Source organism: Ectopseudomonas composti (assembly GCF_900115475.1).
GTDB lineage: Bacteria > Pseudomonadota > Gammaproteobacteria > Pseudomonadales > Pseudomonadaceae > Aquipseudomonas > Aquipseudomonas composti.
On the sequence record NZ_FOWP01000008.1, the window covers coordinates 1 to 115,343 of the forward strand.

Annotated in this window: 104 protein-coding genes and 1 tRNA gene (1 of these 105 running past the window's edge); 62 read left to right on the forward strand and 43 right to left on the reverse strand. The window is 60.9% G+C overall.

The genetic code is table 11. The features are described 5' to 3' along the window. Positions 1-283, forward strand: a 283-nt coding sequence (locus BM059_RS25515) for a hypothetical protein (RefSeq protein WP_208606109.1), incomplete at its 5' end; no start/stop codon positions are given. 103 nt (positions 284-386) lie between these two features. Here BM059_RS25515 and tyrS read toward each other — a convergent pair. Next, entirely contained in the window at positions 387-1,586 is a 1,200-nt protein-coding gene (tyrS, locus tag BM059_RS15370; RefSeq protein WP_037000096.1) for a tyrosine--tRNA ligase, read from the reverse strand. A gap of 211 nt (positions 1,587-1,797) precedes the next feature. On the opposite strand from tyrS, the gene BM059_RS15375 reads away from it, so the two are divergent. Further along, positions 1,798-3,225: a peptidoglycan DD-metalloendopeptidase family protein gene (locus BM059_RS15375; RefSeq protein ID WP_074939706.1), complete on the forward strand. Its 1,428-nt coding sequence runs from the start codon at positions 1,798-1,800 to the stop codon at positions 3,223-3,225. Between the two features lie 3 nt (positions 3,226-3,228). Further along, complete coding sequence (locus BM059_RS15380; protein WP_074939708.1) at positions 3,229-4,320, forward strand: anhydro-N-acetylmuramic acid kinase; 1,092 nt, start codon at positions 3,229-3,231, stop codon at positions 4,318-4,320. Between the two features lie 62 nt (positions 4,321-4,382). Here the strand turns inward: BM059_RS15380 and erpA are convergent, their stop codons facing one another. The 4 genes from erpA to argC all read right to left on the reverse strand — a co-directional run bounded on the left by erpA (position 4,383) and on the right by argC (position 7,042). Beyond that, positions 4,383-4,733, reverse strand: coding sequence for an iron-sulfur cluster insertion protein ErpA (gene erpA, locus BM059_RS15385; RefSeq protein ID WP_037000101.1), 351 nt, complete (start codon positions 4,731-4,733; stop codon positions 4,383-4,385). Between the two features lie 128 nt (positions 4,734-4,861). Next, positions 4,862-5,272 (reverse strand): bactofilin family protein, encoded by a 411-nt coding sequence (locus BM059_RS15390; protein ID WP_074939712.1) that lies wholly within the window; start codon positions 5,270-5,272, stop codon positions 4,862-4,864. Further along, the gene (locus BM059_RS15395; protein ID WP_074939715.1) at positions 5,262-5,948 is read right to left on the reverse strand and encodes a DUF6776 family protein; all 687 of its coding nucleotides are present in this window, start codon (positions 5,946-5,948) and stop codon (positions 5,262-5,264) included. The genes BM059_RS15390 and BM059_RS15395 overlap by 11 nt, the downstream gene beginning before the upstream one ends. Positions 5,949-6,007: 59 nt before the next feature. Further along, entirely contained in the window at positions 6,008-7,042 is a 1,035-nt protein-coding gene (argC, locus tag BM059_RS15400; protein WP_074939718.1) for an N-acetyl-gamma-glutamyl-phosphate reductase, read from the reverse strand. A gap of 134 nt (positions 7,043-7,176) precedes the next feature. Between argC and hemJ the strand changes: the two genes are divergently transcribed. The 5 genes from hemJ (at position 7,177) to BM059_RS15425 (ending at position 11,724) form a co-directional block, all read left to right on the forward strand. Next, positions 7,177-7,605 (forward strand): protoporphyrinogen oxidase HemJ, encoded by a 429-nt coding sequence (gene hemJ / locus BM059_RS15405; RefSeq protein ID WP_074939721.1) that lies wholly within the window; start codon positions 7,177-7,179, stop codon positions 7,603-7,605. A gap of 10 nt (positions 7,606-7,615) precedes the next feature. Continuing rightward, positions 7,616-8,578, forward strand: a complete 963-nt coding sequence (locus BM059_RS15410) for an NAD(P)H-dependent flavin oxidoreductase (protein ID WP_074939724.1) — start codon at positions 7,616-7,618, stop codon at positions 8,576-8,578. Beyond that, a complete protein-coding gene (locus BM059_RS15415; RefSeq protein ID WP_074939732.1) occupies positions 8,575-9,837 on the forward strand; it encodes an alanine racemase in 1,263 nt (420 codons plus the stop codon). The genes BM059_RS15410 and BM059_RS15415 overlap by 4 nt, the downstream gene beginning before the upstream one ends. 125 nt (positions 9,838-9,962) lie before the next feature. After that, complete coding sequence (locus BM059_RS15420; protein ID WP_074939735.1) at positions 9,963-10,925, forward strand: DUF805 domain-containing protein; 963 nt, start codon at positions 9,963-9,965, stop codon at positions 10,923-10,925. A gap of 10 nt (positions 10,926-10,935) precedes the next feature. Then, positions 10,936-11,724, forward strand: coding sequence for an SDR family NAD(P)-dependent oxidoreductase (locus tag BM059_RS15425; protein WP_074939737.1), 789 nt, complete (start codon positions 10,936-10,938; stop codon positions 11,722-11,724). Positions 11,725-11,731: 7 nt separating this feature from the next. Here the strand turns inward: BM059_RS15425 and BM059_RS15430 are convergent, their stop codons facing one another. After that, complete coding sequence (locus tag BM059_RS15430; RefSeq protein ID WP_139220748.1) at positions 11,732-13,213, reverse strand: AAA family ATPase; 1,482 nt, start codon at positions 13,211-13,213, stop codon at positions 11,732-11,734. A gap of 122 nt (positions 13,214-13,335) precedes the next feature. Between BM059_RS15430 and BM059_RS15435 the strand changes: the two genes are divergently transcribed. Next, positions 13,336-14,172 carry a formylglycine-generating enzyme family protein gene (locus BM059_RS15435; RefSeq protein ID WP_074939742.1) on the forward strand — a complete coding sequence of 279 codons (837 nt, stop codon included), beginning with the start codon at positions 13,336-13,338 and terminating at the stop codon, positions 14,170-14,172. Positions 14,173-14,233: 61 nt separating this feature from the next. Further along, positions 14,234-14,881 carry a 2-polyprenyl-3-methyl-6-methoxy-1,4-benzoquinone monooxygenase gene (gene coq7 / locus BM059_RS15440; RefSeq protein ID WP_074939745.1) on the forward strand — a complete coding sequence of 216 codons (648 nt, stop codon included), beginning with the start codon at positions 14,234-14,236 and terminating at the stop codon, positions 14,879-14,881. Positions 14,882-14,929: 48 nt separating this feature from the next. On the opposite strand, the gene BM059_RS15445 is transcribed toward coq7, so the two are convergent. Next, positions 14,930-15,352 carry an OsmC family protein gene (locus tag BM059_RS15445; RefSeq protein ID WP_037000117.1) on the reverse strand — a complete coding sequence of 141 codons (423 nt, stop codon included), beginning with the start codon at positions 15,350-15,352 and terminating at the stop codon, positions 14,930-14,932. A gap of 234 nt (positions 15,353-15,586) precedes the next feature. On the opposite strand from BM059_RS15445, the gene crp reads away from it, so the two are divergent. After that, a complete protein-coding gene (crp, locus tag BM059_RS15450; protein ID WP_037000119.1) occupies positions 15,587-16,231 on the forward strand; it encodes a cAMP-activated global transcriptional regulator CRP in 645 nt (214 codons plus the stop codon). Between the two features lie 48 nt (positions 16,232-16,279). On the opposite strand, the gene trpC is transcribed toward crp, so the two are convergent. From trpC to BM059_RS15530, 16 genes are all read right to left on the reverse strand, one after another. Then, positions 16,280-17,119, reverse strand: coding sequence for an indole-3-glycerol phosphate synthase TrpC (trpC, locus tag BM059_RS15455; RefSeq protein ID WP_074939748.1), 840 nt, complete (start codon positions 17,117-17,119; stop codon positions 16,280-16,282). Beyond that, positions 17,116-18,162: an anthranilate phosphoribosyltransferase gene (trpD, locus tag BM059_RS15460; RefSeq protein ID WP_074939749.1), complete on the reverse strand. Its 1,047-nt coding sequence runs from the start codon at positions 18,160-18,162 to the stop codon at positions 17,116-17,118. Before trpD ends, trpC begins: the two co-directional genes overlap by 4 nt. Beyond that, entirely contained in the window at positions 18,159-18,755 is a 597-nt protein-coding gene (locus tag BM059_RS15465; protein WP_074939752.1) for an aminodeoxychorismate/anthranilate synthase component II, read from the reverse strand. Before BM059_RS15465 ends, trpD begins: the two co-directional genes overlap by 4 nt. 13 nt (positions 18,756-18,768) lie before the next feature. Further along, a complete protein-coding gene (gene trpE / locus BM059_RS15470) occupies positions 18,769-20,259 on the reverse strand; it encodes an anthranilate synthase component I (RefSeq protein WP_074939754.1) in 1,491 nt (496 codons plus the stop codon). A 370-nt stretch (positions 20,260-20,629) separates the two neighbouring features. After that, positions 20,630-21,310 (reverse strand): phosphoglycolate phosphatase, encoded by a 681-nt coding sequence (locus BM059_RS15475; RefSeq protein ID WP_074939756.1) that lies wholly within the window; start codon positions 21,308-21,310, stop codon positions 20,630-20,632. Next, entirely contained in the window at positions 21,307-21,981 is a 675-nt protein-coding gene (gene rpe, locus BM059_RS15480; protein ID WP_037000127.1) for a ribulose-phosphate 3-epimerase, read from the reverse strand. Before rpe ends, BM059_RS15475 begins: the two co-directional genes overlap by 4 nt. A gap of 197 nt (positions 21,982-22,178) precedes the next feature. After that, positions 22,179-23,639: an NADP-dependent succinate-semialdehyde dehydrogenase gene (gene gabD, locus BM059_RS15485; protein ID WP_074939758.1), complete on the reverse strand. Its 1,461-nt coding sequence runs from the start codon at positions 23,637-23,639 to the stop codon at positions 22,179-22,181. Positions 23,640-23,701: 62 nt separating this feature from the next. Further along, positions 23,702-25,081, reverse strand: coding sequence for a membrane protein (locus tag BM059_RS15490; protein ID WP_037000130.1), 1,380 nt, complete (start codon positions 25,079-25,081; stop codon positions 23,702-23,704). An 80-nt stretch (positions 25,082-25,161) separates the two neighbouring features. Beyond that, positions 25,162-26,310 carry an iron-containing alcohol dehydrogenase gene (locus BM059_RS15495; protein WP_037000132.1) on the reverse strand — a complete coding sequence of 383 codons (1,149 nt, stop codon included), beginning with the start codon at positions 26,308-26,310 and terminating at the stop codon, positions 25,162-25,164. Positions 26,311-26,486: 176 nt separating this feature from the next. Next, positions 26,487-27,857, reverse strand: a complete 1,371-nt coding sequence (locus tag BM059_RS15500) for a sigma-54 interaction domain-containing protein (RefSeq protein ID WP_074939760.1) — start codon at positions 27,855-27,857, stop codon at positions 26,487-26,489. 103 nt (positions 27,858-27,960) lie between these two features. Further along, positions 27,961-28,788 (reverse strand): ABC transporter permease, encoded by an 828-nt coding sequence (locus BM059_RS15505; RefSeq protein ID WP_037000137.1) that lies wholly within the window; start codon positions 28,786-28,788, stop codon positions 27,961-27,963. Between the two features lie 168 nt (positions 28,789-28,956). After that, positions 28,957-30,204 (reverse strand): ABC transporter permease, encoded by a 1,248-nt coding sequence (locus tag BM059_RS15510; protein ID WP_074939763.1) that lies wholly within the window; start codon positions 30,202-30,204, stop codon positions 28,957-28,959. Between the two features lie 66 nt (positions 30,205-30,270). After that, entirely contained in the window at positions 30,271-31,302 is a 1,032-nt protein-coding gene (locus tag BM059_RS15515) for an ABC transporter substrate-binding protein (protein ID WP_074939766.1), read from the reverse strand. 53 nt (positions 31,303-31,355) lie between these two features. Next, positions 31,356-32,453: an ABC transporter ATP-binding protein gene (locus tag BM059_RS15520; RefSeq protein WP_074939768.1), complete on the reverse strand. Its 1,098-nt coding sequence runs from the start codon at positions 32,451-32,453 to the stop codon at positions 31,356-31,358. A gap of 262 nt (positions 32,454-32,715) precedes the next feature. Continuing rightward, positions 32,716-33,345 (reverse strand): response regulator, encoded by a 630-nt coding sequence (locus BM059_RS15525; protein WP_037000144.1) that lies wholly within the window; start codon positions 33,343-33,345, stop codon positions 32,716-32,718. Further along, positions 33,342-35,747 carry a PAS domain-containing sensor histidine kinase gene (locus tag BM059_RS15530; protein ID WP_074939771.1) on the reverse strand — a complete coding sequence of 802 codons (2,406 nt, stop codon included), beginning with the start codon at positions 35,745-35,747 and terminating at the stop codon, positions 33,342-33,344. The genes BM059_RS15525 and BM059_RS15530 overlap by 4 nt, the downstream gene beginning before the upstream one ends. Before the next feature lie 113 nt (positions 35,748-35,860). Here BM059_RS15530 and BM059_RS15535 point away from each other — a divergent pair, with 113 nt between their 5' ends. Beyond that, positions 35,861-36,859, forward strand: coding sequence for an alpha/beta hydrolase family protein (locus BM059_RS15535; RefSeq protein ID WP_074939774.1), 999 nt, complete (start codon positions 35,861-35,863; stop codon positions 36,857-36,859). Between the two features lie 214 nt (positions 36,860-37,073). Here the strand turns inward: BM059_RS15535 and BM059_RS15540 are convergent, their stop codons facing one another. From BM059_RS15540 to BM059_RS15550, 3 genes are read right to left on the reverse strand one after another with little or no spacing between them, the layout of a single operon-like run. Then, the gene (locus tag BM059_RS15540) at positions 37,074-37,835 is read right to left on the reverse strand and encodes a TerB family tellurite resistance protein (protein WP_074939777.1); all 762 of its coding nucleotides are present in this window, start codon (positions 37,833-37,835) and stop codon (positions 37,074-37,076) included. Then, positions 37,836-38,507: an N-acetylmuramate alpha-1-phosphate uridylyltransferase MurU gene (murU, locus tag BM059_RS15545; RefSeq protein WP_074939780.1), complete on the reverse strand. Its 672-nt coding sequence runs from the start codon at positions 38,505-38,507 to the stop codon at positions 37,836-37,838. Beyond that, positions 38,504-39,529, reverse strand: a complete 1,026-nt coding sequence (locus tag BM059_RS15550) for an aminoglycoside phosphotransferase family protein (protein ID WP_074939782.1) — start codon at positions 39,527-39,529, stop codon at positions 38,504-38,506. Before BM059_RS15550 ends, murU begins: the two co-directional genes overlap by 4 nt. 124 nt (positions 39,530-39,653) lie before the next feature. Between BM059_RS15550 and BM059_RS15555 the strand changes: the two genes are divergently transcribed. The 12 genes from BM059_RS15555 (at position 39,654) to BM059_RS15610 (ending at position 54,392) form a co-directional block, all read left to right on the forward strand. Beyond that, positions 39,654-42,440 (forward strand): LPS-assembly protein LptD, encoded by a 2,787-nt coding sequence (locus tag BM059_RS15555; RefSeq protein WP_074939786.1) that lies wholly within the window; start codon positions 39,654-39,656, stop codon positions 42,438-42,440. Then, on the forward strand, positions 42,421-43,713 hold the full coding sequence (locus BM059_RS15560) for a peptidylprolyl isomerase (RefSeq protein ID WP_139220741.1): 1,293 nt from the start codon (positions 42,421-42,423) through the stop codon (positions 43,711-43,713). Before BM059_RS15555 ends, BM059_RS15560 begins: the two co-directional genes overlap by 20 nt. A 100-nt stretch (positions 43,714-43,813) precedes the next feature. Then, positions 43,814-44,809, forward strand: a complete 996-nt coding sequence (gene pdxA, locus BM059_RS15565) for a 4-hydroxythreonine-4-phosphate dehydrogenase PdxA (RefSeq protein ID WP_074939792.1) — start codon at positions 43,814-43,816, stop codon at positions 44,807-44,809. Positions 44,810-44,922: 113 nt separating this feature from the next. Continuing rightward, a complete protein-coding gene (rsmA, locus tag BM059_RS15570; protein ID WP_037000153.1) occupies positions 44,923-45,732 on the forward strand; it encodes a 16S rRNA (adenine(1518)-N(6)/adenine(1519)-N(6))-dimethyltransferase RsmA in 810 nt (269 codons plus the stop codon). 29 nt (positions 45,733-45,761) lie between these two features. After that, entirely contained in the window at positions 45,762-46,142 is a 381-nt protein-coding gene (gene apaG, locus BM059_RS15575; protein WP_037000154.1) for a Co2+/Mg2+ efflux protein ApaG, read from the forward strand. After that, complete coding sequence (locus BM059_RS15580; RefSeq protein WP_074939793.1) at positions 46,142-46,960, forward strand: symmetrical bis(5'-nucleosyl)-tetraphosphatase; 819 nt, start codon at positions 46,142-46,144, stop codon at positions 46,958-46,960. Before apaG ends, BM059_RS15580 begins: the two co-directional genes overlap by 1 nt. Positions 46,961-46,989: 29 nt before the next feature. Then, a complete protein-coding gene (gene glpE, locus BM059_RS15585; RefSeq protein WP_037000157.1) occupies positions 46,990-47,319 on the forward strand; it encodes a thiosulfate sulfurtransferase GlpE in 330 nt (109 codons plus the stop codon). Between the two features lie 281 nt (positions 47,320-47,600). Next, the gene (locus tag BM059_RS15590; RefSeq protein ID WP_037000159.1) at positions 47,601-49,523 is read left to right on the forward strand and encodes a PrkA family serine protein kinase; all 1,923 of its coding nucleotides are present in this window, start codon (positions 47,601-47,603) and stop codon (positions 49,521-49,523) included. A gap of 111 nt (positions 49,524-49,634) precedes the next feature. Beyond that, positions 49,635-50,906 (forward strand): YeaH/YhbH family protein, encoded by a 1,272-nt coding sequence (locus BM059_RS15595; protein ID WP_074939795.1) that lies wholly within the window; start codon positions 49,635-49,637, stop codon positions 50,904-50,906. A gap of 9 nt (positions 50,907-50,915) precedes the next feature. Further along, positions 50,916-52,481, forward strand: a complete 1,566-nt coding sequence (locus tag BM059_RS15600; protein ID WP_074939797.1) for a SpoVR family protein — start codon at positions 50,916-50,918, stop codon at positions 52,479-52,481. A 61-nt stretch (positions 52,482-52,542) separates the two neighbouring features. Further along, complete coding sequence (locus tag BM059_RS15605; protein ID WP_074939798.1) at positions 52,543-53,055, forward strand: DUF4136 domain-containing protein; 513 nt, start codon at positions 52,543-52,545, stop codon at positions 53,053-53,055. Between the two features lie 107 nt (positions 53,056-53,162). Continuing rightward, the gene (locus BM059_RS15610) at positions 53,163-54,392 is read left to right on the forward strand and encodes a multifunctional CCA addition/repair protein (protein WP_074939800.1); all 1,230 of its coding nucleotides are present in this window, start codon (positions 53,163-53,165) and stop codon (positions 54,390-54,392) included. 148 nt (positions 54,393-54,540) lie between these two features. On the opposite strand, the gene folK is transcribed toward BM059_RS15610, so the two are convergent. Then, positions 54,541-55,074: a 2-amino-4-hydroxy-6-hydroxymethyldihydropteridine diphosphokinase gene (gene folK / locus BM059_RS15615; protein ID WP_074939802.1), complete on the reverse strand. Its 534-nt coding sequence runs from the start codon at positions 55,072-55,074 to the stop codon at positions 54,541-54,543. After that, positions 55,065-55,421: a dihydroneopterin aldolase gene (folB, locus tag BM059_RS15620; protein WP_074939803.1), complete on the reverse strand. Its 357-nt coding sequence runs from the start codon at positions 55,419-55,421 to the stop codon at positions 55,065-55,067. The genes folK and folB overlap by 10 nt, the downstream gene beginning before the upstream one ends. A gap of 75 nt (positions 55,422-55,496) precedes the next feature. Here folB and plsY point away from each other — a divergent pair, with 75 nt between their 5' ends. Next, a complete protein-coding gene (gene plsY / locus BM059_RS15625; RefSeq protein WP_074939805.1) occupies positions 55,497-56,066 on the forward strand; it encodes a glycerol-3-phosphate 1-O-acyltransferase PlsY in 570 nt (189 codons plus the stop codon). Positions 56,067-56,157: 91 nt separating this feature from the next. On the opposite strand, the gene tsaD is transcribed toward plsY, so the two are convergent. Further along, positions 56,158-57,183, reverse strand: a complete 1,026-nt coding sequence (tsaD, locus tag BM059_RS15630; RefSeq protein ID WP_074939806.1) for a tRNA (adenosine(37)-N6)-threonylcarbamoyltransferase complex transferase subunit TsaD — start codon at positions 57,181-57,183, stop codon at positions 56,158-56,160. A gap of 203 nt (positions 57,184-57,386) precedes the next feature. On the opposite strand from tsaD, the gene rpsU reads away from it, so the two are divergent. The 19 genes from rpsU to BM059_RS15725 all read left to right on the forward strand — a co-directional run bounded on the left by rpsU (position 57,387) and on the right by BM059_RS15725 (position 79,046). Continuing rightward, positions 57,387-57,602, forward strand: coding sequence for a 30S ribosomal protein S21 (gene rpsU / locus BM059_RS15635; protein WP_003296736.1), 216 nt, complete (start codon positions 57,387-57,389; stop codon positions 57,600-57,602). A 144-nt stretch (positions 57,603-57,746) separates the two neighbouring features. Then, positions 57,747-59,750, forward strand: a complete 2,004-nt coding sequence (dnaG, locus tag BM059_RS15640) for a DNA primase (protein WP_074939808.1) — start codon at positions 57,747-57,749, stop codon at positions 59,748-59,750. Positions 59,751-59,817: 67 nt separating this feature from the next. Continuing rightward, entirely contained in the window at positions 59,818-61,662 is a 1,845-nt protein-coding gene (gene rpoD, locus BM059_RS15645; RefSeq protein WP_074939810.1) for an RNA polymerase sigma factor RpoD, read from the forward strand. A gap of 159 nt (positions 61,663-61,821) precedes the next feature. Beyond that, complete coding sequence (locus BM059_RS15650) at positions 61,822-65,556, forward strand: bifunctional diguanylate cyclase/phosphodiesterase (RefSeq protein WP_074939813.1); 3,735 nt, start codon at positions 61,822-61,824, stop codon at positions 65,554-65,556. Positions 65,557-65,572: 16 nt separating this feature from the next. Continuing rightward, positions 65,573-65,649, forward strand: a tRNA-Ile gene (locus BM059_RS15655). A 129-nt stretch (positions 65,650-65,778) separates the two neighbouring features. Further along, a complete protein-coding gene (locus tag BM059_RS15660) occupies positions 65,779-66,840 on the forward strand; it encodes a tyrosine-type recombinase/integrase (protein WP_074939815.1) in 1,062 nt (353 codons plus the stop codon). A 153-nt stretch (positions 66,841-66,993) separates the two neighbouring features. Then, entirely contained in the window at positions 66,994-67,224 is a 231-nt protein-coding gene (locus tag BM059_RS15665) for a hypothetical protein (RefSeq protein ID WP_074939818.1), read from the forward strand. 10 nt (positions 67,225-67,234) lie between these two features. Further along, positions 67,235-68,518 carry a replication protein gene (locus BM059_RS15670; RefSeq protein ID WP_208606110.1) on the forward strand — a complete coding sequence of 428 codons (1,284 nt, stop codon included), beginning with the start codon at positions 67,235-67,237 and terminating at the stop codon, positions 68,516-68,518. Between the two features lie 130 nt (positions 68,519-68,648). Further along, complete coding sequence (locus tag BM059_RS15675; RefSeq protein ID WP_074939820.1) at positions 68,649-70,910, forward strand: KAP family P-loop NTPase fold protein; 2,262 nt, start codon at positions 68,649-68,651, stop codon at positions 70,908-70,910. A gap of 944 nt (positions 70,911-71,854) precedes the next feature. Continuing rightward, a complete protein-coding gene (locus BM059_RS15680) occupies positions 71,855-72,787 on the forward strand; it encodes a phage integrase N-terminal domain-containing protein (RefSeq protein WP_074940049.1) in 933 nt (310 codons plus the stop codon). Positions 72,788-72,804: 17 nt separating this feature from the next. Continuing rightward, positions 72,805-72,939 carry a hypothetical protein gene (locus BM059_RS25750; RefSeq protein WP_279626476.1) on the forward strand — a complete coding sequence of 45 codons (135 nt, stop codon included), beginning with the start codon at positions 72,805-72,807 and terminating at the stop codon, positions 72,937-72,939. Continuing rightward, positions 72,936-73,151 (forward strand): hypothetical protein, encoded by a 216-nt coding sequence (locus tag BM059_RS15685; RefSeq protein ID WP_074939823.1) that lies wholly within the window; start codon positions 72,936-72,938, stop codon positions 73,149-73,151. Before BM059_RS25750 ends, BM059_RS15685 begins: the two co-directional genes overlap by 4 nt. Beyond that, on the forward strand, positions 73,151-75,139 hold the full coding sequence (locus BM059_RS25520; RefSeq protein ID WP_074939826.1) for a hypothetical protein: 1,989 nt from the start codon (positions 73,151-73,153) through the stop codon (positions 75,137-75,139). Before BM059_RS15685 ends, BM059_RS25520 begins: the two co-directional genes overlap by 1 nt. Before the next feature lie 104 nt (positions 75,140-75,243). Continuing rightward, the gene (locus BM059_RS15695; protein WP_074940052.1) at positions 75,244-75,615 is read left to right on the forward strand and encodes a hypothetical protein; all 372 of its coding nucleotides are present in this window, start codon (positions 75,244-75,246) and stop codon (positions 75,613-75,615) included. Next, on the forward strand, positions 75,615-75,869 hold the full coding sequence (locus BM059_RS15700; protein WP_074939829.1) for a hypothetical protein: 255 nt from the start codon (positions 75,615-75,617) through the stop codon (positions 75,867-75,869). Before BM059_RS15695 ends, BM059_RS15700 begins: the two co-directional genes overlap by 1 nt. Continuing rightward, positions 75,869-76,291, forward strand: a complete 423-nt coding sequence (locus BM059_RS15705) for a hypothetical protein (RefSeq protein ID WP_074939831.1) — start codon at positions 75,869-75,871, stop codon at positions 76,289-76,291. The genes BM059_RS15700 and BM059_RS15705 overlap by 1 nt, the downstream gene beginning before the upstream one ends. Positions 76,292-76,891: 600 nt before the next feature. Next, complete coding sequence (locus tag BM059_RS15715) at positions 76,892-77,686, forward strand: hypothetical protein (protein WP_139220742.1); 795 nt, start codon at positions 76,892-76,894, stop codon at positions 77,684-77,686. A gap of 69 nt (positions 77,687-77,755) precedes the next feature. Next, positions 77,756-78,466 carry a hypothetical protein gene (locus BM059_RS15720; protein WP_074939838.1) on the forward strand — a complete coding sequence of 237 codons (711 nt, stop codon included), beginning with the start codon at positions 77,756-77,758 and terminating at the stop codon, positions 78,464-78,466. Position 78,467: 1 nt separating this feature from the next. Then, on the forward strand, positions 78,468-79,046 hold the full coding sequence (locus BM059_RS15725) for a hypothetical protein (RefSeq protein ID WP_074939839.1): 579 nt from the start codon (positions 78,468-78,470) through the stop codon (positions 79,044-79,046). 120 nt (positions 79,047-79,166) lie between these two features. Here the strand turns inward: BM059_RS15725 and BM059_RS15730 are convergent, their stop codons facing one another. Together BM059_RS15730 and BM059_RS15735 are read right to left on the reverse strand one after the other, a co-directional pair. Beyond that, positions 79,167-79,544 carry a hypothetical protein gene (locus tag BM059_RS15730; RefSeq protein ID WP_139220743.1) on the reverse strand — a complete coding sequence of 126 codons (378 nt, stop codon included), beginning with the start codon at positions 79,542-79,544 and terminating at the stop codon, positions 79,167-79,169. A gap of 389 nt (positions 79,545-79,933) precedes the next feature. After that, positions 79,934-80,614, reverse strand: coding sequence for a hypothetical protein (locus BM059_RS15735; protein ID WP_074939843.1), 681 nt, complete (start codon positions 80,612-80,614; stop codon positions 79,934-79,936). Positions 80,615-80,950: 336 nt separating this feature from the next. On the opposite strand from BM059_RS15735, the gene BM059_RS15740 reads away from it, so the two are divergent. The 8 genes from BM059_RS15740 (at position 80,951) to egtD (ending at position 90,517) form a co-directional block, all read left to right on the forward strand. Further along, a complete protein-coding gene (locus tag BM059_RS15740; protein ID WP_074939844.1) occupies positions 80,951-82,096 on the forward strand; it encodes a Fic family protein in 1,146 nt (381 codons plus the stop codon). Positions 82,097-82,342: 246 nt separating this feature from the next. Beyond that, positions 82,343-82,603, forward strand: coding sequence for a helix-turn-helix domain-containing protein (locus BM059_RS15745; protein WP_167364577.1), 261 nt, complete (start codon positions 82,343-82,345; stop codon positions 82,601-82,603). Positions 82,604-82,642: 39 nt separating this feature from the next. Beyond that, positions 82,643-83,827, forward strand: a complete 1,185-nt coding sequence (locus tag BM059_RS15750) for a DNA cytosine methyltransferase (protein ID WP_074939847.1) — start codon at positions 82,643-82,645, stop codon at positions 83,825-83,827. 7 nt (positions 83,828-83,834) lie between these two features. Further along, positions 83,835-84,827 carry a phosphoribosyltransferase-like protein gene (locus BM059_RS25230; protein ID WP_139220744.1) on the forward strand — a complete coding sequence of 331 codons (993 nt, stop codon included), beginning with the start codon at positions 83,835-83,837 and terminating at the stop codon, positions 84,825-84,827. Continuing rightward, a complete protein-coding gene (locus BM059_RS25235) occupies positions 84,824-86,869 on the forward strand; it encodes an ORC-CDC6 family AAA ATPase (protein WP_139220745.1) in 2,046 nt (681 codons plus the stop codon). The genes BM059_RS25230 and BM059_RS25235 overlap by 4 nt, the downstream gene beginning before the upstream one ends. Then, a complete protein-coding gene (locus BM059_RS25240; protein ID WP_139220746.1) occupies positions 86,866-87,897 on the forward strand; it encodes a hypothetical protein in 1,032 nt (343 codons plus the stop codon). The genes BM059_RS25235 and BM059_RS25240 overlap by 4 nt, the downstream gene beginning before the upstream one ends. 374 nt (positions 87,898-88,271) lie before the next feature. Then, positions 88,272-89,552, forward strand: coding sequence for an ergothioneine biosynthesis protein EgtB (egtB, locus tag BM059_RS15755; RefSeq protein ID WP_074939850.1), 1,281 nt, complete (start codon positions 88,272-88,274; stop codon positions 89,550-89,552). A 2-nt stretch (positions 89,553-89,554) separates the two neighbouring features. Next, positions 89,555-90,517 (forward strand): L-histidine N(alpha)-methyltransferase, encoded by a 963-nt coding sequence (egtD, locus tag BM059_RS15760; protein WP_074939852.1) that lies wholly within the window; start codon positions 89,555-89,557, stop codon positions 90,515-90,517. Between the two features lie 232 nt (positions 90,518-90,749). Here egtD and BM059_RS15765 read toward each other — a convergent pair whose 3' ends face one another. Further along, the gene (locus tag BM059_RS15765; RefSeq protein WP_074939855.1) at positions 90,750-90,908 is read right to left on the reverse strand and encodes a YqaE/Pmp3 family membrane protein; all 159 of its coding nucleotides are present in this window, start codon (positions 90,906-90,908) and stop codon (positions 90,750-90,752) included. 160 nt (positions 90,909-91,068) lie between these two features. Between BM059_RS15765 and BM059_RS15770 the strand changes: the two genes are divergently transcribed. Further along, entirely contained in the window at positions 91,069-91,704 is a 636-nt protein-coding gene (locus BM059_RS15770) for a LuxR C-terminal-related transcriptional regulator (RefSeq protein WP_074940055.1), read from the forward strand. 3 nt (positions 91,705-91,707) lie between these two features. Here the strand turns inward: BM059_RS15770 and BM059_RS15775 are convergent, their stop codons facing one another. Beyond that, positions 91,708-93,339 carry a hybrid sensor histidine kinase/response regulator gene (locus tag BM059_RS15775; protein WP_074939859.1) on the reverse strand — a complete coding sequence of 544 codons (1,632 nt, stop codon included), beginning with the start codon at positions 93,337-93,339 and terminating at the stop codon, positions 91,708-91,710. 196 nt (positions 93,340-93,535) lie between these two features. Between BM059_RS15775 and BM059_RS15780 the strand changes: the two genes are divergently transcribed. Next, a complete protein-coding gene (locus BM059_RS15780) occupies positions 93,536-93,904 on the forward strand; it encodes a hypothetical protein (RefSeq protein ID WP_074939861.1) in 369 nt (122 codons plus the stop codon). 14 nt (positions 93,905-93,918) lie between these two features. On the opposite strand, the gene BM059_RS15785 is transcribed toward BM059_RS15780, so the two are convergent. The 4 genes from BM059_RS15785 to BM059_RS15800 all read right to left on the reverse strand — a co-directional run bounded on the left by BM059_RS15785 (position 93,919) and on the right by BM059_RS15800 (position 97,990). Further along, on the reverse strand, positions 93,919-95,016 hold the full coding sequence (locus BM059_RS15785; protein WP_074939863.1) for a GGDEF domain-containing protein: 1,098 nt from the start codon (positions 95,014-95,016) through the stop codon (positions 93,919-93,921). An 81-nt stretch (positions 95,017-95,097) separates the two neighbouring features. Beyond that, a complete protein-coding gene (locus tag BM059_RS15790; RefSeq protein WP_074939866.1) occupies positions 95,098-96,393 on the reverse strand; it encodes a TRAP transporter large permease in 1,296 nt (431 codons plus the stop codon). Continuing rightward, the gene (locus BM059_RS15795; RefSeq protein ID WP_074939869.1) at positions 96,383-96,859 is read right to left on the reverse strand and encodes a TRAP transporter small permease; all 477 of its coding nucleotides are present in this window, start codon (positions 96,857-96,859) and stop codon (positions 96,383-96,385) included. The genes BM059_RS15790 and BM059_RS15795 overlap by 11 nt, the downstream gene beginning before the upstream one ends. Before the next feature lie 129 nt (positions 96,860-96,988). Next, positions 96,989-97,990 carry a DctP family TRAP transporter solute-binding subunit gene (locus tag BM059_RS15800; protein ID WP_013717423.1) on the reverse strand — a complete coding sequence of 334 codons (1,002 nt, stop codon included), beginning with the start codon at positions 97,988-97,990 and terminating at the stop codon, positions 96,989-96,991. A gap of 299 nt (positions 97,991-98,289) precedes the next feature. On the opposite strand from BM059_RS15800, the gene BM059_RS15805 reads away from it, so the two are divergent. The 3 genes from BM059_RS15805 to BM059_RS15815 all read left to right on the forward strand — a co-directional run bounded on the left by BM059_RS15805 (position 98,290) and on the right by BM059_RS15815 (position 103,508). After that, positions 98,290-99,750 (forward strand): sigma-54 interaction domain-containing protein, encoded by a 1,461-nt coding sequence (locus BM059_RS15805; protein ID WP_074939871.1) that lies wholly within the window; start codon positions 98,290-98,292, stop codon positions 99,748-99,750. Positions 99,751-100,499: 749 nt separating this feature from the next. Then, positions 100,500-101,885 (forward strand): GntP family permease, encoded by a 1,386-nt coding sequence (locus BM059_RS15810; RefSeq protein WP_074939874.1) that lies wholly within the window; start codon positions 100,500-100,502, stop codon positions 101,883-101,885. 69 nt (positions 101,886-101,954) lie between these two features. Beyond that, positions 101,955-103,508, forward strand: coding sequence for an acyl CoA:acetate/3-ketoacid CoA transferase (locus BM059_RS15815; RefSeq protein WP_074939876.1), 1,554 nt, complete (start codon positions 101,955-101,957; stop codon positions 103,506-103,508). Between the two features lie 144 nt (positions 103,509-103,652). On the opposite strand, the gene speB is transcribed toward BM059_RS15815, so the two are convergent. Together speB and BM059_RS15825 are read right to left on the reverse strand one after the other, a co-directional pair. Next, positions 103,653-104,612 (reverse strand): agmatinase, encoded by a 960-nt coding sequence (gene speB / locus BM059_RS15820; protein WP_074939877.1) that lies wholly within the window; start codon positions 104,610-104,612, stop codon positions 103,653-103,655. Between the two features lie 52 nt (positions 104,613-104,664). Then, positions 104,665-105,738 carry an extracellular solute-binding protein gene (locus BM059_RS15825; RefSeq protein WP_074939879.1) on the reverse strand — a complete coding sequence of 358 codons (1,074 nt, stop codon included), beginning with the start codon at positions 105,736-105,738 and terminating at the stop codon, positions 104,665-104,667. A 140-nt stretch (positions 105,739-105,878) separates the two neighbouring features. Between BM059_RS15825 and BM059_RS15830 the strand changes: the two genes are divergently transcribed. The 5 genes from BM059_RS15830 to BM059_RS15850 all read left to right on the forward strand — a co-directional run bounded on the left by BM059_RS15830 (position 105,879) and on the right by BM059_RS15850 (position 109,991). Beyond that, complete coding sequence (locus BM059_RS15830; RefSeq protein ID WP_074939880.1) at positions 105,879-106,775, forward strand: LysR family transcriptional regulator; 897 nt, start codon at positions 105,879-105,881, stop codon at positions 106,773-106,775. Positions 106,776-106,830: 55 nt separating this feature from the next. Continuing rightward, positions 106,831-107,385 (forward strand): NADPH-dependent FMN reductase, encoded by a 555-nt coding sequence (locus BM059_RS15835; protein ID WP_074939884.1) that lies wholly within the window; start codon positions 106,831-106,833, stop codon positions 107,383-107,385. A 107-nt stretch (positions 107,386-107,492) separates the two neighbouring features. Beyond that, entirely contained in the window at positions 107,493-108,068 is a 576-nt protein-coding gene (locus tag BM059_RS15840) for a TetR/AcrR family transcriptional regulator (protein ID WP_074939886.1), read from the forward strand. A gap of 1 nt (position 108,069) precedes the next feature. Next, complete coding sequence (locus BM059_RS15845; RefSeq protein WP_074939889.1) at positions 108,070-108,948, forward strand: alpha/beta hydrolase family protein; 879 nt, start codon at positions 108,070-108,072, stop codon at positions 108,946-108,948. 383 nt (positions 108,949-109,331) lie between these two features. Then, the gene (locus BM059_RS15850) at positions 109,332-109,991 is read left to right on the forward strand and encodes an endonuclease (RefSeq protein ID WP_074939892.1); all 660 of its coding nucleotides are present in this window, start codon (positions 109,332-109,334) and stop codon (positions 109,989-109,991) included. Between the two features lie 84 nt (positions 109,992-110,075). Here the strand turns inward: BM059_RS15850 and hutC are convergent, their stop codons facing one another. The 4 genes from hutC to BM059_RS15870 form a co-directional block, all read right to left on the reverse strand. Beyond that, positions 110,076-110,789, reverse strand: coding sequence for a histidine utilization repressor (hutC, locus tag BM059_RS15855; protein WP_037003527.1), 714 nt, complete (start codon positions 110,787-110,789; stop codon positions 110,076-110,078). A gap of 127 nt (positions 110,790-110,916) precedes the next feature. Beyond that, positions 110,917-112,452, reverse strand: coding sequence for a histidine ammonia-lyase (hutH, locus tag BM059_RS15860; RefSeq protein WP_074939895.1), 1,536 nt, complete (start codon positions 112,450-112,452; stop codon positions 110,917-110,919). A gap of 116 nt (positions 112,453-112,568) precedes the next feature. Continuing rightward, positions 112,569-114,230, reverse strand: coding sequence for a urocanate hydratase (gene hutU / locus BM059_RS15865; protein ID WP_074939898.1), 1,662 nt, complete (start codon positions 114,228-114,230; stop codon positions 112,569-112,571). A gap of 38 nt (positions 114,231-114,268) precedes the next feature. Continuing rightward, positions 114,269-115,343: the 3' portion of a YjiH family protein gene (locus BM059_RS15870; RefSeq protein WP_037003534.1), read on the reverse strand. 251 nt of this gene lie beyond the right edge of the window; 1,075 of the gene's 1,326 nt are visible here — the last part of the coding sequence; its start codon lies beyond the right edge, outside the window; it ends in the stop codon at positions 114,269-114,271.

The window sequence follows — 115,343 nt, forward strand, 5'->3', positions numbered from 1 at the left end:
CTCAACCAAGGCCGCGCATTCTACAGCAGCCTTTCTATCTGTCAAGCTGTTTTTCGAATTTGTTTCCGGAGAAACTTCTTTCTACTCAACCACTTGCGCCTTCGATCAGAACTTCTTCTCTCCAGCGGGAGGCGCATTCTACAGCGTTCAAAACCGCTGTCAACCACCTCTTTTCTACCGCTTTCGATCCATTCGACCGAACCACCAACAGGATCAAACCACCACCCTATCGACCGACGCGCATTCTACACGCCAGATCCAGTTTTGCAAGCTCTTCATTTAACTTAACTTATTGATTAACAAGCAGTTTTTGAAGCGCTTCATCGCTGAATTGGCGCGCATTCTACCGCCAGCAGAATGCGCGTCAAGCTTATTTTGCAGTTTTGTTACTCGGCTTTGAGGGTAACGCGCGCAAAAGCCTTCTTGCCTGCCTGGCAGATATGGGTCGCACCCACCTTGAACATGAAAGCACGATCAACCGCTTCGCCATCAACGCGCACGCCGCCCGAGCCCAGCAGGTCGCGAGCAACGGCAGCATTCTTCACCAAGCCTGCCTTATTAAGAACAGAAGAGATCGGCATATCTTCAGCCGAAACCAGTTCGACCTCCGGCAGGTCTTCCGGCAGCTCGCCATCCTTCATGCGATTACCTGCCGAGCGGTGTGCATTGGCAGCGGCCTCTTCACCGTGGAAACGCGCAACGAGCTCTTCAGCCAGCTTGATCTTGATGTCACGCGGATTCGCACCCTGCTCGACGTCGCGCTTGAACTGTTCGATCTCTTCCATGGAGCGGAAGCTGAGCAGCTCGAAGTAGCGCCACATCAAGGCATCAGGCATGGAGACGAGCTTGTTGTACATCACGCCCGGCGCCTCCTGGATACCCACGTAGTTGCCCAGCGACTTGGACATCTTCTTCACACCGTCCAAGCCTTCAAGCAACGGCATGGTGACGATGCACTGCGATTCCTGGCCATAGGCACGTTGTAACTCGCGGCCCATCAGCAGGTTGAACTTCTGATCAGTACCGCCTAGTTCGACGTCCGCCTTGAGCGCCACGGAGTCATAGCCCTGGACCAGCGGGTAGAGGAACTCATGAATGGCGATCGGCTGATTGCCGGTGTAACGCTTGTCGAAGTCATCGCGCTCAAGCATCCGCGCCACGGTGTACTGCGAAGCCAGGCGAATGAAGTCAGCCGGCTTGAGCTGATCCATCCAGGTGGAGTTGAAGGCGACTTCGGTCTTGGCCGGATCAAGAATCTTGAAGACCTGCTGTTTATAGGTCTCGGCGTTATCCAGTACCTGCTCACGGGTCAGCGGCGGACGTGTGGCGCTCTTGCCGCTGGGGTCGCCAATCATTCCGGTGAAGTCGCCAATGAGGAAGACCACCTGATGGCCGAGCTCCTGGAACTGGCGCAGCTTATTAATAAGGACGGTGTGACCGAGATGCAGATCCGGCGCAGTAGGATCGAAACCCGCCTTGATCCGCAGCGGCTGACCACGCTTGAGCTTTTCGATCAGCTCAGCCTCAACCAGAACCTCTTCCGCACCGCGCTTGATCAGCGCCAGCTGCTCTTCAACCGACTTCATAAAATGACTCACAATGACCGCATTCAAAAAGGGAACCAACCATACAAGAACGCTGACAAATCACAAGTTTTGCTCAGCGCAAGGCAGACCCAGCTCCGATCATCGACTGCAGGGTTGCCTCCGGGCGGTTTTGGTTATATTTTATACAGTTAGTGCATATTCATCATGCTCTTCTTTTAATCTTCATCTTTTCACTTCAAAAAGCAGCCCTATGACCTCTACATCTAAAGCGCCGCCACTCTATCCGAAGACCCATATTCTTGCAGCGAGCGGCGTGGCCGCGCTGCTCAGCCTTGCCCTTCTGGTGTTTCCGACACGCGAAGTCGAAGCGCAGAAAACCTTTCTCGACCTGGATCTCGGCAACGATACCGAGCAGGTGCTGCAAGAGAAAGACGACCTCCGAGCGGGATTGCCAGTGCCTGGCGCCGCCTCGCCTTTCGCCACGGTCGAGCAAAGCACGGACACCGCCGAGAACAGCGCAGAAGACGCTGATGAAAATATCCTAGAAACAGCCGATACGACTCCTCCCTCCGATCCCAACCACCACAACGTCACGGTCAGTAACGGCGACACGCTTTCTACCGTCTTCGCCAAAGTCGGCCTGAACGCCAACGACCTGCATGAGGCACTCAATAGCAGCAAAGACGCCAAGCAGTTCAGTCGCCTCAAAGTGGGCCAGGTGCTGGATTTCGAACTGAACGAAGACGGTAAGCTGAAGAGCCTGCAGAGCAAACTCAGTGATCTGGAAACCATCCGCCTCAGCCGCACCGACAAGGGCTTCGATTTCCAGCGCGATCAGGTCAAGCCGGAAGTGGTAACCGCTTACAGCCGTGGCGTGATCAACAGCTCGCTATTTCTCTCTGCCAAGCGTGCAGGCCTGTCGCATAACCTGACCATGGACCTGGCCAACGTATTCGGCTACGACATCGACTTCGCCATGGATATTCGCGAAGGCGACGAGTTCGAAGTGATCTATGAAGAGAAGGTGGTAAACGGCAAACGTATCGGTACTGGCAATATTCTCTCGGCACGCTTCACCAACCGCGGCAAGACCTATACCGCCGTGCGTTACACCAGCAAGCAAGGCACCACCAGCTACTACAACGCCAATGGTGAAAGCATGCGCAAGGCGTTCATCCGTACTCCGGTGGACTTCGCTCGTATCAGCTCGCGCTTCTCCAATGGCCGCAAACATCCCATCCTGAACAAGATCCGCGCACACAAGGGCGTCGACTATGCAGCGCCACGAGGCACGCCGATCAAGGCTGCCGGTGACGGTCGCGTAACGCTTGCAGGCCGCAACGGTGGTTACGGCAATACCGTGATAATCCAGCACGGCCAGCGCTATCGCACCCTTTACGCGCACATGCAGGGTTTTGCCAAAGGCGTTCGCAACGGCACCAACGTCAAGCAGGGCCAAATCATCGGTTATATCGGCACCACTGGCCTGTCTACCGGACCTCACCTGCACTATGAGTTCCAGGTCAATGGCGTCCACGTCGATCCGCTCAGCCAGAAACTGCCGATGGCCGATCCGATTGCAGCGAACGAGAAACAGCGCTTCATGCAACTGAGCAAACCGCTGATGGCACGCATGGACCAGGAAAAGGCCACCATGCTGGCCGCCAACCAGCAGTAAGTCGTGCCTCTCTATATTGGGGTGATGTCCGGTACCAGCCTGGACGGACTGGACATCGCGCTGATCGATCAGGATCAGCGCCCCAGACTCATCGCCACACTTTACCGACCCATGCCAGAACAGCTGCGTAGCGAGCTGCTGGCATTGTGCGCCTCTGGTGATGACGAGCTGGCTCGAGCTGCGGTTGCAGAACAGCACTGGGTCGAACTGGCCGCAGCTGCTATCAACGAGCTATTGCAGCAACAGAATCTGACCGCACAACAAATTCGCGCCATTGGCAGCCACGGCCAGACCGTGCGCCATGAACCCGCACGTGGCTTCACCATTCAGATCGGCAACCCGGCGCTACTGGCCGAGCTCACCGGCATTTGCGTGGTCGGCGATTTTCGTCGTCGTGATGTGGCTGCCGGCGGTCAAGGAGCCCCTCTGGTGCCTGCTTTCCACCAGGATCTGTTCGGCAGCAGCCAGCGCCAGGTCGCCGTGCTGAATGTCGGTGGTTTCAGCAATCTCAGCCTGCTGTCACCTGGACAGGACGTTCTGGGATTCGACAGCGGCCCGGGCAACGTTTTGCTCGATGCCTGGATTCAGCATTGCCAGGGTCTGACCTATGACCGTGATGGTGCCTGGGCGGCCAGCGGCAAGGTACAACCCGAGCTGCTGACGCGACTGCTGAGCGACCCTTTCTTCGCGACTCAGGGCCCGAAAAGCACGGGGCGCGAACTGTTCAACCTCGAATGGTTGCTCGGCCACCTGCAAGCCCTTCCCGCTCTGGCCAGCGAGGATGTCCAGGCCACTCTGGTAGAACTCACCGCCCGCAGCATCGTCGGCGCCTTGCACAACGCGCAAGCTCACACAGACGCTCTGCTGGTATGCGGCGGCGGTGCCCATAACGCTTGCCTGATGAAGCGCCTGGGCGAAATGCTGAGCGGCACCAGGGTGAGCAGCACCGCGGTCGAAGGTGTAGATCCGGACTGGGTCGAAGCCATGGCATTCGCCTGGCTGGCCCATTGCGCGCTGGAAGGTATACCTGGCAACCGCCCGAGCGTGACGGGCGCCAGAGGTCTGCGCGTTCTCGGCGCCATCTATCCAGCCTGAAGCGCAGCGCACAAACGAAAACGCCGCGCATCGTGCGCGGCGTCTGTCATCAGGCGAAGGCTTCAGATCGAGAAGGACGACCCACAACCACAGGTAGTGGTGGCGTTGGGATTCTTGATCACGAAGCGCGAACCTTCCAGCCCTTCCTGATAGTCGACCTCGGAGCCCGCCAGATACTGGAAGCTCATGGCATCGACCACCAGGCTCACACCCTCACGCTCGACGATGGTGTCGTCTTCGGCCACATCCTCATCGAAAGTGAAGCCGTACTGAAAGCCCGAGCAACCGCCACCCGTGACGAACACGCGCAGTTTCAGGCGCGGATTGCCTTCTTCATCGACCAGATTCTTCACCTTGCTGGCCGCGCCCTGGGTGAAGTGCAAGGAGGCAGGGGTGAAGGTTTCGACGCTCATGCTATAACTCCTGGCGCCATGCGCCACACTGCGTTAGCAGGCTCTTGAAAACTGCCTGCGTTGCCTGGCCGTCGTTAAAAACAGCCTGCTGGGCGCGCATTATCCGCTTGCCCTACAAAATTGGTCAACTATTGCTCGACTTCCAGCGCTGCCGGTAGCTCGAGTGGCCGTTCGCCTTCCTTGATGTGACAGAGACGCCCTTCGATCTGCGCCCCCATGGCCATTTCCATCAGGCCGTAATGCAGGTTGCCACGCACTCTTGAGCGTGAACCCAACTCAAGATGACCGCTGGCGAACACATCGCCGTTCACCTCTCCGTCGATCACGATATGGGGTGCCCTTATCTCACCTTCAACCAGGCCACCGACGCTGACGCGCACCAATCCCTCGCTGGCCAGCAGATTGCCGGTGACCCGACCATCCACCTGCACGGCGCCCTGAAAGCGCATGTCGCCGACCAGTTCGGCACCAGCGGCGATCAGGCTGGTCTTGCCGCTGAAGCGCTGCAGGTCGGGTTTGGTCTTGTCTTTACTCCACATGGGTGGCTATCGCTCCTGATTTTATCCATTCGAATGTACGGCTAAGCGGCTTGTCGCCTTCGACCTCCGCCTGAACCTTGACCTGAAGCGGCTCGAAGCCCTCAGGCAGCTGCAGCTCGCCGAAGCGACCGGCTTCGGGGAACGACTGAAAATGCTTGAAGGAGAACACGATGCTGCTCTCGCTCACTTCGTCTGACAGCGCCGCCAGCTCCAAGGTGGCCGGTTTGCCGTTCTGCTGCCCCTCTACAGTAATACGTAAACGCCCCTGCAATGCCTCGTCACTGGCACCGACCCGGCTCATCAGCAGCTTGTAGCGAAAGCGCTGCGGTGTGTCCGTGGCTTGTAACTCAAAGGCTCGGATACGCAGACCCTCACGACGGCTGGCAGGCGCCAGCACGCCTTTGTAGAAGGCCAGGTCCTGCTGCTGCTTGAAGATCTGCTCCTCCAGCAGCTTGATCGTCCGCCGATTCTGCTCCATGGCCTGCTGAGTGACCTTGTCGCTACTGCCGACAACAGCCAGGCGCTGACGCAGCAGCTCCAGCTCCTGCTCCTGTTCGGCGAGGCGGGTCAGTAGCGCGTGTGTCTCCTCGGGCGCCTGCTGTGGCTGTACCTGTTCCAGCGGCCAGTACCAACCCAGAGCAAAGGCCGCCGGGATGCACAGAACCAGCAGCAGCAACCAGCAGCGACGCCTGCGTTCACGACGCGGATCGCTGAGGCGGACCTCCCAGCCCGCTGTCACGGCAGCAGGGCCGCGTGCGACAGACCGAGGTGTTCGTCGAGGCCGAAGAGAATGTTCATGTTCTGTACTGCCTGGCCGGAAGCCCCTTTGACCAGGTTGTCGATCACCGACAGCACCACCACCAGGTCGCCGCCTTGCGGACGGTGCACGGCGATGCGGCACACGTTGCCTCCGCGCACACTACGGGTTTCCGGGTGGCTGCCGGCCGGCATCACGTCGACGAAGGGCTCGCCAGCGTAGCGCTTCTCGAACAGCGCCTGCAGATCGACCGAGGTATCGGCCACGCGCGCATAGAGGGTCGCGTGAATGCCACGAATCATCGGCGTCAGGTGGGGAACGAAGGTCAAGCCGACGTCGCTGCCTGCCGCCTGACGCAGCCCCTGGCGAATTTCCGGGAGGTGGCGATGCCCCTTGACCGAGTATGCCTTCATGCTCTCGCCGGCCTCACAGAACAGCGAGCCAACACTGGCACCACGGCCGGCGCCGCTGACACCGCTCTTGCAGTCGGCGATCAGACTACCAGCATCCGCCAGACCAGCCTCGAGCAGCGGGATCAGCCCCAGTTGAGTGGCGGTCGGATAGCAGCCAGGCACGGCAATCAGGCGCGCCGTCTTGATGGCCTCGCGGTTGACCTCGGGCAGGCCGTACACCGCCTCGCTCAGCAGCTCGGGCGCGCCGTGCGGCTGGCCGTACCACTTGGCCCACTCTTCGGCGTCCTGCAAGCGGAAGTCGGCGGACAGGTCGATCACCCGAGTACCCGCAGCCAGCAGCTCGCCGGCCAGGGCATGGGCCACGCCGTGCGGAGTGGCGAAAAACACCACGTCGCAGGCCCCCAGGGTGGCGACATCCGGGACGCTGAACGCGAGATCCGGATAGTGGCCGCGCAGATTGGGGTACATCTCATCGACGCGCAGGCCGGCCTCGGAACGGGAAGTGATCACGGTCACCTCTGCCTGCGGGTGTTGCGCCAGCAGACGCAGCAGTTCGACACCGGTGTAGCCCGTGCCGCCGACGATACCGACCTTGATCATCACATGCCCCTTTGCAAAAGCCATTGGAAAGCTGCCGATGATAAAGCCGCATCGGCCAAGCTCCAACCACGGAGGTGACGCAGGCCGTCAGCAGCCTCTACTATCGAGGCCATTTTTCAGCGTGAGAAGCGAAAATGCTCTATCTCTGGCTCAAGGCTCTGCACATCATCGCCATGGTCTGCTGGTTCGCCGGCCTGTTCTACCTGCCGCGCCTGTTCGTCTATCACGCCATGAGCAATGACGCCGCCAGTCATGAACGTTTCTGCATCATGGAGCGCAAGCTGTATCGCGGCATCATGATCCCATCGATGATCGCCACGCTGGGCCTAGGTATCTGGTTGCTCAGCCTCAATTCGGCATACTACTTCAGCCAAGGCTGGATGCACGCCAAGCTCACGCTGGTGGTGGCGCTGGTGATCTATCACCACCTGTGCGGCGCTCAGCTCAAGCGCTTTGCCCGCGGCGAGAACAGCCGCAGTCACGTGTTCTATCGTTGGTTCAATGAAGCGCCGGTGCTGGCACTGCTGGGCATCGTCATCCTGGTTGTCGTCCGCCCCTTCTGAGGAGTTCGCCATGTCTCTGCCCGCCCTGCTCGAACAACGCCTGCGCCTGCCTCTGGTGGCCGCACCGATGTTTCTGGTGTCCAACCCGGCGCTGGTCAGCGCCTGCTGCAACAGCGGTATCGTCGGCAGTTTTCCGGCCTTGAACCAGCGAGAAAGTGCCGGCTTCGCTGCCTGGCTCGACGAGATCGAGGCCAGCCTCGCGAGCGACGCGGCGCCCTACGCCGTCAATCTGATCGTTCACCACAGCAACCCACGCCTACAGGCAGACCTGGCCATCTGCGTCGAACGCCGCGTGCCCATCGTCATCACCAGCCTGGGCGCGGTGAAGGAAGTGGTCGATGCGGTGCACAGCTACGGCGGCCTGGTATTCCATGACGTGACCACTCGCCGTCATGCTGAAAAAGCCGCCGAAGCAGGCGTGGACGGTCTGATTGCCGTGGCGGCCGGTGCTGGTGGCCATGCCGGCACCTGGAGCCCCTTCGCGTTGCTGGCGGAGATTCGTCAATTCTTCGACAAGACCGTACTGTTGTCCGGCTGCCTCAACCACGGCCACGAAATGCTTGCCGCGCAGCTGCTCGGCGCCGACCTGGCCTACATGGGCACACGCTTCATCGCCACCGCCGAGAACAACGCATCGGCCGACTACAAGGCGATGATTCTCGCTGCCCAGGCCGCCGACATCATCCACACGCCTGCCGTGTCCGGTGTTCCCGCGAGCTTCATGCGCCAGAGCCTGGAACAGGCCGGCTACGACCTGAAACAGCTGCAGAACAAGGGCGATATCAACTACGGCGAGAAACTCAAGCCGGTGGACGACGAAGCCAAAGCCTGGAAGACCGTGTGGTCGGCCGGCCAGGGGGTTGGCGGCATCGACGACCTGCCTTCGGTGCAGGAGCTGGTAGCACGACTCGACCGCGAATACCGCGCTGCCTTGGCACGCAGCCAACAACTGGGGCAGCGCTGGCCACGATGAAGCGTCGCCACCTGCTAGGGTTGGGCGCGCTTGGACTGCTTGGCGGCTGGGCGTTGCGCCCGGCCGAGCGTGGTCAGACGCATGACGCCTACTTCGCCGAGCTCAACCAGCAGCTGCAACGCGACAGCGAGGGCGTGCCGACCCTGCTGCTCGACCTCGACCGACTCGACGCCAATGCCGATCTGCTAGCAGCTCGGCTCGCCGGCCGCCTGCAACTGCGCCTGGTCGCCAAATCGCTGGCCAGCACCGGCCTGCTGGAGTACCTGGCCAAGCGTCTGCACACCCAGCGTTTCATGGTTTTTCACCAACCGCAATTGGATCGCCTGGCGCGAAACTTTCCCCAGGCCGATCTGTTGCTCGGCAAACCCATGCCGGTCGCCGCAGCGCTGAATTTCTATCGACATCTTCCGCAGCACCTGGACTTCGACCCCGACCGCCAGGTGACCTGGCTTATCGACAGCCAGCAGCGCCTGATGCAGTACACGGAACTGGCCAAGGCTCTGGGTCGCCCGCTACGCATTGCACTGGAAATCAACATCGGTCTCGAGCGCGGTGGCTTCGCCACGCCACAGGCGCTGGCTCAGGCACTGCAGCAGCTTGGCCAGTTGCCGGCCCTGCAGTTGCAGGGACTGATGGGATATGACGCGCATGTCGCTCGTAATCCACCCTGGCAAGGCCAGTTCCAGGCATTCAACGACGCCGATGCACGCTATCAACAGTTCATCGCCGGCGCGCAGGCATTCAGCGAACTATGGCCGAAGCAAGCACTGCTCAACGGCGGCGGCAGCCTGACCTATGCACTGCACAGCCAGCAGCAGAGTGCGCTCAATGAAGTCGCCGTTGGCTCAGCCCTGCTCAAGCCGGCGGAATTCGACACAGCGCTGCTGCAGGCGCATCAACCCGCGCTGTGGATCGCCAGTCCAGTACTCAAGGCCGTCAAGGGCACCCTGCCCTACCTGCAATCGCTGCAGCCGCTGATCGAAGCCTGGAACCCCAATCGGCAGAACGCCTATTACCTCTATGGCGGTCGCTGGCCAGCGCAGCCCGTTTCACCGGCCGGGCTCGACTACGACCAGCTGTATGGCCGCAGCGCCAACCAGGAGCGCCTGATGGGCAGCAGCGGCACGCAACTGACCAACCAGGACTGGGTATTTCTACGCCCTGCGATCAGCGAAGGGTTGCTGGGTGATTTCAGCGAAATACGTCTACTACGCCGCGGCCAACTGGTCGGCCGCTGGAGCACAATAAGCGACGCCTGAAAAATGCCTGCCTGCACGCTTCAGGCCGCTTGTATATTGGCCTCACGGCACTCTAGGCTTACGCCTCGCCTGCTGCTGAACGGGCACTACGCTCACTCCCCCTTCCCGCCGACAAGGAAGCTCGCATGAACCCACCGCGCTACAAGATAGTGTTCGACGGCCAACTGATGCCCGAGGCCTCGCTGGAAACGGTCAAGTCAAACCTCGCCCGCCTGTTCAAGAGCGACCTTGCTCGCATCGATAGTCTATTCAGCGGAGCGCCGGTAGCACTCAAGCGTGACCTGGACGAAAGCGAGGCGGATCAATACCTCAATGCCCTGCAGAAGGCCGGCGCCAACGTGCGCAAGGAGTTGGATCAAGCCGCCAATCTCAGTCTGGTGCCGACCGAGGCCGAAACCGTGGAGGCCGAGCAGGCTGCTACGCAAGACATGACCTGCCCGAAATGCGGCCATGAACAAGCCAAGGCAGCCGAATGTTCTGCCTGCGGCGTCATCATCGAGAAATACCTCGCACGTCAGGCACAGCTGGCCGAGGCTGCTCCTGTGCCGACCGCAACCGCGCCGGCGGCGTCACCCTATGCGCCACCACAAGCGAGTGTCGCCGAGCAGTTGCCGCAATACTCCGAACTCAAGGTGTTCAGCGTAAACGGCCGGATCGGCCGCGTGCGCTACCTGGGCTGGACCATGGCCATGCTGCTGTGCATGCTGCCGCTGATGTTACTGTTCGCCGGCGCCTCGGCCATGTCCAGCGTCCTGGGCACCCTGATAATGGGCGTCGGCGTGATCGCCATGATCGTCATCGGTGTGTTCATCGGCGTTCAGCGCCTGCACGATATGGGCTGGTCCGGCTGGCTATGGCTGCTCAACTTCATTCCCGTCATTGGCACCGTCTTTGCGCTGCTGATGCTGATCATTCCCGGTACCCAGGGAGTCAACCGTTACGGCCCACCGCCGCCGCCGAACAGCACCGGCGTCAAGGTGCTGGCCTGGTTGTTCCTGCTGGTGCCTGTGACCGGCATCGTCGCCGCCATCGCCATTCCCCAATATCAGGGCTATCTCGATCGCGCCAGCGAGTATCAGGAGCAGTAATCCCCCGACCATGCGCAGCTATGCACTGATCACCGGCGCCTCCAGCGGCATCGGCCTGGCCTTGGCCGAAGCCCTGGCACGCCGGGGACGCAACCTGATCCTGGTGGCACGTCGACGTGATGCCCTGGAAAGCATCGCCTGCGAACTGGCGCAGCGCTTCGGCGTCGAGGTGCTGTTTCGCCTCTGCGACCTGAGCGAGCCACTGCAACTGTCTGGTCTGCTGCTGGAACTGGAAGAAGACCAGTGGCACGTCGACCTGCTGGTGAACAACGCAGGCCTGGGCTGTGCCGGCGCTTTCCTCGAACAGGACTGGAGCCGCGAGCAGGAGCAGCTCGAGGTCAATGTGCTGGCGCTGACCCGCCTATGCCACGCGCTCGGCCAACGCATGGTCGAGCACGGCGGCGGACAGATCCTCAACGTCGCCTCGGTGGCTGCGTTCCAGCCCGGCCCCTGGATGAGCAGCTACTACGCCAGCAAGGCCTATGTGCTGCACTTTTCCGAAGGGTTGCGCGAGGAGCTGAAAAGCCGCGGCGTGCGTGTGTCAGTACTCTGCCCAGGACCGACGCACAGCGCCTTCTTCCGTGCGGCGCAAATGGACGTCACCCGCCTGACTGGCAGCAAGCTGATGATGAGCGCCGAGGAAGTCGCGCTGATCACCGTTCGCGCACTGGAAAAGAACCGCGCCATAATCATCCCCGGATGGCGCAACCGCCTGCTGGCCCTGAGCCCGCGCCTGGCGCCGCGCTGGCTGGTGCGCACGCTAAGCGGCCGCCTGACCAGGCCCTTTACCGGCGCCTGATCATGGCTCAGCCGGCGTTGACGGTGCGCCCATCCGCCCACTGCCGCAGTGCTGCCAGACGCTCCGCCATCACCACCGACAGCGGTGCCGTACCCTGCAGCGCGCGCAGCAGCAACGACTGATCGACTGCCTGCTGTTGCGCCTGACCGGCGTACAGCGCGCTGACCACCGCCTGTTCGATCTCGGCCCCGGAATAACCCTCGCTGGTCGCGGCCAGTTGCGCCAGATCGAAACTGGCCGGCTCCAGCTCGCGGCGCTGCAGGTGGATACGGAAGATCTCGGCACGTACCTCGGCACTGGGCAGATCGACGAAGAACAGCTCGTCGAAACGCCCTTTGCGCACCAACTCGGGCGGCAGGCGGTCGATGGCGTTGGCCGTGGCCACGACGAACACCGGTGCCTTGCGCTCGGCCATCCAGGTCAGCAGGGTACCGAGTACGCGCTGACTCACGCCGCCGTCGTGGTCGCCACTGGCCAGGCCCTTTTCCACCTCATCCATCCACAGCACGCAGGGCGCCATCTGCTCGGCAAGCCGCAGCGCCTCGCGCAGGTTACGCTCGGTCTCGCCGAAGAACTTGTTGTACAGGCAGGCAAAATCCAGCCGCAGCAGCGGCAAGCCCCAGAGTCCGGCCACAGCCTTGGCGGCCAGGCTCTTGCCGCCGCCCTGCACACCCACCAGCATCACGCCCTTTGGCGCATCCAGCAACTTGCCTTCGAGAAAACCGGCCTGGCGTTCGCCCAGCCAGCGCTTGAGATTGACCAGCCCACCGACTTCGGCAAAGCGCGCCGTGTCGTATTCGAAGCTGAGCACACCCTCCAGATCCAGCAGCTGGAACTTGGTCTTGTTCAGCTCAGGGATGTCTTCCTGGGTGATCGCCCCGTCATCGCAGATCACGTTGCGCGCCAGCGACCGCGCCTCGGCATGGCTGAGACCGCGCAGGTTCTTCACCACCTGCTGCAGGGTACGGTTGTCGGTACGCACCCGTGCGCCACGGTTGCCTTCGCTCCAGCGCGTCGCCTCGTCACGCACGATGCCGAGCAGTTCGTCTTCCGACGGTAGCGCGAGACTGAAACGGGCGGCGAAACGCTGCACTTCAGCCGGCAGCCTGAGCAGATGCGACACCAGCACCAGCGTCGGCTTGTGCGCTGCCTCGCTCATGGCGATTTCCTTGAGCAGACGCACCAGCCGGGGGTTGTCATCGAGGTAGGGATGCAAGTCGCACATCACGTAAAGGTTCGGCTGCGGATCGGCCTTGATCATTCGCAGCGCCGCCTCCGGCTCCAAGGTCGGCGACTCGTCCACCGGTGCGCCGCCGAAGCCCAGGCGCTGCAAGCCCTCGGTCACCGACCAGGTATGCAGGCCGAGGCCGCGCTTGACCGCCAGACCGGTCAGGGTTTCCAGCACGCGCAATTCGTCCCAGGACTCGATGACCACCAGCTTGACCTTGGAATCCAGCACCAGCCCAAGATCATGAATATCGTTCTTCAACACCCGCTCCTTGTGAAGTTTGGCCAGCCGCGCAAGCAGGGTTACCATCCGCGATTTCGCAGAATCGGAGCTCACAGCATGGTCCATCTGAACACGCAGATCGTCGCCGCAGGCCTCGCGTCGTGCAAGTGCTGAAAGCGCGCCGCGTCACAGTCACAGCATCCATTGCCATCGCCGCCAGCGTATTGCTGGTGAACCGACCGGCAGTGGCTATCGAGATCATCAGCGATCCGCTGCCCAGCGACGGCCAAGGCCCCGAGATGGTGGTGATTCCGGCTGGCGAATTTCGCCTGGGCGATGCCAGCGGTCGCGGCAACGACAACGAGCGCCCGCAACGCACCATCGTTTTCGCGCAGCCCTTCGCCATGGGCCGCTACGAAGTCACCTTCGCCGACTGGCAGAAGTATGCCGATGCCAACAAGCTGCCCATGCCCGATAACGAAGGCTGGGGCCTTTCCGCGCAGCGCCCGGTGATCCATGTTTCCTGGCGTGAGGCTCAGGCCTATACCCAGTGGCTGTCGCGCGAGACGGGTGCCCGCTATCGCCTGCCGACCGAGGCCGAGTGGGAGTACGCCGCGCGTGGTGGCAGTCAGAGCTATTACTGGTGGGGCGACGAGCTCGACAGCAGCGAGCAGGCGCCACGCGCGCACTGCCGCGGTTGCGCCAGCCCACGACTGTTGCGCAACAAGACGGCGGCCGTCGGTGAGTTCCCGGCCAATGCCTTCGGCCTGCACGACACGGCGGGCAATGTCTGGGAGTGGACGGCTTCGAACTTCACCCAGCGCTTCGACGGCAGCGAAACGCAGAGCGCCGGCCTGCTCGACAACAGCCCACGTACGGTGCGCGGCGGCGCCTGGAACAGTGGCCCGGTCTATCTGCGCAGCAGCATGCGCGACCTCAAGCAGCCGCATCATCGCGACTATGCCCTGGGCTTTCGCGTACTGCGCGAGCTGCCCTGAGCGCGGACGACCTGGCGACTTTGCAGTAAACTAGCCAGGTTGTTTCCTCTGGAGGTGCCTCATGGCCAGCGAACGCCAGTATTCCCCCCTCGACCGCCTGCTGCTGCAAGCCGATGCCGCGCTGCGTACGCTGCTGCCATTTAGTGGCGCTTCGGGTCGCCCCTCGCCTGCCATCGTGCAAAACGAGACCGAGCTGAGCAGCGACGAGTCGCGCCATGTCGCCGGCCTGATGCGTATCAATCACACCGGGGAAGTCTGCGCCCAGGCGCTCTATCAAGGCCAGGCACTGACCGCCAAGCTGCCGCAAGTGCGCAGTGCCATGGAGCATGCGGCCGATGAAGAAATCGACCACCTGGCCTGGTGCGAGCAGCGCATTCGCGAACTGGGCAGCCACCCGAGCGTGCTGAACCCGCTGTTCTACGGCCTTTCCTTCGGCGTGGGCGCCGTTGCCGGACTGGTGAGTGATCGCGTCAGCCTGGGCTTCGTCGCCGCCACCGAGGATCAGGTATGCAAACACCTGGATGAGCACCTGGAGCAACTGCCCGAGCACGACGCCAAGTCACGCGCCATCCTCGAACAGATGCGCGTCGACGAGCAACAACATGCCAATAGCGCCATGGCAGCCGGCGGCGTGCGCTTCCCGGCGCCGGTCAAGTTCGGCATGACCTTGCTGTCGAAGGTCATGACCAAGAGCACCTACCGCATCTGAAACGAACGAGGGCGCCATTGGCGCCCTCGTCATTTCCGGCGAACCGATTCAGCCCAGTTCGACGATTTCGTAATCGTGGCTGATGTCCACACCGGCACGGCCCAGCATGATCGAGGCCGAGCAGTACTTCTCCGCCGAAAGCTCTACTGCGCGTTTCACTTGGGCCTCTTTCAGCCCGCGCCCCTTGACCACGAAGTGCAGGTGAATCTTGGTGAACACCTTGGGCTCCTCGTCAGCGCGCTCGGCGTCGAGGAACACCTCGCAGCTCTCTACCGGCTGGCGGCCCTTGCGCAGAATGCTGACCACATCGAAGTTGCTGCAGCCACCGAGGCCGATCAACAACATCTCCATCGGCCGAATGCCGAGGTTACGGCCGCCGGCATCGGGCGGGCCGTCCATCACCACAGCATGGCCACTACCGGACTCGCCGAGAAATAAGGCGTCACCGGCCCACTGCACACGCGCTTTCATCGATATAGGCTCCGTAGAAGGAAAGGGGCGAAGAGTAGCACAGGCACCTGTCAGATCGACGGCTGGGCCAAGCACCAAAGTTCCACTTGGTTATGCTACTCAGGTCGCAAAAAAAACCCTGAATATAGTGTGTCTGTTAAGCTGGCGTCGGATTGCTGGCACACTTGCCGGGATAACAAATAAGAAATTGCCGTTGGACAAAGGCCTTCATTTTTTCATATTCGGGACTCGGGCATGGTTGCTATTACCCTTACACCTAAAATCAAGAATTTAGATAAGCTCCTCGCGCACTGTCATCGCCGCCGCTACACCGCCAAGAGCACCATCATCTATGCGGGCGATCGCTGCGAAACTCTGTTCTTCATCGTCAAAGGTTCGGTCACCATCCTCATCGAGGATGACGACGGCCGTGAAATGATCATTGCCTATCTCAATGCCGGGGACTTCTTTGGCGAGATGGGCCTGTTCGAAAAGGAAGGCACGGAGAAGGAACGCAGTGCCTGGGTTCGCGCCAAGACCGAGTGCGAAGTCGCGGAAATCAGCTACACCAAATTCCGCGAGCTCACCCAGCAGGACCCGGACATCCTCTTCGCCCTGGGCAGCCAGATGGCCGAGCGCCTGCGCAACACCACGCGCAAGGTCGGCGATCTGGCCTTCCTCGATGTCACCGGCCGCGTCGCACGCACCCTGCTCGACCTGTGCAAGCAGCCGGACGCCATGACCCACCCGGACGGCATGCAGATCAAGATCACCCGCCAGGAAATCGGTCGCATTGTCGGTTGCTCGCGCGAGATGGTCGGCCGCGTGCTCAAGTCCCTGGAAGAGCAGGGCCTGGTACACGTCAAAGGCAAGACCATGGTGGTCTTCGGCACGCGCTGAATCCGCCACACAAAAAAGCCGGCTTGATTGCCGGCTTTTTCATGCGCGTTATTCCGGGTCGGTGCCGATGACTGCAGGCCGGCCGCGCTCGGGGAAGAACAGACGCTGCAATTCGCTGCCCGGACTTTCCGCACGCATGAAGGCTTCGCCGACCAGGAAGGCGTAGACCTCGTTGATCTCCATCAGCTCGACATCGGCGCGATTGAGAATGCCGCTTTCGGTCACCACCAGGCGATCACGCGGAATACGCGGCAGCAGGTCGAGGGTGGTTTCCAGGCTGACATCGAAGGTATGCAGGTTGCGGTTGTTGATCCCCACCAGTGGTGTATCCAGGGTATTCAGCGCCCGCTCCAGCTCGGCGCCGTCATGCACCTCGACCAACACGTCGAGGCCGACATCCTTGGCCACCGTGGCCAGCTCGGCCATGCGCACGTCATCCAGGCAGGAGACAATCAGCAGCACGCAGTCGGCGCCCAGTGCGCGCGCTTCGACGATCTGGTACGGATCGACCATGAAGTCCTTGCGGATCACCGGCAGCGCACAGGCAGCACGGGCCTGCTGCAGGTACTGGTCGGCTCCCTGGAAGAAATCGATATCGGTCAGCACTGACAGACAAGTGGCGCCACCTACCTCGTAGCTGCGGGCGATATCGGCCGGCACGAAGTCAGCGCGCAGCACGCCCTTGCTCGGCGAAGCTTTCTTGATCTCAGCGATCACCGCCGGCTGCTTGCGCGCCGCCTGCTCCAGCAGCGCACGGGCAAAGCCGCGCGGAGCGTCGGCACTGCGCACGGCAGCTTCGACCTCGGCCAGGCTGACCTGGGCGCGACGCGACGCCACTTCCTCGAACTTACGGGCGACGATCTTCTCCAGTACGGTTGGTACGCTCACCCTTCGTTCTCCTGTTTGAATACCGCGGTAAAGGACACCAGCTCTTCCAGCTTCTCACGCGCCAGGCCGGTATGCAGAGCGTCATGCGCCAGCTGGATGCCTTCGCGCAGGCTGCTGGCATGGTCGGCAGCGTAAAGCGCGGCCCCGGCATTGAGCACGATCATGTCGGCAGCCTTCTGGCCATTGTCGGTCTTGCGCCGGCCCAGCGCATCGCGGATCAGTGCCAGCGACTGCTCGGCATTGTCGACAGTCAGGCCGATCAGGCTCTGGCTCTTGATGCCGAAATCCTCGGGCTGGACGCGGTATTCGCTGACCACGCCATCCTTGAGCTCGGCGACGAAGGTGGGGGCTGCCAGGCTGATCTCGTCCAGGCCATCCTGCGCATGCACCACCAGCACGTGCTCGCTACCCAGACGCTGCAACACTTCGGCCATCGGTCGGCACAGTGCCTGGCTGAACACGCCGATCACCTGATGCTTGGCGCCTGCCGGGTTGGTCATCGGGCCGAGCATGTTGAAGATGGTGCGCAGGCCCAGCTCGCGGCGCGGGCCGATGGCATGCTTCATCGCGCCGTGATGAGACGGGGCGAACATGAAGCCGACCCCGACGCTTTCGACGCAGCGCGCCACCTGCTCGGGCTTGAGCCCAAGGTAGACGCCGGCCGCCTCGAGCAGATCGGCGCTGCCGCTCTTGCCAGAGACCGCACGGTTGCCATGCTTGGCCACCTTGCCGCCAGCCGCCGCGACGACGAAGGCCGCCGCCGTGGAGACGTTGAAGATGTTCATGCCGTCGCCACCGGTACCGCAGGTGTCGACCAGACGCTCGGCGTCGATCACCACCGGCGCAGCCAGCTCGCGCATGACGCTGGCGGCACCGACGATCTCGTCGATGGTCTCGCTCTTCATGCGCATGCCCATGAGGAAGGCGCCGATCTGCGCATCGGTGCGCTGACCGGTCATGATCTCGCGCATCACCGCCTGCATTTCCTCGGTGGTCAGATCCAGCTGGGCGACGATGCGGTTGAGGGCTTCCTTGATATTCATGCGCGCACGCCTCCGGTCTGCTTGAGGAAGTTGGCGAACAGTTCGTGGCCCTGCTCGGTGAGAATGGATTCGGGGTGGAACTGCACGCCTTCGATATTCAAAGTCTTGTGGCGCAGGCCCATGATCTCGTCGACCGAGCCGTCTTCATGCTGAGTCCAGGCGGTGATTTCCAGGCACTCCGGCAGGGTTTCACGCTTGACCACCAGGGAATGATAGCGGGTCACGGTGAGCGGGTTGTTGAGGCCAGCGAACACGCCCTTGTCCTCGTGGAACACCGGGCTGGTCTTGCCGTGCATCACTTGGCGCGCACGCACCACATTGCCGCCATAAGCCTGGCCGATGCTCTGGTGGCCGAGGCAAACACCGAGGATCGGCAGCTTGCCGGCGAAATGCAGGATGGCCTCGATGGACACCCCCGCTTCGGTCGGCGTGCAGGGGCCCGGCGAGACGACGATGCGCTCGGGCTTGAGCGCTTCGATCTCGGCGATGCTCAGTTCGTCATTGCGAATCACGTGCACATCGGCGCCCAGCTCACCCAGGTACTGCACGACGTTGTAGGTGAAGGAGTCGTAGTTGTCGATCATCAAAAGCATGGTACGGCTCCTGTTATTCCTGAGTCTGGACGGCAGTCTGTTCGGCGAGCGCAACGGCGCGGAACATGGCGCGGCGCTTGTTCAGGGTTTCTTCCCACTCCAGCGCGGGCACCGAGTCGGCGACGATGCCGGCGCCGGCCTGCACGTGCAGTTCGCCGTCCTTGATCACCGCGGTACGAATCGCAATCGCGGTGTCCATGTTGCCGTTCCAGGCGTAGTAGCCGACCGCGCCGCCATAGACGCCGCGCTTGACCGGCTCCAGTTCGTCGATGATTTCCATGGCGCGGATCTTCGGCGCCCCGGACAGGGTGCCAGCTGGCAGGATCGCACGCAGGGCGTCCATCGAAGTGAGGCCCTTCTTCAGCTCGCCGGTGACGTTGGAAACGATGTGCATGACGTTGGAATAACGCTCGATGACCATTTTCTCGGTCAGCTTCACCGAACCGATTTCCGAGACGCGCCCAGTGTCGTTACGACCCAGATCGATGAGCATCAGGTGCTCGGCGACTTCCTTGGCGTCGGCCAGCAGGTCCTCTTCCAGCGCCAGGTCGGCCTCTTCGGTGGCGCCGCGTGGGCGGGTGCCGGCGATGGGCCGCACGGTGACCAGGTTGTCCTCGACGCGTACCAGCACCTCGGGCGACGAACCCACCACGTGGAAGTCGCCAAAGTTGAAGAAGTACATGTAAGGCGTCGGATTGATGCAGCGCAGCGCGCGATAAAGGTCGATCGGTGCCGCCTTGAACGGGATCGACATGCGCTGGGAAATCACCACCTGCATGCAGTCGCCAGCCAGGATGTAATCCTTGATGGCGCTGACCGAGCGCTCGTAATCCTCGCGACTGAAGCTGGAGCGAAACGCTGGCTCCTCGCCCGCGGGCTTGTTCAAATCCACGCCCAGGCGCGGAGTGAACGGCTGACGCAGCTTGTGCAGGATGTCCTGAAGTTGCGCCTGACCACGCTCGAAAGCGTCCGCCTCGGCTGGATCGGCCAGGACGATGGCGTGCATCTTGCCCGCCAGGTTGTCGAAAACCACCACGGCATCAGAGACATTGAGCAAGATATCCGGCGTGCCCAGGGCATCGGGATTGACCCCGGCAGCCAGCTTGGGCTCCACGTAACGCACGCTGTCATAGGCGAAGTAGCCGACCAGGCCACCATTGAAACGCGGCAGACCGGCGATGGTCGGCACCTTGTAGCGCGCCTTGAACTGCTCGACGAAATCCAGCGGGTCGGCGCTCTGCTGGCGCTCGACCTCGACACCATCGGTGCTGACCACGATGTCATGGCCATGCACACGCAGTACGGTACGTGCCGGCAGACCGATGATCGAGTAGCGGCCCCACTTCTCGCCGCCCTGCACGGATTCGAGCAGATAGGAATTGGGCGCGTCGGCCAGTTTCAGGTAGATCGACAGCGGCGTGTCGAAGTCGGCAATGGTTTCGCAGGCAAGCGGAATGCGGTTGTAGCCTTCAGCGGCTAAACGCAGGAATTCTTCATGGGTCATGATCAGCCTCATGGCTCGGGGAAAACGGTCGGGTGCAAACGGGCCGCACAGCGGCGGCAGGACGAGATCAGGCGCGCCAGCGCCAACGGGCCAGAGCCTTGATCACTTTCATCCAGAGTTTGCAGCTAACCACCACGGTGCGATCTCGACAGGCGGGGGAATAAGGAGAGCGGCCACGTTAGCAGCTACACACTACGCGCTGCAAGCTGGGCAAGGCGATAGCGATGCAGGAGCGGATTTATCGACGAAATCGCGGATGAATCCGCTCCTACAAAAGCTGTTTAACCGTAGGGTGGACGACGCGTCACCCGTCCACCGGCAAGGTCGCCTCGGTGAGTCGATAAAGCGCGAGCTACGCGCCCCTATCTCCCTATAACAGCTCGACCAGGCTATCGACTACCAGGCTCGGCTGTTCTTCGGCAATCGGGCGTCCATGGTTATAGCCGTAGCTCACTGCGACGCAGGGCACCGCGGCAGCACGAGCGGCCAGCACGTCGTTGCGCGAGTCGCCGACGAACAGTGTTTGCGCCGCGTCAACCCCAGCCAGATGCATCACCTGCAGCAACGCCGCCGGGTCGGGTTTCTGCTGCGGCAGGGTGTCGCCGCCGATGATCCAGCGAAAGTAACCGCCCAGGCCAACCTGTTCCAAAAGCGGCGCGACGAAGCGCTCCGGCTTGTTGGTCACCACTGCGAGTTCGACAGCCGCCGTGCTGAGGGCCTCAAGCAGTTCGTGCACACCAGGGTAGAGCGCGGTCAGGTTATGGCAGTCGGCGTAGATGTCGAGAAAGCGCGCCAGCGCCTCTTCCGTCTCGGCCTCACCGACTGCGGCGTGCTCCAGGTCACCGGCCAGGGCACGGCGCACCAGCACTCGCGCACCGTTGCCGACCCAATCACGGACTTTTTCAACGCCAGCTGGCGCACGACCCAGCTCGACCAGCATGCGGTCGACAGCCTCGGCCAGGTCCGGCACCGAGTCGATCAGCGTGCCATCCAGATCGAACATCACCAGACGCGGCAGCTCGCCACCGCACAGCGCGCGCAGCGGTTTCATCCACGCACCTGGGCCAGCTCGGCGCGCATGGCGTCGATCACGGCCTTGTAGTCCGGCTGGTTGAAGATCGCCGAGCCGGCGACGAAGGTGTCGGCACCCGCTTCAGCGATCTCACGAATGTTCTGCACGTTGACGCCACCGTCGATTTCCAGACGAATCTCGCGACCACTGGCGTCGATCAGTGCACGGGCTTCACGCAGCTTGTCGAGGGTGCCGGGGATGAACTTCTGCCCGCCGAAGCCGGGGTTGACGCTCATCAGCAGGATCATGTCGACCTTGTCCATCACGTACTTGAGTACGTCCAGCGGGGTTGCCGGGTTGAACACCAGGCCGGCCTTGGCGCCGCCCGCCTTGATCAACTGCAACGAACGGTCGACGTGCTCGGAGGCTTCAGGGTGGAAGGTGACGTAGGTGGCGCCCGCCTCGATGAAGTCACCGATGATGCGATCCACCGGTTTGACCATCAGGTGTGCGTCGATGGGCGCGGTGATGCCGTACTTGCGCAGTGCCGAGCAAACCATCGGGCCGATGGTCAGATTGGGCACGTAGTGGTTGTCCATGACATCGAAGTGGACGATGTCCGCCCCGGCGGCGAGTACGTTGTCCACTTCCTCACCCAGGCGGGCGAAGTCGGCGGAAAGGATCGACGGGGCGATGGCGAAGGGTTGCATGGCGCACCTCTGAGTGCTTGGTCACGGTGGCACGCATTGTAACGGCTGTAGAGCCTTCAATCGACTGAAGCACGCTTCGCGTAGGGTGCGACATGCCGAAGGTTTGTCCGCCACGAACCGGCAGCGACGCAGCATAAGAAGGGGTGGACAAGCTTCGCGTTGTCCACCCTACGCACTTACACCATGAGCCGCCTGGCTCAGATACCACCGAGGCAGAGGTACTTGATCTCCAGGTACTCATCCAGCCCGTACTTGGAGCCTTCACGCCCCAGGCCCGAGGATTTCATACCGCCAAATGGCGCGACTTCGTTGGAGATCAACCCGGTATTGATACCGACCATCCCGTACTCCAGCGCTTCGGCTACACGGAAGGTGCGGCCCAGATCGCGGGTATAGAAGTAGCCAGCCAGGCCGAACTCGGTGTCGTTGGCCTGACGCACCACGTCGGCTTCGTCACTGAAGCGAAACAGCGGCGCCAGCGGGCCGAAGGTCTCTTCGCGGGCAACACGCATATCCGCGGTGACGCCGGTGATGACCGTGGGCTCGAAGAAATGCCCACCCAACGCGTGCGGCTTGCCACCCTGCAACACCTCGGCGCCCTTGGCCAGCGCGTCGGCCAGATGAGCCTGCACCTTGGCCATGGCATTGCCATCGATCAACGGGCCAATGACGACGCCGGTTTCATCACCAGGGCCAACCCGCAGTTTGGCCACAGCCGCAGCCAGTTTTTCGGCAAAGGCGTCGTAGACGGCTTCATGCACGTACAGGCGATTGGCGCAGACACAGGTCTGCCCGGCGTTGCGGTACTTGGCCACCAGCGCACCGTCTACCGCGGCATCGAGATCGGCATCCTCGAAGACGATGAACGGCGCATTGCCACCGAGCTCCAGCGAGAGTTTCTTCAGAGTCGGCGCACATTGCTCCATCAATTTGATGCCGACGCCGGTGGAGCCGGTAAACGACAACTTGCGCACGATGGGGTTGGCGCACAGCTCGGCGCCGACTTCACGGGAACGCTCGGCATCGGCCGGCAGCACACTGAACAACCCGGCCGGGATCCCCGCGCGCTCGGCCAGCACGGCCAGCGCCAGGGCACTGAACGGCGTCTGTGGCGCCGGTTTGAGCACCATGGCGCAGCCAGCGGCCAACGCCGGGCCGGCCTTGCGAGTGATCATCGCCGCAGGGAAGTTCCAAGGCGTGATGGCCGCCGCCACGCCAACAGGCTCCTTGGTCACGATCAGGCGCTTGTCCGGCTGATGACCGGGAATGGTGTCGCCATAGACGCGCTTGGCTTCCTCGGCGAACCATTCGATGAAGGATGCGGCGTAGAGCACCTCACCGCGCGCCTCGGTCAGGGGCTTGCCCTGCTCGGCTGTCATGATCCGCGCCAGATCGTCCTGATTGGCCAGCATCAGCTCGTACCATTTGCGCAGCCGCGCCGCGCGCTCCTTGGCCGTCAACGCACGCCAGGCGGGTTGGGCAGCCTGCGCCGCCTCGATGGCCTGGCGGGTCTGCGCACCGCCAATGTTCGGCACGTTGCCCAGCGATTCGCCGTTGGCTGGGTTGAAGATTTCGCTCACATCGCCATTGCTGGCGTCGCACCACTGGCCGTCAATATAGGCCTGATGGCGCAGCAGATCGGGATCGTTCAATTGCATGATGTTCTCCTGCAGCCGAGGGAGGAGATCGCCCCCCGGCTGGATAAGGGCCTCGAAAGGCGTCACTCGGCGGGCGGCAGATCCTTGGTAAAGGTCTGGTCGTTCTCACCACGGAACATCTGTGCCCCGTAGATCAGCGCGCAAAGGCCGACGCCGATGGCGAAGGCCCAGCCGGCGCCCTTGATTGCCAGCACCGCACCGATCACCCCGGCGATGCCAAGATCGCGCTGGCTACGCGCCTCCATGATGCCCAGGCGCACGCTGACGTAGCCCTGGATCAGCAAGGTCAGCGCCAGCGCCACGCCGAGAATCGGCTGCAACAGGGTCACCACCGGCAATAACAGCAGACCAGTGTTGGTGCCCCAACGGAACGAGCCGACACCGCCGTAGATGGACTTCATCGCCTTGGCGCCGCCCTTGAAACGCTCGGTGATCACCACCTGCATCGCCGACCATTGCGGGCCGCACATGGCCACGTCCGGGCCGAAGATGCTCATGAATGCATTGCGCCCGCCGAAGATCAGGTGCGAGCGGTTGGGGTTGAAGTCGACCTTCTCGTCACGGCGAATGTGATCGGCCTCGCCGAGAATCGCCCTGGCTCCCAATACGTCACCAAACACCACCAAATAGGCAGCCAGCACAGTGGGAATGGCGGTGACGAACATCATCAGCGGCGGCATGCCAAGGCCGAATACGGTGTACTCGTTCCACAGGGTGGCAAAGTCCGGTTTGCTGATGCCCCACTCGATGCTCGGCCAGGGCGCCTCGCCGAAGATAGGCGCGACGAACACGGCCAGGAGGATGATCGGGAAGATGCCGAGCTTGGCGAAGTTCCACCAGAAGCGGTTGCGCTTCTTCAACTGCTGGAAGTGAAGGGAGAACACCAGGTAGAAAGCGATACCGACAGCGATGGAAATGGTCCAGGGGAAACTGTCGAAGCGACCGCCCTCCTTGAATACCGTCACCACCGCACTGAGGCCCGCGCCCATGATGATGCCCGCCTTGAGCGCAGAGGGCACCAAGGACACCACCTTGCGCGCCATGCCCGTCATGCCCAGCCCTATCGAGAACACACCTAGCATCAACTGGAAGGCAATCAACGCATGGATGCGCTCCTGCCCCTCCGGAAACTGGCTGCAGTAGGCCATCAGCAGAGGAATCGCCGGGGTGATCCAGCCCGGTACGACCGGGTCTCCCAGCAGGTGATGGGTCAGGTACAGAAGACCGTTGAGCATGACCACGGCCAGTGCCACCTCGAAAGGCATGCCGAGAAATTCCGTCATCAGCGGAATCGCCGCCAGGTCGACCGCACACATGAGCAGGCCCTGCATGTAGTCGGAGATCTCGAAGCGGTAATGAATAAAAGGCAGACGCACCTTGAATGGCCCCACCGGCCAGTAAGGGGCTTCCACACCAAGGTCTTGTTGATGCAGTTCGGACATTTGAATCACCCAGCTTTATTAGAGTTGTATGTCAGCCGGCCCCAGCACGCTGGGGCCTTTCATCTTCTTCGTTGCGGTAATCAGTAGGCAGAGCGGTAGATCTGCTCGATGTCGCCAGCAGTCAGGCGGCGCGGGTTGTTGCGCATCAGGCGATCGATCTTGCTGGCCTCCTCGGCCATCGCCGGGATGGCATCTTCCGGCACACCGAAGCTGCGCATGCCCTTGGGAATGTCGACGCTGGCACACAGCTCAGCCATGGCCTCGACGGCCAGGTCGGCAGCAGCCTTGTCGCTCAGGCCATGCGTCTGCATGCCAAGGGCAGTTGCGATCTCGGCCATGCGCTCGACGCAGGCCAGCTTGTTCCAGGCCATCACGTAGGGCAGCAGCAGCGCGTTGCTGACGCCGTGAGCGATGTTGAAGCGCCCACCCAACGGATAAGCCAGCGCATGCACAGCGCCAACGCCGGCATTGCCGAAGGCCATGCCGGCCATCAGGCTGGCGGTGGCCATATCCTCGCGAGCGACCAGATCAGTCGGATTGGCATAGGCCTTGGGCAGCGCCTTGGCGATCAGTTTGATCGCGCCAATGGCCAGAGCATCGGTGATCGGCGAGGCATTGACCGACAGGTAGGACTCCACCGCATGCACCAGCGCATCAACGCCACTGGCTGCGGTCACGCTGCGCGGGCAGGTCAGGGTCATCACGGGGCTGACCAGAGCCACGTCAGGCAGCAAGTAGTCGCTGACGATGCCCTTTTTCAATTGCGCCTGCTTGTCCGACAGGATCGACACGTTGGTCACTTCCGAACCGGTGCCAGCGGTGGTCGGAATGGCAATCAGCGGCGGACCTTTGCGTTTGATCTGATCGACGCCGAACAGCTCGTCCAGTGCACCGTCATGACCGACATAACCGGCCACCGCTTTGGCGATATCGATGGCGCTACCACCACCGACACCGATCAGGCCATCGTGGCCACCATCGCGATAGGCCTTGGCACAGGCCTCGACGATGGCAATCTCCGGCTCCGGCTCCACGCCGTCGAAAATGCCGTAGGCACGCTCACCCAGTTGCTTGAGCACGTGATCAACCGTACCTGACTTGATCAGGATGGCGTCGGTGACGATCAGCGGGTTGGCGATATTCAGTCGGGGCAGTTCGACCGCCAGTTGCTCCACGGCACTCTGGCCGGTCAGCAACTTATTGGCGATCTTGAATGCAGCAATACTCATCAGCAGGCCCTTATGCGTTGTTGTGCTGAACGGGTTCAGGGCTTGCCATAGCCATTCCTGTGCCAGCTCGCTGAAAGTGGCGTGGTAGAAGGCTTGCGTCGATTTGTCACAGCGCTGCGCAGAACTCGAACGATCAGAAAACCAATCAAATGAGTGTATTTTGATCCATTTTTTAATCAGCCCTGTTCCCAGCGCTTCATCTTCTGCACCAGCGTCGCCTGACTGAGACCAAGCACCTTGGCCGCTTCGCGGGTGGTCTTGTGTTGCATCAGCGCACGGCGGATGAGACGCCGCTCAAGGTTTTCTACCTGTTTGCGCAGCGGCAGCAAGTCGCCTTCACCTACGTCGCTGCGAGCGATGCGCATCTCCTCCGGCAGATCGAACAGCTCGATGCGCTCGCCGCTGACGGTGACCACCAGGCGTTCAACCAGATTGATCAGCTCACGGATGTTGCCGGGCCAGCCGTAATCAGTCAGTGCGTCGAGCGCTTCGAGTTCCCAGCTCAGCACTCGGCCATAACGCTGATTGAATTCGGCCAGGTAAAAATCCAGCAGCGGCTGAATTTCCTCGGGGCGCTCACGCAAAGCCGGAATGTGGATCGGCACGACGTTGAGGCGGTAGTAGAGATCGGCACGAAAACGACCCTCGGCAACCATCTTGCGCAGGTCATGGTGGGTGGCGGTGATGATGCGCACGTCCACCTCCTTCAACTCCAGCCCACCGACCGGGATGAAACGGCTCTCCTCGATCACCTTGAGCAACTTGACCTGCAGCGGCAGTGGCAGATCACCGATCTCATCGAGAAAAACCGTGCCCTGGTGAGCCAGTTCGAGCAGACCGCGTTTGCCCTTGCTACCAGCACCGGTGAATGCGCCCGGTACATAGCCGAACAACTCGGCCTCGATCAGATTTTCCGGCAATGCACCGCAGTTCAGCGCCAGGAATGGCTGCGCTGCGCGCGGGCTGCTCTTGTGGATGTACTGGGCGATCAAGGTCTTGCCAACGCCGGTTTCCCCTTGCAGCAGCACCTTCACATCGCTGCTGGCGACCTGTCGCGCCTGCATGAAGACACGCCCTGAAGCAGGCTGATCAGCAACGGGAGAGGCATCGAGCAGATCGTCACGCTGCCCGGCATGCAGCTTGGCCGTGCTGTTGCGCAACTGTTTCAGCTGCTGCAGCTCGTCGCGTTCATGCTTCATGCGCAGCAGCTCGGTCATGTCGCGCACGGTGCTGACCACGTAACGCACCCGGCCATCGGCGGCGAAGATCGGCGTACCACTGACCAGCAGACGTTTGCCCTGGCTGACGCTCTGCATCAGCGACAGCGCCTTGCCCTCCTTGAGCACGCGCAAGGACACCGACTGCGAGATCACGCCCTGCTCCACCAGCGCCTGCATGTGCTGGCCTATGACGGCCTCGGCACGCAGCCCGGTCAGGCGCTCATAGGCGCTATTGACCTTGAGGGTAATGCCATCGGCGTCGGTGATGTAGACGCCGTCATGCAACGCGTCGATCAACTCGCGAAATCCGGGATCATCGAAGTCCATCTGGCCGCCTTGTTACGCCGGGAAAACGGAACATTCTACGCCCAGAAACGAGCAAGGCCCCGCCGGTTTCCCGGCGAGGCCCTGAACAGGTAGCTACGGCAATTTATTCCGGCGTCGAGGTGCGCAGCTTCTCGCTACGCCCACGCAACCACTCCAGAGTCAGCAGCAGCAGCACGGAGAAACCGATCAGCAAGGTCGCGGCAGCAGCGATGGTCGGCGACAGGTTCTCGCGGATGCCGCTGAACATCTGCCGCGGCAGGGTGGCCTGTTCGGGGCCGGCGAGGAACAGGGTCACCACCACTTCGTCGAACGAGGTGGCGAAGGCGAACAACGCACCGGAGATCACGCCCGGGGCGATCAGCGGCAAGGTCACACGGCGAAATGCGGTCAGCGGCGAGGCGCCGAGGCTGGCGGCGGCGCGCACCAGGTTGTGGTTGAAGCCCTGTAGCGTGGCCGACACGGTGATGATCACGAAGGGCACGCCGAGCACGGCATGCACCAGGATCAGCGACAGGTAGCTGTTGCCCATGCCCAACGGCGCGAAGAACAGGTAGCTGGCGACACCGATGATCACCACCGGGACGATCATCGGCGAAATCAGCAGGCTCATTACCAGCGCCTTGCCGCGGAACTCGCCACGGGTCAGGCCAATGGCTGCCAGGGTGCCAAAGCCCATGGCCAGCATGGTCGCGGCAGGGGCGATGATCAGGCTGTTCTTCAGCGAGCGCATCCAGTCGGCAGACATGAAGAAGTCTTCGTACCAACGCAGTGAGAAGCCCTGCAGCGGGTAGACAAGAAAGGTGCCGGAGTTGAACGACAGCGGCACGATCACCAGCACCGGCAAGATCAGAAATAGCAGGACCAGGCCGCAAAGGATGCGCAGGCCGTAGTACCAGAGGCGCTCGATGGGGGACATGTAGGGGCTGAGCATGGGTTTTACTCCAGTGAGCGTTTTAAGCTCCCCTCTCCCACTTGTGGGAGAGGGGCTGGGGGAGAGGGTTTGGTAAAACCGCCCTCTCCCGCCCTTCGGGCACCCTCTCCCGCAGGCGGGAGAGGGTCATCAGATGGCCTGCTACGCAGGCGTGTTCTATAGCCGTTTTTAGCCAAGCCTCAGCTTGCTCGCGCCAACCAGCCAGCTGTACACCACGTAGAGCACCAGGGTCGCACCCAACAGCAAACCGCCAAGGGCGGTGGCCATGCCCCAGTTGATGGTGGTGTTGGTGTAGAAGGCGACGAAGTAGCTGATCATCTGGTCGTTCGGGCTGCCCAGCAGCGCCGGGGTGATGTAGTAGCCGATGGACAGGATGAACACCAACAGGCAACCAGCGCCGACACCGGCCAGGGTCTGCGGGAAATACACTCGCCAGAAGCTGGCGAACGGATGGCAACCAAGCGACACCGCCGCGCGCATGTAGCTGGGCGAGATGCCCTTCATCACGCTGTAGATCGGCAGGATCATGAACGGCAGCATGATGTGCACCATGGCCACGTAAACACCGCTGCGGTTGAACACCAGTTGCAGCGGTTGCTCGATGATACCCAGCGACATCAGCGCGCTGTTGATCAGCCCGCCCGACTGCAACAGCACGATCCAGGCTGCGACCCGCACCAGGATCGATGTCCAGAAAGGCAGCAACACCAAGATCATCAACAGATTGCCTGAGCGAGTCGGCAGGTTGGCCAGCAGGTACGCCAATGGGTAGGCCAGCACCAGGCAGATGGCGGTGATCACCAGGCTCATCCAGAAGGTACGGGCGAAGATATCCAGGTAGATGGACTGATCCGGCGTGGCCTTGGCCAGTTCGCCAAGGTCGTCGATGCGGTGATCGAGCGCGGCCAGCAGGTAGTATGAAGTGACCGACGAGGCATTGCGGCGGATCACCTGCCAATAAGCAGGATCGCCCCAGCGCTCGTCCATATCGAGAAAGGCCTCCTGGTAGGACGCCGGTTCCTCGCGCAGCGGTAGCTTGCGTGCGGTGCTGCTGACCAGGCTACGGAAGCCCGCCAGTTCCATGTTCAGGCGCTTGGACAAGTCGCCCAGACTCTGGTTACGCCGCGCTTCGAGCATATCGCTGGCAATCGCTCGGTATACCGACTCATCCGGCAGACCACGACCATCCCAGGCGGAGATAGCCTCGACGGTAAGCGGCAGGCTGCCGACTACCTCCGGGTTATCCACGCTACGCATGAGCAGCGCGCCGATGGGCAGCAGAAAGGTCAGCAGGAGAAACAGCAACAGCGGCAGGATCAGCGCCTTGGATTTCAGGCGATTGAAACGCTCGGCACGAGCCAGACGCTGCTTCAGGCTCGGCCCGGGCAACTCGGTGGCAGGCAGTACGGCGGCCATGGACAACTCCGCAAGCAAGAAAGGAATTCAGACGGCCCCGCCATTGGGCGGGGCCGGGTAGGCGACTTAACGCGCGGCCCAAGCGTTGAAACGTTGCTCCAGCTGCTCGCCGTAGTCAGCCCAGAAGGTCACGTCGATGGCCACCTGGTTGGCGATGTTTTCCGGCGTGGTCGGCATCAGGTTCAGACGCTCCGGCGCCAGCAGCTCAATGGCTTGCTTGTTGGCCGGACCGTAGGCGATGTTCTCCGAGTAGGTCTTCTGCGCTTCAGGCTTGACCGAGTACGCGATGAACTCCTTGGCAACTTCCACGTTCTTGGCGCCACGCGGGATGGCCCAGGAATCGAAGTCGTAGATGCCACCGTTCCACACCACCTGCAGGTTGCTCTCGGCTTGTACGGCAGCGATGCGGCCGTTGTAGGCCGAGCTCATCACTACGTCGCCGGAGGCGAGGTACTGCGGCGGCTGTGCGCCGGCTTCCCACCACTGGATGTTGGGTTTCAGCTCATCGAGCTTCTTGAACGCACGATCCTGGCCTTCCTTGGTAGCCAGCACCTTGTACACGTCCTTGACTGGCACGCCGTCGGCCATCAGGGCGAATTCCAGGGTGTACTTGGCGCCCTTGCGCAGGCCGCGCTTGCCCGGAAATTTCTGCACGTCCCAGAAATCGGACCAGCTGGTCGGTGCCGCACTGAGCTTGTCGGCGTTGTAGGCCAGCACCGTGGACCAGACGAAGAAGCCTACACCGCAGGGCTGAATAGCACCGTCGATGAAGTTGGCCTGATCACCGAACTGCGCCGGGTCGAGTTCCTCGAACAGGCCTTCGTCGCAACCGCGAGCGAGTTCCGGCGACTCCACCTCCACCAGATCCCAGCTCACACTACGGGTGTCGACCATGGCTTTGACCTTGGCCATCTCACCGTTGTATTCACCGCCGATCACCTTGTTGCCGGTGTCCTTCTCGAAGGGTTCATAGAACGCCTTGACCTGCGCCGCCTTGTTCGCGCCGCCGAAGGATACCGCCGTCAGATCCGCCGCCAGTGCCGGCATGGCACAGCTAACGCCCAGGGCCAACGCCGCGAGCTTCAGGGATTTCGTCATTCTTATCAGCTCCTCTGTGTTACGGGGTAAAGGTGAAGCACTGCGCGCAACGCTCACTCGGTTTGGAGTGGGTCGAGCGCGCGGACATGCTCGACAGACCAGCCGAGCGGAACCAGGTCACCAACTGCCAGGGCCGGATCGAGCTCGGCCACGGGTTGTTTGACGTAGAAATCGGATTTGCCACAGACCTCCATGCGCATGCGTACGTGGTCGCCCAGGTAGATGAACTCGGCGATGCGCCCGGAGAAACGGTTCGGGCAGGCCTCGCTGTGACCATTGAGGCGGATGCGCTCGGGGCGAATCGACAGGCTCACCTGCTCCCCTACCGCGCCAACGTTGACGGCCATGGCACGTACTTCCTCGCCACGCGCCAGGCGCACCACGCACTGCTCGCCGTCTCGACTGATCAGCTCGCCGGGCAGACGATTGTTCTCACCGATGAACTGGGCGACGAATGTGTTGTGCGGGGCTTCGTAGAGTTCACGCGGCGGGGCGATCTGCTGGATTTCGCCCTGGTGGAACACGGCCACGCGGTCAGACATGGTCAGCGCCTCGCCCTGATCGTGGGTCACGTAGACCACAGTCACGCCGAGGCTCTGGTGCAGGTGCTTGATCTCCATCTGCATGTGTTCACGCAATTGTTTGTCCAGCGCGCCAAGCGGCTCATCCATCAGCACCAGTTGCGGCTCGAACACCAGGGCGCGAGCCAGCGCCACGCGTTGCTGCTGGCCACCGGAAAGCTGGCCCGGATAACGGTTGCGGAAGCTGTCGAGCTGCACCATCGACAGCGCGCGCTTGACCCGCTCGCTGATGTCGGTGCGCGACATGCCGCGCACGCTCAACGGGAAGGCCAGGTTCTCGGCCACGGTCATGTGCGGGAACAGCGCGTAGTTCTGGAACACCATGCCGATATCACGCTTGTGCGGCGGCAGTTTGTTCAGGGAGCGGCCATCAAGGAGGATTTCGCCAGCGGTCGGCGTCTCGAAACCGGCCAGCATCATCAGGCTGGTGGTCTTGCCGGAACCGGACGGGCCGAGCAGGGTCAGAAACTCACCCTTGCGGATATCCAGGTTGAGGTCTTTGACGATTAGCGTTTCGCCGTCATAGCTCTTCTGTACGCCACGGAAGCTCACCAGTACATCGTTTGCCATCACACCACACCCTTGTTCTTGTCTCAGGCCGATGACCCAAGATTAGGTCGGCGAGACAAGGTGAAAAATCGGGCGGGATGACAAGCTGATATCAGGCGCGAGGAGAATCTGCTGTAGGAATTGCCCTACAAAATCCGAGTGATCACCTCGGTTATGCAGTGCATGAAAACCGTGGGAGCGGCTTCAGCCGCGAAGCTTCGCGTTCTCAAGCCAATCGCGGCTGAAGCGGAATGCCGCCCAGCCGCTCCTACAGATTCCGCTCTCAGACCAGGCGATGCTCCATGGCGTAACGCACCAGATCGGCCATCGAGTGGGCGCCGAGCTTCTGCATCAGGCGCGCCTTGTGCGTGCTCACCGTCTTGTTGCTGATCGCCAGGTGCAAGGCGATATCGTTGACGCCCTCACCCCGCACCAAGCGCTCGAACACCGAGAACTCGCGCTCGGACAGCTGTGCATGAGGCGGTCGCGAATCGGTCAGGCCGACTTCGAAGACCATGCGGTCGGCCAGCGCCGGATCGATATAGCGGCCACCTCCGGCCACCTTGCGAATGGCAGTGATCAGCAGCGCCGGGTCGCTGTCCTTGGTCGCGTAACCGGCAGCGCCAGCCTTGAGCGCGCGCGCCGCCATTTGCGCTTCGTCGTGCATGGACAGCACCAGAATCGCCGGCGCATCGTTCAACGCACGAATGCGTGGAATGGCCTCCAGACCGTTGACGCCAGGCATGGAGATGTCCAGTAGCACCACGTCGCAGGGTGTGCGGCGCAGCACCTCGATCAGTTGCTCGCCATTACAGGCTTCGCCGGCTACCTCGAGATCACGCGCCATGCCGATCAGTTGCTTGATGCCTTCCCGCACGATGGTGTGGTCTTCGGCCACCAGTACCTGAATCACGCTGCGATCTCCTCTTCCAGATTTATGCGCGCACACAGGGTAGTGCCCTCGCCTGGCTGACTGTCAATCTGCAACTGGCCACCGAGCATGAACATGCGCTCCTGCATACCGACCAGACCGAAGGACTGTCCGGGTTTGCGCAGCCCCGGATCGAAGCCCTTGCCGTCGTCGACCACCGACAGGCACAAGGCGCCGCCCTCCAGCCATAGACGCACCTCGACGCTGTGCGCCCCGGCATGACGCATGACGTTGGTCAGTGCCTCCTGGAGGATGCGGAACAGGCCAATGGCCTGGGCATCCGGCAACCGCGGCAGGTGCTCCGGAACGTCTACCAGGCAGGGAATCTGCGTACGCTCCTCGAAACGCCGCACCTGCCATTCGATGGCCGAGGCGATGCCCGCATCGAGAATCGGTGGGCGCAATGCCGTGGCCACATCGCGTACCAGCTGGAATAACTGAGCGATCAGGCGCTTCATGCTATTCAGGCGCTCGTCCAACTCAGGGATCTGTCCGGCACAAACCAGCTCGCACATCGCCGTCTCCAACTTGAGCACGGTCAGCACCTGCCCCAGCTCGTCATGCACTTCACGGGCGATGCGAGCCTTCTCCTCCTCACGCACACTCTCCAGGTGCGCCGACAGCTGACGCAGCCGCGCGCGCGAGTCGGCCAGGGCCAGTTCGGCCAGCTTGTTCTCGGTGATATCCCAGAGAATCCCGTCCCAGACTACCCGGCCATTGCCCAGCGGCCGCGCGGTGGTGCGGATATCCGCCCACAGCACCTCCTGCTCGGCAGTGAGAATGCGCCCCTGCCAGTACCAATCGCTCTCGCCCTCGAGCGCCAGCGTCTGGCTGTTCAGGTAGCTGCTCAGGTCCTCCGGGTGCACCAGGCTGCGAATCCCGCGCTCCTCGCGCTGCAGCTGCTGCGCCGGCCAGCCGACCATCTCCTGACTGGCTTCGCTGATGTAGGCAAAGTTGACCACCGCTCCCGGCCCGGCGCGCTCCAGACGAAACACCAGGCCAGGCACGTTGCCGGCGATGCCCTTGAAGCGCGCCTCGCTCTCCTCCAGCGCCGCACGAGCACGGCGGCGCTCGGTAACGTCGCTGAGAAACACCACCAGGTACTCGGCCTGGCGATAGCGCAGAAAACTCAGCGACACGTCAGCCGGCATACGGCTGCCATCGGCGCGTATGCAGTCGACCTCGAAACTGGGTGAACCGTCATCCTGCTCGCGCACTCGTTTCCATAGATTGAGCCAGCGATCCATGTGCAGGCCTGGTTCCAACTGGCTCAGCGGCTTGTCCACCAGTTGGCCGGCGGCATAACCGAGCATGCGTTCAGCGGCGCGATTGGCATAGCGCAGGTGGCTGTCCCAGTTGACCCAGAGAATACCCACCGTGCTGTGATCGATGGAGAACTGGCTCAGGCGCAACGCTTCTGCCGCCTGCTGGTGACGGTCAAGCTCGCCACGAGCCCCCAACAACCCACGCTCCAGCAAACGTGTCTGCTGCCTTTGCCGATAGAGCGCGGTTGCACCAAGCATCAGCACCAGGCCGAAAAACAGCGCCAGGGTTTTCCAGAAGCCGACGAAGTCGGTGGATTGCGGATAGCGCAGCGGCATCCAGGTTTCCCGCAGCTCCTCCAACTCGCGCGCCGGCAGCGCCTGCAGGGTCCGGTCGACGATAGCGGACAACAGTAGCTGATCGCGGCGCGTTGCCAGACGCAGGAGTTGTGGCAGGCCGATATCACCGACAATGCTCAGGCTGGAGAAACGCGATTCGCGCAGCAACAGGCTGAGGCTTGCTTCATCCAGCACCGCGTAGCTGACTTCCTGATTCAGTACCAGCAGCAACGCCGAACGCTCCGAAGAGGTCGCACGCAAGCGCAAGTTGGTATGGGTGCGCTCAAGATATTCGGCAGCCTGGCTCGGCGAGCGCAACGCGACCACCTGCTCCAGCGGCAACTGATCGAGATCCACCGCGCCACTGCCGCTGCGTTCGCCGACCACCAGATGCGGCACACGCAGGTAGGGCATGGAGTAATGCCAGATGCGCAGGCCAGCCGGTGTCTGCTGCAGGCCTGGCGCCAGGTCCACCTCGCCAGCGCTGGCAGCCCGCTCCAAAGCCTCCAGGTTTGGATACAGACGCCAGTCTGGCGCCACGCCCATGCCTTCGAGCAAACGCTTCATCAGCTCGACATTAGCGCCCGTGAGCTGCCGGTTCTGGCCACGTTGTACCCAGGGTGCCTGCTGAGTCAGGCCGATACGCAATACAGGATGATTGTCGAGCCAGGCGCGCTGCTCAGCATCGAAAGCCGGACGTAACGGCATGCGCGCACTCTCGGCCCAGGCACTGCAGGCAGACAGAATCAGCAGGAGGGTGAGGGAGTGGAGAAGGGATTTCATGCACGGCAAATCCGCTGGCGCGATCCCCTACCTTACTCCAGTCTTGTGCTAATCGCCTGACAAAAGCGCAGCTCGGCATTAGGCTCTGTAGCAGCCCCCAAGGAGCTTCATCGATGCGCCTGAACTCACTCGCAATGCTCGGTTTCTGCCTGTTCTGCACTGCCACGAGCTGGGCACAGGAACCGACCGGAGATGCCCAGAGCGGCGCGCCTGGCGAAGCCGACACGCCCGCTTCAGAGGAACGCCCTCCGCTCCCCGAACGTAGCGTCAGCGACGCACAGACGCTTGAGCAACGTCTGGACAAGCGCGAGCAGCAGATGCTGCAGGCCGGCGCCGAAAGCTTCCTCGCCCTCTGGCTTCCGGCCAACGTCGGCGAACCCAGTGGCGCGGTGATCCTGGTGCCCGGCGACGTGGAAAATGCCGATGGCGCCGCGGCCGTCGGTCCGTTGCGGCGCAAGCTACCCGACGCCGGCTGGCACAGCCTGAGCCTGACGCTGCCAGACCCGGACGGCGACCCGCTGCCGCTGCGTGATGCCAGCGCCGGCACTTCAGCGGTGCCCACTGACCCTGCAAATTCCGAGGGAGCCCCTGCTGCCGATAGCCCTGCACAAACGCCGGCGGCAGATGGTGCTCAGCCCACGGACAGCAGCGCGATCAGCCCGGAACAACGGCGTCAGGCCCACGTCGATCGCGTGATGGCGCGCATTGATGCCGCCATCGCCTTCGCCAACCAGCAGCAGGCCAAGGAAATCGTCCTGCTCGGCCACGGCAGCGGCGCCTACTGGGCAGCGCGCTACCTGAGCGAACGCAAGCCCGCGAATGTCCAGAACCTGCTGATGGTAGCGGCGCAATTACCAGCGGGATTCGCCCCGCCACTGGACGAACTGATCGCACAGTTACCGGTGGCCACCGGCGACTTCTTCTACAAGGATCAGGCCACCGATCGCACCGCCGCGCTGAAACGTCTGCAGGCCAGCAAGCGCGCCAAGCTGCCCACTTATGTGCAGGTGGCGATGAAGGCGCTGCCGGGTAACCTGAACGTTCAGGAGGAGCAGTTGTACCGCCGCCTACGGGGCTGGTTGAAGCTGCACATTCGCGCCGCAGGCGGCTAAGGAAACGCTGAAAAGCCCCCACCGTCACTCCCACGAAGGCGGAAGTCCAGGTGCTGCGGGGGTTCTGGATCATTCCCCTTCGGTCCAGCACAAGCGCTGTTCAGCGATAAAGCTGCTGTCCCGCCTGCTCGGGACGGCGCTTGCGCTGAAAGCACTTCAGTGCGGCCCGAATAGGGCGAGCGCAGCGAGTAATGACGACTGCTTCAGACCATCCCTAACGAATCCCCCGGCGCTGGCGAATCAGCGCATAGGCCTGATGCAGTTGCCGGGTGATATCGGTCGCCTCACGAATGCGCTCAGGGGAAGCACCTGAGCCGGCCAGTTTGTCCGGGTGGTGGCGACTGAGCAGGCGCCGATAAGCACGCTTGATCTGCTCAGGCTCGCTGCCGTCGTTCACGCCCAACAGCCGCAACGCCTCCTGATAACTGCCGCCTGCTGGCGTGGGCTGCTGGCTGCGACGCGGCGCGTATTCTTCGCCCAGGCTATCGAGGCGAGCGCTGTCCCAGCCGAGCCACTTACCCCAGAGCAGGATCAACTCATGCTCGCTGGCTGACACCCGCCCATCGACCCAGGCCATGCGCCAGCAGGCTCGCAGCATTGCATCAGCACGCTCGCGCTGACGCAGCAACGGAGCGCGCAGGTTGTCACGCCCGGTCTTGCCACGGGCGAAAGCCTCGATGGCGCGCCGTTGAGCGGCCGGGTCCAATCCCAGCCGCTGCATTTCCGAGCGTGCCTGCTGGATATGGCTCTGCACCACGCGGCCATCGCTCTTGGCCAGCCGCCCCAGCATCAGAAACAGCAGCTCGTCATCAGCCGGCGCGGCACGACCGCCCAGGCGCTCGCGCAGGTTGTCCCAGCCGTGCAGGCGCAGGCGACGGTCCAGCACCTGCCCGAGCAATCCGCCAAGCAGTGCGCCTGGGATGCTGGCCAAAGCGAGCCCAGCTGCGGCCCCAAGCATAGTGGCCGGCCACAACACCTAGCGTGCCTCCTGCAACAAACGTTCGACTTCGGCCAGGCGCTCGTGGGTACCGACATCGACCCAACAGCCGCCATAGCGCTCGCCATTGACCTGCCCGGCCGCCATCGCCTCACGCAGCAGCGGCGCCAGCTTGAAGGCACCGGGTACAGAAGCGGCGAACAGGCGCGGGTGCAGCACGGCAAGACCGCTGTAGGTCAACCGCTCACCCGTTGCCTCGGCGTCGCTCACCTGACTGTCAGCCAGGACGAAGTCGCCCTGCGGGTGATGCGCCGGGTTATCCACCAGCACCAGATGCGCCGAGCCAACGAGCGGCTTGCGCAGCGCGGCGAAATCGTAGTCGGTGAAAACATCGCCATTGACCACCAGAAACGGCTCAGCGCCCAGCAGCGGCAGGGCCTTGAAGATGCCGCCGCCGGTTTCCAGCGGCTCGCCTTCAGGTGAATAGACGATCCGTACGCCAAAGCGCGAGCCGTCGCCCAGGTAATCCTCGATCTGCTGACCCAGCCAGGCGTGGTTGATCACCAGCTCGGTGAAACCTGCAGCAGCCAGGGCGCGGATGTGGTACTCGATCAACGGCACGCCCGCCGCCTTCACCAGCGGCTTGGGCGTATGCAGGGTCAGTGGACGCATGCGCTCACCCTTGCCCGCGGCGAGAATCATCGCCTTCATGCACGTGCCCCTTCATCGGTCGCCAAGCTGGCGAACAGCTCACCCAACTCGGCGAGCTCCGGCCGACGTGCCAGCACAGCATCTATATAGGCAAAGAAACGCGGCACGTCGCCCAGGTACTTGGGTTTGCCATCGCGGTGACAGATGCGCGCGAAGATGCCGATGACCTTGAGGTGGCGCTGCACGCCCATCAGATCGCTAGCCCGCAGAAAGTCGTCGAACGAGGCCTGCAGCGGAATACCCGCCGCCTTGGCACGCTGCCAGTAATCCTGCAGCCAGCCCTGAACTCGCGCCTCAGGCCAACTGAGAAATGCATCTTTGAACAGGCAGGTGATGTCGTAGGTAACCGGGCCGTTGACGGCATCCTGGAGGTCCAGCACGCCGGGGTTGGGCGTGCTCTGCATCAGGTTGCGTGGCATGAAATCGCGGTGCACCACCACCTTGGGCTGTGCCAGTGCGCTGTCGATCAACAGGCGACTGACGCGCTGCCAGGCGGCTTCCTGCTCGGATGTAAAGGTACGCCCCAGGTGATGCTGTACATACCACTCAGGGAATAGCTGCAACTCACGACGCAGCAACGCCTCATCGTAATGCGACAGATTGCTGTCGAGGGGCAAACGCTGCTGCTGCAGCAAAGCCTCGATGGCATCGTCGAACAGTTGGTCGGCGTTGTGCTCGGTTATCACATCCAGGTAGGTCTGGCGGCCCAGGTCATCGAGTATCAGGAAGCCTTGTTGCAGATCGGCAGCCAATACCTGCGGCACATGCACACCAGCACTGGCCAGCAATGCCGCGATACGAACGAAAGGCTCGCAGTTTTCCTGAGGCGGTGGCGCGTCCATCAGAATCAGGCTGCGCTCACCGGCCTGCCAACGAAAATAGCGACGAAAGCTGGCGTCACTGCTGGCGGGAGTCAGTTCGGCCGTGGGCACGGCTCCCCAGTCACGTGCCGAGAAGAGAAGGGGCAGTTGCTCGGCGAGCCAGGTTTGCAGCTGTTGCAGACGTACATCGTGTTCAGACATCAAGGGGTCTCCGACGGCGCTAGCCGTTGCGCGGGTCATGCTTTATTATCCAGCATCTTTTTCAGCCCATCGAGAGGCGTGCGGCCCCTGGGCCGATAGCGCGCAGGAAGCCCGGACTAACAAGATGGCAGTAAAATACCCCGCGTTCCGCAAGAAATTCCCGCTGCTGGTCACCGGCAGCCTCCTGGCCCTACAGCCTGCGTTCAGCCTACAGTCCTTTGCCGCCGAGCAATACGATTGCCAGGCGTCGTCCACGGGCGGCTGGGCATGTGCGCCGAAATCAACGGCCAGCGCTCAGCCTCCGCGCCCCGTGCACAGCAGTAATGCTGTCAGCTCGGGCGGTGCCACCAGCGAGGTCGCAGCCAAGCAGGCTGCCGCCCCGGTGCTGGTCACCGAGAGCAAGGGCCGTGCCCTCGCCTCGCGCAGTCCTGACTACAGTCACTTGGACTGGGTCCCGCGCGATAAGTTGACTGCAGCGCAACTGGCCGAGGCCGGTCCGTACTGCGCAGGCGCCTACGTCGAGCCGCTGCGTCCGGGCATGGATGACACCACGCCGCTGGACGAATCGCCGATGTTCGTTTCCGCCAAAGCCTCGCGCTTCGAGCAGGAAAAGCAGATAGCCACCCTCGCCGGTGACGTCGTCCTGCGCCAATCCGGCATGCAAGTCGAAGCCGACGAAGCCAGCCTGCACCAGACGGAAAACCGTGGTGAGCTGGTCGGCAACGTGCGCCTGCGCGATAAAGGCATGCTGGTGGTCGGCGACCGCGCCGAACTGCAGCTGGATAACGGCGAAGCCCGTATCGACAATGCCGAGTACGTGATGCACCAAGCCCACGTACGCGGCAGCGCGCTCTACGCCAAGCGCGAAGAGACCGCGATCATCCGCCTCAAGGACGGGACCTATACCCGTTGCGAGCCGGGTGACAATGCCTGGCACCTGAAAGGCAACAACGTCACCTTGAACCCGGCGACCGGCTTCGGCACCGCGACCAACGTGACGCTGCGGGTCAAGGACATTCCGGTGTTCTATACCCCGTACATCTATTTCCCGATCGACGACCGTCGCCAGTCCGGCTTCCTGCCGCCGAGCATCGGCACGTCGAGCAGCAACGGCTTCTCGCTGCAAACACCGTACTACTTCAACCTGGCGCCGAACTACGACGCCACCTTGTACCCGACCTACATGGCCAAACGCGGCCTGTTGATGGAAGGTGAGTTCCGCTATCTGACCGAGAGCAGCGAAGGCCAGGTTGGCGCGGCCTACCTCGACGACAGCGAAGACGAACGCAAGCTGCAATCCGAGTACAAAGACCAGCGCTGGATGTACAGCTGGCAGCACAAGCAGGGCCTGAACTCACGCCTGCTCGCCGAAGTCGACTACACCGACATCAGCGACCCGTACTACTTCCAGGATCTGAACACCGACCTGGGCATCGACAAGCAAACCTACGTCGATCAACGCGGCACACTGACCTATCGCGGTGAAAGCTACACCGCGCGTCTGAACCTGCATGCCTACGAACTGGCCAATATCACCGACGTAACGCCATATGACCGCCTGCCGCAAATCACTCTGGACGGCAAGCTGCCCTTCAATCCGGGCGGCCTGGACTTCACCTATGGCACCGAATACGTGCGTTTCGATCGCAACCTGCGTTCGGGCTTCTTCATTGACCAAGATGGCAATGGCAGCAATGACCCTAACGACCCAAATTACAGTCGTTGGTACGATGCCCGCCTGGTTGGCCTCTCAAGGGCCGAGGGCGAGCGCCTGCACCTCGAACCCGGTGTTAGCCTGCCGCTGGACTGGTCCTGGGGTTACATCAAGCCGCAGATCAAATACCTGCAGACCAACTACGACCTCAGCCTGGATCAGCAAGGCAAGGATACGTTGCTGGCCGAGCAGAATTACAAGGGCACTCAGAGCCGTGGCGTAGGCCTGTTCAGCCTCGACAGCGGCCTGTACTTCGACCGCAATACCCAGCTGTTCGGCAAGGACTTCCGCCAGACCCTGGAGCCGCGCGCGTTTTACCTCTACGTGCCGGAAGAAGACCAGACCGATATCCCAGTGTTCGACACGGGCGAGCCGACCTTCAGCTATGCCTCGCTGTGGCGTGAAAATCGCTTCAGTGGCAAGGATCGCATCGGCGACGAGAACAAGCTTTCACTGGGCGTAACCAGTCGCTGGATCGAGCCGAACGGCTTCGAGCGCCAGCGTTTCAGCATCGGCCAGGCCTTCTACTTCGAAGACCGCAAGGTGCAACTGCCCGGTATCGATTATCGCACCCGCCAGGAAGCCACCTCAGACGTGTCGCCATATGCACTGGCGTACCTGTACCGTTTCAACCGCGACTGGCGCTTCTCGTCGACCTTCAACTGGGATCCGGACCAGCACGCCACCCGCTCGGGTAGCGCGATGTTCCACTACCAGCCGGAGGAAAACCCGGGCAAGATCGTCAACTTCGGCTACCGCTACCGTAACGACACCGTGCGTTATGACCGTGACAGCGGTACCTGGACTACCAGCCCGGACTACGGCACCCCTGGCAGCCCCAACTACATCAAGAACTACTACAAGATCGACCAGCATGACTTCTCCGTCATCTGGCCGCTGGCTCCGCAGTGGAGCCTGATCTCGCGCTGGCAGTACGACTATGGCCGCAACCGTACTCTCGAAGCCTTCGGTGGCTTCGAATACGACAGCTGCTGCTGGAAGCTGCGCCTGATCAACCGCTACTGGATCGATTACGACGAAGTCAGCCTCAACCCATCGCGCAACGACGAGCCGGACCGCGGCATCTTCCTGCAGATCGTCCTCAAGGGCCTCGGCGGCGTTGTAGGCAACAAGGTGGAAACTTTCCTCGACCAAGGCATTCAAGGTTACCGTGAACGTGAAGACCAAGCTTTCTGATCGCCTGCGCCCTCTGCTGTTGGGCGTAGCACTGCTGGCGGCAACGGCTCAGGCCCAGGTTCGCCCACTGGATCGCGTCGTGGCCATCGTCGACAACGACGTGGTCATGCAGAGCCAACTCGATGCTCGCCTGCGTGAAGTGCAACAAACCATCGACAAGCGTGGCGGCGCCCTGCCGCCCGAGCATGTACTCAGCCAACAGGTGCTCGAACGCCTGATCATCGAGAACATCCAGCTGCAAATCGGTGATCGCTCCGGTATTCGCATCACTGACGAAGAACTGAACCAGGCCATGGGCACCATTGCACAGCGCAACGGCATGAGCCTGGAGCAGTTCCGTGAAGCCCTGGCGCGTGACGGCTTGTACTATGCCGACGCCCGTGACCAGGTGCGTCGCGAGATGATCATCAGTCGTGTGCGTCAGCGCCGCGTGGCCGAACGCATTCAGGTTACCGATCAGGAAGTGCAGAACTTCCTCGCCTCCGATCTGGGCAAGATGCAGTTGTCGGAAGAGTTCCGCCTGGCCAATATCCTGATTCCGGTTTCCGAAGCCGCGTCTTCCAGTGAAATCCAGGCAGCCGACCGTCAGGCGCAGGAGCTGTATCAGCAACTGCAGCAAGGCGCCGACTTCGCCCAACTGGCGGTCTCTCGCTCTGCCAGCGAGAACGCCCTGGAAGGCGGTGAGATGGGCTGGCGCAAGGCCGGCCAGTTGCCGCCGCCGTTCGACAGCATGATCAGTCAGCTGAACCCGGGCGAAGTCACCGAGCCGGTGCGTACGCCGGGCGGATTCATCATCCTCAAGCTGATCGAGAAACGCGGTGGCGACACCCAGGTACGCGACGAAGTGCATGTGCGCCACATCCTGATCAAGCCCAGCGAGATTCGCAGCGAAGAGGAAACCCGTCGACTGGTCGAGCGCCTGTATCAGCGTATCGTCGCCGGTGAAGATTTCGCCGAGCTGGCGAAGAACTTCTCCGAAGACCCGGGCTCGGCGCTCAACGGTGGTGATCTCAACTGGATCGACCCCAACGCACTGGTGCCCGAGTTCCGCGAGGTGATGAACAACACCGCCAGCGGCGAACTGTCCAAGCCGTTCAAGAGCCCTTACGGCTGGCACGTGCTGCAAGTCATGGGCCGTCGCGCCACTGACAGCAGCGCGCAGTTCCGCGAACAGCAAGCTGCGAATCTGCTGCGCAACCGCAAGTACGACGAAGAGCTGCAGGCCTGGCTGCGCCAGATCCGCGACGAAGCCTACGTCGAAACCAAGCTGTAATAGCGTTATCGCGTAAGAAAGCCCGGCCTCAGTGCCGGGCTTTTTCGTTACTGGCCCGGCAGCGTAAACTGGCGCCCCCGCGCCCACACAGAGAGCGACCATGACTGCGCAGCAATGCTTTGCCCTTACCCCAGGCGAGCCCGCCGGCATTGGCCCTGACCTCTGTCTACTGCTGGCACAGCAGGCGCAGCCTGCACCACTGGTCGCCATCGCCAGCCGTGAGCTGCTGGCAGAGCGTGCCAAGCATTTGCAGCTGAATATCGAATTGCTGGCCGTTGGTCCCCAGCAGTGGCCAGACCACCCCGCTGCGGCAGGCGCCCTCTATGTCTGGGACACACCTCTGGCAGCGCCCGCAACGCCAGGCAAACTGACGCCCGCCAATGCCGCCTACGTGCTGGAAACCCTCACCCGCGCCGGCCAGGGCTGCCTGAACGGAACCTTCGCCGGGATGATCACAGCGCCCGTGCACAAGGGCGTGATCAACGAAGCCGGTATCGCCTTCTCCGGCCACACCGAGTTTCTCGCCGAACTGACCCATACCGAGCAGGTGGTGATGATGCTGGCGACCCGCGGCTTGCGTGTGGCGCTGGTCACTACTCACCTGCCGCTGAAGGATGTCGCGGCCGCCATCACCGCCGAGCGCCTGGAACGCGTCACCCGCATCCTGCATGCCGACCTGCAAAGCAAGTTCGGCATCGCCGAGCCACGCATTCTGGTCTGCGGGCTCAATCCGCACGCTGGCGAAGGTGGTCATCTGGGCCGCGAGGAAATCGAGATCATCGAACCGACGCTGGAGCGTCTACGCACGGAGGGCATGAACCTGATCGGTCCGCTGCCAGCCGATACCCTGTTCACACCAAAGTATCTCGAGCACGCCGATGCTGTGCTGGCCATGTACCACGATCAGGGCCTGCCGGTGCTCAAATTCAAGGGCTTCGGCGCCGCACTGAACGTCACCCTGGGCCTGCCGATCATCCGCACCTCGGTGGACCATGGCACCGCCCTGGATCTGGCCGGCACCGGCAAGGTTGATACCGGCAGCCTGCATGTAGCGCTGGAAACCGCCTACCAGATGGCCGCTAGCCGCAGAGCATGATCCACTGAGGCTGCAGCCCGCGCCCGCGGCGCCATTCGCTGGTAGACTGTGCGACTTTCTTTTTTGCATTCAGCCTCGAGCACCACACCTCGGGCTGCCCCGCGGAGCCGCATATGTCCGAGTACCAACACCGCGCGCGCAAGCGCTTCGGCCAGAATTTCCTGCATGACGCCGGAGTGATCGACCGTATCCTGCGCGCCATACGCGCCAAGGAAGGCGAGCGCCTGCTGGAGATCGGCCCAGGCCAGGGCGCCCTGACCGAAGGACTGCTGGGCAGCGGTGCGCAGCTCGACGTCATCGAACTGGACCTCGATCTCATCCCTATCCTGCAGCACAAGTTCGGCAGCAACCCGCGCTTCCAGCTCAACCAGGGTGATGCGCTGAAATTCGACTTCGCCCGCCTCGACGCGACGCCGCGCAGCCTGCGCGTGGTGGGCAACCTGCCCTACAACATCTCCACGCCGCTGATTTTCCATCTGCTGAGCAACGCCCCACTGATTCGCGACATGCACTTCATGCTGCAGAAGGAAGTGGTCGAGCGCATGGCCGCAGGCCCCGGCGGTGGCGATTGGGGCCGCCTGTCGATCATGGTGCAGTACCACTGCCGCGTGGAGCACCTGTTCAACGTCGGCCCAGGCGCTTTCAACCCGCCGCCCAAGGTCGACTCGGCCATCGTGCGTCTGGTGCCGCATGAGACCCTGCCGCACCCGGCCCAGGACCACCGCCTGCTTGAACGCGTCGTGCGCGAGGCCTTCAATCAACGTCGCAAGACGTTGCGTAATACCCTGAAACTGCTGTTGTCAGCTGAGGCCATCGAGGCAGCCGGCGTCGATGGCAGCCTACGCCCTGAGCAACTGGATCTGGCCGCCTTCGTACGTCTGGCCGACCAGTTGGCCCTGCAGCCCTCGGCTGCACAGGACTAAACTGCAATCACGCTAAACGGGTTACCCGCATGTCCGACCCTCGCTATCAGATCGACGTCAGCGTCACCACCCGCTACCTGGCCGCCCAGTCGCAGCCAGAGCAGAACCGTTATGCGTTCTCTTACACCGTGACCATCGTCAATAACGGCGAGCTGCCGGCCCAGCTGTTGTCGCGCCACTGGATCATCACCGACGGTGACGGGCGCGTGCAGGAAGTCCGTGGCGCCGGGGTAATCGGCCAGCAGCCGCACATAGACCCCGGCGCCAGCCACACCTACAGCAGCGGGACGGTCATGGCCACGCAGGTCGGCACCATGCAGGGCAGCTACCAGATGCTCGCCGAGGACGGCAAACGCTTCGACGCGACCATCGCGCCGTTCCGTCTGGCGGTACCGGGGGCCCTTCACTGATGGCGGTGTATGCCGTCGGCGACCTCCAGGGTTGCCTGAAACCGCTCAAGTGCCTGCTCGAGCAAGTATCTTTCGATCCGGCACATGACCAGCTGTGGCTGGTGGGCGATCTGGTCAACCGCGGCCCGCAGTCGCTGGAAACCCTGCGTTTTCTCTACAGCATCCGCCATGCAGTCATTTGCGTGCTGGGCAATCACGACCTGCACCTGCTGGCCGTCGCCCACAACATCGAGCGACTGAAGAAGGGCGATACCCTGCGCGAAATTCTCGATGCGCCCGATCGTAACGACCTGCTCGACTGGCTGCGCATGCAGAAACTGGTGCACTACGACGCCGAGCGCAAGGTGACCCTGGTGCACGCCGGCATCCCGCCGCAATGGACACTGAGCAAAGCGCTGCGGCGTGCCGCCGAAGTCGAAGAAGCCCTGCGCGACGATGCCCGCATGCCGTTGTTTCTCGATGGCATGTACGGCAACGAGCCGGCCAAGTGGAACAAGGAACTGCACGGCGTCACGCGCCTGCGGGTGATCACCAACTATTTCACCCGCATGCGCTTCTGCAAGGCAGACGGCACGCTGGATCTGAAAAGCAAGGAAGGCGTCGGCAGCGCACCGCCCGGCTTCGCCCCCTGGTTCAGCCACCCACAGCGCAAGATGCGCGGCGAAAAGATCATCTTCGGCCACTGGGCAGCGCTGGAAGGCAACTGCACGGAGCCTGGCCTCTACGCACTGGATACCGGCTGCGTCTGGGGCGGCACGATGACCCTGCTCGACGTCGACAGCGGAGCACTGCACCGCTGCACCTGTCCCAAGGAATAAGCCCCCAAGAATCATTCGAGGCACCGAACATGAGCGAATTCAAACGTATCTCCCCACAGCAGGCGCAAGAACTGCGCAATCAGGGCGCCGTAGTGGTCGATATTCGCGATCCACAAAGCTTCGCCAATGGCCATATCACTGGCTCGCGCCACCTGGACAACCACTCGCTGCATGACTTCATCACACGTGCCGACCTCGACGCGCCGCTGATCGTGTCTTGCTACCACGGCAACTCCAGCCAGGGTGCGGCCGCCTATCTGGTCGGCCAGGGCTTCTCCGAGGTATACAGCCTCGACGGTGGTTTCGAGCTGTGGCACGCCACTTACCCGAGTGAGACTGCGCAAAGCTCCGAAGAATAAATTTCTTCAGGCGGCATGCCGCGCCCGTCCTGGCCTGCCGCCATTTCCCGACGTACGGTTACATCCAGTTATCGTTGTCCCGCCCTTGACGCGCTGCAGAACGAACTATTCTGTTACTCAGGCCATCCCACTGAAGGTAGAGCCGGCAAACCGGCATCGGGCCATCGGTAACGACTTTTTAGGTTTTGGGGGATTCTTCCCGACTTGTCTCTGAGCCGGAGTCCCCCAGCACCTGCACGACCGATCCCGAGCCAGCTTTCAGCATCGAGCGAGGTGAAGTCATGAGCATTTTCAGTCACTTCCAACAACGTTTCGAGGCGACACGCCAGGAGGAGTACTCGCTGCAGGAGTACCTCGAACTGTGCAAACAGGATCGCAGCGCCTACGCCACTGCGGCCGAACGCTTGCTGATGGCCATTGGTGAGCCGGAACTGCTGGACACCTCCAGCGACTCACGACTGTCACGCATCTTTTCCAACAAGGTCATCCGCCGCTATCCGGCCTTCGCCGACTTCCACGGCATGGAAGAGTGCATCGACCAGATCGTCTCCTACTTCCGCCATGCCGCGCAGGGCCTGGAAGAGAAGAAACAGATCCTTTATCTGCTCGGCCCGGTGGGCGGCGGTAAATCCTCGCTGGCCGAGAAGCTCAAGCAACTGATGGAGAAGGTGCCCTTCTATGCCATCAAGGGCTCGCCGGTATTCGAGTCGCCGCTGGGGCTGTTCAACGCCACCGAAGACGGCGCCATCCTCGAAGAGGACTACGGCATCCCGCGCCGTTACCTCAGTTCGATCATGTCGCCCTGGGCCACCAAGCGCCTGCAGGAATTCGGCGGCGACATCAGCCAGTTCCGCGTGGTCAAGCTCTACCCCTCGATCCTCAACCAGATCGCCGTGGCCAAGACCGAACCAGGCGACGAGAACAACCAGGACATCTCCGCCTTGGTCGGCAAGGTGGATATCCGCAAGCTGGAGGAGTACCCGCAGAACGATGCCGACGCCTACAGCTACTCGGGCGCGCTGTGCCGGGCCAACCAGGGCCTGATGGAGTTCGTCGAAATGTTCAAGGCACCGATCAAGGTGCTGCACCCGCTGCTCACGGCCACCCAGGAGGGCAACTACAACAGCACCGAAGGCCTCGGCGCGATCCCCTACAGCGGCATCCTCCTGGCCCACTCCAATGAATCGGAGTGGCACAGCTTCCGCAACAACAAGAACAATGAGGCGTTCATCGACCGTATCTACATCGTCAAGGTGCCGTATTGCCTGCGCGTGAACGACGAGATCAAGATCTACGACAAGCTGCTGATCAACAGCTCGCTGGCCAAGGCCCATTGCGCGCCTGACACCCTGAAGATGCTCGCCCAATTCTCCACCCTGTCGCGCCTGAAGGAGCCGGAGAACTCCAACATCTACTCGAAGATGCGCGTCTACGACGGCGAGAACCTCAAGGACACCGACCCGAAAGCCAAGTCGATTCAGGAGTACCGCGACAGCGCGGGGGTCGATGAGGGCATGAACGGCCTGTCCACACGTTTCGCCTTCAAGATTCTGTCGAAGGTCTTCAACTTCGACCCGCACGAGATCGCCGCCAACCCGGTGCACCTGCTGTACGTGCTGGAGCAGCAGATCGAGCAGGAGCAGTTCCCCGCCGAAGTGCGCGAGCGTTATCTGCGCTACATCAAGGAATACCTGGCGCCGCGCTACATCGAGTTCATCGGCAAGGAAATCCAGACTGCTTATCTGGAGTCCTACAGCGAGTACGGACAGAACATCTTCGACCGCTACGTGCTGTACGCCGATTTCTGGATTCAGGATCAGGAATACCGCGACCCGGAGACCGGCGAGATCCTCAACCGCGTCGCCCTCAACGAGGAGCTGGAGAAGATCGAGAAGCCGGCCGGCATCAGCAACCCGAAGGACTTCCGCAACGAGATCGTCAACTTCGTGCTGCGCGCCCGCGCCAACAACAACGGCAAGAATCCCACCTGGCTCAGCTACGAGAAACTGCGGGTGGTGATCGAGAAGAAGATGTTCTCGAACACCGAGGACCTGCTCCCGGTCATCAGCTTCAACGCCAAGGGCAGCAAGGAGGATCAGCAAAAGCACAACGACTTCGTCAAACGCATGGTCGAGCGCGGCTACACCGAGAAGCAGGTACGCCTGCTGTCGGAGTGGTACCTGCGGGTACGCAAATCGCAATAACAGCAGCCGCAAGCTACAAGCTTCAAGCGGCAAGAACGAGCGGGAGCGCTGGCCGCCCTTTGCTTACTTGCAGCTTGCGGCTTGCAGCTTGAAGCCGCCCCGGAGGGGCTTATGAGCTATGTGATCGACCGGCGCCTCAACGGCAAGAACAAGAGCACGGTGAACCGCCAGCGTTTTTTGCGGCGTTACCGTGAGCACATCAAGAAGGCGGTGGAGGAAGCCGTCAGTCGGCGCTCCATTACCGACATGGAGCACGGCGAGCAGATCAGCATTCCCGGCCGCGATATCGATGAGCCGGTGCTGCATCACGGCCGTGGCGGCAGGCAGACCACCGTCCACCCCGGCAACAAGGAATTCACCACTGGTGAACGCATCCCGCGCCCTCAGGGTGGCGGCGGTGGGCGTGGCAGCGGCAAGGCGAGCAACTCCGGCGACGGCATGGACGAGTTCGTGTTCCAGATCACCCAGGAGGAATTCCTCGACTTCATGTTCGAGGACCTGGAGTTGCCCAATCTGGTCAAGCGCCACCTGACCGGCGCGGAAACCTTCAAGACCGTGCGCGCCGGCATCAGCAACGAGGGCAATCCCTCACGCATCAACATCGTCCGCACCCTGCGTTCAGCCCATGCACGGCGCATCGCCCTATCCGGTTCCAGCCGCGCCAAACTGCGCGAAGCCAAGGCCGAGCTGGAGCGGCTGCGACGAGAAGAGCCAGACAACTTCGGCGATATCCAGGCGACTCAGGAAGAAATCGAACGACTCAGTGCACGCATCCATCGCGTGCCGTTTCTCGATACCTTCGACCTCAAGTACAACCTGCTGACCAAACAGCCCAACCCCAGTTCCAAGGCGGTGATGTTCTGCCTGATGGACGTGTCCGGCTCCATGACCCAGGCTACCAAGGACGTAGCCAAGCGCTTCTTCATCCTTCTGTATCTGTTCCTCAAGCGTAACTACGACAAGATCGACGTGGTGTTCATCCGCCACCACACCAGCGCCAAGGAAGTCGATGAAGAGGAGTTCTTCTACTCCCGCGAGACCGGCGGCACCATCGTCTCCAGTGCGCTGAAGTTGATGCAGGAGGTGATGGCCGAGCGCTACCCGATCAACGAGTGGAATATCTATGCCGCGCAGGCGTCGGACGGCGACAACTGGAACGACGATTCACCGGTGTGCAGGGATATATTGATCAACCAGATCATGCCGTTCGTGCAGTACTTCACCTACGTCGAGATCACCCCACGTGAGCACCAGGCGCTGTGGTTCGAGTACGAACAAGTGGCCGAAGCCTTCGCCGACAGCTTCGCCCAGCAGCAACTGGTGTCCGCCGCGGACATCTACCCGGTGTTCCGTGAACTGTTCCAGCGTCGCCTGGTGAGTTGAGGAGTTGCCATGAGCGCCACCGCCAAGAAACGCCAACCGCTCTCTACCGGCTCGGAATGGACCTTCGAACTGATCCGCCAATACGACAAGGAGATCGCGCGCATCGCCGAGCGCTATGCGCTGGACACCTACCCCAACCAGATCGAAGTGATCACCGCCGAACAGATGATGGATGCCTACGCCTCGGTGGGCATGCCGCTGGGCTACCACCACTGGTCATACGGCAAGCACTTCCTCGCCACCGAAAAAGGCTACAAGCGCGGGCAGATGGGCCTGGCCTACGAGATCGTGATCAACTCCGACCCGTGCATCGCCTACCTGATGGAAGAGAACACCATCTGCATGCAGGCGTTGGTGATCGCCCACGCGTGCTACGGCCACAACAGTTTCTTCAAGGGCAACTACCTGTTCCGCACCTGGACCGACGCCAGCTCGATCATCGATTACCTGGTGTTCGCCAAGCAATACATCATGCAGTGCGAGGAGCGGTACGGCATCGATGCCGTAGAGGAGCTGCTCGACTCCTGCCACGCGCTGATGAACTACGGCGTCGACCGTTACAAACGCCCCTACCCCATCTCCGCCGAGGAGGAACGCCGGCGCCAGAAGGAGCGCGAGGAGCACCTGCAGAAGCAGATCAACGACCTGTGGCGCACCATTCCCAGGAATGCGGACAAGGGCAGCGAGAAGGACAACAAGCGTTTCCCGGCCGAGCCGCAGGAGAACATTCTCTACTTCCTGGAAAAACACGCGCCCTTGCTGGAGCCCTGGCAGCGCGAAGTGATTCGCATCGTGCGCAAGATCGCCCAGTACTTCTACCCACAGCGCCAGACCCAGGTGATGAACGAAGGCTGGGCCACCTTCTGGCACTACACCCTGATGAACGACCTGTACGACGAAGGCCTGGTCACCGACGGCTTCATGATGGAGTTCCTGCAGTCGCACACCAGCGTGGTCTACCAGCCATCGTTCGACAGCCCCTACTACAGCGGCATCAACCCCTATGCCCTGGGTTTCGCCATGTACCGCGACATCCGCCGTATCTGCGAGAACCCCACCGAGGAAGACAAGCACTGGTTCCCGGACATCGCCGGCAGTGACTGGCTGACCACACTCAAGTTCGCCATGAACAGCTTCAAGGACGAGAGCTTCATCCTGCAGTTTCTCTCGCCCAAGGTGATTCGCGACTTCAAGCTGTTCGGCATCCTCGACGACGACCAGAAGGATGAGCTGCTGGTGCCAGCCATTCATGACGAGCCAGGCTACCGCACCATCCGTGAGCTGCTCGCCGCGCAATACAACCTGGGCAACCGCGAACCCAACGTGCAGATCTGGAACATCGACCGTCGCGGCGACCGCTCGCTGACCCTGCGCCACCAGCAGCATGACCGCAAACCGCTGGGCGACTCCACCGGCGAGGTGCTCAAGCACCTGCATCGGCTGTGGGGCTTCGACATTCATCTGGAGGTTTGCCAGGGCGATCAGTTGATCACCACTCAGCACGTCCCGCCGCGTGGCAGCTCGGATAACGACAGCGAATACCCACGGCTGGACCTGATCATTCCACCCATTTGATCGGTTGCCGGCCATGGCTCGGGCCATCAGCATCGCAGGCAGACTCCGCGAGACGCCCTGCATGCGCATATTTCTTGTCATTCTTCTGTGCCTGGGGCTGGCCACCTGCGCCAGCCATGTCCCCCAGGCACGCATCCTCAGTCCCGCCGACGCCGCGCTTGGCGGCCGCCACAGTTTCGAACTGATCGATCCGCAGTCCAGTCTGGAGGGTGAGGCGCCCTTCCCCGAGCGCTATCGGCAATTGCCGCAACTGCTGCGTCATGGTCTCTCCGCTCGCGGCTATCACGAGAGCCAGCAGCCGCAGCTACGCGTCTATTACTGGTTGGCGGTGCAGGACAGTCCACTGATGTTCAAGGTCGATGTGCCGCCGCCCAGACCGCTCGGCCCCTATCAGGGCATCCACCGCCTACGCGACGAAACCGGCACCCTGCGCCTGCGTCTGACCGATCTCGACGAGCGCATCCTCTGGGAAGGAGTGATCAGCACCGGGCTCAGCCCCGCGCGTGACAGTGCCGAGTTGCTGGAGCGCGCCGTTCAGGTGCTGACCAAACAGATCCCGCTCACCACACCGTAGCCCGTAAGCAATCCGGGACACACTGATTGCGCTACCTCGCGGATAAACCGTTGCACGGCGCGCCCTACCGATCTTCGGTATCCTCTGCGCTCAGTGGAGGAACACACATGCAGATCTACAAAGTCGGCGGCGCAGTGCGCGATCGCCTGCTCGGCCGCCCCATCAGTGAAGTGGACTGGGTCGTGGTCGGCGCCAGCGCCGAACAGGTGCTCGAACTTGGCTACCGCCCAGTGGGCGCCGACTTTCCGGTGTTCCTGCACCCGCAAACGGGCGAGGAGTACGCCCTGGCCCGCACCGAGCGCAAGAGCGGGCGCGGCTATGGCGGCTTCACCTTCCACGCCAGCCCCGACGTCACGCTGGAGCAGGACCTGATCCGCCGCGACCTCACCGTCAACGCCATGGCCGAGGATGACGAGGGCAAGCTGATCGATCCGTACGGTGGCCAGCAGGACCTTGAAGCCCGCATCTTGCGTCACGTTTCCCCGGCATTCGCCGAAGATCCGCTGCGCGTACTGCGCGTCGCCCGCTTCGCCGCGCGCTATGCGCCACTCGGTTTCAGCGTCGCGCCAGAAACCCTCGAGCTGATGCGTCAGCTGGCCGAGTCCGGTGAACTGAGCCATCTCACTGCCGAGCGCAGCTGGAAGGAAATATCCCGCGCGCTGATGGAGCCGCGTCCGGATGTGTTCGTCCAGGTACTGCGCGACAGCGGCGCACTGGCCGCCCTTTTACCGGAAGTGGACGACCTGTTCGGCGTACCGCAACCGGCGGCGCATCACCCGGAAGTCGATACCGGCGTGCATGTGTTGAGCGTGTTGCGCCAATGCGCGGAGCACGACCAGCCGCTGAACGTACGCTGGGCCTGCCTGCTGCATGACGTGGGCAAAGGCCTGACGCCGGAAGATGAGTGGCCACGCCACATCGCCCATGAGTACAAAGGGTTGCCGCTGATCCAGGCGATCAACGAGCGCTACAAGGCACCACGCGACTGCGCCGAACTGGCGCTGCTGGTCGGCGAGTTCCATACCCATGGCCACCGCGCCCTTGAGCTGCGCCCTTCGACATTGCTGGAGCTGCTGCAACGCTTCGACGTATTCCGTCGCCCGCAACGTTTCGCCGAGTTCGTCGCCGCTTGCGAGATGGATGCGCGCGGGCGCCTGGGCCTGGAGCAACGCGCGTACCCACAAGCCGCTTACCTGCTGGGCGCCGCCGAGGCGGCAAGGCAAGTGCCGGTCAAACCGCTGCTGGAGAAGGGGTTCAAAGGTGCGGAGTTGGGCGAGGCACTCAATCGCGAACGCCTGCAGGCGCTCAAGGCCTACAAAGCGCAGCACGCCTCGTAGGAGCGGCTGGGCGGCACTCCGTTTCAGCCGCGAAACTCCGCGGCCCGCCTTTTCGCGGATAAATCCGCTCCTACCGATCAACGCCAACCCGTAGCCCGGATGCAATCAGGGACATTCCCAGCGTCCGTTCTCCCGGATAGCAGCCGGGTTACGAAGAGCGCGCCTGTAGCAACTCTGCCGGAGTCAGCTCGGTGCCGCGCCACTGAAAGGCCGCCGGCCAGAGTTGCTGATTGATCTGCGTCGTCGCCCACAGGTCAGCGAACGAACGCCCATCCACTGGATGACACGCGTCCGGAGCCAGCAATGCCAGCGGCCAGAGCACGAAGGCGTTCTTGAGAATTTCCGCGCGCGGCAGGATCAAGCCATTGAAGTTGCCGACCTGCTCGCCATACAGCAGCACGTCGATGTCCAGCGGCAAGCCCTTACGGTCCGGCGCGTAGCGGCCGTTGTCGGCCTCGATGAACTTCAACCGGCGGTCCAGCTCCAGCAGCGGCAGCTCCGTCTCACCCACCACCACCAGGTTGAAGAAGTTGCCGCTTTTGATGCCCACGGCATGGCTCTCGAACACCGGCGAGCAGCGCATGTCGCTGAGCAGCCCGGCCAGCGCATCGAGGCCCGCAGCGAGGTGGGCCTCGCGCTCGATGTTGCTGCCAAGGCCGAGAAAGACGCGTGTCAGAGGCATCCGCGCTCGATCTCCACGCCCACGCCGCCACGGGCGGCTGGCACCGCACCGGGCTTGGTCAGTTTCAGGCGCATCCAGGGAATGTTGAATTCTTCCATCAGTGTCTGCACCAGACGCTCGGCGAACGTCTCGACCAGGATGAACTGCGACTCAGCCGCGAAAGCCTGAATGCGCGTGGACACGCTGGCGTAGTCGAGCGCCAGGTTGAGTTCGTCACCGGCTGCTGCAGGGCGATTGTCCCAGCCCATCTGCAGGTCCAGACGCAGGCACTGGCGAATGTCGCGCTCCCAATCGTAGGCGCCGATCACCGTGTCGACTTCCAGCCCCTCGATAAATACTCTGTCCACCCGCACTCTCCGCGCCACGACAAGGGCGCTGCACCTCGTTAGAATCGGGCCACCCCATGCCCTGGAATGGCCACCATGTTCTGGCTTCTGGCAATCCTTGCCTACCTGCTCGGTTCGTTGTCCTTCGCCATCCTGCTCAGCCGACTTGCAGGCGGGCCAGACCCGCGTGCCAGCGGCTCGGGCAATCCCGGCGCCACCAACATGCTGCGCGTGGCCGGCAAGAAGCTCGCCGTCATGACGCTGATCGGCGACCTGTGCAAAGGCCTGCTACCGATCCTGATCGCCAAGCTGCTTGGCCTCAGCCTGCACCAGCAAGCCTGGATCGGCCTGGCGGCCGTCGTCGGCCACCTCTACCCGCTGTACTTCCGTTTTCGCGGAGGCAAGGGCGTGGCCACTGCCGCCGGCATGCTGCTCGGCCTCTACCCACCAGCTGCCTTGCTCGCGCTGGCGGCCTGGGCCCTGATCTTCCTGCTGACCCGCACCAGCTCGCTGGCCTCACTGATCGCTACGCCGCTGACGCTGCCCCTGCTGGCCTGGCAACAGCCGGCGGCCTTGCTGCCTGCCTGCGTGCTGACCGCACTGATCGTCTGGCGTCACCGACGCAATCTGCATGACCTGTTTGCCGGCCGCGAGCGGCGTTTTTGACTGAAAAACAAAACCTGTAGGAGCGAGCTCTGCTCGCGAACAGAAAACTTCGCGAGCAGAGCTCGCTCCTACGTGTAAATGCCAATAGCCCTCACAACGCCGGCAATGACTCCATCGACCAGCGTGCCTGCACCTTGATCGCCAGGTCTTCATGCTGCCCCGCCAGCAACCGCTGGCAACCGGCGTAGGCGATCATCGCACCGTTGTCGGTGCAGAAACGTGGCCGCGCATAAAACACCTTGCCCTTCATCTCGCCCAGCATGCGTTCCAGGTGCTCGCGCAGCGCCTTGTTGGCACTTACTCCGCCAGCGATCACCAGGCTGTTGAGCCCCGTCTGTTTGAGTGCGCGCTTGCACTTGATGGTCAGAGTCTCAACCACCGCCTGCTGGAAGGCCAGCGCGATGTCGCGACGGGCTTGGTCGAGGTCGTCACCGCGGGTACGGCATTGCTGCCAGGTATTCAGGGCGAAGGTTTTCAGGCCGCTGAAGCTGAAATCCAGCCCCGGACGATCGGTCATCGGCCGTGGGAAAACGAAACGCCCTGGCGTGCCCTGCTCGGCCAACTTGGCGATTTCCGGACCACCCGGATAATTCAGGCCCATCAGCTTGGCAGTCTTGTCGAAAGCCTCACCGGCAGCGTCGTCCAGCGACTCGCCAAGCAACTGGTACTGACCAATACCGTCGACCCGTACCAACTGAGTGTGGCCACCGGACACCAACAGGGCAACGAACGGAAAGGCCGGTGGCTGCTCTTCCAGCATCGGCGCCAACAGGTGACCTTCCATATGGTGTACGCCAACGGCCGGCACACCCCAGGCAAAGGCCAGCGCCTGAGCGCAGGATGCGCCGACCAGCAGCGCACCGACCAGGCCTGGGCCCGCGGTGTAGGCCAATGCGTCGATGTCGCTGGCCTGCTTGCCCGCCTCGCCCAGCACCTGGCGGATCAGCGGCAGCATGCGTTTGACGTGATCGCGCGAGGCCAATTCCGGCACGACGCCGCCGTAGACGCGATGCAGGTCGATCTGGCTGAACAGGGCGTCAGCCAGCAGGCCGCGCTCGCTGTCGTAGAGCGCGACGCCGGTTTCATCGCAGGAGGTTTCCAATCCCAGTACGAGCATGGAGCTTGAGCCTTGATTTGCCGCGTGGAACAAAGGCGCGCATGATAAGCGCCGCCCGGCGGAGCGGCCAGCGCTTTTCGATCAGAGGCCTTTGCATTCCTCGGCTCGAGGGGGTAACATCCGCAACCCTTAAAAACCGACGCAACCCGAGCCATTTGCCGGGAGCGCGTTGAACACCGGTAATTAACGAAGGTACGACCTGGATGCCAGCCGTCAAAGTTAAAGAGAACGAACCCTTCGACGTAGCCCTGCGTCGTTTCAAGCGCTCCTGCGAGAAAGCCGGCGTACTGGCTGAAGTCCGTAGCCGCGAATTCTACGAAAAGCCGACCTCTGAGCGTAAGCGCAAGGCAGCTGCCGCTGTTAAGCGTCACGCCAAGAAAGTGCAGCGCGAGCAGCGTCGTAGCGTTCGCCTGTACTAATTCGTACAGCAACGCCCGAATGCCCGGCCTTGGCCGGGCATTGCATTTGAAAGACTCCGCCTCGCGTTTCAGCGAGTGAGCGGAGTTTTTGCTTTTCTACCAATCGCTGTCCCGCGTTCGCGCCGGGCAGTATGCTGAGCGCCTATGGCCGGCCTGATCCCGCAGTCCTTCATCGATGACCTGCTCAACCGCACCGACATCGTCGATGTGGTGAGTTCGCGCATCCAGCTGAAGAAGACCGGCAAGAACTACAGCGCCTGCTGTCCTTTCCACAAGGAAAAGACCCCCTCCTTCACCGTCAGCCCCGACAAGCAGTTCTACTACTGCTTCGGCTGCGGTGCCGGCGGCAATGCCCTCGGCTTCGTCATGGACCACGATCAACTGGAATTCCCCCAGGCGATCGAGGAGTTGGCCAAGCGCGCCGGCATGGACGTCCCGCGCGAGGAAAGCGGCCGCGGGCACAAACCCCGGCAACCCGTCGACTCGCCGCTCTACCCATTGCTCAACGCCGCCGCCGAGCACTATCGCCAAGCCCTGAAGAGTCACCCGCAGCGCAAATACGCCGTGGAGTACCTCAAGGGTCGTGGCCTGACCGGCGAAATCGCTCGCGACTTCGGCATCGGTTTCGCCCCGCCCGGCTGGGACAACCTGTTCAAGCAACTGGGCGCCGACACCCTGCAACAGAAAGTCATGATCGACGCCGGCCTGCTGATCGAGAACGCCGAGAACGGCAGGCGCTACGACCGCTTCCGCGACCGCATCATGTTCCCCATCCGCGACAGCCGCGGCCGGGTGATTGCCTTCGGTGGCCGCGTACTCGGTGACGACAAGCCCAAGTACCTGAACTCGCCAGAAACTCCGGTATTTCACAAGGGCCAGGAACTCTACGGCCTGTACGAGGCGCGCAAGCACAACCGCGACCTCGACGAAATCATGGTGGTCGAAGGCTACATGGACGTCATCGCCTTGGCCCAGCAGGGCCTGCGCAATGCCGTGGCGACCCTGGGCACGGCCACCAGCGAAGAGCACCTCAAGCGCCTGTTCCGCATCGTGCCCAGCGTGCTGTTCTGCTTCGACGGCGACGCCGCCGGGCGCAACGCCGCCTGGCGCGCCCTGGAATCCGCCCTGCCGAGCCTGCAGGACGGTCGCCGCGCGCGCTTCCTGTTCCTGCCCGACGGCGAAGACCCGGACACCCTGGTGCGCGCCGAGGGCACCGACGCCTTTCGCGCACGCATCAACCAGCACGCGCAACCGCTGGCCGACTACTTCTTCCAGCAGCTTTGCGAAGAAGCCGACCCGCGCTCACTGGAAGGCAAGGCGCATCTGGTCACCCTGGCCGCACCGCTGATCGACAAGATTCCCGGCAACAACCTGCGCGCCCTGATGCGCCAACGCCTGAGCGAGATCACCGGTCTGTCCAGCGAAGCGCTGAGCCAGGTCGCCAGCGCACCACGCAGTCACGCGCCCAGCACCACCAGCCAGACGCCCAGCAGCGACTACCCGGATTACGGCGACATCCCCGACAGCGCCTACTACGACAACCTGCCGGACGTCGGCGGCTACGAGCAGCCCGCGCCGCCACAGCAGCACTACGAGCGCAGCAATAACGAGGGCGGCAAAGGTAGCTGGAAAAAAGACGGCGGCAAGTGGAACAACAAAAAGGGCAAGGGCGATTTCGCACCACGTGCCCCACGCACCGCCGTGAGCGTCGAATCACCGCACCTGATCGCCCTGCGCACGCTGCTGCACCATCCGCAGCTTGCGCAAAAGGTCGAGGATGTCAGCCACTTCGCCGACGAAGAAGACACCTATGCCCAACTTCTCGTGGCACTGGTCGGTGCACTGCAGAAAGCGCCCAACCTGCGCTCACTGCAACTGATCGCCCGCTGGCACGGCACCGAACAGGGCCGCCTGCTACGGGCCCTGGCAGAGAAGGAATGGCTGATTCAGGGCGACAACCTTGAACAGCAGTTTTTCGACACCATTACTACACTTGCACACAACCAATCGCAGAGGCGGCGTGAAAAAGCGCTCCGCAGCATCATTCATAAAAGCCCCAGCGAGCTCACCGACGAGGAAAAGACGTTGCTCAGAGAGCACTACAGCCTGGCCTCCTCCCAGAGCAGCAAGTCCCCAACTGGCGCCTAAAGCCCAAACTGAGGTATAATCCTCGGCTTGTTTTCAGCCCGCCAAGACCTTCAGTGGATAGGGTGTTATGTCCGTAAAAGCGCAGCAGCAATCTCGTATCAAAGAGTTGATCACCCTGGGTCGTGAGCAGAAGTATCTGACTTACGCAGAGGTCAACGACCACTTGCCTGAGGACATTTCAGATCCCGAGCAGGTGGAAGACATCATCCGCATGATCAACGACATGGGGATCCCGGTACACGAGAGTGCTCCGGATGCAGACGCCCTGATGCTGGCCGATGCCGACACCGACGAGGCTGCCGCCGAAGAAGCCGCTGCCGCCCTCGCCGCTGTCGAGACAGATATCGGCCGCACCACCGACCCGGTGCGCATGTACATGCGTGAAATGGGTACCGTGGAACTGCTGACCCGCGAAGGCGAGATCGAAATCGCCAAACGCATCGAGGAAGGCATCCGCGAGGTCATGAGCGCCATCGCTCACTTCCCTGGCACTGTCGACGGCATCCTCGCCGAGTACACCCGCGTCACCACCGAGGGCGGCCGCCTGGCCGAAGTCCTCAGTGGCTACATCGACCCGGATGACGGCAGCGTGCCTGACGAAGCCGCCGCCCCCGTTCCCGTCAAGGAAGGCGCCGCCGCTGAAGAAAGCGACGACGAAGAAGAAGACGAGAGCGACGACGAGGAAGAAGAAGGCGATGGTGGCCCGGACCCGGAAGAAGCGGCTCGCCGTTTTACCGCCGTCGCCGAGCAACAGGACAAAGTCCTGAAGGCATTGAAGAAGCATGGTCGTGGCAGCAAGCAGGCCATCGAAGAGCTGGCCGCTCTGGCCGAGCTGTTCATGCCGATCAAGCTGGTGCCCAAGCAGTACGACGCCCTGGTTACCCGGGTGCGCGATGCCCTCGACCGCCTGCGTACCCAAGAACGCGCTATCATGCAGCTGTGCGTACGTGATGCACGTATGCCGCGTGCCGACTTCCTGCGCCTGTTCCCGGGCAACGAAATCGATATGGACTGGGCCGCCGACCTGGCCAAGGGCAAGGCCAAGTACGCCGAAGCCCTGGGCAACCTGCAGGCCGACATTCAGCGCTGCCAGCAGAAGCTGGCCGATCTGGAAGCCGAGTGCAGCCTGACTCTGGCTGAGATCAAGGACATCAACCGTCGCATGTCCATCGGTGAAGCGAAAGCTCGCCGCGCCAAGAAGGAAATGGTCGAGGCCAACCTGCGTCTGGTGATCTCCATCGCCAAGAAGTACACCAACCGTGGCCTGCAGTTCCTCGACCTGATTCAGGAAGGCAACATCGGTCTGATGAAGGCGGTCGACAAGTTCGAATACCGTCGCGGTTACAAGTTCTCGACCTACGCCACCTGGTGGATTCGCCAGGCGATCACCCGCTCGATCGCCGACCAGGCGCGCACCATCCGTATTCCGGTGCACATGATCGAGACGATCAACAAGCTCAACCGTATCTCCCGTCAGATGCTGCAGGAAATGGGTCGCGAGCCCACTCCGGAAGAGCTGGGTGAGCGCATGGAAATGCCCGAGGACAAGATCCGCAAGGTATTGAAGATCGCCAAAGAGCCGATCTCCATGGAAACCCCGATTGGCGACGACGAAGATTCGCACCTGGGCGACTTCATCGAGGACAGCACCATGCAGTCCCCGATCGACGTAGCCACCGTCGAAAGCCTCAAGGAAGCCACTCGCGAAGTGCTGGCCGGCCTCACTGCCCGTGAAGCCAAGGTCCTGCGCATGCGCTTCGGTATCGACATGAACACCGACCACACCCTCGAGGAAGTGGGCAAACAGTTCGATGTCACCCGTGAGCGTATCCGCCAGATCGAAGCCAAGGCACTGCGCAAGCTGCGCCACCCGACGCGAAGCGAGCATCTGCGCTCCTTCCTCGACGAGTGATACCAAAACCCCCGGCCGAAACCGGGGGTTTTGCTTTCAGGGCAGCGCACCCGCCAGTCCCCCTCGCAAAAAAGGGCAGCACAGCGGCTGCAATCAAACTGCCATCCCGACATCGGCCGGACTACACTGCGACAATATTGATCTTGTAACGAGGCCGTTATGCCCCGCTTGCCGGCCATTGTGCTGTTGTGCCTGGCGTACTGGATGACCCCGGCTCTAGCCCTGACGCTCAGCGAGGATGAGCGCACCTGGCTAGCCAACCACCCCGAGCTGCGCCTGGGTGTCGATGCATCCTGGCCACCCTTCGAATTTCGTGACGAACAGGGCAACTACCACGGCCTGACCGCCGACTATGTGCGGCTGATCGAAGAGCGCCTTGGCGTGCAATTGCAGCCTGTCGAACCCAGCAACTGGGGCGCGATACTGGAACAGGCACGCCGGGGTCAGGTAGACCTGCTTCCGGGCGTGATGTCGACACCCGAACGCCAGGAATACCTGACCTTCACCCGCCCCTACCTGGACTTCCCCATCGTCATCCTGGCCCGCGCTGGCGGGCCGCAGCCCAAGCAACTCAAAGACCTGTATGGCCTCAAGGTCGCCGTCGTCAGCAACTACGCCCCACACGAGCTGCTGCGCCAGCAACACCCCGACCTCAACCTGTTGCCGCTGCGCAACGTTGCCGCCGCCCTGCAGGCCCTGGCGACCAACGAGGCCGACGCCATGGTCGGCGACCTCGCTTCCAGCGTCTGGAGCCTGCGCCAGCTCAAGCTCGACGGTCTCTATATCAGCGGCGAGACGCCCTATCGCTATCAGCTGGCAATGGCCGCACCCCGTGGGCAAACCGTACTGGTCGGCATCCTCGACAGACTCTTCGCCGAGCTCAGCGCCGAAGAACTCACCGCCCTGCAGGAACCCTGGATCGGCAGCGTGCTGGACAAGCGCAACGTCTGGCACGAAACCCTGCTCTATGGCCTACCTGCCTTGCTCGGCCTGCTGGCGATCATCGCCATCATCCTGCGCATCAACCACCGCCTGAAACGCGAGATGCGCAACCGTGAAGCGCTAGAGCAGGAACTGCGCAGCCGCGAGCAGCACTTTCGCGACATGGTCGAAAGCCTCTCGGCCATCACCTGGGAAACCGAATCCAGCGGGCTCACCTACACCTACGTATCGCCGCACGCGGAAAAGCTGCTGGGCTACCCACTGCACGAATGGCTGGAGCCCGGCTTCTGGCAACGCCACCTGCACCCGGACGACCACCAGCGCACCCTGCGCAGCTGCCTGGAACAGTGCTCGGCCGGCAATGACCATGCGCTGGAATATCGCCTGCTCGCCGCTGACGGGCGCACGGTGTGGGTGCGCGATATCGTCACCTTGCTACAGCGCGACGAGCGCCAGGTGATTCGCGGCCTGATGGTCGATATCAGCGACGCCAAGCAGACCGAGCAGGCCCTGCGCCTGTCGGAACAGAAGTTCGCCTCGGTGTTCCAGCAGTGCCCGGACATCCTGATCATTACCCGCCGCGCCGACGGTGTGCTGCTGGAAGTGAACAGCACATTCGTCGAACAAACCGGCTTCAGCGTCGAGCAGGCCATCGGCAAGACCGCCACCGACCTCGACCTGTGGGGCGTGCCAGGCATCGGTCCGAGCCTGTTGCTGCGCCTGCAGGATGAAAGCCTGCGTAATCTGGAAATGCCCTTCCGTCGTGCCGATGGCAGCCTCTTCACCGGGCTGATTTCGGCCAGCCCGTTCGTCCTCGACCACACCCCGGCACTGGTCGTGGTGGTACGCGACATCAGCCAGCTGAAGACCACCCAGCAGCAGTTGCAGATCTCCGAGGAGAAGTTCGCCAAGGCTTTTCATGCGTCGCCCGATGGCTTGCTGATCACCCGCCTGCGCGACGGACTGCTGGTGGAAGCCAACGAAGGCTTCAGCCGCATCACCGGCTACAGCTTCGACGAAATCGCCGAACAGAGCACCCTCAGCCTGGGCATCTGGGCTGACCCGAAAGACCGTGAATTCCTGGTGCAACGTATTCGCGAGCAAGGCAGCGTGCGCGACATGATCGCCCCGGTGCGTACCAAGAGCGGCCACCTGCGCCTCTGCGAACTCTCCGCACAGCCGTTGCCCATCGGCGGTGACGAGTGCCTGCTGACCATCGCCCGCGACATCACCGAACGCCAGCAGATGCAGGAAGAACTGCAGCAAGCCGCCACCGTGTTCGAAAGCACCGCCGAAGGCGTGCTGATCACCGACCTCGAACAGCGCATCACTGCGGTCAACCGCGCCTTCACCCAGATCACCGGTTACAGCGAGGCCGAAGCCCTCGGCCAGCGCCCCAGCCTGCTCTCCTCCGGCCAGCACGACAACGCCTTCTACACCGCCATGTGGCACAGCCTGGCGGCCAACGGTCACTGGCAGGGAGAAATCTGGAACAGGCGCAAGAACGGCGAGCTGTACCCCGAATGGCTGACCATCAGCGCCGTGCGCAACAGCGACAACCAGACCACCCACTTCGTTGGCGTATTCGCCGACATCTCCAGCCTCAAGCATGCCCAGGCGCGCCTCGACCACCAGGCTCACCACGACCCGCTGACCGGCCTGCCCAACCGTCTGCTGTTCGAGAATCGACTGCGCACCGCCCTGGATGGCTCACGCGCCGACGATCAACTGGGCGCCGTGCTATTTCTCGACCTCGACCGCTTCAAGCAGATCAACGACAGCCTTGGTCACCCGGTCGGCGACCAGTTGCTCAAGGCCATCGCCGCGCGCCTGAAACTGCAGCTGCGCGACATCGACACCGTGGCCCGTCTCGGCGGCGACGAATTCATCATCCTGCTGCCCGGCCTGCAGCAGCCGCAGGACGCCGAACAGGTCGCGCAGAAGCTCCTCGAATGCTTCGGCGCGCCCTTCCAGCTCGATAACCACGAGTTCTTCATCAGCGCCAGCATCGGCATCAGCCTCTATCCCAAGGACGGTCTCGACGTCGCCACCCTGGTGAAGAACGCCGATGCGGCCATGTACCAATCCAAGGCCAAGGGGCGCAACCGCAGCGAGTTCTACACCCGCTCGCTGACCTTCCAGGTCAACGAACGCATGGCCATGGAGCAGGAACTGCGCCGCGCCCTGGAGCGCAACGAGCTGAGCCTCTTCTACCAACCCAAGTTCTGCCTGCGCAGCCAGAGCCTGGTTGGCGCCGAAGCGCTGGTACGCTGGCAGCACCCGGTATTCGGCGAGATCTCACCGGATCGCTTCATCCCGGTGGCCGAAGAAAGCGGGCTGATCCTGCCGCTGGGCGACTGGGTGCTGGAACAAGCCTGCCGCCAATTACAGGACTGGCAGGAAAGCGGCTGCGGCTTCGGCGCCCTCTCGGTCAATCTCGCCGGTGCCCAACTGCACCAGCCCAGCCTGCTGCCACGCATCAACGCACTGCTGCAACGCTACAACCTGGCGCCGGAGCTGCTGCAACTGGAGATCACCGAGAACTTCATCATGAACCAGGCAGGCGAAGCGCTGGACATCCTCCACCGCCTCAAGCAGCTCGGCGTGCAACTGGCCATCGATGACTTCGGCACCGGCTACTCCTCGCTCAGCTACCTCAAGCGCCTGCCACTGGACGTACTGAAGATCGACCAGTCCTTCGTCCGCGGCCTGCCGGACGACCCGCACGACCTGGCGATCACCCGCGCCATCATCGCCCTGGGCAACAGCATGCAACTGACAGTGATCGCCGAAGGCGTGGAAACCAAGGCCCAGGAACTCTGCCTGGCTGCCGAAGGCTGCCTGCAGATCCAGGGCTACGTGGTCAGCCGGCCACTCTCGGCCGAGGCCTTCACCCGGAAATTTCTCTCGCCTGGTCAAGCGGTTGGCGCTGACGAGAACGCGCCGGTATAATCCGCCGGCCTTCTGGGGGCCTATAGCTCAGTTGGTTAGAGCAGAGGACTCATAATCCTTTGGTCCACGGTTCGAGTCCGTGTGGGCCCACCACCTTCAAAGCCGCGCATTGCGCGGCTTTGCGCTTTTCGTGGCCCTGACATCCGGATCAGTCCTTTGGTCCAAAGGTACAATATCGGTACAGCGCTGGTACGCCAGCCTGCCTTTGGAGTCCCGTCTAAGATGGCCACAATTGTAAAAACGCCTGCTGGCACCTGGAAAGCCGTAGTACGCAAAACCGGCTGGCCGACCAATGCTAAAAGCTTTCGCACCAAGCGCGACGCCGAAGACTGGGCACGCCGCACTGAAGACGAAATGGTGCGAGGGGTGTATATCCAACGTAGTGGCTCTGAGCGCCTGACACTGGAGAAGGCCCTCGAGCGCTATCTGGCAGAGGTGACGCCGAGCAAGAAGCCCACCACTCGCAAGGCCGAAGCCACCAAGGCCAAGCGACTGACCCAGCACCTGGGCAAATACTCCCTGGCCGCCCTCTCCGCGGAGATCATCGCGAACTACCGCGACACCCGACTCAGCACCCTAAGCAAGCGTGGCATGCCCACCAGCAACAATACCGTGCGGCTTGAACTGGCTCTGCTTAGCCATCTCTATACCGTGGCGATCCAAGAGTGGGGGCTGGGACTGACCTTCAACCCAGTACTGAATATCCGCAAGCCCAGCCCAGGAGAAGGTCGCGACCGCAGATTGTCTGCCGATGAGGAGAGACGTCTGCTCGCCGCAGTGAACAATCACAGCAACCCCATGCTTGGCTGGATCGTTCGCATCGCCCTGGAAACGGGCATGCGCTCGTCGGAGGTCACAGGCCTACGCTGCCACCAAGTCGACCTGAAAAAGCGCGTAGTGCGCCTCGCAGAGACGAAGAACGATAGTGCTCGCACCGTCCCACTCACCAAGCAAGCCACCGAAGCCTTCAAGGCTGCCCTGGAGAATCCTGTTCGTCCCAAGGATTGCAGCCTGGTGTTCTTTGGCGAACCGGGAAAGGACGAGAAGCGCCGTCCCTATGCCTTCACCAAAACCTGGGGGCTGCTGAAGAAGAAACTCGGCATGCCCGACCTGCGCTTCCACGATCTTCGACACGAGGCTGTCAGCCGGCTGGTTGAAGGCGGTCTATCCGACCAGGAGGTGTCGGCCATTAGCGGCCATAAGTCGATGCAGATGCTCAAGCGCTATACGCATCTTCGAGCCGAGGACCTGGTCAGCAGGCTCGACCGAATGACACGAAACTAGGCTTAACTAGGCTGAAATAGTTTCTGCATGCAGAAACTATTTCAGCCTGATCTAGATTGAGCTTTTTTCGGCTCAGCTAGCTAAAACTAGCCTTTTTTGGGGCAGTCGCTTCCCACTGTTTCAAGCATCCACACAACAACCGGATGCCTTGAAATGTGCCTCGAAGAACAATTGCTCTCCAAGTTCGGCCCACTCCTCACCCTGAAACAGTTGGCCGAGGTGCTTCACCGGTCCCCGCAAGGACTCACCTTCACGCTGTCGCGTGATTCTGATTTTGCCCAGCAAATCAACTCAACCAAGCTGCGCTTGGGCCGCCGGGTGTACTTCCGGTCGAACCTGCTCGCAGCAGTTCTTGAAGGACAAACGCCTGACCTGACCAACTGAGTCAGGCGCTATGACGTCCTCGACTCTGCCGCTATTCAGCGCAGCGGAGGAAGCGGCTCTGTTTCACAGCCAGAGCCCTGGCTACTTCGCACTACTGGTTCGCCAGCCAAACAGGATGGTGCAATCGTCTCACCCGCTATCGGTAATGGACCAGGTGCTAGCTTTGGTTGACTGCAGGCTGGACACCTGGATCTCGCAAGCAGAGTTTTTCCGCCCGAATCGTCGGGTTGTGAATCTCGCACGAATTGGCCTGCTGTTCGCTGATCTGGATACTTACCGTCAACCCTGGGCAAGCGGGAGGTCTCCTGACCAGCTGGCGGCTAGCGTCCTCTATCACTGCCAAGAGGAAGGCATTCCCTGCCCTTCAATCCTGGTGTTCAGTGGCCGCGGGCTGCAGGCAAAGTGGTTCCTCGATGCGGCACTGCCACGTCAAGCCTTACCGCGCTGGAATGCTTGCCAGCGCCATCTGATCGATCGCCTAGCACCACTCGGCGCTGACCCTGCAGCGCGCGATGCTAGTCGTGTTTTGCGTCTTGTAACGACGGTGAACTCACGGTCTGGCGAGATCTGCCGCGTGGTTCATGTTGAGCACGGAGAGGATGGGCAGCCAGTGCGCTATTCATTCGAGGATCTGGCAGAGACCCTACTACCAGTGTCTCGCTGGGACATCGAGGCTGGCCACAAGGCACGCGCTGATCACCGGCAGCTTAGGCTCCTGCAGGGCAAAGAGACCGGAAAGTTACGCACGCTCAGTGGACGACAACTGGCATGGGATCGCCTGGAGGATCTACGCAAACTGGGCGAGATGCGCGGCGGAGTCAGCGAGGGAGAGCGGATGCAGCATCTCTTCTGGCGACTCAATTTCTTATTGTTATCTGGTGCCACCAACAGCCAACAAATGTTTCTGGAGGCCTCTGCGCTGGCCCAGGAGTTAGACCCGGCCTGGCATCACCGACGGCAAGAGCTCTCGACGCTGTACCAAAAGGCGCGTGCCTACGAAGCCGGCGAGCGTGTTGAGTTTGGTGGCCGTCAGCTTGTTCCGCTTTATACGCCCAAGAACAACACACTCATAAACCTGCTCATGATTACCGATGCTGAACAACGCCAACTCCGGACAATCGTCAGCTCAGCTGTCGCAGCAGAGCGACACCGTGTACGCGAGGAGAGTCGACGGCGAGCAGCTGGAGCAATTCCTCGACAGAGCTACGAGGCAGGTTCGCTCTCGAAAGCCCGTCCCTGGGAAGCCCATGGAATTAGTCGAGCGTCATGGTATCGAGCAGGCAAGCCTGAGTGAGACAGGTCCGTGCGTATTACTAATGGCGAAGCCCTATCGGACTTCATGTGCAATGGCTGATAGGGCTTAAATGGCCATCTTGCTTACAGCAAAATGCTTAACCACTTGGCCAACACATAAGGAATGTCCGATGGATGATTTGGGGTTCGCCGATGACCGGCCGATCGAAGCACACGACCAAGACTTGCTCGGCCGATCAACGTTCGCGAGAAACCTTGCAGCCGCTATTGCAGGCTGGAAAAACAAAGAAAGCCTTGTGATTGCCTTAACAGGAGCCTGGGGTAGCGGCAAGAGCTCAATCAAGAATCTAGCCATACAGGAGTTCGCGACAAACCCAAGCCACGAGGTTATTGAATACAACCCATGGGAGTGGACCGGCCAGGAGAAGCTTAGCTCTTCATTTTTCAATGAGGTTTCCTTGGCTATCAAGCGCAAAGACAAGAGCGAAGATGGTAAGCAGTTGGCCAAGGTGCTGCGCCAGTATGGGCGAAAGCTCAACGCCAGTGCCGTGCTGATGGAGGGCTTCGCCAAATATCTATCGCTGTTCCTTGGTTCGGCCTTGGTCACCTCGTACCTCAGCTTCTTGACCGAAAACCCGATAGCACAAACGGTGATGATTGTATTGAGTGGTGGCTCAGCACTAGCTGCCAGCGCAGCGGCGTTGAAGCGGCTAGCTCGATTTTTGTCAGATCGCGCTGAAGGTTTGGATCAGTCCGCGAAGGAGAATGAACTCACTTTGAGCGAGATCCGTGGCGAGATCCGTACATTGTTGGCTAAACGCGAACACCCGCTGCTTATCGTCATGGACGACATCGACCGGCTCTCACCAGACCAGATGAAAGCATTGTTCCAGCTGGTCAAAGGCAACATGGACTTCCCAAATGTAGTGTTCTTACTGCTGTTCCAACGGGACATAGTTGAACAGGGTCTTGAGCTTGCCGGCTTCAAGGGGGCGGAATACCTCGAGAAAATAATCCAGGCCCCCTTTAGCGTCCCCGCACTGTCCACTGAGCGATTGGAGGCGGTGCTGTTCGAGAGGCTGAATGCAATCCTTACCAACGAACCACAACTGGCGGGAAAATTTGATACTGACTACTGGACTGGTGTGTACCGTAAGGGGCTCAGCCAGTTTTTCCACAATCTTCGTGACGTTTACCGTTATACCTCCACACTTGCCTTCCACTGCAGGTTGCTGCGTGGCGCCGACGTTGCCGAGATCAATGCAGTGGATCTGTTTGCCTTGGAGTGCCTAAGAACCTTCGCTCCGGCCAGCTATGACGCTATGCCGCAACATAAGGTGGCCCTCACCGGCAGTGGTTTGTTGATGCGCCAGGATCAAACCGAGAAAGGCCGAATCACGGACATAGTCCAAAGTATTGTGGCGCTAGCTCCGCAGGACTACCGCAGCGGGGTGGAACAGATCATCAAGCAGCTATTCCCAACTCTCGACTGGGTCTTTAAGAACACTACCTACGATGGATCTACGCACGGCCGATGGCTGCGGGAGTCTCGGGTGTGTCGAGTCGAGACCTTCGACCGCTACTTTGAATTGGCCTTGCCGATCAGCGAAGTATCGAATTCGCTACTGCACTCGCTAACAATGCTGCTACCTGACAGCGAACGGTTCTGCGACATTCTGCGCAACCAGAACGAGCCCCAGCAAAAGGCTGTGTTGGACAGGCTGGAGTCCTTCATTGACGAGTTCCCGATCGATCAGTCATCAGCGGTATTGGAAACACTGCTAAACGCCGGAGAGGTTGTCCATGGCGGTGAGTCATCCATAACGACGGTATCCCATCCAGTGCAGGTGTTCCGTTTGTTGCGATTCTTCCTATTGCGCAACGACGATCTAACCGCACGCAGCGAACTGCTGCTACGTGCATTCGAGAAAGCCAAGGGCTATCTCGTTATGGAGCGAATGCTTGGTTTGGAGTCTTCCCACAGACGAAAAGCTGAACCTACTGACTTGGATGATGCAGGCTACGAAAAGCTCAAACTGATGTTTGTGGCTGACCTGCTAGCTAAAGCGAATCTCGACCCTGACGCCTTCCTCGCGCATTGGAACTTCATATCCTTTGCCTATCGGTTGAATGACTTCGCTGATGGAGCAGGAAGCCAGTGGATCAAGCAGCAGGTTACAACACTCAAGCGTTTTGTTCTGTTTGCCGAGGCTGCTGTAAGCAAAGGCACATCATATGGGGGGAATGGAGCGGCTACCTTCTACTTTGTGCGAATCGCCACCCTGGAAGACTTACTTGGAATAGAGGCATGTCAACGGTGGATGGAGCAGATTCAGCGAGCAGAGCTGACCGAAACGGCACGCCGAGCCATTGATCTAGTAGAGGAGGCGCTTGGCAAGCATCAGCGCGGCGAGAAGTCTGACTTCGACTGATTAGAGGTGAAGCTCGTAGCATTGCACTCATTTACACATTGAATGCCGTGTACTTCGTTCCTAGCTGTGCGTCACTACCTCCGGGTAGTGACGCACAGCGTAGGGCCGCGTAGAGCGGCCCCAAACGGCTCGCACAGCGAGCCGAAAAAAAGCACCTGGGAAGGCAGAAAAGCCAGGAAATACGAGGACTCCGAGCACGGTGAATTTGCTTCACGATTTTGAGTTGCAGTGCTCGCGGATTCAGATATTTTGCAGTGACCAATAGGTGATGAACCCTCATTCGCCAGCACCAAGATCAGCAAGTTTCGGTTAGGCATTCCTATCGAGATTTATTGATCGCTGGCGATAGGGGCGATGCGAGTAGGTATTCCTGCAGCATCGTCAGCCCACCCGATTGACGTGGCTAATGCGCGTCAGTTGGGTGGCAACGGCGAGTCGATTTGGCAACCGACCCGTTCGCTACACCGCCCTCCGATAGCCGCTAGCTCAGCGTCTGTCGGGGTTTTCACAATGAGCAAAAGGTCCAGCTCCGGACCTCAAAAACTGAGTCGTGCCCCGCGTTAACGGCTTGTGGTTGAGATGGGACTCACCACGGACCAGGGACCGCTCAGTTTGAGCCCCCCGGCGCTGCGTGGCGTCCGGGTATCCCTTCCGATCCCCGAGATCGGATTGAGTCTGTCGATCCACGCTCGACGAGATGGCATGCCTCGCATGCCCGCAGACAACGACGGTGCAGCTCATCAATTGATTTGAGCGCCTGTCGTCGTAATCACCGCCCGCTGCCGGGCTGGTCGTTGCGAGCCACGTTTGGCCGTCTGTGTGAAACGCCGTTCCGCTCCTGAGTGAAAGCTCAGCTCCTATCGCGCTTGCGACTAGGACAGGAACAAACACTTACCTCGAGATTGGCGTTTCGAACCTCGTTCATCAGCAAGTGGATCATGACCATGGACAAGCTCGGCTGGGATTTCGTCCAGCAACAAAAACATAACCGGGACGGCTCGTATGCAACGCAGGCCGCTCGCTCAGCAACGCTAAGCCTCAGTGCCCGCCAGCTGCGCGAACTGGGTTACCGGAACCTCCGTGCCAACACGCTCGGTCAACGCCACCTCCGTGCACTGGTTCAGCATTGGCAGACCTCAGGCGTCTCTCCAGCAACCATCAAAAATCGCATGTCCCATTTGCGGTGGTCGTGCGAAAAGGCAGGTCGCGCGGGTGTCGCCAAGATCAGTAACGACGACCTGGGTATCGCTCGCCGCTCATACGTCGCCAAAGAAAGCCGTGCTCGAGATCTGCCGAAGGCAAACCTCGAAGCGATCACCGACCCGTACGTTCGACTCAGCCTACGCCTGCAAGCCGAGTTCGGCCTGCGCAGGGAAGAGTCAATCAAATTCATCGCCGCAGTTGCCGACAAAGGCGGACACCTTGAGCTCAAAGGCAGCTGGACGAAAGGCGGGAAAGCCCGAGAAATCCCGATCCGTACGCTAGCCCAGGAAGAGCTACTCACCGAAGTACATGCGTTCACTTCTATGGGGAGCCTCATCCCAGCCGAGCTCAGCTACAAGCAACAGCTGAAGCAGTACGAACGCCAGATTGCTGCAGCTGGCCTCAGCAAGATGCACGGACTACGGCACCTTTACGCCCAACGGCGTTATCTCGAGTTGACCGGCAAACAAGCACCCGCGGTGAAGGCCTCAATCAACGGCCACCTGCTGGCAGGAGCGGAGTCCGGATGGCTTGGAAAGGTCGCCATTCCTAGCGCGGAAGCATCAATAACGCCCCCTCTTAGTGATCGCGAAGCCCGGCTGCTTATCTCGCACGAACTCGGCCATGAGCGGATCGCCATTACTAACACCTATCTCGGCTCCCCTAACGCCTAAACACAAGGACACATGCCATGAGCATCCGCAGTCTGTTGAACATGCTGAATCGTCTCGATAGCAGCAGCGCGCCGAGAAAACGCAAAAAACCCAAGAAACAGCGCCGGCCTGAGGAGAGGAAACAGGAATCCAGCCAGGAGCATCAGGCATGAAGCTCTTCGGCCACGATTACTCGCCGCTCCGTCTAGCTCTGCTCGCTGCAAGCTACATCGTCGGCACCTGGATAGCGGTCCATGGACGGTCGCTTTTCCCCTGGCTGGGCCCATTCGCATATACGCCGGGCCTGGTGCTGAGCGTACTTCTCTTCTATCGGCTCACGCCCACAGCTGATGTAACGCAGACAGCCAAAGAGGAGAGCTCGTAATGGACGGCCAATCGCTAGCCGGCCTTGGCTGGCTGTTCGAGCTGTTTGACGGGGCGGTGAACTTCCTGATTGTCGCGACGGCACCATTCTTAGCGATGGTTGGCCATGAAATCAGCGAATGGCTGCTCGCCGTAGCATTTCTCGCACTGATCATCATGATGATCCGCCTGCCGAACGACGGTCCGTTCCGCGCGATATTCAGTACGACCGCGATTTTCCTTGCAATCGTTTATGGCCTACAGCCAACCCCGTTAACGCTGACAAACGGCACCACCGTGCAGGCCACGCATGCGCAACGCATCGCGTACACCCTGATAATGAGTTTCAATGCAACGCTCAATCGCGCTATTGCTGCGACATTGTCCGAGGTAAACGTCGATGGCCAGTTTATTCCGACAGCAGCATTGATCGACTACAGCGTCGAACGCACAGCAAGCCAGTACGCCAACAGCGACCTTGGCAGGCTGATTCGTGACTACAACCAGCAATGCTCCCCTCCGCGCACCCAGTTTGCCACTGATGCGGAGAAGACGAGTGTCGAGGCTTATCACGCAATCGGCCTGCTCGGCGGAGCCGGCATCGGCATTCCAGACGAGCAGGTCAGCCGCCTAGCACAGATTCGGATTGCCGGAGGATCGGTGATCGACTTTGCCGCAGCAATGAGCCCCTGGTCGAGCAACGCCGATGCCCTGGACTCGATCAGTGTGCTGGATGCAGGAGCCGTTAGAAACCGGCGCGAAGAGGGGTTGGCCGCGCTGGCAAAGGATAATCAGGTGTTTGTGGCCTCCGAATCACGACCCTATACACTGCCGACAAAGGAGCACTGGGCGGCACTCGCATCAGGGCAACCTGACGCTAAGCCCAGCTACCTCAAGGTCGGAGATGCACCTGGTGACATCCGCGACAGTCTGATAGACCACGTGCATGCATGGAAACCTGACGAGGGAGGTAAAGAGGCGGCACTAGGCTATTCCCCCTCCTCCTGCGTAGAGGCGTACAAGGTTGCGCAGTTTGCCGCTGAACAGGCCTACAAGGCCTTTGTCGAACTTGGTGACAGGCACGCCTCGGGAGGGCAAAGCACTGATACCCAGGCCGGCGTCATTTCAGCTGGCAAGTCCTGGATGAAGATTCAGCAAGCAACGCTGGCCGGCGGCCCTGAGCAAAAAGCCGGTACCTGGAATACTCTGCTTTCGGGAAGCATCGCCAGTTGGCAGATGGGCAAATCCTGGATGAATTGGCTAGAGCTGCAAACGTTACTGCCTGCTTACGTGGGTGGAATGGCAGGTTTTTTCTGGTTGGTGTTCATGACAGGCCCCATTGCTATCGCCCTGTCTCCGCTTCGAGGCGTCAGCAGCCTGACCCAATGGGCGGGAATGATGTTCTTTCCTGTGCTGTGCATCACTTTCGCCCACCTGCTCGCTGTTTGTGCCTCAGTGTTGATGAGCGCGGCTGCACTGGTGAAGGCCGCGCTCTCTGCCGGCTGGCAGGGTGGCGGTAGTGACATCGATCTGATCTACGGAAGCCTGCAGCTCGTCTTTGGCCTGCTACTGGCCGCCAGTACCTGGCTGGCTGCATCAATGACCGGCGTCAGCCTCGGTGGATTAGCTCGGGCAGCACGCAATCAGGCAGTCACTGGGCCGCAGGTTGCTCAGGCAGTCGCAAACCTCACCATGAAGGCCGCAACCAAGGGCGCGATCCAGGGTAAGGAGAAGGGAGAGAATCCAAGCAGGGAAAATGGTGGCGGAGGTGGTGGCAGCGGTGGTGGTGGAGCGGGAAAAGCCTCTTCTGGCGGCCATTCCGGTAGGGCTGCCGCGATGGCCATTCAGCAGGAGGTCTACGCCTCCACAAGAACCCGTAACTGGAAGCCCAGCACTGAACTCAGTCGCCCGCCCCAACTGAATCAACCAGCGAGTAACAGTGATCGCTTCGCTAAAGGACGCACACCCCGCAGCCAGAAGAATCGACCCTCAGAGGAAGATCCGGCATGACCTCGGCCTCGAAACTCAGTACCCCAGGCCGGGACTGGAAAAGAGCTTCTGGCACGCATAGCGGTCAAGTAAACAGGCAGCTCCAACACCTACTGGAGCCCATCATGCTCAGCTTCCCTGCCTGGCTAACCGCCGACTACGCATCACATTGGGATACCCCCATCGACGTCCGCTACATCCTGGATCAAGCGGCCTCGCACAGAGGCCTGTGCTGGCTTCTCAGGGGCGATCCTCATCATCAGCAACCACAGCTGAGTGCGATTGCCTATGACCAGGTCGAAGCTGGAAGCATTCCCGTAGAAATCCGGCCAATTAGCTCACCGGATTTAGATGCTACGGACTGGTTCCTGATCGTCAGCGAGCTGAATAGGCGAGCTGGGATCGATGCTCGCCGGGAGGATATTCACGAAGAACACTACGAGCAGGTGCTCGGCATGCTGCCGCCCGTCACAGTGCCATATTGGGGGAGCGCCTGATGAATGCCTCAGTGGTGCGACGCAGATGGTTCGCATCGGTGCTGCTCTCAATTCCGGCAGCTAATGCAATCTCGTGGCTAACGGCACTCCCCGCACACAGCATCTACCTGGCTCTCCTGTTGACGGCCACAGCTACTGCAATAGCCGCATTCCGCAAGCGCGATCAGCCCCACCAGGTGCAGCAGTTCAGCAGCATTTTCCTGGGCCTCTCGATGGCCCTGTTACTTTCCGCATTCGTGCCAGGAGGAAATTGATGAATCTCGGAAAAGCAAGAGATCCCTTGCGCCTCGTTGCCTTGCTCACCGGCGATACGGCAGCCAGTGCTGCCGTGTTAGAGGCTCTTGGCGAGAGAGCAGAAACAGCAACGGAGGCACTGGCCGACTCCGTTTGGGGGTCAACTCTGGAAAGGGGCTTGCAGGGGCTTGAGATAAACCTAATGGTCTGCAGCCCCCTACTGCCTGCAAACATTCCAGAGCGGTACCGTCTACGCGCCATCGCCCTTATGACAGATGATCCGTTGACCCGTTTGGTTCTGCTGCAGATCTTGGGCGAAGCCGAGCCGCAAGCCCGGATGGAGCTTGCGGAAAGCTGCTGGTCGCCTGCCATGACGGATGACGCGTTGGAACGAGAGCGACTGGCCAGAGAGCTCGGAGTGGAGCTACTGCTTAATCAATAAGTAATCATTGATAAGTCAATATTTAAATATTGACGATTAAAGCGACCTCAGTATACTGGGCCACAGCAGCGCAACAGAGTATGTAGAGGCTCTGCTGCTAGTGAGGGGGAGGAGGACCTGCGGGCCGCCTCCCTCCGCTTTTTCAGCCCCAAGAAAGGTGGCCTATGCCAGTCAAAGAGGCCGACCTGCGCCTATATGTGTCTGCTGGCATTGTCCAGCGTACCTTGATCCAGAAGGTTGCTGATGGCTGGACGCTTCAAGTCCAGCTCAAAAACGAGTTGCATACCCTCCAAAGACAACGCGGAGGAAACCGCGTGTTCAGAAGCCTCGACAAGCTCGCCATCCTTGTCGGAGAGCTAGGGTTGAGCGGCTTCGAAGTACGACTTTAAACCCGAGAGCAGCCTCTCCTTGAGTAGATGCTGGCCTGCGCCAGTTTTTTGGTGTCAAAATGCCATCCAGTCCGCCATGAGCGTCCTCATCCAAGGGCGCTATGGCAGCTTCTGCCACACACAAAGTCTATCCAATATAACCAAGCACCCAACCGAAGCCTCACCAGGCGTCACTCAATCAACTCGATCTCTTACTGAAAGGACTTAGTCTGTGAATAAAATGCTCAATTTTGGTGCTGCCATCCTCGCTGCAGGAACCTTAGCAGGATGCGGTGGTGAAGACTTCAGTGGCGCCTACAGAACTGACGGGGCTTACGGCAAACAAATTGTTCTCAATATCGCAGGTGATGACGCCAAAATTTTTCTTGTGAGCAGATCTTCCGCAGAGATTAGCGGCCTCATCGAGTTTGAGGTTGATTACAAGAATGGGAAGTTGCTGCTGGACGCTATCAAAGAGAATGTACATTTAACGTTCAAGCGTGGCGCAGATGAGCGCGGACTAGAGTGTTTGAACTGCAATGAGGGGAAGCTGCGGCTACCGGCTAAATGGGCTCTTCTCCAGCCTGAGCCCTATGATGTGAACTCAATGCTGGAAGAGCAGGAAGAAAAGCGCCAGGCAGCCATCAAGGAAGAAGAACAGCGCCGGGCTGAGGCAGCAAAGTTAGCTAAGTTCGATGGCGACTGGGTGGCAAAACGTCACTTTAAGGATGACTCGCTACTGATTATGACTATCTCGCCTCAGAAAGGTGTTAGACACTGGGCATTCAACTACAGCAGCGCGGCCAAACAAATCGAAATCGACCGTAAATTCGAAGTTGATAACAACGAGCTCGTATTCCCCTCCAACGACTCCGAAATGAGATATTCACTTAGCAAAGACGGCCAAAAACTGAGCTGCACCAATTGCAGCGCGGAAAATTATTGGCTAAAAGCCGATCCAATCAAGGTAAATGATCTAGCGTACACCCGAAATCTAGCTGGAAACCCACAAGAATCCAGAAGATGAATACATACTCAAGTATATCACCTAAAGTTAAGACCAGTCCGAGCTAGTAATCTGGAACAGGTGAATCGAATGAAACTATATGAAAACATCACAATTGGAAACTTCCTGTTTGCACTGGGCTATTCACTTCGCGACAAACAGGACAAGAATCTACTTGCCGGCTCAATAAATCTTCTACAGCAGACCCCCGCGGATCAATTGCTTGGAGATGTACTCCTTAAGTTCAAAGGCGTCGTTCGGCTTATAGAGTTCAAGGCCGAAGGGGCCAACCTTTCCAAAGAGAAGGCACGGCATAAAGCCTTATCTATCGCAACGCAAGAACGGCAGCTTGAGGCTATTTCAAGAGAAGTACACTGGTCAATTGAGACGAAAGCCACCGAGAGAACCCTCGGATTGAGAACTGTCCCCTACCTGGATGCGTTTCCTCGGCCAAGAGAGCCTAAGGTCAAGCTTTTAGAAAATTTCATTAGCGCTCTGGCATCAGACATAGTCACTCAAAATACCACCTATACGGGCGCCCAGATTAATGAGTATTTGTCTTGGGTAAGGCGCACTCAAGGAACGGGTGAGGTGGGTACTGGCGGTCTATTACTCTTGGCTGAACCGGGAGGCCTTCTTCGATTTGCGCCGATCACGGACTTACTAGAATTAAATCTTGAGCATTCCCTGTGGATCAAAGAAAGACAGGTGAGACTTGAGAAGGATCTAGACTTTGTTAGGCAGCGAGAGGAAGAACGCCAACGTAAGCTCGAGCGAAAAGGCCACACCTTAGGAAACTAATATGACACCAAAAGAATTTGACGATCAAATTCAAACCCAGCTAGACGTAGTAACTAAAATTTTGACCGCAAGCGGTCAAAGTCAAGAGGCAGCGAAGACTTCAATAGCTGCGCTAGATAAAATGCGAATCCAAGTAGAGACTAGCTTAGGAGCGCTCCGTGACTCCGTAACAATTAAAATCAACTCTTCAGCCGACACTACTGCTATTAGGGCAGCCGAGCTTATCCAGAAGAACTTCATCGAAGCTGATAAGCAAGCATTGTTAGCAGCGACGCGTTATGAGCGCGCAGCCAAGTGGCTGGGGCTCAAGATCTTCATCATTCTAACCAGCGTAATAATCGCAATACTTGGAATCGCCTGGATTGTAATAATCAATTACATTCCTTCTCTTGATGAGATCAATCTCCGCCGACAAGAGCTGGCAGCCATGGAAGCTACTGCCCTTGACTTAGAGAGTCGTGGCGCAAATCTCAAGTGGGGTACATGCAGCGGCGAACCTTGCTTTAGAACGAATGAAGGAGCAGAGGGACCATGGGGAGAGAATGGTGAAACATGGCGCCGAGCCTATAAGGGACACTGATCTACCTTAAACCGTAATCTTTGCGATCTTACGCTAGGAAGTTAGTCGAAAGGATGCCCCTGTATTAATTAGGACATCCTTTGATGTCATTGCACAGCGTTGCGTGTGGATATTAAACCCTCAAGAGCGTCGGTTCTGTTCTTTTTCAAACTCAGCCTCCAAACGCACCTGCCGAGCAGCCAGCGGTTCAAGCATGCGCATAACTGCCAAAAATTGTGGTAGCGAATCCTCGACCAGAATATAGTCAAAATTAGATCCATCTACATTCACATCAAAGATGTATTTCACGTCTGGCAACTCGCCATCCGGTCGTTTTGCCTCTTCGCGGCGATAGAGCCGGTACACGCCAGTGGCATCATCGTACAGGCGGAATTTCAGCTGCTCACCCAGAAAAATATCTTCGAAATTTTCCCAGTCAGCCCAATCAGATCGAACCATGTCCTCGAGGTTCTCGCCAACCTTTACCAGTTCGTCTTTCTCAACCTTGTAAACCGCCATAGCTTCGAGCTCCTTCCACTTCGTGAGAGTACGGATACAGCGAGGATAGTGAGCCATTGTCCATGCTCATTCCCTTGGTTGCCGCCCCTATTACTTTGCCTACAGGTACAACACAGGTACAGTACCTAGCTGCGGGCACCTAGGCAAAACTAGTCAAAACTCCATGTAATCAGCTAGTTAAGACTATTGTACCCTAGCCCATCCTAGCCCATCCTAGCCTAGACTTTACTGGACTCGGTGAGTTAAACACCGACTCATAATCCTTTGGTCCACGGTTCGAGTCCGTGTGGGCCCACCACCTTCAAAGCCGCGCATTGCGCGGCTTTCGCCTTTCTGGATGACTGGTCAAGGATATTTCACAAAACGCCAACGTCCACAAGTCGTCCACATCAATCTCGCGGCTCCAGGTATACCGCCCGCATAAACCTATTGAAGGACTTCAGAAGATCCTCAAGAAAAATCGAATACTGAGTCAGCTTTTTCATATCGCCACGCTTCGTGTAGACGGTGTTTACTGTGAGGTGATCTAAGCCGACCAAGTCGTATGACAGAGCTACCAGGGGGTGATGAGCGAATGAATTCCTCATGTTGATCAAGTGCTGAATGAACTGACCGTGATTATCCCTTAATGCAACCAGGGCATCCTTAGTAGGGCCAGCCGAACAACTATCAATTGCGTTCACCTCCGAGACACGAATCACCCCTGTCTCAAGATAAGCCGCAGAGCGGCCCTCAAGCCGTAACCACTCGTAGGCAAAAAATTCGTCAACCGCCCTTTTCATGTGTATCACCACGTCCTCTAAAACGAAAATCAGGCATGTCACGTCATGCGCTGATATTGCTTCGAACCTCCTAGAGAACATGGCCTCGGCTTCTGTTACACGCTTTTGCATGTAATGCAAACGAGATGAAACCGATAACGCCATAACACCATTAAAAATACTGGGGACTCCTGGGGTGTTGAAGAAGTCCATAGATCCGATCTGGATTACTGAAAGTTCTCCTGTGATGTCATTGCCCAAGGAAACATCCACCTCCTCATACTCACACTGCCACTGCTGATCATCCATGGGCTTAGCTCCCTCTTAGTGGCTGTGTCGCCAGCGGATTCAGGTTCACCACATCAGCCACCAGGGCTGAAGTGGGCGTACTTCTGCGTCATGGCCAGGGTGGCGTGGCCGAGGACGCGCTGGGGGAACCGGGGACAGACTACAATTCTCGCCAACGAGATATCCAGCGCACTTCACCGTGAAATGTGGCCCAAGGGCTACAAAAGTCCAAGGAAATGCAAAACCTGTAGCCCACGGGCTACACGGACGATTAGACAGTGAGCCGAATAGCCGGCATTATCGGCTCACTGAATGAGCCGAATAGGCTCACTAATCGGCTCACAGATAACCGCCCTTATGAACGACCCGCTCTGGATCTGGCAGCAAACCAACTGGCCGCACTTCAGCTGGCAAGCCGAAGCGCTGGCACCGCTGCTGCGCGCTTGCGGCCAGGCTCAGGGACGTTTGTTGGGAATGCTCGGTGCGGTGGGCAGTGACACCGAAGTGCAGAGCAGCCTGGATGCCATGCTGCAGAACATCGTCGCCTCTTCAGCCATCGAGGGCGAGCAGCTGAACGTCGGTTCGGTGCGCTCATCACTGGCGCGGCGCTTGGGGCTGAACGAAGAAGGCCGTACCACCTCGCGCTCCGAAGGCCTGGCAGAGCTGCTGCTCGATGCCACTCACGCACATCAAGAGCCGCTAGACGAACAACGATTGTTCACCTGGCACCGCTGGCTATTCCCTAGTGACGACCAACTGCTGGCTCGACCATTACACATCGGCGCGCTGCGCGGCGAAGAACCCATGCAGGTGGTTTCAGGTCGCATCGACCGCCCGACTGTACATTTCGAAGCCCCTCCCCGCGCGGGGTTGGAAGCGCAACTGGCGGACTTTCTCACCTGGTTCGAGAGCAGCCGCGGCGATGCCAGCCTCGACCCCTTTCTGCGTGCCGGCATCGCCCATTTCTGGTTCGTCACCCTGCACCCATTCGATGACGGCAACGGCCGCCTCACTCGTGCCATCACCGACCTGGCATTGGCCCAGGGCGAACAGCAGGCCATCCGCTTTTACGCCATGTCCGCTAGCATTCTCGACGACCGCGCCGGTTACTACCGCATTCTCGAAGCCAGTCAGAAAGGTGGGCTGGATATCACCAACTGGCTGCAGTGGTTTCTCGAAACATTGCTCAAGAGCCTGGAGCAGGCCCTTGCTCGTATCGACCGCGTGCTGGTGAAGGCTCGCTTCTGGCAGGCACACCGCAGCCAAACGCTATCTGCGGAGCAGATCAAAGTGCTTAACCGCCTGCTCGATGGCGGCGAGCGCGGTTTCGAAGACGGTATAAGCGCAGCCCAGTACCAAGCAGTGGCCAAGGTTTCCAAAGCAACCGCGACCCGCCATCTGAGCGACCTGCTGGAAAAAGGCTGCCTTGCCCGGCTACCGGGCGGTGGGCGCAGCACGCGCTACCAAATCGTCGGGCAGGTAATCTCATCACTAGACGCGTAATCCAATACATTGCTCGGATGGAAAATAAATCCGTCCCCCTTTTCCAGTCCTCTTTTCCAAGAATAGGCCAGAAGCGGTCATAGCCGTCTGAAGAACTCGCCGATTCTGGGGCCTAGATTCCTGTATACCTTTCTTGAGAGCATCCACTGAGCTGCATGACAAACCGAAAATTGCGAGAGTGTATTTATTTTGGTACAGTTCGACTCATTATTGTCTTTCTTTTGGCTCTTGTAAATGAATCAACAAATGGCTGAGATTGCCGAGCAACAACCCTTTCTTATAAGAACGTCAATAGCTGGCGAGATCAAGCGTGCTATTTCGGGACAAATTAAAGCAATCATGAATCGCGATAATATTTCCCAAGCTGAACTAGCCCGCAGAATGGGGACTAGTCGGGCAGTAGTTCGCCGACTTCTAGATGACGAGGATATTTCTGTAACTTTGGCTACTATCAGTAAAACGGCTCTAGCATTGGACCTGAGCGTCCAAATTGAGCTGAAAGGTTAAAGCCTCTGAAGCAACCATAAATATAATTTGGATTTATTAATGACGACGAAGTTCGCCAGCTTATTTTCAGGGTGTGGTGGGTTAGATCTAGGATTCATTCAGGCTGGATTTAAATGCATAGCTGCATTCGACATTGACAAAAATGCAGTGGAAACTTACAAAAAAAATATTGCAAATCATGTGCATCAACTTGACATTGGAAAGGACATTGACGAAGTCGTTAGCAAGGTCAAAGGAGCTGACGTTCTAGTGGCAGGGCCGCCTTGCCAAGGTTTTTCCACCGCAGGAAAGAATGACCCTAAAGACTTACGAAACTCGCTATTACTTAAAACTGCAGAAATAGCAATTAAGTCTCAACCAAGGGTTGTCTTGATAGAAAATGTCAAGGGTCTACTCAGCCCTCAATTCAGAGGGTACCTTAATACTTTAATCAAGCAGCTCTCCGACAACGGTTATAGCGTTACGTTTAGGGTCGTCAAAGCTACAGAGTTTGGAATACCGCAAAACAGAAGCAGAGTGATAATCTTAGCTGCGCGCAATGCACAGCCAATCGATTTGAATTTTCCAAAATATCGACTTAAAACTTTAAAAGAAATCTTAAGCGGACTTGAAAGCACAAGCTCAAATAAATTTCGCCCACTTGCCGTCGACAGTATCGAGGCAAGAATAGCTCAGCATATCCAGCCTGGTCAGAAATTATCGAATGTGCGAGGGGGAGAGGCTGCTGTTCATACATGGGATATTCCTGAGGTCTTCGGGTATGTCAGTGAGCACGAAAAGGCTGTGCTTGAAAGCATAATGCTTGTACGCAGGCAAAAAAGAAGACGGCCGACAGGAGATGCCGATCCTGTACTACCTCAGGATATAAGCCAAGCGGTTGGCTTTCCAGCAGACAGAGTCTTAGAAAATTTGATTACTAACGGTTATGTCCGAAAAGTAGATGATTGCTATGATCTGACCAACACATTTAATGGCAAATTTCGTCGTTTGAAATGGGATGGACTTGCCCCAACAGTAGACACGCGTTTTGGCCAGCCCCGTTATTTTCTACATCCTACCGAACACAGGGGCTTTAGTGTTCGCGAAGCAGCACGGATTCAAGGGTTTCCCGATTCTTTCCACTTTGATGTGTCTGATTCTGTAGCGTACCGATTAGTTGGTAACGCCGTCCCCCCTCCCATGGCTAAAGCTATAGCGCTGCTGATAAAAAAATCAAGATTTTAGGTGGGAAATGCAAAGCGAATTTATTGAACAAGTTTCTAGCTGGATTAACGCAGACCCTGACAATCTTTTGGGGCTTAGAGGCCTAAAATCGAAAATTGACTTCTTGACAGAAATTTTATATGGAGAATACAGGCCTACTCTTGCAGGGACTCATGGCGAATTTAAGTTTCGCCTTGCACAGTGGGTAGCTTCTGCGTCCAATGACGCTCAAAGAAAATTAATGTTTATGCTGCTTGATTATTTATTCTTTGTTGGCAAGCATGAATTTGACGCTATGTACATGACCGCATATAGCCGGCATATAGCGCAATGGATAATTTTTAAGGAAAAAATAAATCTATCTGCTTGTTCGGCCTGGGATGAAGCAAGATCAGCATTAAATAAAACACTATACACTGCGATCACTGACAGCTTTAACATAGGCGACTTTATAAGATTAAACAGCATTCAAGGCATTAGCACTCGCTTTATTTGGGAACAGGCTTTAAAAATAGACTGGGACCCGGGAAAGTTTGAAAGCAATGCGATGACAGGCAAGAATAAAATTGTTCTGCTAGAAGACTTTGTTGGCAGCGGTAGCCAGATGCACAACTCTGTAATTGCAGCATGTGAACTTCCTAGTAAGCCACAAGTGTTACTGTGCCCCTTAATAATTTGCCCCACGGGGGCTGACCTGGCACGACATTTATGCCTGAAATACGAAAACCTTACTTACAGCCCTGTTCTCGAACTTAGTAGAAAAGACTTCGTTGCACCAAAAGCTCAAACAGGCGAGCCTGCATTGTTCAATGAAATTCGAAAACTGGTAACAGATGTTCATCCCTATGTATCTGGCAATAAGTCTTGGCTTCAAAATTATGGCCCATTCGGTTATGGGGAAACAGGCGCGTTAATAGTTAAATATGACAACTGCCCCGACAACACACTACCTCTGATTCATCGTAAATCAGATACACCGTGGAATCCTCTATTTTTTCGCGTATCGAGAGAGGCTTTATGAGCGTACAAAGAAATCCTTTCGTTGATTTGTATGTAACAGAAAGCATCTCAGCTGATACGTTTGTAAAAGTTTTTAGCACTGCCTTGCTGGACGAAGCAGATACCCTTGCACTTTACCAGCCAGGCAACGTTATTTTGATCGGCCTGCAGGGCTCAGGTAAGACCGCGCTGCTTAACTTGCTTAAGCCAGAAGTTTTGATTGCATATAAACGAGCTAATGTAGCTTGGCCTTTACCTGAGCGCTGCGCGCGCTTCATCTCAGCTGGAATTAATCTTTCAAAAAGTGGGGCAATGGATTTCGGTCAGCGCCCCATTGAACCAAATATGGCGAGCGAGGATCGGCGCTATGCCCTGTACTTCGCAGATTTCTTAAACTATTGGATTGTCGACGACTTACTGCAGTCTATAGAAACTCTTACAAGTGCTACCGAAGAAAAAATATCAGAATTTTTAGGACTTAAAGTATCCAGCGAAATTCTAGATTCTTTTGCAAGCGATTTAGCGAAAAATAGATGCTGGTTAGGCGCGCTATCGGCGCCTGAAAATTACTCCGCACTCAGGGAAGCGCTCGACAAGAGAATTCTTGAGTATCGAAACTTCCTAAACTACAACACCGACCAGCTTCCAGCCTCACTAAAAAGCACAAAGACCAGTGTCGGGGAGCCTATTAGCGTTACAGTTGAACTTCTTCGAAAACATGGAATCCTGCCTGAAGATCTACCTGTGCTTATTCGAATTGATCAATTCGAAGACTTGATGGGACTTGAAGAGGTAACAGACCAAAAACTGCGCGTTGAATATCGCGCAGTGGTTTATAAAATGCTAGGCACGCGCGACTCGCGTCTTTCTTACCGAGTGGGTGCTAGACCCTATGCAGTACAGCAAGATTTTAGAATGCTTGGGACGTCATCAGTTATTGAGGAGCTTAGAAATTACACCATAGTTGATATTGACCGTATTTTACGCAGAAAAGAACACTCACGCGGTATTTTCCCTAAATTTGTTGAGGATGTATTTAGCAAGCGACTAATTGAGGGGGGGTATGAGCCACCGCCGAATGCCAAATCTTTAATTAGTTATGTCTTTGGAAAGAAGCCTCGCCCTGAAGATAGGGCTCGCAATTACGCAAAGGAGTCGGTTGATGGCGTAATTGACAGAGAGCCTAACTGGCCAGTTGATGCAGCTAAATTCCTAAATGATTTGGCGCGTAGCAATCCTATTTCAGCGAAGTTAGGAGAAGCATGGCTACGCCAAAAATTAAGAAATAAGCCAACTACAGATTTCGATATCTCAAAATGTGAATGGGAATCACCAAAACGTAAGTGGTGGAAAAAAGAACGAATCGAACAAGCACTGCTACAGATTGCAGCTGGAAGAAAACAGCGCATGGTATGGGCTGGCGACGCTGACATACTATCTTTGTCCGGCGGCAATATTTTAGTTTTCCTTAGCATTTGTCAGCTTATATGGGCGGAACATCTGCGTAGTGGCGCAGTTACGACTTCTGAAGTTCCAGAAATTCATTCTAGAATACTTCAGGATCTTGGGATTCAGCAGGCAAGCGAGTATTGGTATCGTAAGCTGCGCGCAGATCCCAATGGAGGTGATGACAGGCATAGGTTTGTTAGTGTATTAGCAGGGGAGCTACGAGTTTCTCTGCGTGATGACAAGCGAATGTCTTATCCTGGCGCCAATGGTTTTTCTCTATCTGATCGAGTTGCTGAGAAAGATACAGAGGTAAGTTTATTTCTCGATTTATGCACTGCATACGGCGCATTAACTGTTTCCAGACATACGCCAAAAGTTAGCTCGCGAGGGCAGAGCAAAAAATGGTATTTATTTCCTATCCTGTCGCCATACTTTCAATTACCGGTAGCGCATACAAAAGAGCCGGTGTATAGCAATGCAGATCAGATTAGAAAGTGGTTGGAAAAGGCGAATATCACCCTGCAAAATATTAACAAAATTAACCAGAGACAGAAGTCTATTGAAGCGCCTGTACAACAGATGTCGCTACCCTTTGATGGCGTAAAAAAATCATGATCCGTGAAACATTTCGGCCTTGGGGACGACTAGAGCTATTACTTGACCAGTTAGATGTTGAGCGATGGTCATTTATTGGGGCGGTTTCAACAGAGGATCGTTGCTCTACAGCTTTGGAGATCTTGTCTGAGCACGGCCCCCAAGAAAAATCTTTAATATTCCGTATTGAAGATGCACCTTCGCGCTTTTATACAGAGGTCGAGCGAAAGACCGGTTTAAAGGAACAGGATTTCACTAGCCTTGGCGTGTTAGGTTCTGAAATACGAAACCATAAATTATTAGGTCGCCATGGCGGCCCGCTGAATGACGCAATAGAGTTCATAAGTAACCCCAGCCTTGAGAATCTAATAGTTGACATTTCGAGCTTGCCGAAGAAGTTTTTCTTTTTCATCATAAGAAAAATATTAGAGCAACCTGAACGCTTGAAGAATGTGATAGTCACTTACACCGAGCCTGGATCGTACTGCTTTGAATCGCTTGCAGAGAACCCTGAGGCATGGAATCCTCTGCCTGGATTTCTGCCGCCAAGAAAGGAGCCGGATAACAAGGTTCTTTTTATTGGTCTTGGATTTGAACCGCTTGGGCTTCCAGAGCTATATAGCTCTGGCTTGTTCAGCAGTGCCAAAATACGCCTACTATTCCCATTTCCTGCAGACCCGACTGGAGTAGCTAGAAATTGGGACTTTGCAAGACTGTTAGAGCCAGTGCCAGGCAATGCCTCTGCAAATATCGAGCGTGTAGATGCACGGAATGTGCCAGATACATTTGATAAGCTTGTCTCACTTTCTGAACATGGTCAGATATATTCTATACTAGCGCCATTTGGGCCAAAACCAATGTCATTAGCAATGTGTCTTTTCGCGTCCGCACACAGCACGCGAGAGAACAACCCCAGTGTGTTTTATACTCAACCAACAGTTTACAATCCAAATTATTCATCTGGAGTAAAAATAGTTGATGACAGGCCCATGGTTAATGCTTACTGCATAAGACTAAATGGAAATAATCTTTATGCATCGATAAAATGAATTTTGGCCCGGACGGCGGCAAAAACTGAGTGCAATACCTGACCTTTCCCGAAACTACGGAGCGATAAAGGGACAGACCACAGTTCCCATACGCGGCGATACAACTCCAAGGCGAGATCGGGAAGCGAGATCGGGGACAGACCACGATTACGTCAGGCTGAAGTGCTACTCCAGATGACGGATTCGCTTGCACAACACTGTGCATGATCGGTTCAGCGCACACCTGATTGCCGCTATCACCATGGGATGTATGAAATAACCCGTTGCTGCCCCCTGCCACTTAAACACCACATTTTTCCCTGAACCTTTGCCCTTATTGCCCGGTCGGCTTTAAGTACCGTCGCGCTCCGCGGCGCCAGCAAAGGATGCGTGTTATGCGAGACCGCACCAGCAGGATCGCCGTTTCACCGCCGCACCTCGAACAGCTATGGCAGCGTTACCAGCGCGTACGCGCCGCCAGTGAGCGGCTCAGTGAACCGCTGGAGGCTGAAGACTATGTGATCCAGAGCATGGCGGACGTCAGCCCACCGAAATGGCATCTTGCGCATGTCACCTGGTTCTTCGAGGCTTTCGTGCTGCAGCCCTTTCTGCCGGGTTATCGCCCGCTGGATGAGCGCTACGACCATCTGTTCAATTCCTACTACAAGACCCACGGCACACCCTTCGAGCGGGCGCGGCGCGGGTTGTTGTCGCGGCCGACGGTAAGCGAGGTGTACGCCTATCGCAGCCATGTCGATCTGGCCATGGCGCAGTTGCTCCAGTCAGGCAGTGAACTTGCCGACGAGGTGCTGCAGCGGGTCGAGCTAGGGTTGGAGCACGAGCAGCAGCATCAGGAGCTGCTGCTGATGGATATCAAGCACATCCTGGCGCAGAACCCGTTGCGCCCGGTCTATCGTCACGACCTCAAGCCGGGCGGCGCAGCCGCAAGCGAGCTGCGCTGGGTCGATTTTCCCGCCGGGCTGCGGCATGTCGGCCATACCGGCGATGGCTTTGCCTTCGACTGCGAGCGGCCGCAACACCGGGTGCTCGTCGAGGCCTTTCAGCTCGCCAGCCGACCGGTGAGCAATGGTGAGTACCTGCAGTTCATCCGCGATGGCGGTTATCGCAGCACGGCGTTGTGGCTGGCAGACGGTTGGGACCATATCCAGCGCGCTGGCTGGCAGGCGCCGCTGTACTGGCTGCGCGAGGGCGATGACTGGCTGGAACTGACCCTGGGCGGCCCGCGCGAGCTGGATCTGGATGCGCCGGTGTGCCACCTGAGCTACTTCGAGGCCGAGGCCTTCGCCACCTGGGCGCAGGCGCGTTTGCCGCGCGAAGAAGAATGGGAAGTGGCCGCGCAGGACGAACCGCTATGGGGCAATTTCGTCGAGAACGATCACCTGCAGCCAGTGGCTGCAGGTGCCGGCGATGGCCTGCAGCAGCTCTACGGCGATGTCTGGGAATGGACAGCCAGCGCCTACCGGCCCTATCCGGGCTTTCGGCCGCTGGGCGGCAGCCTGGGTGAGTACAACGGCAAGTTCATGTCCGGGCAGATGGTGCTGCGTGGCGGCAGCTGCGCCACGCCTGAAGACCACGTGCGCCCCACCTATCGCAACTTCTTCTACCCCACCATGCGCTGGCAGTTCTCCGGCCTGCGCCTGGCCAAGGAGCTCTGAGCATGGCATTGGCAATCCGTACCCACGAACAGTCGATCAGCCCGGAACTGGAGTCGCTGCGCGAGGAAGCGCTGCGCGGCTTCGCAGCCAGCCCGAAGGCGATGTCACCGAAGTTCTTTTACGATCATCGCGGCTCGCAGCTGTTCGAGCTGATCTGCCTGCAACCGGAGTACTACCCGACGCGTACCGAGGAAACCATTCTGCGCCTGGCGGCGAGCGATATCGCTGAGCTGGCCGGGCGCAACGCCAGCCTGGTGGAGCTGGGCAGCGGCGCTAGTCGCAAGATTCGCCTGTTGCTCGAAGCCCTGCGCCCGGCGCGTTACCTGGGTATCGATATCTCCCGTGATTTTCTCGATATCTGCACACGGCGTCTGGCGGCGGACTATCGCTGGCTGGACGTGCACGCCCTGTGCGCCGACTTCAGCCAATCGTTGAAGCTACCCGCCGAGGCGCTGGGGCAGCGCCCGCTGGCGTTCTTCCCCGGCTCCAGCATCGGCAATTTCGACCCGGCTGAAGCCCGCGCCTTTTTGCGCAACCTGCATCAGGCATTGCCGGCTGGCAGTGGCTTGCTGATCGGCGTGGATCTGGTGAAAGACCGCCAAGTGCTGGAGCGCGCCTACAACGATGCGGCCGGGGTGACTGCGCTGTTCAACCTCAACTTACTCGAGCGTATTCGCAACGAGCTGCACAGCGATATCGACCCACGCCGCTTCCAGCATCGGGCGTTCTACAACGAAGCCGAGTCGCGCATCGAGATGCACCTGGTCAGCCGGCAGGCGCAGCGAGTGCGCATCGAGGATCGCGTGTTCGACTTCGCCGCAGGCGAAACCCTGCACACGGAGAATTCCTACAAATACACGCCCAGCGGTTTTCGGGAGTTGGTGGGTGAATGCGGCTTCGCCTCGGTGGCCATGTGGCGCGACCCCGCGCAGCTGTTCAGCGTGCATTTTTTGCGGCGGGAGTGAGGGGGCTTCGTCAGGGAGAAATGGCGAGCCGTAGCCAGGGGAGGGATAAGCAAATTGCTGTGCGATCTTCTGCCCTCTCCCCCGGCCCCCACCCTGTGCCCCAGCCCTTCGCAGAGCTCAGGTCGCAACAGCGGGCGAAGCGGTGCTTCGCTGTTTCCGCTGTAGCCCCATGAATGGGAGAGGGGAGAAAAGCGCGTTCGACACAGGCAGGCGAATGCGCTCGGCTTAGTCCTCAGCGTTTGGCGATGATGTACACCGCGTGGACGATGCCGGGGATATAACCGCATAGGGTGAGCAGGATGTTCAGCCAGAACGCGCCGCCGAAACCGACCTGAAGAAACACGCCCAGCGGCGGCAGCAGGATGGCGATGAGGATACGAATAAGGTCCATGCGGTACTCCTTTACATTCCATAAGGGGGTACCTGAATAGACTCTGAGCAGCGCCTGGCAGTTCATTCGGGGCGACGAAGACAGCGGTAATACTGAGAACCAACCACTGGCGCCGCCAGGGATATGACTTTAGTCTGGCGTCAAGATGGAAGCGCCCAGCATGCCTGAACAATCATTCCAAGAACGCATCATCGTCGCCGACGATCATCCGGTTTTCCGCGATGGTTTGTGTCGTATCGCCCAGCGCGTCTTCCCCCAGTCGTGCATTGTCGAAGCGGGTGACATGGATGAAGTGCTGAGCCTGGCGCACGCTGGCCCGGCGCCGAGCCTGTTCATGCTCGACCTGCTGTTCCCCGGTCAATCGCCGCAGGCCATCAGCGCATTGCGCCAAGGCTTTGCGCGCAGCTCGATCGTGATCGTGTCGATGGTCGACAACCGCGAGTTGATCGATGAAGTGATGGCGGCAGGTGCAGACGGTTTTATCGGCAAGGCGACGCCGCCGGATGAAATTGCCGATGCCTTGCTGGCCGTGCGCGCCGGGGAGTTCGTCCTGACCCGGGGCCCCGCTGGAGTACCCGCCTTCGCCGAGGACCGTCATCTGCTGGAACAACTGACGCCACGTCAGCAGGAGGTCCTGCTGCTGGTGGTGCGCGGCCTGTCGAACAAGGAAATCGCCCGCGAGCTGGCGATCTCGCCCTTTACCGTACGCATCCATGTGTCGTCGCTGCTGCGCACGCTGGATGTCAGCACCCGCGCCGCGGCCGCGGCCAAGGGCGCCAAGGCCGGGCTGGTGTGAGCATCACGCGGCCTTGAGCTTGAGTTTCAAGGCCACCAACAGCGAACGCAGCTCAGCGGGCTGTACCGGTTTCGACAGAATCGGAATATCGCTGTCACCCACCTGTTCCTGCACACGGCGCACGTCGTGCCCGGTCATGATGATCGCCGGCACCTTGCGCCCACTGCTGCGGCGCACGTGCTGGATGCAATCGGCACCCGAAGCCTCGGTGCCAAGGTCGAAGTCGGTCACCACCAGATCGAAGTGCGCCGACGCATCGGGCAACGTGTTGAACGTGGCGACTTCACAGCCCCATTTCTGCAGCAAGGTGGCGGTGGCCAGTAGCACGTTCTGGTCATCCTCGATCAGGCACACGCGCAAGCCATCGAGCATGCGCGGCGTCTGCAGCGCGCTGCGCTTGGCGGAGGGCACTGCGCTCGGTGCCTCGACGCGTTGCAGACCGTCGATCACCGCCCGCGTACCGCGCTTCTCCACGGAGCGAATGCTCACGTGCATGTCCATCAGCGCTCCCAGGCGCCTGACGATGGCCAGCCCCAGGCCCATTCCCTCGACATCGCTGTCGCGCTCCTGGCGCACGCGGTAGAACTCCTCGAAGACGCTGTCCAGATGGCCGGCGGCAATGCCGCGCCCCTTGTCGTAGACCTCGATGACGACGCCTGGCCCGCGACGGCGGCAGGCGATCAACAGCGGTTTGCCCGGCGCATACTTCAGGGCATTGGAGAGCAGATTCTGCAGCATGGTGGTGAGCAGCACCGGGTCGGCACGCACATGCAGCGGCGGGCAACGCAGACGCACCTCGACCCCGGCCCAGCGCGCTGCCTCGGCATTTTGCTGAATGAGCTGCTGCAGCAGGCTGCGCAGCTCCAGCGCTTCCAGTTGCGGCACCACCTTGCCGCTGTCGAGCGAGTACATATCGAGAATGGTGCGGAACAGGCGTGCGACGCTGTGCAGTGATTTGTCGATGTTCTCCACCAGGCGCTGCTGCTCGCCGTCCAGGCTGCTATCACGCAGGCAGGCGGTGAACAGGCTGATGGAGTGAATGGGTTGTCGTAGATCGTGGCTGGCCTGGGCGAGAAACTGCGACTTGGCCCTGTTGGCGGCCTGCTCGGCCTCGGCCGCCTGGCGCGAGCGCTTGAGCAGGGCATGCATGTAGGCCGGCGCCATCAGAGTAGTGAGCAGCAGTGTAAGGATCAGGTAGGGCTGCGACTGCCAGTACGACGACGTGCTGGCGGTCACCGTCAACGACAGCAGCGCCATGACGGTGGCCAAAAGCAGGTAACCGGAACCGTAGCGCAGCCCGTAGCCGATGGTGACCCAGATCAGGATCGCATAGACCGGCAGCATGGCCGAGCCGCCAAGCGCCATGGTCACCGTCATACCCGTGTAATCGGTGAACATGGTGAGCAGGCGGCGCCCGCGGTGGTTGCCCGGACGCCGCCTGATATCGAACCAGATCAGCGTGGCGATGGCACTGAAGACACCCATCAGCACGAAGATCTTCCAGACCAGTGCCGGGGCGATCTGCCCGAGGAGGTAGAGGATCGCGATGTAGCAGGCCGCGACCGACGTGAAGATCATCCGCACCCCGGCCTGGGCGCGCTCTGTGTCGTAGGCGGAGTTGGCGCTCCCGGACATGACGTTTCCCTGCTGACTACAGCTCATGTTGTGGTGTCCGCACCTTAGGCCGGAGCCTGCGACCGACGCAAGGAACTGGTTGGCAGGCAAAGAGGCACTAGTACACCCGTACTATTTCTTGCCGGGTCATCCATTCCTAGAATCCGGGCAGCGCCTCGGCACTGGGTTGGGGCACGGTCATAGAAGGGAATGTCTGATGAACATCAAAGGAACCCTGGGAGTCCTCATGAGCACCGCCGTGCTGGCCTCGCTGAGCGGGTGCCTGGCGCAGAACACGCAAACTCAGGGTCTGCAGAATACCCAGCTGGCTAACGACCCCTGCGCGCCGAGCGCGACCAGCAACCTGATCGCCACCGGGCGCAGCCTGCTGGATATGGCCAACACCGTGCTGGAGACGCAGCAGAGTTTCAACGGCAACACCGCAACCTATGCCAAGCGTATGGAAGTTGCGGAGAACGCGCAGAAGGTCAACCAGGGCCAGAACGTGCTGAACAACGTCGAAAACCTCGCAGGTGCCAGCCAGCAGCCCTGTGTACCGGCCGCACCTACCAGCGCAGCACGCTGATAGATAGACCGCGTTCAGAGCCGCACGTCGAACTTGTCCAGCAGCAGTTCGGCCGGTACGTCGGCACTGACCAGTTGATTGCGCCCGCGTTGCTTGCCGCTGTACAGGCGGCGGTCCGCGGCGCGGTAAAGCTCGGCGGCGCTGCGGCCATCTCTCGGCCAGGCGGCCAGACCGAAGGTGGCCGACAGTTCGATCTGCTCACCGTCGTACTCCAGCGATTGCTCGGCGATTTGCTTGCGCAGCTTCTCCACCAGCGGGTCGGCGCCAGCACTGTCGGTGTGGCGCAGTAGCAAGCCGAACTCTTCCCCGCCCAGGCGCCCAAGAAAATCGGTTACGCGCAGACGCTGCTGGAGGATCTGGCAGATGTGCTGCAGCGCCATATCGCCCGCCTCGTGTCCCCACTGGTCGTTGACCTGTTTGAAATGGTCGACGTCGAGCAGCACCAGTACCAGATGCCCGTTGCTGCGCTCGGCCTCCTGAATGCTGCGCTGTAATGCGTGCTGGAAGCTGCCGCGACTGGCCGCGCCCGTCAGCGAATCGGTCTGCGCCAGACGCTCCAGCTCCTCGTAAGCCTGCATGCGCAAACCGTCATAGATGTGCACGAACACCAGGATCAGCACGCCACACAGGGCAGCGTTGCCCAGGTCGATCAGGCCGAGGGTGTCCAGGTTCAGGTGATTGTCGGCGAAATACAGTAGAAGCCCGGCAAGCATGAACGGCACGGTGAGCAGGAATGCACGCTGCTTGCCCAGCAGCAGGTAGGCCAGCAGCGGAATCATATACAGCCAGACGAACGCCGCCGCTGAGGCGTCCGGCATGACGATGATGTAGAGGATGAAGCAGAACGTGGGGATCAGGTACAGGTAGATCCACAGGTACAAACGTCGAGCACGCTCGATGCGCCAGGCGCCGAACAGCAGCAAGGCGGTGCTCAGCACTTCGAGAATGGCGAAAGGGTAGTTGCCGGCCAACGCCTGCAGCACGGAAAAACCGCCCAGGGTCAGGCCGGTGGCGAGCAGGATGGTGCGCATCAACGCACGTTTGCCGGACTCGCGCAGCCCTTCGCAGTGCCCCGCTACATCCCTGTGATCGTTATAGTCGCCGTCGCCCATATTATGTCCAGCACCGCCGCCGTCAGTGGTGCGCAGCCCCCGCTGTGCACCATCAGGCAACTATAGACGGCCTTGCCTGTTTTACACCGCGTAACCCAGCACGCGCGGCAGCCACAGGGCAATTTCCGGGAAAATCGCCACCAACAGCAGGGCGCTGGACATCACCACCACGAACAACGCCGCCCAGCCAACGGTCTGCTCCAGGCGTATCTTGGCGACCTCGGCCGTGACCATCAGGTTGATCGCCACCGGTGGGGTGAACTGGCCAATGGCGATGTTCATCGCCAGCAGGATGCCGAACCACACCGGGTTCCAGCCGAAGTGCTGCATGACAGGAATCAGGATCGGCATCAGGATCAGGTAGATCGAGATAGCATCGAGCAGCATGCCGGCCAGCAACACGGCGAGCATCACCAGCGCCAGCAGTACCCAGCCGTTGTCCGACAGCGAGATCAGCCATTCGGCCAGATGGCGGAAGGTGCCGAGCATGGTCCCGGCCCAGGCGAAGATACCGGCCAGGGCGATGATCAGCATGACCACGCCAGAGATTACCCCCGCTTCGCCGCACAGGCGCCAGAGGCTGCGCCAGTCCAGCTCACGAGTGACGAACAGGCCGATCAGCACGCCGTAGGCGACGCCGACCACAGCCGCCTCAGTGGGCGTGAACAGGCCGCTACGCAGGCCGCCGAGAATCAGGATCGGGGCGAACAAGGCCGGCAGTGCCTGCTTGAAGCTTTCGCCCAGCGGCGGGCGCTCGCCCTCTTCCGGCGACTCCCAACCGTAGTGGCGCGACAGCAGCCAGGCCGGCAGCAGCAGCACCAGGCCGGCGAGAATGCCGGGGAACAAGCCGGCGGCGAACAGCGCGCGCAAGTCCACACCCGGCACCACGATGGAGTAGAGAATCAGCGCAATCGACGGCGGGATCAGAATCGCCGTCGAGGCAGAGGCAGCGATCAGCGTGGCCGAGAAGGGTTTGGGATAACCGGCCTTGGTCATGCTCGGCAGCATCACCATGGCCACGGCAGCCGCATCGGCCGGGCCGGAGCCGCTCATGCCGCCCATGATCAGGCACACCAGCACGGCCACCAGGGCCAGGCCGCCATGCCGTGGGCCGATCAGCGCCTGGGCGAAGCGCACCAATCTGAGTGCTACGCCGGCTTTCTCGAACACCAGGCCGGTGAGGATGAACAGCGGGATGGCGATCAGCGGGTACTTGGCCACGCCGTTGTAGGTGTTGGTACCGAGGGTGGCGAGCATGTCCGGCGACAGGCCGGCGAGGATGCCGATGGCGCCGGACAGACCGAGGGCGAAGGCCACCGGCACGCCGAGCGCCAGCAGTACGGCGAAACTGAGGATCAGCCAAAGATCAGGGCTCATCGCTGATTCTCCCGCGCAGGCGATCGAGGGTCATCTGGGTCAGGCGCACGAACACCAGCAGTGCCAGGATCGGCAGCCAGATCACGTACCACCAGTTGGGCAGGCCGAGGCCGGGCGATTCGGAATCCCACTGGAATTCCTCCCAGGCGAACTGCCCGCCGTACCAGCAGACCAGCCCCAGTACCAGCACGCCGGCCAGCCACTGCAACAGAATCAAGGGCGTGCGCAGGCGCGGGAACAGGCGCTCGAGCAGGCCGATACGAATGTGTCGGTTGCTGCGCATGGCCACCGAAGCACCGGCGAAGGTGAGAATGACCAGCAGGAACACCGAGATTTCCTCGGTGAAGGCAAAGGATGCATCGGTGAAATAACGCACCACGACGTTGGCCAGGCTGATCAGGCTGATGATCACCAGGGCCAGGGTGGCGAGCACGCGCTCCAGTGGCGCGTCGACTTGCTTGCTCATAAGAACCTCGAATGACCGGAGCAATGCGCGCCAGTGGTGGCGCCCCCCGCCCTCTCCCCCGGCCCCTCTCCCGCAAGCGGGAGAGGGGAGCAGAGCAGGCTAAGGGGGCTTCCGGTCAGATAAAACGAATCAGGGCTGGGCCACGGCCTTGCGTGCGGCTTCCATCAGCGCGTCGCCGATGCGCGGCGCCCATTTCTCCTGCACGCTGGCAGTGGCCTCGACGAACGCGGCGCGCTCGGCGTCGGTCAGTTCGATCACTTCCACGCCGCGCTCACGTACGTCGGCCAGGCGTTGAGCCTGAGCACCACGCGACAGCTCGATCTCCCACTTGCCGGCGTCGATGGCGGCCTGGCTGAGCAGCTCGCGATCTTCCTCGGGCAGGGATTTCCATACGCGCTGGTTGACGGCGAACACCAGCGGGTCGGCCATGTAGTCCCACAGGGTCAGGTACTTCTGGCCGACCTGGTCGACACGCGCCACGTCGAAGACCGACAGCGGGTTTTCCTGGCCGTCCACCGCACCGGTGGTCAGTGCCGGCTTGGCGTCGGCCCAGCTCATTTGCGTGGGGTTGGCGCCGAGGGCGGTGAAGGTGTCCTGGAACAGTGGCGAGCCGACCACGCGGATCTTCAGACCCGCCAGGTCGGCAGGGCTGCGCACTGGCTTGGCCGAGTTGGAGATCTGCCGGAAGCCGTTCTCGCCCCAGGCCAGCGGCACGATGCCGCGCTGCTCGATGGCGGCGAAGGCCAGCTTGCCGGCTTCACCCTGGGTGATGGCGTCGAGGTCGGCGTCGTTCTTCATCAGAAACGGCAGGGAGAACAGGTTGAGTTCCGGCACCTGCGGCGACCAGTTGATGGTCGAGCCCACAGCCATGTCGATCAGGCCGGAGCGCATGGCGGAGAATTCCTTGGTCTGGTCACCGGCCACCAGTTGCGCATTGGGGTACACGCGCAGGGTGATGCGCCCCTCGGAGCGCTCGTTGACCAGGTCGGCCCACTTCTGCGCGGCCTGCCCCCAGGGGAAGGCGTCGGAAAGTACAGTGGAAACGGAGTATTCACGCGCCTGCGCGGTGGCGCACAGGGCCGTCAGCGCAGCGCCGGCGGCGAGCGCGGAGAAGAGTCGCTTGAGTTTCATCGGGGCGTCCTTGTATGGATCTTGGTCATTGTCGTTGTGGCACCGGCAAAGCGGTGCGGATCCAGCGGCGGGCGGATGGCTCGCCTGGCGCGCCTGGTCGGCACGCGAAAGGGACACGGCAGGTGTCACGGCTGCCGGGCAGGCCTTGTGGGCGATCGGCAGGTGCCGGCGGGTTACGCGCGGCCGCCCAACTATTCCAGAAGCGCGCGGCGAATGCCATTGTCCGATGACTGTTGACGTTGCCCGGCCTGATCGGCGCTGCCCATAATCACCGGCATCTCATTTTCGGACACTCGCCCATGGCCATTTCCCGCGACGACCTCGACCAGCACGGCCTGATCATCGGCGTGTCGCCCGAGCGCTTTCGCGCAGTGGCCATGCCGCTGCTGTTCGATCACCTCGACGCGCAGTGCGAAGGCACCATCGCGGTCAATCGCCAGGCGCGCATCGTCTGGATCAACGACAAGTACGCGCAGAAGGTCGGCATCGCCGACGCGCGCACGGCGCTGGGCAAGGAGATCGAGGAAGTGCTGCCGGCCAGCCGCCTGCGCGAGGTGGTGGAAAGCGGCCAGCCGAGCATGCTCGACCTGATGGCTTTCGGCAGCGAACACTTCGTGGTCACCCGCATTCCGCTGCGCGACGAGGACGGCACCCTGGTCGGCGCACTGGGCTTCGTACTGTTCGACCGCGCCCGCCATCTCAAGCCGCTGATGGCCAAGTACAACAACCTGCAGACGCAACTGCTCGCCACCCAGCACGAGCTGGCCAAGGCACGTCGTGCGCGCTACACCATCGCCGGGTTCATTGGTGCCAGCGCTGCGGCCAGTGAGGTCAAGCGCCAGGCCCGCCGTGCTGCGCAACTGGATGCGACGGTGCTGCTGCGTGGCGAAACCGGTACCGGCAAGGAGTTGCTGGCGCAGGGCATTCACAACCTGTCGCCGCGCGCCAACGGGCCCTTCGTCGCGGTCAACGTCGCGGCGATTCCGGAAACCCTGGTGGAGGCCGAACTGTTTGGCACCGCGCCCGGCGCCTTTACCGGTGCCGACCGCAAGGCGCGCATCGGCAAATTCGAAGTGGCCAACGGCGGCACCCTGTTTCTCGACGAGATCGGCGACCTGCCGCTGCCTCTGCAGGCCAAGCTGCTGCGGGTGCTGCAAGAGCAGGAGGTGGAGCCGCTCGGCTCGAATCAGGTCAAGCCGCTCAACGTGCGGGTGATCGCGGCGACGCATATCGACCTGGAAGCCAAGGTGGCCGCCGGGCAGTTCCGCGATGACCTCTACTACCGCCTCAACGTGCTGGCCCTGCGCGTGCCGCCGCTGCGCGAGCGCGCCAGCGACATTCCCGCGTTGATCGAACACCTGCTCGATGACCTGGCCAACCGTTCCGGCTTGGCGCCCATGGAACTGAGCGACGATGCCCTCGCCCTGCTCTGCGCCCAGCCCTGGAAAGGTAATGTGCGGGAGTTGCGCAACCTGCTGGAGCGGGCGCAACTGGCGGTCGACGGCCGGCTGGATGGCGAAACCTTGTGCGGTTTGCTGGTCGACCCGGTAGCGGCGAGCGAGCCGGCACCTGTTGTGCCGGTGATAACGAGCACGGAGCAGACCTTGGCTGAACAGCTGGCGCAGGCCGAGCGCCAGGCGTTGCTGGCGGCCCTGGCGGGCACCGACGGCAACCGCCAATTGGCCGCCGAACGCCTGGGGATTTCCCGCGCCGGTTTCTACGCCAAGCTGGCGCTGCACGGCCTGGGGCGCCGGGGCTGAGCACCTCATCCTGTAGGAGCCGGATTGCTGGCGATGCTCCACCCGCAACGCCTCCCCACAACAGTCGCGGCTAAAGCCCCTCCCACAGAGACGGGTGTGGCCACAATTGCGTAGTCCGGATGAAATCCGGGTAGCTGGCATCCCCAAAAGCCCCGGATTGCATCCGGGCTACCCATGGAAACGCCATGGCTATTGGCAGGTTTACCCGCCCTACAGAGATCTTGCGTGCGTTTCGTAGGAGCGGCTTCAGCCGCGATAAGCCCCACAATTCTCGCGGCTGAAGCCGCTCCTACAGAAGGCGCTACCGACCGCCGTTACGTAGCCCGGATGAAATCGGAGTAGCTGGCATCCACAAAATCCCCGGATTGCATCCGGGCTGCGGGACTGGTCGTGGGAGCGGCTTCAGCCGCGATTGCCACCGGGCCGGAAATCGCTTCGCGGCTGAAGTCGCTCCTACAAATACCGTTGTCGGCTATGCGTCCATATTTCTGGAATTACCTCCAAACAGAATCCAAAAAACTGGACTAAATCTAGAAAACTGGACACTAATCTACATCCGGCCTACCTGCCCCGCACCCGGACTAAAGCCTGAAATCCCCCAGCGACAAGCCTTACCGCCCTGTCGACCAACGTCTCACCCCACCCTGGCACGACTCTCGCTCTATATCCGGCAAAGGCGCGCTGCCGCATTCGCGTCTTCTCGATAAAACGGCCTAGAGCCAATAGAACAACAACAAAAGGAACCACCCATGGGTACCCTCGGTATTCTGCTGTCCCTCGCCTTGTTGATGTACCTCGCCTACCGCGGCATCAACGTTCTGATCCTCGCCCCGCTGCTGGCCCTGCTGGCGTTGCTGTTCGCCGGCGACATCGCCCTGCTGCTGCCCACCTACACCCAGGTGTTCATGAAGGCCATGGGCGGCTACGTGATCCAGTTCTTCCCGCTGTTCCTGCTCGGCGCCCTGTTCGGCAAGTTGATGGACGACTCAGGATCAGCCCGCGCCATCGCCCAGGGCATCGTCGCCAAGGTCGGCAGCGAGCGCGCCATCCTGGCCATCGTGCTGGCCTGCGGCATTCTCACTTACGGCGGTGTGTCGCTGTTCGTGGTGGCCTTCGCCGTGTATCCGATTGGTGCCGCGCTGTTCCGCGAAGCGGGCATTCCCAAGCGTCTGATCCCCGGTGCCATTGCCCTCGGCTCGTTCACCTTCACCATGACCGCGCTGCCCGGCACTCCGGCGATCCAGAACGCCATCCCCAATCCCTTCTTCGGCACCGACGCCTTCGCTGCGCCGGGCCTGGGGGTGATCGCCGGCCTGATCATGTTCGGCCTCGGCACCTGGTGGCTCACCGCGCAGTCGCGCAAGCTGATGGCGGCGGGCGAAGGTTACGGCGAGCACCGCGATGATCCGGTCGTCGAAGAGCGCCGCGACATCCCCGGCTTCTGGCTGGCACTGCTGCCGATCTTCGTGGTGATCGGCCTAAACTTCCTGATGGCCAAGCAGATTCTGCCGGCCGTCGACACCAGCTACCTGGCCAAACCGGAATTCGGTGGTCTGCAGGATGCAAAATCGCTGATCGGCATCTGGTCGATCATCGTTGCCCTGGGCACCGCCATCGTGCTGCTGATCGCCATGCACTGGAAGCGCTGGATGGACCTGAAGAAGAGCGTCAACGACGGCGCCTTCGGCTCCATGCTGCCGATCCTCAACACCGCCGCCGAGGTGGGTTACGGCACGGTGATCGCCTCGCTGGCCGGCTTCGTGATCATCCGCGACCTGGTGCTGGGCGTATCCAGCAACCCACTGATCTCCGAAGCGGTGGCAGTGAACATCCTCGCCGGTATCACCGGTTCGGCGTCGGGCGGCATGTCCATCGCGCTGAAAACCCTCGGCGCGCAGTATCTGGAAATGGCCAACGCCGCCGGCATCAGTCCCGAACTGTTGCACCGCGTCGCTGCCATGGCCTCGGGCTGCATGGACACCCTGCCGCACAACGGCGCGGTCATCTCGCTGCTGGCGATCTGCAAGCTCACCCACCGCGAGTCGTACAAATTCATCTTCGTCAACACCGTGGCCTTCCCGATGGTGGCACTGGCGGTGGTCATCGCCCTGGGCACCCTGTTTGGAAGCTTCTGACGAGCATGGCGCCCTCGGGCGCCATGCTGTCTGTGCGCCGTGTTGTTCAATCGCTTTCGAGTACCCGCAATGAGCAAGATCATGACCGCCGCCGAAGCCGTGGCGCGCATCCCGGACAACGCCAACCTGGCCACCGGTGGTTTCGTCGGCATCGGTTTCGCCGAGCAGATCGCCATCGCCCTGGAACAGCGCTTCGCCGCCGAGCAGGCGCCACAGGGCCTGACCCTGGTGTATGCCGCCGGCCAAGGCGACGGCAAGGGCCGCGGCCTCAACCACCTGGCCCATGAAGGCCTGGTACGCCGGGTGATCGGTGGTCACTGGGGCCTGGTGCCGGGGCTGCAGAAACTCGCGGTGGACAACCGCATAGAGGCCTACAACCTGCCGCAGGGGGTGATCTCGCAACTGTTTCGCGATATCGCCGCTGGCAAGCCGGGGCAGCTGTCACGCGTTGGCCTGGGCACCTACGTCGACCCGCGCCACGGCGGCGGCAAGCTCAATGCGCGCACCACCGCCGATCTGGTGCGCCTTATGCCCATAGACGGTGAGGACTACCTGTTCTACCCGACCTTCCCGATCAACGTCGGCATCGTCCGCGCCACCAGTGCCGACCCTGACGGCAACCTCAGTTTCGAGCGCGAGGCGCTGACCATCGAGAGCCTGGCCATCGCTATGGCCGCGCACAACTCCGGCGGCCAGGTGATCGCTCAGGTCGAACGCATCGTCGAGCGCGGTTCGCTCAACCCGCGCGAGGTGAAGATACCCGGCATCCTGGTTGACTGCGTGGTGGTGGCCGACCCCGCCAACCACCAGCAGACCTTCGCCACCGCCTACAACCCAGCGTTTGCCGCCGAAACCCGCGTACCGGTGGACAGCCTGGCGCCGATGCCGCTGGACGTACGCAAGCTGATCGCCCGCCGCGCAGCGCTGGAGCTGAAAGCCGACGCGGTGGTCAACCTCGGCATCGGCATGCCCGAGGGCGTCGCGTCTGTGGCCGCCGAAGAAGGCGTGATCGAGCGCCTGACGCTGACCGCCGAACCCGGCGTGATCGGCGGCGTACCGGCCTCGGGCCTGGACTTCGGCGCGGCGAGCAACCACAGCGCCTTGCTTGACCAGCCTTATCAGTTCGACTTCTACGACGGCGGCGGCCTGGACATCGCGTTTCTCGGTTTGGCCCAGGCCGATGCCGCGGGCAACCTCAACGTGTCCAAGTTCGGCAGTCGGCTGGCCGGGGCTGGCGGCTTTATCAACATCAGCCAGAACGCCAAGCAGGTAGTGTTCGTCGGCACCTTCAGCGCCGGTGCGCAGGACATCCGCATCGAAGACGGCCAGTTGCGCATCGTCGAGGACGGCGCGCTGCGCAAGTTCGTCGCCGAGGTGGAACACCGCACTTTCGCCGGTCGCCTGGCTGCCGAACGTGGCCAGCCGGTGCTCTACGTCACCGAGCGCTGCGTGCTGCGCCTGACCACCGATGGACTAGAACTGATCGAAGTGGCGCCGGGCGTGGACATCGAGCGCGACATCCTCGCGCGCATGGACTTCGCCCCCATCGTGCGCCAGCCGAAGCTGATGGATGCACGGCTGTTCAAGCCCGAGCCCATCGGCCTGGCGCACAGCCTGGACTGATGCCAGGCCACTCTTTGAGCGTGAACTCACGGGCCTGAACAGGCCCGTTTTTTTATCCACAGCGTAGGGTGGACCATGCTTCACCGGTCCATCATGGGCAGCCGACGCGAATACCCCAGGTGGAAATAAACAGCGATTTCCACCCTAGTTACCCAGCTTATGCCGTGCGGCATACAGACAGATCATCTCCATCGCCAGGGTCGCGCCGGCCAGTGCAGTGACTTCGGCGTTGTCGTAGGGCGGCGCCACTTCCACCACGTCCATGCCGACCAGGTTGATACCGCGCAGCCCGCGCAGGATTTCCAGCGCCTGATGGCTGGAAAGGCCACCGCACACCGGCGTACCGGTGCCAGGAGCAAAGGCCGGATCGAGGCAGTCGATGTCGAAGGTCAGGTACACCGGATGCTCGCCCACCCGCGCACGGATGCGCTCGGCGATCTGCTCCGGCGTGCTGCGATGCACCTCGCGCGCATCGAGTACCTGGAAGCCCATCACATCATCATTGGTGGTGCGCAAGCCGACCTGCACCGAACGCGCCGGGTCGACCAGGCCTTCACGCGCGGCGTGATAGAACATGGTGCCGTGGTCGATGCGCTTGCCCTCTTCGTCCGGCCAGGTGTCGCTGTGCGCGTCGAAATGGATCAGCGCCAGGGTGCCGTGCTGCTTTGCATGGGCCTTGAGCAGCGGGTAGCTGATGAAATGGTCGCCGCCCAGGGTCAGCAGCGCGCTGCCAGCTTCGAGAATGCGCGTGGCGTGCGCTTCGATCACCTCCGGGGTGTCCTGCGGCGTGCCGTGGTCGAAATAGCAGTCGCCGTAGTCGACGCAGGCGAGCAGGTCGAAGGGGTCGAACTCCCAGGGAAAATGCCGCGCCCAGGCCGACTGGATCGAGGCAGCGCGGATCGCCCGTGGGCCAAAACGGCTGCCGGGCCGGTTGGTCGTGGCGGTGTCGAAGGGCACGCCGCTGATGGCCAGATCGACGCCGGTCAGATCACGGCTGTAGCGCCGACGCATGAAGCTGGTGATGCCGGCGTAGGTCGGCTCGGCGGCAGTGCCGTAGAGGCTGGCGCGGGTGATGGCCTGGTCGTTGTCGAAAGCTTGGTCCATGGTCGAATACTCGTTTCGGTGATGTTCGCGAGCAGGGCCCGCTCTTAAAGGCTCAGTACTGGCTGCGGAAAGCGGTCCACAGACGGGTGCGCTGGCGCTGCTCGCGCAGGTTCAGCACCTGCTCGGCAAACAGGCGCGCACGCACGGCCTCGGGCGGGTAGATATCCGGGTCGCCGCTCACCGCCTCGTCCAGCAGCGGCGTGGCCGCACGGTTGGCGTTGGCGAAGAACAGGGTGTTGGTCAGTTCGGCGATGGCCTCGGGCTGCAGCATGAAATCGATGAAGGCGCGGGCGTTGCCGGGGTGCGGCGCATCGACGGGAATGGCCATGGTGTCGAACCAGATCAGCGTGCCTTCACGCGGGATGCGGTAGAGCACCTCGAACGGCTGCCCAGCTTCGGCTGCGCGCGCAGCAGCCATGCCGGCGTCACCGGTGTAGGTCAGCGCCAGGCAGGTTTCGCCCTTGGCCAGATCATCGATCTGCCGGGCATTGCCGATATAGCGCAGGTTCGGTTGCAGCGCGGCGAGCAAGGCGCTGGCTGCCTCCAGGTCATCACCCTTGGCACTGTAGGGCGGCTTGCCCAGGTAATTGAGGGCGATGGCGATCACCTCCTGCGGCGAGTCGAGCACGGAGATGCCGCAGTCCTTCAGCTTGCTGGCGTACTCGGGCTTGAACAACAGGTCGAGGCTATCCAGGGCCACGCCAGGCAGACGCTGTTCGACGGCCTGTTTGTTGATCGCCAGGCCCACCGTGCCCCAGGTGTAAGACACGCCGTACTGGTTGCCGGGATCGACGCTGGCCAGCTTGGCCAGCAGTTCGGGGTCGAGGTTGCTGGCGTTTTTCAGCGTTCCCACCGGTTGCAACGCCCTGGCCTGGATCGCCCGCGACAGGCCGCTGGAGGCAGGAAAGACCAGGTCGTAGCCACTGCCGCCGGTCATTAGCTTGCTCTCCAGCACATCGGTGCTATCGAAGGTGTCGTATTTGACCCGGATGCCGGTTTCGGCCTGGAAGCGCGCGAGCGCCTGCGGCGCCACGTAGTCGGCCCAGTTGTACAGGTTTAGCTGTTTCGGCTCCGCCATCAGCGGTGTGGCGATGGCCAGAAGCAGCAGACTTGCAACAAGACGCATGGTTTTATCCTCGGGCAGACTTGATTGGCCGTGCCTCTCTGCTGGAGGCTGGGATGTGTGCATCCTGCGCCCAGCGTTGCTTCGGATAAATTCGAAGTGTTCTACTCCAACATCGACATTCATCAATGTATGGAGCCTGCATGCTCAGCCAACTGCGCGACCTCGACCTGCAACTGCTGCGGCTGTTCGTCACCGTGGTGGAGAGCGGCGGCTTCAGCGCCGCGCAGGGTGAGCTAGGCATTGGCCAGTCAACCATCAGCACGCAGATGGCCAAGCTGGAAACCCGCCTGGGCTTTCGCCTGTGTGAACGCGGCAAGGCCGGCTTTCGCCTGACGCCCAAGGGGGAGCAGGTGCTGGCTGCCACACGCAAGCTGTTCGCTGCCATCGAGACCTTCAAGGGCGAGGCTCAGGGCATGGCCGACAAGCTGCTCGGCGAGCTTCGTATCGGTCTGTCCGAAGCGCTGTCGAACGAGGTGATCGAGCGCATCGGCAAGGCCGTCGGGCGCTTTCGCCAGCGTAACCAGGCGGTGCAGATCGAACTGCTCAGCGCCATGCCCGCCGAGTTGGAGCGACGCCTGCTGCAGGACCAGTTGCAACTGGCCATCGGCTATTTTTCCGGCAGCCAGACGGCGCTGAATTATCAGCCGCTGTTCGACGAGCGCCAGCGCCTGTACTGCGGCCGCCTGCATCCACTGTTCGAACGGGCAACGCCGAGCGTCGATGACCTGCAGGACTGCGACCGGGTGCTGCATCCCTACCGTTTCATCGCTGCCGACGAGCCCTGGCAAGGCGGCAGCAGCAACGCCCGTTGCGAGCAGGTCGAGGGCAGCCTGGCGTTCATCCTCTCCGGCGCGCACCTGGGCTACCTGCCCGAGCACATTGCCCAGCCCTGGGTGGATCGCGACCAATTGCGCGCCCTGCCCGGCACCTGGGATTTCACCGTGCAGTTTCGTCTGGCCAGTCACCGCGGCCATCCGCCCAGCGAGGCGCAGCAGGCCTTCAGCGAAGATCTGCTGAACGCGTTCAGCACCTGCTGAAACATCCGGGGTCTATAGTGGTTGTTCCTTCCTCACCACACCTTCTGGAGTACACATGAGCAAGACTTACAATGTCGCCGTGCTGGTCGGCAGCCTGCGCAAAGCCTCCATCAACCGCAAGCTGGCGCTGGCACTGGCCGAGCTGGCGCCTGCTTCGCTGAACCTGGAAATCCTCGAGATCGGCGATCTGCCGCTGTACAACGAAGACGCCGACGGCGACAGCGCTCCAGCCTCCTACGCGCCGTTTCGCAGCAAGCTGAAGGCGGCCGATGCAGTGCTGTTCGTCACTCCCGAATACAACCGCTCGATTCCCGGCGCGATGAAGAACGCCATCGACGTCGGCTCGCGTCCCTATGGCCAGAGCGGCTTCAGCGGCAAGCCGGGCGCCGTGCTCAGCGCCTCGCCAGGTGCCATCGGCGGCTTCGGCGCCAACCATCACCTGCGCCAGTGCCTGGTATTCCTCGACGTACACGTGCTGCAGCAGCCAGAAGCCTACCTCGGCGGCGCCGGCAACTTCTTCGACGAGAACGGCGTGCTCAGCGACGGTATCAAGCCCTTCCTGCAGAAGTTCATCGACGCCTACGCCGCCTGGGTGGCCAAGCAGGCCTGATGCCTTGCGCCGCCCCTTCCGGGCGGCGCTTCACTGTGCCGATATGCCCTGATCTGCGGCCTGAATGACACTGGCGACTAGACCGACCGGTCTACATAATCCACGCCATGACCAAGACCACTCGCGACAAACTCATCGACGCCATGATCGATGCCCTGCAACGCAAGGGCCTGCATGGCATCGGCCTGACCGAACTGCTGGCCAGCGCCGCTGCGCCGAAGGGCAGCCTCTATCACCACTTCCCAGGCGGCAAGACCGAGCTGGCCGTGGCCGCCATCGAGCGTGTCGGTCAGCGCGCCACGCAGGGGTTCGCCACACTGTTCGAGCGTCAGTCCGACCCTCTCGAGGCATTCGCCACCTGGCTGCAGAACGCCATCGAGCAATTGCAGGGCAGCGTCTTCGAGCGCGGCTGCCCGCTGGCGGCCATCGCCCTGGAAAGTGGCCCCGAAGACAGTGAAATGCGCCTTGCCCTGGCCAATGCCTTCAGCGCCATTCGTGAAGCCCTGCAAGAGCAACTGCAACGCCATGGCTACCCGCAACCGCAGGGCCTGGCCACCCTGTTCATCGCCCTCTACGAAGGCGGCCTGCTGCAAGCCCGCGTCGCCGGCAGCAGCGAGCCGCTGCAACAGGCCGTCGCCACCCTGCTGCACCTGACCCGCCAGCACAGCATGGAGCCAACCTGATATGAGCACACCCATTCGCAGCGAAACACTGCCCCTGCTGGCACTCGACGACTATCAACTGGCCGCCACGCGCTATCACGCCGAGCGACCGCAGGCGCAACTGCTGATCGCCGGCGCCACCGGGGTGCCGCAGGGCTTCTATCGGCGCTTCGCCGAACATGCCGCCAGCCGCGGTTTCAATACCATGACCCTGGACTACCGTGGCATCGGCCAATCCAGGCCAGACAGCCTGCGCGGTTTCGAGATGGAGTATCTGGACTGGGCTCACCTCGACCTGGCCGCTGCGGTGGATCAGCACCGGCACGCCGAGCGCCCGCTGTTCATGATCGGCCACTCCTTCGGCGGGCATGCCTTCGGCCTGCTGCCCAACCATGATCAGGTCGCCGGCTTCTACACCTTCGGCACCGGCGCCGGCTGGCACGGCTGGATGCCCAAGGCCGAGCAAATACGCGTGCTGGCCATGTGGCGGATGATCGGCCCGTTGATGACGCGCTACAAGGGCTACCTGGCCTGGAGCAAGCTGGGCATGGGCGAGGACTTGCCGCTAGGCGTGTACCGCCAGTGGAAACGCTGGTGCCGCTTCCCGCGCTACTTCTTCGACGACCCGCAGATGCTGGGGCTGGCCGAGCGCTTCGCCCAGGTGAACACGCCGATGGTGGCGCTCAACAGCCTGGACGATCTATGGGCACCGCCTGCCTCACGCGATGCCTTCATGGCCGCGTACGTCAACGCACCCTACCAGGCGCGCACGCTCGACTCGCAGGCAGAAGGCCTGGGCACTATCGGTCATATGGGGTATTTCCGCCCGGCGGCGCAGCGTCTCTGGGACGAGACCCTGGACTGGTTCGAACAATTGCGCGTCGAACAACGCGCGGCTTGAACAGGCCGGTGAAAACCATGGGCCAGAAAAAAGAAAACCCCGCGATTGCGGGGCCTTGCAGACTGTAGTCCTGACATCCTTGATCTGCTCACCATCCTGGCGGCTGTCCAGCGTGTCCCTGTTCGTCTAGGCGCTTCCTGCGCTGAATCCATGTCCGGCAGAGTACGCCCGTACCTGATCGACCGACAGTGGCGATAATCGGGACATCGTGTAAGCCATGGCTTACACAAATCCGCCCTGCGTCAGCTATCACGCTTTCCCCGACTATCCCAAGTTGGGAGAAAGCATGTGACCATGTTTTTTGTGACGTACGTCTTGCTAGACTGCAGCTTGTCCTACAAAAACAACAGACTCCGACAACGGCGGTCACTAGGGGCTAGAGTATGCGCGCGGTCACCCTGCTTCTCGGTTGCCTGGCAACCTGCATCAGTACATTCGCCTCGGCCAATGGCCAGACCCAACTGGGCGACGCCAAACAGGCCATCGAACAGGCGTTCTGGAAGGACCTGTACGGTAAAGGCGGCACCACACTCTATTGCGGCCAGGCCTTCGCCCGCGAAAGCGGCACCCTGACTGCCAGCCCGATCTACAGCAGCAAGCAGCTCAAGAGTGCGATGCGCTGCGTCACCGACCGCCAGTGCACCATCATGAACCCACGCTATCCGTATATCGTCGCCGACCTGCACAACTACTACCCGGCACTGACACGCGTCGAGCTGGTGCGGCGCAATGCGCAGTTCGGCGACCTGGCCGACGATGTGTCGAGCAAGTTCGCCGATATCGGCTGCGATATGAAAACCAGCTTCCAATTGGTGGAGCCGCGTGACGAAGCCAAGGGCAACATCGCTCGCGCGATCTTCTACATGCATATCGAATACGGCTTGCCCATTGTCGGCCTGGTGCCTATGTACAAGGCCTGGCACCGCATGGACCCGCCGGATGCCGAGGAAAAGGCGCGCAACGACAGGATCGAAACGCTGCAAGGCACGCGTAATCGCTTTATCGACGACCCTTCGCTAGTGGATCAATTGATCAGTGACTGACTTCGATCACTGTGGGAGGGGCTTTAGCCGCGACGAAACCACTGCGGATCGCCGGCAAGCCGGCTCCTACGTTTTGTGGACAGCCTACGCTCTGCGTTTGTGCAGCGAGCGCAGCTTGTAGCGGTCACCGGGATGGATCAGCCGTGCATAGCTGATCAGGTGATCGTCCGACCAGGTGCGGCGGATCACGCTCAGGCACGGCATGGCCGGGTCGATCTGCAGCAGCTCGGCCGTGCGCGCGTCCACCAGTACCGCCTCCACCACATGCTCGACATCCGAGATCGGGCAACTGGCGACCAACACTTCGTTGGGCGTGACCTGGGTGAAGTCGCTTTGCAGGTAATGCGGCACCCAGCGCGGGTTGACAAAGCGATCCTCGAGCTGGATCGGCAGACCGTCCTGCAGGTGCACGAGGATGCTGTGAAACACCTCGCCGCCCAGGCGCAGCCCCAGACGCAGGGCCACTTCGTCATCGGCGGCGATGGCTTCGCAGCGCACCACTGCGTTGCTGTAGGCATGACCGCGGCCACGCACTTCGCTGGCGATGTTCATCACCTCGTGCAGCGGCGACTCGGCCTTGCGGTCGGTGACGAAGGTGCCAAGCCCGGCCTGGCGCACCAGATAACCCTTTTGCACAAGGTTCTGGATCGCCTTGTTGGCGGTCATGCGGCTGACGCCGAAATCGCGCGCCAACTGCTCCTCGGGTGGAATCTGGTGATTGACCGGATAGGCGCCGCCGTGAATGCGCTCGAGGAGAAAATCCTCGATGGCCTTGTAACGCGGGGTGGGACTGGTCACGGCTGCTCCTTGGATATGCCCGGTGCGCGGATGATAGCGGAGCGAGCCGCTCCGCTCCCAGCGCCGTAGCCCGGCTGCAATCTGAGGGCTTGATGCCAAGACCCGGATTGCCTCCGCGCGGCGCGATTCAGCCGACCGAAGGCAGCATGCCGGCCAGCAGCAACGGTGTCAGCACGCGCTCGGCGAGCAGTGCATCGGCGGCGGCGATGTCCGGGGCGAAGAAGCGGTCCTCGACGTAGTACGGCACCTTGGCGCGCAACACCTGGCGCGCCTGCTCCAGCGCCGGCGTACTCTGCAGGCCTTCACGGAAGTCCAGCCCCTGGCAGGCACCCAGCCATTCCACAGCAAGCACGCCACGGGTGTTGGCGGCCATGTCCCACAGACGCTTGCCGGCAGCCGGGGCCATGGACACGTGGTCTTCCTGGTTGGCCGAAGTCGGCAGGCTGTCGACGCTGTGCGGATGGGCCAGGGCCTTGTTCTCGCTGGCCAATGCCGCGGCAGTGACCTGGGCGATCATGAAGCCGGAGTTGACCCCGCCATTGGCCACCAGGAACGGCGGCAGTTGCGACATGTGCTTGTCCATCATCAGCGAGATGCGCCGCTCGGACAGCGCGCCGATTTCAGCGATGGCCAGGGCGATATTGTCGGCAGCCATGGCCACGGGTTCTGCGTGGAAGTTGCCACCGGAAATCACCTCGCCTTCGGCGGCGAACACCAGCGGGTTGTCGGATACCGCGTTGGCTTCCACAGCCAGCACTTCGGCGGCCTGGCGCAGCTGGGTAAGGCAGGCGCCCATGACTTGCGGCTGGCAGCGCAGCGAGTACGGGTCCTGCACCTTGTCGCAGGCGGCGTGGGAACGGCCGATTTCACTGCTGTCGCCGAGCAGATGGCGGAAGGCAGCCGCCGCGTCGATCTGCCCACGCTGGCCACGAGCGGCATGAATGCGCGAATCGAACGGTGAGCGCGAACCGAGCAGTGCCTCGACGCTGAGCGCACCGCAGACGCTGGCGGCGGCGTACAGGTCTTCACCTTCGAACAAACCGCGCAGTGCGTAGGCGGTGGATACCTGAGTGCCGTTGAGCAGCGCAAGGCCCTCCTTGGCGGCCAGGGTCATCGGCTCCAGGCCGGCGATGGCCAGCGCCTCGGTGGCCGGCAGCCACTGGCCCTTGTGGCGCGCCTGGCTTTCGCCGAGCAGCACCAGCGACATATGCGCCAGCGGCGCCAGGTCACCGGAGGCACCGACCGAGCCTTTCAGCGGGATATGTGGATAGACCTCGGCATTGACCAGGGCGATCAGCGCGTCGATCACCTGGCGGCGGATGCCGGAAAAGCCACGCGCCAGGCTGTTGATCTTCAGCAACATGATCAGCCGCACCATGGCATCGCTCAGCGGCTCGCCGATGCCGGCGGCATGGGACAGCACCAGCGAACGCTGCAGCTTTTCCAGATCGTCGTTGGCGATGCGGGTCGAGGCCAGCAGGCCGAAACCGGTGTTGATGCCGTAGGCGGTGCGGCCCTCGGCGATGATCTGATTGACGCAAGCGACACTGGCGTCGATGGCCTGATGGGCACTGGCGTCTAGGGTCAGGTGCACGGGCGCCTGGTAGGCGGCGCGCAGGTCGGCCAGGGTTAGTTGGCCGGGTTTCAGGTTCAGGGTGTTCATGTTCTGTTCTTCCACGGTTGAGTTCGCGCCTGGCGAATCAGAGCCGAATAATGGCTGAAGTCGCGATGCTTGCAGTGATTGATGCGCCGGCCCAGCGGGCCGGCGTCGAACTTGCCTTAACCGATCATCGGCAGGTTCAGGCCCTGCTCCTTGGCGCAATCGATGGCGATCTGGTAACCGGCATCGGCATGACGCATCACGCCGGTGCCCGGGTCGTTGGTCAGCACGCGGGCAATGCGCGCGGCAGCTTCGTCGGTGCCATCACATACGATGACCATACCCGAATGCTGGGAGAAGCCCATGCCCACACCGCCGCCGTGGTGCAGCGACACCCAGGTCGCACCGCTGGCGGTGTTGAGCAGGGCGTTGAGCAGCGGCCAGTCGGACACAGCGTCGGAGCCGTCCTGCATGGCCTCGGTTTCGCGGTTGGGGCTGGATACCGAGCCGCTGTCAAGGTGGTCGCGGCCGATGACGATGGGCGCACTCAGCTCACCCGAACGCACCATCTCATTGAAGGCCAGGCCGAGCTTGGCGCGCTGGCCCAGGCCGACCCAGCAGATACGCGCCGGCAGGCCCTGGAAGGCGATGCGCTCGCGGGCCATGTCCAGCCAGCGGTGCAGGTGGGCGTCGTCCGGGATCAGCTCCTTGACCTTGGCGTCGGTCTTGTAAATGTCTTCGGGGTTGCCGGACAGCGCCGCCCAGCGGAACGGGCCGATGCCACGGCAGAACAGCGGACGGATATAGGCCGGGACGAAACCGGGGAAGTCGAAGGCATTGCTCACGCCTTCTTCCTTGGCCATCTGGCGGATGTTGTTGCCGTAGTCGAAGGTCGGCACGCCCATCTTCTGGAAGTCGAGCATGGCCTGTACATGCACAGCCATGGACTGCTTGGCAGCCTTGACCACGCCAGCCGGGTCGGTGGCTGCACGATCCTTGTATTCGGCCCAGCTCCAGCCGATCGGCAGGTAGCCGTTGAGCGGATCGTGGGCGCTGGTCTGGTCGGTGACCATATCCGGGCGCACGCCACGACGTACCAATTCCGGCAGGATCTCGGCAGCGTTGCCCAGCAGGGCGACGGAGATGGCCTTGCCTTCGGCGCAGTATTTGGCGATGCGCGCTAGGGCGTCGTCCAGATCGGTGGCCTGCTCGTCGACGTAACGGCTGCGCAGGCGGAAGTCGATGCTGCTCTGCTGGCATTCGATGTTCAGCGAGCAGGCGCCGGCCAGGGTGGCGGCCAGCGGCTGGGCGCCGCCCATGCCACCCAGGCCTGCGGTCAGCACCCAACGGCCCTTGAGGTTGCCGGCGTAGTGCTGGCGACCGGCTTCGACGAAGGTTTCATAGGTGCCCTGGACGATGCCCTGGCTGCCGATGTAGATCCAGCTGCCGGCGGTCATCTGGCCGTACATGGCCAGGCCCTTGGCATCCAGCTCGTTGAAGTGTTCCCAGCTCGCCCAATGCGGCACCAGGTTGGAGTTGGCGATCAGCACGCGCGGGGCGTTGCTGTGGGTCTTGAACACGCCGACCGGCTTGCCGGACTGCACCAGCAGGGTCTCGTCGTCATTCAGATTGGTCAGGCTCTCGACGATCTTGTCGTAGCACTCCCAGTTGCGCGCGGCGCGGCCGATGCCGCCATACACCACCAGCTCCTTGGGGTTCTCGGCCACGTCCGGGTCGAGGTTGTTCATCAGCATGCGCAGCGGCGCTTCGGTCAGCCAGCTCTTGGCGGTGAGCGTGGTGCCGCGCGGGGCGCGGATTTCGGTGTCGCGGAACTTGGTCATGTTGCGGGCTCCTGTGGGAACGGGTCAGTGGTGGGCGGTCAGAGCCAACCCAGAAATTGGGCGAGGTAAGCCAGGGGAATGGCGAACAGCAGGCTGAGCAGGGTGCGCTGCAGCCAGATCAGCAGCAGGTGGCCCAGGCTCAGCGGAATCCGCGTGGCCAGCACGCAGGGAATCGAGGCCGAGAGAAACAGCACGCTGCTGACCGAGACGATGGCGGTGACGAACTTCACCAGCACGTCGGCGTCCTTGAGCAGCATCGCCGGCAGGAACATCTCGGCCAGGCCGGCGGAGATGGCGCGGGCTACCTGCATGGGCTCGTCCAGACCGAACAGCCAGGTCAGCGGGTAGAGCAACACGCCGAGGGCGTCGAACAGCGGCGTGTACTTGGCAGCGAGTAAGCCGAGCAGGCCGACGGCGAGAATGCTCGGCAGGATCGCTGCGGTCATACGCAGGCCATCGACGAAGGTTTCACGCAGTGCCGACCACAGCGACGGCGCATTGCTGGCCTGCTCCATCCCGGCGCGCCAGGCACTGCCCAGGCGGCTTTCGCCGGGTTGCAGTTGCGCCTCAGGCGTGGACTCGGACGGCAGCCGTGACAGCGGATAGATGCGCGCGCTGATCGCGGTGACGGCGAAGGTCACCGCCATGGCGCCCCAGAAATACAGGTTCCACTGCCCCATCAGGCCCAGGGTCTTGGCGATGATCACCATGAACGGCGCCGACACAGTGGAGAAGCCAGTGGCGATGATCGCCGCCTCGCGCACGCTGTAATGGCCCTGCTGGTACATGCGGTCGGTGATCAACAGGCCCACCGAGTAGCTGCCGACGAAGGACGCCACGGCGTCGATGGCCGATTTGCCCGGCGTGCGCCAGATCGGCCGCATTACCGGCTGCATCAGCACGCCGATCAGCTCCAGCAGGCCGAAGCCAATCAGGAACACCAGGGCCAGCGAACCCAGCGGCACGATCAGCGCCAGGCTGAGCACCAGCTTCTCGAACAGGAACGGCAGCATGTCCGGCTGATACAGCGCCTGTGGGCCGAGCTGCAGCAGGTAGGCGGCGCCGATCAGCAGGCCGAACACCTTGAGCACGCTGAATACGCTATGGGTCAGG

What these genes read in the sequence shown, in the direction of transcription:
- tyrS (WP_037000096.1), bottom strand. Translation starts at nt 1,586, where the DNA reads ATGAAGTCGGTTGAAGAGCAGCTGGCGCTGATCAAGCGCGGTGCGGAA.
- BM059_RS15375 (WP_074939706.1), top strand. Translation starts at nt 1,798, where the DNA reads ATGACCTCTACATCTAAAGCGCCGCCACTCTATCCGAAGACCCATATT.
- erpA (WP_037000101.1), bottom strand. Translation starts at nt 4,733, where the DNA reads ATGAGCGTCGAAACCTTCACCCCTGCCTCCTTGCACTTCACCCAGGGC.
- BM059_RS15390 (WP_074939712.1), bottom strand. Translation starts at nt 5,272, where the DNA reads ATGTGGAGTAAAGACAAGACCAAACCCGACCTGCAGCGCTTCAGCGGC.
- argC (WP_074939718.1), bottom strand. Translation starts at nt 7,042, where the DNA reads ATGATCAAGGTCGGTATCGTCGGCGGCACGGGCTACACCGGTGTCGAA.
- hemJ (WP_074939721.1), top strand. Translation starts at nt 7,177, where the DNA reads ATGCTCTATCTCTGGCTCAAGGCTCTGCACATCATCGCCATGGTCTGC.
- BM059_RS15410 (WP_074939724.1), top strand. Translation starts at nt 7,616, where the DNA reads ATGTCTCTGCCCGCCCTGCTCGAACAACGCCTGCGCCTGCCTCTGGTG.
- BM059_RS15415 (WP_074939732.1), top strand. Translation starts at nt 8,575, where the DNA reads ATGAAGCGTCGCCACCTGCTAGGGTTGGGCGCGCTTGGACTGCTTGGC.
- BM059_RS15420 (WP_074939735.1), top strand. Translation starts at nt 9,963, where the DNA reads ATGAACCCACCGCGCTACAAGATAGTGTTCGACGGCCAACTGATGCCC.
- BM059_RS15425 (WP_074939737.1), top strand. Translation starts at nt 10,936, where the DNA reads ATGCGCAGCTATGCACTGATCACCGGCGCCTCCAGCGGCATCGGCCTG.
- coq7 (WP_074939745.1), top strand. Translation starts at nt 14,234, where the DNA reads ATGGCCAGCGAACGCCAGTATTCCCCCCTCGACCGCCTGCTGCTGCAA.
- BM059_RS15445 (WP_037000117.1), bottom strand. Translation starts at nt 15,352, where the DNA reads ATGAAAGCGCGTGTGCAGTGGGCCGGTGACGCCTTATTTCTCGGCGAG.
- crp (WP_037000119.1), top strand. Translation starts at nt 15,587, where the DNA reads ATGGTTGCTATTACCCTTACACCTAAAATCAAGAATTTAGATAAGCTC.
- trpD (WP_074939749.1), bottom strand. Translation starts at nt 18,162, where the DNA reads ATGAATATCAAGGAAGCCCTCAACCGCATCGTCGCCCAGCTGGATCTG.
- BM059_RS15465 (WP_074939752.1), bottom strand. Translation starts at nt 18,755, where the DNA reads ATGCTTTTGATGATCGACAACTACGACTCCTTCACCTACAACGTCGTG.
- trpE (WP_074939754.1), bottom strand. Translation starts at nt 20,259, where the DNA reads ATGACCCATGAAGAATTCCTGCGTTTAGCCGCTGAAGGCTACAACCGC.
- BM059_RS15475 (WP_074939756.1), bottom strand. Translation starts at nt 21,310, where the DNA reads ATGAAACCGCTGCGCGCGCTGTGCGGTGGCGAGCTGCCGCGTCTGGTG.
- rpe (WP_037000127.1), bottom strand. Translation starts at nt 21,981, where the DNA reads ATGCAACCCTTCGCCATCGCCCCGTCGATCCTTTCCGCCGACTTCGCC.
- gabD (WP_074939758.1), bottom strand. Translation starts at nt 23,639, where the DNA reads ATGCAATTGAACGATCCCGATCTGCTGCGCCATCAGGCCTATATTGAC.
- BM059_RS15490 (WP_037000130.1), bottom strand. Translation starts at nt 25,081, where the DNA reads ATGTCCGAACTGCATCAACAAGACCTTGGTGTGGAAGCCCCTTACTGG.
- BM059_RS15495 (WP_037000132.1), bottom strand. Translation starts at nt 26,310, where the DNA reads ATGAGTATTGCTGCATTCAAGATCGCCAATAAGTTGCTGACCGGCCAG.
- BM059_RS15500 (WP_074939760.1), bottom strand. Translation starts at nt 27,857, where the DNA reads ATGGACTTCGATGATCCCGGATTTCGCGAGTTGATCGACGCGTTGCAT.
- BM059_RS15505 (WP_037000137.1), bottom strand. Translation starts at nt 28,788, where the DNA reads ATGCTCAGCCCCTACATGTCCCCCATCGAGCGCCTCTGGTACTACGGC.
- BM059_RS15510 (WP_074939763.1), bottom strand. Translation starts at nt 30,204, where the DNA reads ATGGCCGCCGTACTGCCTGCCACCGAGTTGCCCGGGCCGAGCCTGAAG.
- BM059_RS15515 (WP_074939766.1), bottom strand. Translation starts at nt 31,302, where the DNA reads ATGACGAAATCCCTGAAGCTCGCGGCGTTGGCCCTGGGCGTTAGCTGT.
- BM059_RS15520 (WP_074939768.1), bottom strand. Translation starts at nt 32,453, where the DNA reads ATGGCAAACGATGTACTGGTGAGCTTCCGTGGCGTACAGAAGAGCTAT.
- BM059_RS15530 (WP_074939771.1), bottom strand. Translation starts at nt 35,747, where the DNA reads ATGAAATCCCTTCTCCACTCCCTCACCCTCCTGCTGATTCTGTCTGCC.
- BM059_RS15535 (WP_074939774.1), top strand. Translation starts at nt 35,861, where the DNA reads ATGCGCCTGAACTCACTCGCAATGCTCGGTTTCTGCCTGTTCTGCACT.
- murU (WP_074939780.1), bottom strand. Translation starts at nt 38,507, where the DNA reads ATGAAGGCGATGATTCTCGCCGCGGGCAAGGGTGAGCGCATGCGTCCA.
- BM059_RS15550 (WP_074939782.1), bottom strand. Translation starts at nt 39,529, where the DNA reads ATGTCTGAACACGATGTACGTCTGCAACAGCTGCAAACCTGGCTCGCC.
- BM059_RS15555 (WP_074939786.1), top strand. Translation starts at nt 39,654, where the DNA reads ATGGCAGTAAAATACCCCGCGTTCCGCAAGAAATTCCCGCTGCTGGTC.
- pdxA (WP_074939792.1), top strand. Translation starts at nt 43,814, where the DNA reads ATGACTGCGCAGCAATGCTTTGCCCTTACCCCAGGCGAGCCCGCCGGC.
- rsmA (WP_037000153.1), top strand. Translation starts at nt 44,923, where the DNA reads ATGTCCGAGTACCAACACCGCGCGCGCAAGCGCTTCGGCCAGAATTTC.
- apaG (WP_037000154.1), top strand. Translation starts at nt 45,762, where the DNA reads ATGTCCGACCCTCGCTATCAGATCGACGTCAGCGTCACCACCCGCTAC.
- BM059_RS15580 (WP_074939793.1), top strand. Translation starts at nt 46,142, where the DNA reads ATGGCGGTGTATGCCGTCGGCGACCTCCAGGGTTGCCTGAAACCGCTC.
- glpE (WP_037000157.1), top strand. Translation starts at nt 46,990, where the DNA reads ATGAGCGAATTCAAACGTATCTCCCCACAGCAGGCGCAAGAACTGCGC.
- BM059_RS15590 (WP_037000159.1), top strand. Translation starts at nt 47,601, where the DNA reads ATGAGCATTTTCAGTCACTTCCAACAACGTTTCGAGGCGACACGCCAG.
- BM059_RS15595 (WP_074939795.1), top strand. Translation starts at nt 49,635, where the DNA reads ATGAGCTATGTGATCGACCGGCGCCTCAACGGCAAGAACAAGAGCACG.
- BM059_RS15600 (WP_074939797.1), top strand. Translation starts at nt 50,916, where the DNA reads ATGAGCGCCACCGCCAAGAAACGCCAACCGCTCTCTACCGGCTCGGAA.
- BM059_RS15605 (WP_074939798.1), top strand. Translation starts at nt 52,543, where the DNA reads ATGCGCATATTTCTTGTCATTCTTCTGTGCCTGGGGCTGGCCACCTGC.
- BM059_RS15610 (WP_074939800.1), top strand. Translation starts at nt 53,163, where the DNA reads ATGCAGATCTACAAAGTCGGCGGCGCAGTGCGCGATCGCCTGCTCGGC.
- folK (WP_074939802.1), bottom strand. Translation starts at nt 55,074, where the DNA reads ATGCCTCTGACACGCGTCTTTCTCGGCCTTGGCAGCAACATCGAGCGC.
- plsY (WP_074939805.1), top strand. Translation starts at nt 55,497, where the DNA reads ATGTTCTGGCTTCTGGCAATCCTTGCCTACCTGCTCGGTTCGTTGTCC.
- tsaD (WP_074939806.1), bottom strand. Translation starts at nt 57,183, where the DNA reads ATGCTCGTACTGGGATTGGAAACCTCCTGCGATGAAACCGGCGTCGCG.
- rpsU (WP_003296736.1), top strand. Translation starts at nt 57,387, where the DNA reads ATGCCAGCCGTCAAAGTTAAAGAGAACGAACCCTTCGACGTAGCCCTG.
- dnaG (WP_074939808.1), top strand. Translation starts at nt 57,747, where the DNA reads ATGGCCGGCCTGATCCCGCAGTCCTTCATCGATGACCTGCTCAACCGC.
- rpoD (WP_074939810.1), top strand. Translation starts at nt 59,818, where the DNA reads ATGTCCGTAAAAGCGCAGCAGCAATCTCGTATCAAAGAGTTGATCACC.
- BM059_RS15650 (WP_074939813.1), top strand. Translation starts at nt 61,822, where the DNA reads ATGCCCCGCTTGCCGGCCATTGTGCTGTTGTGCCTGGCGTACTGGATG.
- BM059_RS15660 (WP_074939815.1), top strand. Translation starts at nt 65,779, where the DNA reads ATGGCCACAATTGTAAAAACGCCTGCTGGCACCTGGAAAGCCGTAGTA.
- BM059_RS15665 (WP_074939818.1), top strand. Translation starts at nt 66,994, where the DNA reads ATGTGCCTCGAAGAACAATTGCTCTCCAAGTTCGGCCCACTCCTCACC.
- BM059_RS15670 (WP_208606110.1), top strand. Translation starts at nt 67,235, where the DNA reads ATGACGTCCTCGACTCTGCCGCTATTCAGCGCAGCGGAGGAAGCGGCT.
- BM059_RS15675 (WP_074939820.1), top strand. Translation starts at nt 68,649, where the DNA reads ATGGATGATTTGGGGTTCGCCGATGACCGGCCGATCGAAGCACACGAC.
- BM059_RS15680 (WP_074940049.1), top strand. Translation starts at nt 71,855, where the DNA reads ATGGACAAGCTCGGCTGGGATTTCGTCCAGCAACAAAAACATAACCGG.
- BM059_RS25750 (WP_279626476.1), top strand. Translation starts at nt 72,805, where the DNA reads ATGAGCATCCGCAGTCTGTTGAACATGCTGAATCGTCTCGATAGCAGC.
- BM059_RS15685 (WP_074939823.1), top strand. Translation starts at nt 72,936, where the DNA reads ATGAAGCTCTTCGGCCACGATTACTCGCCGCTCCGTCTAGCTCTGCTC.
- BM059_RS25520 (WP_074939826.1), top strand. Translation starts at nt 73,151, where the DNA reads ATGGACGGCCAATCGCTAGCCGGCCTTGGCTGGCTGTTCGAGCTGTTT.
- BM059_RS15695 (WP_074940052.1), top strand. Translation starts at nt 75,244, where the DNA reads ATGCTCAGCTTCCCTGCCTGGCTAACCGCCGACTACGCATCACATTGG.
- BM059_RS15700 (WP_074939829.1), top strand. Translation starts at nt 75,615, where the DNA reads ATGAATGCCTCAGTGGTGCGACGCAGATGGTTCGCATCGGTGCTGCTC.
- BM059_RS15705 (WP_074939831.1), top strand. Translation starts at nt 75,869, where the DNA reads ATGAATCTCGGAAAAGCAAGAGATCCCTTGCGCCTCGTTGCCTTGCTC.
- BM059_RS15720 (WP_074939838.1), top strand. Translation starts at nt 77,756, where the DNA reads ATGAAACTATATGAAAACATCACAATTGGAAACTTCCTGTTTGCACTG.
- BM059_RS15725 (WP_074939839.1), top strand. Translation starts at nt 78,468, where the DNA reads ATGACACCAAAAGAATTTGACGATCAAATTCAAACCCAGCTAGACGTA.
- BM059_RS15730 (WP_139220743.1), bottom strand. Translation starts at nt 79,544, where the DNA reads ATGGCGGTTTACAAGGTTGAGAAAGACGAACTGGTAAAGGTTGGCGAG.
- BM059_RS15735 (WP_074939843.1), bottom strand. Translation starts at nt 80,614, where the DNA reads ATGGATGATCAGCAGTGGCAGTGTGAGTATGAGGAGGTGGATGTTTCC.
- BM059_RS15740 (WP_074939844.1), top strand. Translation starts at nt 80,951, where the DNA reads ATGAACGACCCGCTCTGGATCTGGCAGCAAACCAACTGGCCGCACTTC.
- BM059_RS15745 (WP_167364577.1), top strand. Translation starts at nt 82,343, where the DNA reads ATGGCTGAGATTGCCGAGCAACAACCCTTTCTTATAAGAACGTCAATA.
- BM059_RS15750 (WP_074939847.1), top strand. Translation starts at nt 82,643, where the DNA reads ATGACGACGAAGTTCGCCAGCTTATTTTCAGGGTGTGGTGGGTTAGAT.
- BM059_RS25230 (WP_139220744.1), top strand. Translation starts at nt 83,835, where the DNA reads ATGCAAAGCGAATTTATTGAACAAGTTTCTAGCTGGATTAACGCAGAC.
- BM059_RS25235 (WP_139220745.1), top strand. Translation starts at nt 84,824, where the DNA reads ATGAGCGTACAAAGAAATCCTTTCGTTGATTTGTATGTAACAGAAAGC.
- BM059_RS25240 (WP_139220746.1), top strand. Translation starts at nt 86,866, where the DNA reads ATGATCCGTGAAACATTTCGGCCTTGGGGACGACTAGAGCTATTACTT.
- egtB (WP_074939850.1), top strand. Translation starts at nt 88,272, where the DNA reads ATGCGAGACCGCACCAGCAGGATCGCCGTTTCACCGCCGCACCTCGAA.
- egtD (WP_074939852.1), top strand. Translation starts at nt 89,555, where the DNA reads ATGGCATTGGCAATCCGTACCCACGAACAGTCGATCAGCCCGGAACTG.
- BM059_RS15765 (WP_074939855.1), bottom strand. Translation starts at nt 90,908, where the DNA reads ATGGACCTTATTCGTATCCTCATCGCCATCCTGCTGCCGCCGCTGGGC.
- BM059_RS15770 (WP_074940055.1), top strand. Translation starts at nt 91,069, where the DNA reads ATGCCTGAACAATCATTCCAAGAACGCATCATCGTCGCCGACGATCAT.
- BM059_RS15775 (WP_074939859.1), bottom strand. Translation starts at nt 93,339, where the DNA reads ATGTCCGGGAGCGCCAACTCCGCCTACGACACAGAGCGCGCCCAGGCC.
- BM059_RS15780 (WP_074939861.1), top strand. Translation starts at nt 93,536, where the DNA reads ATGAACATCAAAGGAACCCTGGGAGTCCTCATGAGCACCGCCGTGCTG.
- BM059_RS15785 (WP_074939863.1), bottom strand. Translation starts at nt 95,016, where the DNA reads ATGGGCGACGGCGACTATAACGATCACAGGGATGTAGCGGGGCACTGC.
- BM059_RS15790 (WP_074939866.1), bottom strand. Translation starts at nt 96,393, where the DNA reads ATGAGCCCTGATCTTTGGCTGATCCTCAGTTTCGCCGTACTGCTGGCG.
- BM059_RS15795 (WP_074939869.1), bottom strand. Translation starts at nt 96,859, where the DNA reads ATGAGCAAGCAAGTCGACGCGCCACTGGAGCGCGTGCTCGCCACCCTG.
- BM059_RS15800 (WP_013717423.1), bottom strand. Translation starts at nt 97,990, where the DNA reads ATGAAACTCAAGCGACTCTTCTCCGCGCTCGCCGCCGGCGCTGCGCTG.
- BM059_RS15805 (WP_074939871.1), top strand. Translation starts at nt 98,290, where the DNA reads ATGGCCATTTCCCGCGACGACCTCGACCAGCACGGCCTGATCATCGGC.
- BM059_RS15810 (WP_074939874.1), top strand. Translation starts at nt 100,500, where the DNA reads ATGGGTACCCTCGGTATTCTGCTGTCCCTCGCCTTGTTGATGTACCTC.
- BM059_RS15815 (WP_074939876.1), top strand. Translation starts at nt 101,955, where the DNA reads ATGAGCAAGATCATGACCGCCGCCGAAGCCGTGGCGCGCATCCCGGAC.
- speB (WP_074939877.1), bottom strand. Translation starts at nt 104,612, where the DNA reads ATGGACCAAGCTTTCGACAACGACCAGGCCATCACCCGCGCCAGCCTC.
- BM059_RS15825 (WP_074939879.1), bottom strand. Translation starts at nt 105,738, where the DNA reads ATGCGTCTTGTTGCAAGTCTGCTGCTTCTGGCCATCGCCACACCGCTG.
- BM059_RS15830 (WP_074939880.1), top strand. Translation starts at nt 105,879, where the DNA reads ATGCTCAGCCAACTGCGCGACCTCGACCTGCAACTGCTGCGGCTGTTC.
- BM059_RS15835 (WP_074939884.1), top strand. Translation starts at nt 106,831, where the DNA reads ATGAGCAAGACTTACAATGTCGCCGTGCTGGTCGGCAGCCTGCGCAAA.
- BM059_RS15840 (WP_074939886.1), top strand. Translation starts at nt 107,493, where the DNA reads ATGACCAAGACCACTCGCGACAAACTCATCGACGCCATGATCGATGCC.
- BM059_RS15845 (WP_074939889.1), top strand. Translation starts at nt 108,070, where the DNA reads ATGAGCACACCCATTCGCAGCGAAACACTGCCCCTGCTGGCACTCGAC.
- BM059_RS15850 (WP_074939892.1), top strand. Translation starts at nt 109,332, where the DNA reads ATGCGCGCGGTCACCCTGCTTCTCGGTTGCCTGGCAACCTGCATCAGT.
- hutH (WP_074939895.1), bottom strand. Translation starts at nt 112,452, where the DNA reads ATGAACACCCTGAACCTGAAACCCGGCCAACTAACCCTGGCCGACCTG.
- hutU (WP_074939898.1), bottom strand. Translation starts at nt 114,230, where the DNA reads ATGACCAAGTTCCGCGACACCGAAATCCGCGCCCCGCGCGGCACCACG.